Below are 113,239 nucleotides of genomic sequence, written 5' to 3' on the forward strand. Positions count from 1 at the left end.
GGGCCAGTGCGATGTTCTCCGGGGTCTGCCCCTTGGCCAGGTCGAAGTGGCGGGCGATCCGCGCGTCGCTCAGCGGCGCGGAGGCGGCCGACGCGGGAGCCGGGGAGAGCACCGCGGCGGCGGTCGCGACGACGGCCGCCGTGGACAGGACCGACTTGGTGAGCGTCTTGCGCATGGGTTGGTTCCTTCTTGACAGGTGGGTTCGGTCAGTGGATTCGGGCAGTGGTCCCTGACACTGCTTTTGGGCACTGCTTTTGGGCATGCGGCAGCAGCGTGCCGATGCGGTGGTGACACTGAGCGGGCGGCGGTCGACCGCCCTGGACGGGGTCAGTCCCTACTGACCCGGGACCGGGTCGACGCGGACTCCGCCGGTACGGCGGCCTGGGCGAGCAGGGCCAGTGCCGCGCGCGAGGGTGAGTCGGCCGGGGTGGTGGCGACGACGAGGCTGATGCCGCGCCCGAGGCCGAGGCTCTGCTGCACGGCAGTGAGCGGACCCACCAGCGGATGCTTCATGTCGTACGCGGCGAACATCTGCGACTTGACGCGGTGATCGGCCCACATCGAGGCGAACTCACCGCTCTTGGCGCTGAGTTCACCCACCAGCGCGTGCAGCACCGCGTCGTCGGGGAACCGGCCCGCCATCAGCCGGAGGTTGCCCACCACCGCCCTGGCCTTGCCCGGCCAGTCCGCGTACAGGTCGCGGGTGTGCGGGTCCAGGAACACCAGCCGGGCCAGGTTGGGGCGCTCGGCCGGCCGGTCCGGGGCCCCGGGGTCGAGGTGCCCGGCGAACAGCGCGTGCCCCAGCCGGTTCCACGCCAGCACATCGGCGCACCGGCCCTGCACGATCGCGGGGGTGTCTCCCAGTACGTCCAGGAGCTGGGCGTTCTCCTCCGTCACCCGCTCGGGCGGGAGCCGCCGACCCCGGGGGCGTTGTCTGCCCGCGCGGGCCAGATCGTGCAGATACCGCCGCTCGGGCTCGTCGAGCCGCAGGGCACCGGCCAGCGCGTCCAGTACTTCGGGCGAAGCGCTCGGCGACTGTCCCTGTTCCAGCCGCGTGTAGTAGGAGACGCTCACTCCCGCGAGCAGCGCCAGTTCCTCGCGCCGGAGACCGGGCACGCGTCGTCGCTCCCCGTAGGTGCTCACCCCGACGTCCTCAGGACGGAGGTGAGAACGCCGAGCCTTCAGAAAATCCCCGAGCTGCGTTTCTCCGTTCACGGAACTCAGTATGGGCAGCAATCACGCCCGCAGCCTGACCCAACTCCGGGTAGGCAACGCCGGGTCAGGGTCGCCGGCCCGGCGCACCGTATGTCCGGGAGCCATTCAGCGGGTTCCCTACCGGAAGCCGCTGAAATTCGCGAGCGGGGAAGCCCGCACCGCCGATCACGTACTGGTACGGCTCCACACCGACGAGGGCCTGACGGGCACGGCCGAGGCGCCGCCGCGCCCGTATACGTACGGCGAGACGCAGGAGTCCATCGTGGCGGTGATCGACATGGCGCTGTGGGACATCCTCGGCCAGGCCGCGGGCATTCCGGTGTCCGGGCTGCTCGGCGGCTACACCGACCGGATGCGGGTCAGCCACATGGTGGGCTTGGCCCCGGCCGCCGCCATGGTCACCGAGGCGGAACGGATCCGGGACACGTACGGCGTGACCACGTTCGAGGTGAAGGTCGGGCGCCGCCCCTACACCGAGGATGTCGCGGCCTGTCGCGCGCTGCGCGAGGCACTCGGCCCGGACGTGGAGCTCTACATCGACGGCAACCGGGGCTGGACGGCGTCGGAGTCCGCCCGCGCCCTGCGGGAGATGGCCGACCTCGGCCTGACCTTCACGGAGGAACTCTGCCCCGCCGACGACGTGTTGGGCCGCCGCTGGCTGGTCGCGCGGAGCCCCGTGCCGTTCATCGCCGACGAGAGCTCCACCCGGCCCCGCCGAGGTCACCCGCGAACTGCTCGGCGGATCGGCCACCGCCATCAGCATCAAGGCCGCGCGCACCGGCTTCACCGCCTCCCAGCGCGTCCTGCACACCTGCGAGGGGCTGGGCGTGGAAGTGGTGATGGGCAATCAGATCGACGGCCAGATAGGGACGTTGTGCACCGTCACCTTCGGAGCGGCCCACCTCAGCAGCTCACGCTTCGCGGGTGAACTCTCCAACTTCCTCGACATGACCGACACCACCACCGAGCAGGCCACCGCCGCCGCTTCGGGAGCCGCCGCCACCGGGCAGTTCCGCAGCAAGCAGCGGACGGACGCGGCCGACGTCGACACCAAACGCGTCGACACCCTCGTCACCGAACTGCTCACCGCCGTGCACGACATCATCCGCCGCCACGAAGTGACCTACGCCGAGTACGACGCGCTGAAGTCCTGGCTGATCCAGGTCGGTGAGGACGGCGAGTGGCCGCTCTTCCTCGACGTATGGCTGGAGCATGTCGTCGAGGAGGTCGCCAACGCGAGCCGCGAGGGCAGCAAGGGCACCATCGAAGGCCCCTACTACGTGCCCAACTCCCCTGTCCTGCCTGCCGAGTCGGCCCTTCCCAAGCGGGACGGCGAGGCCGGCACCGCGCTGCTGTTCCAGGGCCGGGTCCGCTCCGTCGACGGTACCCCTCCGCCCGGCGCCACCATCGAGATGTCGCAGGCCGACAACGACGGCCTGTACTCCCAGTTCGATCCCGGCCTGCCCGAGTGGAACCCGCGCGGCACGGTGGTCGCCGACGACCGGGGCGGCTTCCGGATCCGCACCATCCAGCCGACGCCGTACCGGATCCCGACCGACGGCGCCTGCGGCAAGCTGATCAGCGCGGCCGGCCGGCATGCCACTTCGAGGGTGGCGAGCACGTGGCCGACAACATCGCCACCGCCGTGAAGCAGGCGTGACGCACCGTGCTGTTCGCCGTGCACATGCGTATCGCCCTCCCGCGAGGCCTACTGCCGGGAACTGCAGAAGTCGGGGCGGTGGGTGCACATCTGGCGGTGCGTCGGCCAGTACGCCAACATCAGCGTCTTCGACGTCGCCGGCAACGAGGCGCTGCACCAACTCCTGTGGGATCTACCGCTGTTCCCCTACATGACGATCGAAGTGACGCCTCTGGCACGTCACCCCTCCGACCTCGCGGCGGACGAGAAATCGGCCTGAGGAACGAGGACCGCCGGTTCGAGCAACGACAACGTCCGCTGCCCGGCGTCCAGTTGGGCACGGACACCGACCGGCATCGGCAGATTCGGCCCGGCGTGCCCGAACTCGACGTTGCCCAGGACCGGGATGTCACGGTCACCGAGCACATCGAGAACTATTTCCCGGAGGGTCGGGGACCCGTCGTCGTGCGTCCCGAGCCCGTCGATCTCGTGCGGGACGCCCACGACCATGCCGGAGATCCGATCGAGGATGCCGCAGTGCCGCAGCACCTGCAGATAGCTCCACACATACGCTGCCTGGCCGCCCGTCTCCTCCCAGAACAGCACGGCGCCGTCGAACCGTTCGAGCGGCAGCGCGTACGGCGTCGCCTGCGCCAGCACGATCCGATTGATCACCCCGCCGATCAGCGGGCCCTCGGCGCGACCGGCCCGCCAGCACTCCCACAACGGGGTGGCCGGCAGCGCACCGATCGCCCCGCAGCCGGTCAGCAGCCTCAAGTAGAGCCGCTCAAGCACCACTTGGCGCGCGGCGGGTACCGCCTGCCAGTGCCCGCCGAGTCCCGGGGTGGCCAGGTCGGCGTGAAATCCGACGAGACCGGTGCGCGCGTAGAGCACCAGATGCAGCAGCGAGATGTCGCTGTAGCCGAGGACCGGCTTGGGGTCGGCGACGACCGCCTCGAAGTCGATCAGGTCGAGGTAACCGAGCGCCGTCTGACCACCGTCGTGCGCGACGATCGCACGCACCTCGGGATCACGCAGCAGCCCATTGAACTCCTCGGCGATCTCCACCGGCCGAGCCGCACTCCACCAACGCTGCCGCCCTGCCCGCAGAAGCGGCGCCCGCCGCACCCGGAACCCCATCCGCTCCAGCACGACCACCGCCCGCTCGAGGTCGGGCTCGTAGACGGCGTGCAACGGCCCGGACAGCGAGGCGATGACGACGAGGTCCCCGGGCACCAGGGCCCGGGGCCGAAGCAGTTGAGGCAGGACGGTACGGGTCACCGAGGCAGTTTCCAGGCGCCTGTGACACCACGCCACTGATTTACCGCCAGGTCTCCCGCGCACCCGCGTAACCCCAAAAACATATCGATCGTTGCGCAAGCGCACATCACAACCGCCGCAAGAGACAAGAGGACCCGTTCAATGCCTCACGGCAGCGCACTGCGCAGCGCGATCACCGCTTCCGGCACAACGCCTCTGATCGGCGTGTACGACATGTACTCGGCGTCGATCGCCGCCCAGCACTATGACGGCCTCTTCGTCTCCGGGTTCGGATTCGCGGCGTCCTTCTACGGCCTGCCGGACATCGGTTTCATCGCCTGGCCGGACATCGTGGCCTTCACTGAGCGGCTCCGCTGGGCCTTCCCCCGCCATCACCTGCTGGTGGACATCGACGACGGCTACGGCGACCCGGAGGTGGCCTGTCATGTCGTACGGCGGCTGGAGCGGGCCGGTGCCTCGGGGGTGATCCTGGAGGATCAGAAGCGCCCGCGCCGGTGCGGTCATGTGGCGGGCAAGCAACTCCTCCCGCTCGACGAGTACCTCGACAAGCTCGAACGCGTACTGGCCTGCCGGACCGGCGACTTGACCGTGGTCGCGCGGACCGACGCGACCGACGAGGCCGAGATCCTCACGCGCGCCAAGGCGCTCGCCGCCACCGACGCCGACGTGGTGCTGGTGGACGGTGTGCGCGACGTCGACGCGATCCGCCGGATCCGCGACTCCATCGGCGACAAGCCGCTGCTGTTCAACCAGATCGCCGGTGGCCGCTCCCCCCGGTTGTCGCTGGGCGAGTTGGCGGAACTCGGCGTGGACGTCGCGATCTACAGCACCCCCTGTCTCTTCGCCGCGCACGAGGCGATGGACAAGGCCCTGACCGACCTCACAGTGACGGGCGGACGGCTCCCGGAGACGGGGGACAGCGGGGTGGGCGTATCGCAGTCCGTCGAACTGCTCACCCGCAACCTCCAGGGAACCCAGAGCACTCAGCACGGCTGACACAACGGAGCCCTCTATCTCCGGTTGGACGCGGTGATCGTCCCGCGGCACGAGGACGGCGCCCCGCCCCCGCCATAGCCTCGATCACATGGAGAAAGCGCGCGGCCCTTCGACGGAGCCGGCCGCCCGCTCTCCGTTACGCGGCGGCGTCGGCAGCGCAGCACGCCGCGGCGATCCCAGTCCACGAGAGCGCGGAGGCGTCGTGCCCATATTCGGATTGCCCCATTTCCCCGGCCGACGGTCGCGAAATCTCCGTACCGCCATGGCAGTTGTGGTCACCTCGGCCGCCGCGTTCACGCTGAGCGCGCCGACGGCGACCCCGATCTCGACCGTGTCCGCGTCCACATCCACTTTCGCCGAGACCTCAGTGGTCAGTACCGGCGGCGGATCCCCCTACGTCGCGCTCGGCGATTCCTACGCCTCGGGCGCCGGGCTGGGCGGCGTCAAAGACGCGGAGTGCGACCGTACGAGCGGCAGTTACCCCAGTCTGATCGCCAGGTTCTTCGCCGTCGCCGGGCCGCGTCACGCCTTCAAGGACGTCACCTGCAGCGGTGCCACCACCCGCGACTTCTGGAACGCCCGGGGCAGCAAGTCTCCGCAGATCGACGCCCTCACCGCTGACACGAGACTCGTCACCCTGACCCTGGGCGGCAATGACGTCGGCTTCTCCAGTGTGCTCGCCACTTGCGCGCGCCTCGCCCCCTCCGACCGGGACGGCAGCCCCTGCGAGCGGTACTTCACGGCGGACGGCAAGGACGTACTGGAGGAGCGCGTCACCGCGATGGAGGGGCGCGTCCACGACGTGCTCGCCGACATCAGGCGGCGCAGCCCGCACGCGAAGGTGATCGTCGTCGGATATCCCGCGCTCTTCCCGGACGACGGCGTCGCCTGCCCCGAAGTCCCCTTCGCCAAGGGCGACTTCGCCTATCTGCGGGACACGACGAAGAAGGCCAACCGGGCGCTGGCGCGGCAGGCGATGGCCGCCGGGGCGGGTACGTCCTTCGCGGACACCTATACGCCGACGATCGGCCACGACATGTGCCAACCCCGCGACGAACGGTGGATCGAGTCCCTGAGCCCCGCCGTGAACACCACGGCCGCGCACCCCAACTCCCTTGGCCAGTCGGTCATGGCGGGGTCGGCGCTCCGGCAGATCTACAAGCCGTTTCGCATGCCGTAGGGGTGGGGTGAGGGCAGGACACGGTGGGCCGCGGCCTCGGCTGACCGACAACGCTGCCCCGACCCGGAAAAACACCAGGTCAGGGCAGCATCGGTCGACGGACCTCGCCCCAGCCGCCGTATAGTCGCGTCATGCAAGAGACTGGGCGGATGGAGCCGACGCCCCGCAGGAACCTGCGCGAAGAGCAGAAGATCCTCACCCATCGCCGACTGCTCGAAGCGGCCGTCACCGTGTTCACCGAGAAGCCTTTTCTCGAAGCGCGGATGGAGGACATCGCCCAGGCCGCGGGGGTGACCCGGGTGACGGTCTACGCCCACTTCCCCGGCAAGGCCGAGATCGTGGACGCGCTGGTGGAGCGCTTGTACGGCCTGATGGGCGAGGCGTACGCCGACCTGGCCGCGCTGCCCCGGTGGACGCCGGCGGACATCCGGGCGTGGCTGGAGGAGGCTGCGGTCCGCTGGCGGGAGATGGCTCCGATCCGTCGCGTCGCCAACGCTGCGGCCCCGACGGCGCTGCGCAGCCTGGGCGACGGCCGGACGCAGTACGTCGAGGCGCACGAGCGGTATGTCGGCATGCTGGTCGGTGACTACGGGCGGTGGCGGGGGGTGGACCCCGCGGAGGCCCGGCAGCGTGCGCTGATGGCCGTACTGCAGACCGAGTCGTTCTTCTCCGCCTGGATCGCCGTCGAGTGGCCGTTGGAAACCGCTGACCCGCTGCGTCTGTTGGCCGACTCGCTCTGTCATCTCCTCGCCCCCGCAGTGGAGAACGACGGCGCTTCCGCCTGACCCGCCCAACGGGCCCTACGGCAGGGGTGGTTGGCCGTCGGTGTCGTAGCCGAGGACCAACCACCCCTGGAGCAGCGGCCGTTGGTCAGCCGGTCTCGCCAACGGCCGTTGCTCCGGCGGCCGGTTGTGTCGCCACCGCGGACTCCGTCTCCGTGTGCGGGGCGCGGGCGCGGACGCCGATCGTGACGAGGGCTACGGCGGCTGCCACGAGCATGCCGACTCCGCCGACGAGGGCGCAGGTGTGCAGCGCGTCGGTGAAGCTCGCCCCGTAGGCGGCCAGGGCCTGGCCGGTCGCCTCGCCGGAGTTGAGGTGCAGGAAGGCGCCCGCCTGGATGCCGGCGCCGTTCACCGTGCCGATGACCTGGCCCTGGTCGGCCGGGCTCAGGCCGGACGCGGCCACGTGGCCGGGCAGGGTGTCCAGGGTGCGGTTGGTGAGCATGACGCCGAAGATGGCCGGGCCCAGGGCGCTGCCGATCTGCCGGAGCGCGCTGTTGGCGGCGCCTGCGGTGCTGCCGAGGCGGCGCGGCAGGCTGTTCATGGCGATCGTGGTGATCGGGGCCATCGCGAGCGCGATGCCGATGCCGAACACCGCGATGACCAGGGCCGCTTCGCCGGTGCCGGTGGTGGCGTCGAAGAGGTTCACCAGGAGCGCCCCGATGCCGCCGACGAGCAAACCGGTCACCAGCACGAGGCCGGGCGAGAAGCGGTGCATCAGCCGGCCGACGACCGGGCCGAGGACGACGGTGAAGCCGTTGAGGGCGATCAGGCGCACCCCGATGTCCCAGGTCGAGGCGTGGTGGACGAGGCCGAAGTACTCGCTGAGCGAGAAGACGAGGCCGACCTGTGCGAACAGGGTGAGCGCCATGACGAACGCGGCCCCGGAGAACGCCGTGGACTTGAACAGGCGCATGTCCAGCATCGGGCAGCGGGAGCGCAGTTCGACGACCACGAAGGCCGGCAGTGCGAGGGCGGCCACGACGAACGCGGTCACGACCTCCGCCGAGCCCCAGCCCGGAGCGCCGCCGCCCTCGATGACGCCGTAGACGATGCCGGTGATGGCGACGATCGCGAGGAGTTGGCCGGGGATGTCGAGGTGGCGTTCGCGGTCGGAGCGGGAGTCGACCAGGACGAAGGCACCGACCAGGACCGTGAGGGCACCGATGGCCAGGGTGGGCAGGAAGATCCAGCGCCAGCTGGTGTGTTCGACGATCAGGCCGTTGAAGAGGGGGCCGAGGGTCAGGCCGAGGCCGAGGGCGGCCGTCCAGAGGGCTATCGCGCCGGCCCGCTTGCGATGGTCGGGGCAGACGTGGCTGATCAGGCCGAGGGTCGCGGGGAGCAGCGCGGCGGTGCCGACTCCGGTGAGCGCCTGGCCGACGCAGACCTGGACGACGCTGTGCGCGGTGAGGGCGACGAGACAGCCGACGCAGGACAGCGCCAGGCCGATCAGATACATCTTCTTGCGGCCGAAGAGGTCACCGATGACGCCGCAGGTCAGGAGCAGGGCGGCGGTCGGGAGGATGAACGCGTCGGTGATCCACTGGAGCCCGGTGGTGGAGGCGTCCAGCGCCTGCTGCATCACCGGAAGCGCCACCGACACGCCGACGACCGGCAGATAGGAGACGAAGACTCCCAGGCAGGCCAGCAGGATGGTGGCGGTGACGTGGCGGGACGGGGAGTCCGGCTGGGGGGACGGAGGCGAGACTTCGGAGACCAGGGTCGGCATGGCACCTCTTCGACGTCGTACGGGGCGGATTGACCGGGTGTGAACTGCGCGTGGCGTTCCGTGGGCGGCTACGACGGGGGTGACGGTGCCGACTCCGTCAGTCGCGTCCCGGGGCCCGGAGGCTGACGTGGTTGTTCGGCTTGAATCTCCATTGACGTAAGCCATTTCTTTTCGGGAAATCGCTTCGGACCGTATACCGGGGACCCGGTCCTGGAGATGCCGTTGGACCTGCAAACTAAGCTGAACAGCGGCGACGACACACTGCTCCGCAGGGCATGAACGCGCAGGTGGGAGGCCGGTCAGCCGGCGGCGACGTTGGCCGTGATCAGCCGGAGGAGCTGCTTCGCCAGGGCGTCCTGGTCGGGGGTCAGACCCATCGCGTCGCCGATCGACACGGGCACGGCGGCGGCCCGCTCCCGCATCCGCGCGCCGGTGTCGGTGAGCCTTATGGCGACCGAGCGCTCGTCGTCGCGCCGGCGTTCACGGCGCAGCAGTCCGTTCGCCTCCAGCCGCTTCAGCAGCGGGGAGAGCGTGCTGGATTCCAGTTGGAGCGCGGCGCCCAGTTCCCGTACGGAGATCGAGTCCTGCTCCCAGAGGACGAGCATGACGAGGTACTGCGGATAGGTCAGGCCCAGTTCGTCGAGCAGCGGCCGGTAGCGGGCGGTCACCGCGCGGGAGGCCGCGTACAGCGCGAAGCACAGCTGGTCGTCGAGGAGCAGCGATCCCTCGGCCGGTTCGGCGGCGGCTGGGCTCATGGTGCGGCTCCTCGCTCCGGTGCTCTTCAGGGCAATCACCACCTTATCGTTCGGGTCCGGTCGATCCTATCGAGGACGCTTAAGTTGTGCACGACTTAATCGTGCGCTACTCTCATCCTCGTGCCGCACCACCGGCCGAACCCCCGCCGGACTCCGCCCGCGGCACCCGATCCGAGGAGATCGTCATGACCGACAGCACCGCGCCCCGCCCCGTCCTCGAACCCGCGGCCCAGGCCTTCGCCGAGGCGACCGCGAACCCGCCCTATCTCTTCGATCTCGCCCCGGCCGAGGGCCGCAAGGCGGTCGACGAGGTGCAGTCCGGCGACATCGCGAAGCCCGCCGTCGACGAGGAGTGGATCACCGTCCCCGGCGGCCCGACCGGACAGGTCAGGACCCGTATCGTGCGCCCGGCCGGGGTCACCGGCACGCTCCCCGTGATCATCTACATCCACGGCGCCGGCTGGGTCTTCGGCAACGCCCACACCCACGACCGGCTGGTGCGCGAACTCGCCGTCGGCGCACACGCAGCGGTGGTCTTCCCGGAGTACGACCTCTCCCCCGAGGCCCGCTACCCGGTCGCCATCGAGCAGAACTACACCGTGGCCAAGTGGGTCGTGGAGCAGGGGGCGTCCAAGGATCTGGACGCCACCCGCATCGCCGCGGCCGGCGACTCGGTCGGCGGCAACATGACCGCCGCACTCACCCTCATGGCCAAGGAACGGGGCGACGTCCCCCTGGTGCAGCAGGTGCTGTTCTACCCGGTCACCGACGCGAGCTTCGACACCGCCTCCTACCACCAGTTCGCGGAAGGCTACTTCCTGCGCCGCGACGGCATGCAGTGGTTCTGGGACCAGTACACGACCGACGAGACCGAACGCGCCCAGATCACCGCCTCCCCGCTGCGGGCGACGACCGAGCAGCTCACCGGACTGCCCCCGGCCCTCGTCATCACCGGCGAGGCCGACGTCCTGCGCGACGAGGGCGAGGCCTACGCCAACAAGCTCCGCGAGGCCGGAGTCCCTGTCACCGCGGTCCGCTTCCAGGGCATCATCCACGACTTCGTGATGCTCAACGCCCTGCGCGAGACGCATGCGGCCGAAGCCGCCATCACCATGGCCGTGTCCGTGCTGCGCAAGGCGCTCGCCACCGGCTGACGCGACCCGCCCAGCCGCCCCCCTCCCCTTCGACCGCGCTTCATACGACACACTCGGCCGCATGGACACCGATGCGTTCGTGGGGACCCTCGACCGGGAGGGCGGCCTGCTGGCCTCGGCCGCCGAGGAGGCGGGCGCCGACGCCGAGGTTCCGACCTGCCCGGAGTGGCGGGTGCGGGATCTGCTGCGGCACACGGGGATGGTGCATCACTGGGCGACCGCGTTCGTCGCCGAGGGACACACCGCGTACCACCCCGACGCCGGTCTGCCGGAGCTGGACGGCGCCGAGTTGGTGGCCTGGTTCCGGCAGGGGCACCGTCGCCTCGTGGACACCCTCGCCGCCGCCCCGCCCGACGTGGCGTGCTGGTACTTCCTGCCGGCTCCGTCGCCGCTCGCGTTCTGGGCCAGACGGCAGGCACATGAGACGACCGTGCACCGGCTGGACGCGGAGTCGGCACGCGGCGGCACCCCGACCGCCATCGCCCCGGATTTCGCGGCCGACGGCATCGACGAGTTGCTGCGCGGCTTCCACGGCCGCAGCCGCAGCAGGGTACGCAGCGCGGAGCCCCGGGTGCTGCGGGTGCGGGCCACGGACACGGACGACGCCGTGTGGACCGTACGACTGTCTCAGCGGCCGCCCGCCGCCGAGCGGGGCGGCACCGGGGAAGCCGACTGCGAACTGGCCGGTCCCGCTGGGCAGTTGTACCTCGCCCTGTGGAACCGGACGCCGTTCCCGACCGTCTCCGGGGACGCGGCGCTCGCCGCGCTGTGGCGGGAGAAGTCGGCGATCACCTGGAGTTGACGGTCCGTCAGTCGGACAGCATCCTCGTCAACACCGCGCGCTGCAGCGGGAGTACCTCGCCATGCAGGTCGCGCCCTTTGTCCGTGAGGGTCACGCGCACGCCCCGGCGGTCCTCCGCGCACATGCCGCGCTCGACGAGACCGTCCTTCTCCAGCCGGGCGATCAGGCGGGACAGGGCGCTCTGGCTGAGGTGGACACGTTCGGAGATCTCCTGAACGCGGTAGGCGCACGCGTCGCCCGCCAGCACGTCCAGCACCTCGAAGTCGCTGCCGCACAGGCCGTGTTGGTGCAGGGTGCGGTCGAGTTCGCACTGGGTGCGGGCGTGCAGCGCCAGCATCTCCCGCCACTGGTCCACGAGCGCCTGCTCGGCCTTCTTCGCCGCCATGAGAGCGCACCGTAGCAGAGAAGCGGGTTTATTGCACCGTAATTAAATGCGTTTGCATTCGATGCATACGCATGTAGTCTCTGCGGCATGACCTCTCCGCTCTCCCCTCCCGCGGCCCCGTCGTCGGCGGTTCGCTGGACCCCACGGCTGTGGGGCACCCTGCTGGTGCTCTGCGCCGCGATGTTCCTGGACGCGCTGGACGTGTCGATGGTCGGCGTCGCCCTGCCCTCCATCGGCTCCGAACTCGACCTCTCCACCTCGACACTCCAATGGATCGTCAGCGGCTACATCCTGGGATACGGCGGGCTGCTCCTCCTCGGCGGCCGGACCGCCGACCTGCTGGGCCGGCGCCAGGTCTTCCTGGTCGCCCTGGGAGTCTTCGCGGTGGCCTCACTGCTCGGCGGGCTCGTCGACTCGGGTCCGCTGCTGATCGCCAGCCGCTTCATCAAGGGCCTCAGCGCGGCCTTCACCGCACCGGCCGGTCTGTCGATCATCACGACGACCTTCGCCGAGGGCCCGCTGCGCAACCGCGCCCTGTCCATCTACACCACCTGCGCGGCCACCGGCTTCTCGATGGGCCTGGTGCTCTCCGGCCTGCTCACGGAGGCCAGTTGGCGGCTCACCATGCTGCTTCCCGCGCCCATCGCGCTGATCGCCCTGCTCGCCGGCCTGAAGCTGCTGCCCCGCAGCGAACGCGAGAAGGACCACAACGGCTACGACGTCCCCGGCGCCGTCCTCGGCACCGCGTCGATGCTGCTGCTGGTCTTCACCGTCGTACAGGCTCCCGAGGCCGGGTGGGCGTCGGCGCGAACTCTCCTGTCTTTCCTGGCCGTTGCCGTCCTGCTGAGTGTCTTCGTGTACGTCGAGCGGCGCTCCGCCGGGCCGTTGATCCGGCTCGGGGTGCTGCGCTCCGGCAACCAGATCCGCGCCCAGCTCGGCGCGATGGCGTTCTTCGGGTCGTACGTCGGCTTCCAGTTCCTCGTCACGCTGTACATGCAGTCGCTGCTCGGCTGGTCCGCGCTGCACACGGCGCTCGCCTTCCTGCCGGCCGGAGCGGTGGTGGCGGTGTCCTCGACGAAGGTCGGCTCGATCGTCGACCGGTTCGGCACCCAGCGGCTGATCGCGACGGGCTTCGCGCTGATGGTCGTCGGGTACGCGCTGTTCCTGCGGGTCAGCCTCGATCCGGGGTACGCGGCGGTGATCCTGCCGTCGATGGTGCTGATCGGTGCGGCCTGCGCGCTGGTCTTCCCCTCGCTGAACATCCAGGCCACGAACGGGGTCGAGGACCACGAACAGGGCATGGTCTCGGGGCTGTTGAACACCTCGGTCCAGGTGGGCGGCGCGATCTTCCTTGCCGTCGTCACGGCCGTGGTCACCGCCCACGCCCCCGCGCACGCCACCCCGCAGGCGGTGCTGGACAGTTACCGGCCCGGGCTCATCGTGGTGACGTTCATCGCGCTCGCCGGGCTGCTGATCACCCTGCCGGGGCTGCGCGGCCGTCGCGACCAGCAGACCCTCGTGGTCGCCAAGTCCACTGTGAAGGAGGCGGAGGCGGAGCGCGTGGCGGTCCGCGACTAGGGGCTCCGCCGGACGCCGGTGTTTCGTCTGCGGGTCCGTCGTGGCTGGTCGCGCAGTTCCCGCGCCCCTTTGGGACGCGGCTGACACCAGGCCGACTTACGAGGAATGTGCGCCCGGCGGAGCCGATTGCTCCGTCGGGCGCACACGTGTGAGACTTCCCGGATGAGCATGACCGGGGGACGGCGCACACAGGCCGAGCGGGACGCCATGACCGTCGAGATCGGATACGCGCTGGTCAGCGCGGTGTTCGCGGCTGTCGTCGTCTTCGGGGCGGTCGCCGGTCCGGTGTGGCTGTTCGAACTGCCGGGCACGGTCGAGACGTTACTGACGCGAGCGGGGCTCGTGCTGCTGCCCGTCGTGTTCTTCGTGCGCGTTGCGACCGTGCTGTACCGGTATCGGCGGGCGGCGGGTCAGCCCAGCCAGCCGGGGCGGACCAACCCCGACTCGTAGGCCAGCACGACCAGTTGGGCCCGGTCCCGGGCGCCCAGCTTCACCATCGTGCGGCTGACATGGGTCTTCGCGGTGAGCGGGCTGACGACCAGGCGGCGGGCGATCTCCTCGTTCGAGAGGCCGATACCGACCAGGGCCATCACCTCCCGTTCCCGCTCGGTGAGCTGGGTGAGGGCGTCGGCGGTCGCCGGTTCTTTGGAGCGGGCCGCGAACTCGGCGATCAGACGGCGGGTCACCCCGGGAGACAGCAGTGCGTCGCCGTCGACCACCGCCCTTACCGCGCGCAGGAGTTCGTCCGGTTCGGTGTCCTTGACGAGGAAGCCGGAGGCGCCGGAGCGGATCGCCTCGAAGACGTACTCGTCGAGTTCGAAGGTGGTCAGCATGACGACCTTCACGTCTTCCAGATCGCCGTTCCCGGTGATGCGTCGGGTCGCCGCGAGGCCGTCGAGCAGCGGCATGCGGATGTCCATCAGGACGACGTCGGGGCGCAGTTCGCCCACCTTGCGCACCGCCTCCTCACCGTCGGAGGCCTCGCCCGCGACCTCGATGTCCGGCTGCGCGTCCAGCAGCGCCTTGAAGCCGGCGCGGACCAGCGACTGGTCGTCGGCGAGCAGTACCCGGATCACCGGTCGTCCTCCTTCGGTGTGCCCTTCAACGGCAGTACGGCGAGCACCCGGAAGCCGCCGTCCGGGCGCGGGCCCGCCTCGATGGTGCCACCGAGCGCGGCGGCCCGCTCCCGCATCCCGGCCAGCCCGTTGCCGCTGCCCCCGGCCTCCGCGCCGGTCGCGGGCCCGTCGTCGTCGACGCGCAGCCGCAGCTCCCGGGGATCGTGGTCGACGTGCACGCGCGCGTGCCGTGAACCCGAGTGCCGTACGACATTGGTGAGGGCCTCCTGAACGACGCGGAAGGCGGCGAGGTCGGTGCCGGGCGGGAGGCGGGGCGGGGTTCCCTCTACCTCGACGGTGAGGCCCGCGCTCGCCGCCTGCTGCACCAGTTCGGGCAGCCGGTCGAGGCCGGGAGCCGGGGCTCGTGGCGCGTCGCCCGGGGTGCGCAGGCTGTCGAGGACCTGACGGACCTCGCCGAGCGCCTCCTTGCTGGCGGCCTTGATCGTGGTGAGAGCCGTACGGGCCTGCTCGGGGTCGGAGTCGAGGAGCGCGAGGCCGACGCCCGCCTGGACGTTGATGACGGAGATGCTGTGCGCGAGGACGTCATGGAGTTCGCGGGCCATCCGCAGCCGCTCCTCATCGGCGCGGCGGCGGGCCGCCTGGGCGCGCTCGGCGCGGTCGCGGACCCACTGGTCGCGGCGGGTGCGGGCCAGTTCGGAGATCGCGGCGACGGCCACCAACCAGGTGGCGACGGCCAGTTCACGGCCCCAGGGCATCGCGTGGTCGTGCTGCGGGGGCAGCCACCGGTAGAGCCAGTGCGCGATCAGGAGGTGCGCCGCCCAGAGCGCGCCGAGCGCGGTCCAGGCCGCCCAGCGGCGCCCGGCGACGACCGCGCTGAAGCAGCCGAGCGCGACGGGCAGGAAGACAGGGCCGTACGGGTATCCGGCGCCGAAGTAGAGCACGGCGGCGAGCACGGTCCCGAAGGCCACGCCCACCGGGTATCGGTGGCGCCACAGGAGCAGCACCGATCCGGCGACGAGCAGCACGCGCGCGTACGGGTCGAGTGGGACGCGGTCGGGCTGGCCGTGCCCGGCGAAGCTGCTGCCCACCAGCACGAACACGGTAACCAGCAGCGTGGAACGCCACGGCCACCGGTTCGGGGCCGTCGGCTCCCCTTCCGGACCGCTCCACCACGGCGGTCCGTGGCGCCGCCACCGGGGTGGCCCGCCGCCGGATACGCGCTGCTCGTCCATGCACGTCACGCTAGCCGCCGGGCCGCCTCGCGGGCGTCAGCCGGACGGGGTGATCACACGTACTTCCCGGGGAGTACGTCCACACCCGTGATCGCAGGTCGCCTACCGGTCCCGATCGATCCGTACGACGGCGTGTGCCAGCTCCCGGGCCGAGGCAGGAAGGACGAACCCGGGGAAGCGTCCGGTGCGACGCCCTCGATCGGCCCACGCCTCGAAGTCGTGGCTGACGGCGTGCGGAGTCAGCAGGAGCGCCACGGCCAGGGACCCGAACGCGCCTCCCTCGACGGTGGACGCCGTGAACCAGCCGTCCGGATCCGCAGTGATCCTGCGCTTGGGCCACACCTCACCGGGGGCCACCGTGCGATGGACGATCCAGAGATCCTTGTCCTGAGGTTTGCCGACGACTCTCCCCGAGATCGTCACCTCTGCGCCCACCGTGTCCTTGTCGACGGGATCGGTGAGCCAACCCTGGCATTCGGCCCCTGGTTGAGCCTGCTCGGCCAATTGTCTGAGCTGCTCCTGTCGTCTGCGCCGCAGGTATCTCTTCGGATAGCGGCACCAGTGGCCCACAATCCGCCGCCCGCGCCGGCTGCAGGACAGGAACACCGTCGCCAAGACGCCACTGGCCGCACTGGTCACCACACTCCACAAGGTGTTCATCGCCCTGAAGGCACCCCCTCACCCGGGAAAGTGCCCCGACTATCCCACAACTCCCTTTTGAGGGTGCCTTCCTGAGCCCGACTCAGGAGACCTTGGCCGCCGCCGGCCCCGCTGCGGAGTCGAGCCCCACTTCACGAGCCAGCCGTTCCGCGGCATGCCGGAAGAACTGCTCGCGGTCCTCGACGACGCGGCGGAACTGGCCGAAGAGTTCGAAGCTGACCAGGCCGTAGGTCTCGGCCAGGGCGGCGACGAGGGCGATGGCCGACCCGGGCGGGAGGCCGTCGGCGAAGTCCGCGATCATGCGGTCCGCCTCGGGGCGCAGGCCGGGCGGGAGCGGGGGCTCGGTGAGGGTGCCGGCCCGGTGGGCGTCCTGGGCGACACCGATGAGGAGGAGGGCGACGCGGGAGGCGGACGGGACGGTCGTCTCGGGGGCGACATAGCCGGGGACCGGTGAGCCGTAGATCAGCGCGTACTCGTGCGGGTTCGCGAGTGCCCAGGTGCGCACCGCCTCGCACACGGCCGTCCAGCGGCGCAGCGGGGCGGCGTCGGCGACTTCGGAGTGTGCCGTCTCCGCGGCCTCGCCCAGGGAGTCGTAGGCGTCGATGATGAGAGCGGTCAGCAGGTCGTCGCGGCTGGGGAAGTACCGGTACAGGGCGGAGGAGACCATGCCCAGTTCACGGGCCACGGCGCGCAGCGAGAGCTTCGCGGCGCCCTCGGCGGCGAGCTGTCTGCGCGCCTCGTCCTTGATGGCCGCGGTGACCTCGATCCTGGCTCGGGCGCGGGCGCCTTGTGTGGTGCTCATGCGGGCAAGTGTGGCATGGATTCAGATCAGTGCACACAAACGAGAGCGGCGAACAGAAAAGAGAGCACCGCTCTTGCACTGGATCGCCGAACCGGTGCAGACTGTTCCCGAGAGCGAGAGCAGTGCTCACAAAAGGGAGCCGCGCTCTCCAAAACCCAGGAGTCGTCATGAGCACGCACGTCCAGAAGCCCGGCTGGTTCACGGTCAACGTCTTCAACCGCGCCGTCGCCTGGTTCACCCGCCGCGGTCTCAGCGTCTGGGGCTCACGAGTGCTCGCGGTCCGCGGCCGTAAGAGCGGCGAGTGGCGGACCACCCCGGTGAACCTGCTGACGGTGGACGGACAGCAGTACCTCGTCGCCCCGCGCGGGCACGTCCAGTGGACACACAACATGCGGGCGGCGGGCGGCGGCGAACTGCGGCTCGGCAAAAAGGTGGACGTGTTCACCGCGACCGAGGTCACCGGCGACGACAAGGTGCCGCTGCTGCGCGCCTACCTCAAGCGCTGGAAGGCCGAGGTCGGCGTGTTCTTCGGAGGAGTCGGCCCCGACTCCTCCGAAGACGAGCTGCGGCGGATCGCCCCCGACCACCCGGTCTTCCACGTCACGGTCAGGAGCTGACCTCGCCCTCCGCGGACTCCACCGCCTCCACGGGCGGCACGGCTTCCGCGGTCCTGCGGTCGAAGGCGGTCAGCGCGCGCTGCGCCATGGGGTGGCTGCGCACCAGCTCGCCCAGTGTGGTCGAACCCCGGGTAATGTCCATGAAGGCCTTCCAGGCCGGCCGGAAGCCGGTGAGGGCGGCGTGGAACAGTCCGGGGCGCCGCTCGAAGACCGCGAGCATGGTCTTGCCGACGCTCATCTCCACGCCGAGCCCCGCCTTGATCGCGAACGCGTAGTTCAGCGCCTGTCGGCGGGTGTCCACGGCGTCGTGCGCCTCGGCGATCCGCACCGCCCACTCCCCCGCGAGCCGTCCCGAGCGCAACGCGAACGAGATGCCCTCCCGGGTCCACGGCTCCAGGAGTCCCGCCGCGTCCCCGCACACTAGCACCCGCCCGCGCGAGAGCGGCGAGTCGTCCGCCCGGCAGCGGGTCAGGTGCCCGGAGGAGATGCTCGGTTCGAAGCCGGCGAGGCCGAGCCGGGCGATGAAGTCCTCCAAATACCGCTTGGTGGCGGCGCCTTCACCGCGCGCGGAGATCACCCCGACCGTGAGCGTGTCACCCTTGGGGAAGACCCAGCCGTAACTCCCGGGCATCGGGCCCCAGTCGATGAGCACCCGGCCCTTCCAGTCCTCGGCGACGGTGTCCGGCACCGGGATCTCCGCCTCCAGGCCCAGGTCCACCTGATCGGTCTTGACCCCGACGTGCGCCCCTATGCGGCTGGCACTGCCGTCGGCGCCGACGACGGCCCGCGCGAGGACCGTCTCGCCGCCGCTCAGCACCACGGCGACCGTACGGCGGTCCGGCACCGCGGAGCCGTGCTGCTCGACTCGTGTCACTGTGACGCCGGTGCGCAGCTCGGCGCCCGCCTTCTGCGCGTGCTCGACGAGCTGCTGGTCGAACTCGGGCCGGTTGATCAGCCCGAACAGCATCTGCCGGGACCGGCGGGTGCGGGTGAATCGCCCGTTGTTCGAGAACGTTATGGCGTGCACCCGGTCCTTCAACGGCAGCTCGAAGCCCGGCGGCAGGGAGTCGCGCGAAGGTCCGATGATGCCGCCGCCGCACGTCTTGTAGCGCGGCAACTCGGCCTTCTCCAGCAACAGCACACGCCGTCCCGCGACGGCCGCCGCATAGGCGGCCGAGGCCCCCGCGGGTCCCGCGCCCACCACGACGACGTCCCACACCCGCTGCACGTCGTCCGCCGAAGAGTTCTCGCTGCTCACGATGGTCTACTGCTCCCGATCAAGCCGCTGCCGCACCTGTCCCCCGCATCCTACGGCGGACATCGCCACAGGCCGTTGTGGGAGGATCGACGGCATCATTCGTACAACGTCGCACCCACAAGGAGCGTGCCCATGTCGTCGAATCCGGTCGCCGAGACCGTCGCCTCGCTGATGCCCAGGGCAAGAACTGAGCTCAGCGAGCTGGTGGCCTTCAAGTCGGTGGCGGACTTCGACCAGTTCCCGAAGAGCGAGAGCGAGGGCGCCGCGAACTGGGTCGCCGACGCGCTGCGCACCGAGGGTTTCCAGGACGTGGCCGTGCTCGACACCCCGGACGGCACACAGTCGGTCTACGGCTACCTGCCCGGCCCCGAGGGCGCGAAGACCGTGCTCCTGTACGCCCACTACGACGTACAGCCGCCGCTCGACGAGGCGGCCTGGACCACCCCGCCCTTCGAACTGACCGAGCGCGACGGCCGCTGGTACGGGCGTGGCGCCGCCGACTGCAAGGGCGGCGTGATCATGCACCTGCTCGCGCTGCGCGCCCTCAAGGCCAACGGCGGCATCCCGGTGCACATCAAGGTGATCGCCGAAGGCTCGGAGGAGCAGGGCACCGGCGGTCTGGAGCGGTACGCCGAAGAACACCCCGAACTCCTCGCCGCCGACACGATCGTGATCGGCGACACAGGAAACTTCCGCGTCGGCCTGCCCACGGTCACCTCGACCCTGCGTGGCATGACCCTGGTGCGGATCCAGATCGACACCCTCGAAGGCAACCTGCACTCCGGGCAGTTCGGCGGCGCCGCGCCCGACGCGCTCGCCGCGCTGATCCGCGTACTGGACTCGCTGCGCGCCAAGGACGGCTCGACGACCGTCGACGGGCTCGCCGCCCACGCCACCTGGGACGGGCTGTCGTACGACGAGGGGCAGTTCCGCCAGGACGCCAAGGTGCTGGACGGCGTCGAGCTGATCGGTTCCGACGCCGTCGCCGACCGCATCTGGGCGCGCCCGGCCGTCACGGTCCTCGGCATCGACTGCCCGCCGGTCGTCGGCGCCACCCCCTCCGTGCAGGCGGGCGCCCGCGCACTGGTCAGCCTCCGCGTCCCGCCGGGCGTCGACGCGGCCGAGGCCACCAAGCTGCTCCAGGCCCACCTGGAGGCCCACACCCCGTGGGGCGCCCGCGTCCGCACCGAACAGATCGGCCAGGGCCAGCCCTTCAGCGCCGACACCACCAGCCCGGCGTACGCGGCGATGGCCGACGCGATGGCGGTCGCCTACCCCGGCCAGGAGATGCAGTACGCCGGCCAGGGCGGCTCCATCCCGCTGTGCAACACCCTCGCCGCCCTCTACCCGCAGGCCGAGATCCTCCTCATCGGCCTCAGCGAGCCGGAGGCCCAGATCCACGCGGTCAACGAGAGCGTGTCCCCGGAGGAGTTGGAGCGCCTGTCGGTGACGGAGGCGTTGTTCCTCCAGAACTACGCGGCCAGCTGACCAGCTCTGCCCTCAGCAGAGGCATCGCGGCGGCGATCACCTCGCTGGGGCGGGATCCAGGGGCCGTGGAGCGGATCGTCCTCACCCATTTCCACGAGGATCACATGGGCGGGGCGGCCGAGTTGGCCACGCTGGGCGGTCCGGAGGTGCTCGCGCATCGACTGGACGCTCCGGTCGTACGCGGTCAAGTGCCGGGCCCGCCACCGGTGTTCGAGGACTGGGAGCGGCCGATCCATATCGGGGCGGTCAGGCATCTGCCACAGGGGGAAGTCCAACGCCCGGGCATGCTAACGGAGTTGGAGGACGGTGACGTCCTGGACTTCGGAGGCTGCGCTCATGTCGTCCACTCCCCCGGCCACACGGACGGCAGCATCGCGCTCCATCTGCCGGAGCACGGCGTGCTGTTCACTGGTGACGCCGTCGCCGCGTCACCGGTCGACGGCGAGGTGATGCTCGGCGTGTTCAACGGTGATCCGGTGAGCGTGACGAGGCGGGCCCTGTGCACTTCGGAGATCGGCGGACAAGTACACCGCCCCACGTCGAGGATGAACCCATGCCCCGCACCGAGCGCCTCATCGCCCACAGTGACATCGCCACCTCCCTCGCCCTCCTCTCCGACCACGAACTCGCCGAACTGGTCGACACGGGGACGCCGTTGGGGTCGGGTATCGGCGGTCGCTCGGCGCTGATCGAGGTGGACGGCAGAAGGGTGTTCGCGAAGGGGATGCCGCTCACGGATCTGGAGCGGCGGCCGGAGAACGTCCGGTCCACGGCCAACGTGTTCGGGGCACCCGCCTACTGCCACTACGGGATCGGCGCCGTCCCCAACGCCGGTTTCGGAGTCTGGCGCGACCTGGCCGTGCACGAGATGACGACCAACTGGGTGCTCTCCGGCCGCTTTTCGGGCTTTCCGCTGCTGCACCACTGGCGTGTGCTGCCCGACCCGGAACAGTCACTGCCCGACGAACTCGGCGACGTGGAGCGGAACGTGGCCTACTGGGGCGCCGGACGTGAGCACATCGAGGCCCTGCGCACGGCGTCCGCGAGCCTGACACTGTTCATGGAACACCTGCCGCACACCCTCCACGACTGGTTCTCCGAACAACTGCGCACCGACGACGCCGACACCGCCTGCGCCCTCGTGGAGCGGGGCCTCGAAGCCGTCACCGGCTTCCTCCACGAACACCAACTCACGCACTTCGACGTCCACTTCAGGAACATTCTGACCGACGGACAGCAGCTCTTCCTCGCCGACTACGGCCTCGCACTCTCCCCGCGTTTCCGACTCGCGGCGGACGAACGCGACTTCTACGACCGCCACCGGCACTACGACCGCGCCTACGCTTTCTCCTACCTGGTGCACTGGCTCGTCGTGGACCTGTACGGCTACGGCAGGGACGAGCGCGAGGACTTCATCCGCGCGTGCGCCGACGGCAAACGGCCCGAGGGCATCCCCGGGGCCGCCGCCGAACTCATCTCCCGGTACGCCCAACTCGGCGCGACGGTGGGCGACTTCAACCGCCGTCTGTGCGACGTGAGCAGGCTGACCCCGTACCCGTCCGCCGAGGAACTCGGCCTCGACTACAACAGCTCCACGCTCTCCGCGTAGTGACAAGCAACGGGGTTCCCCCCACCCCGGTCGACCAGCGCCGGTACCTCCTCGACGCAGGACGCGCGCTCACTCTCGGTCAGCTGGCTGGCGAACTTCGGGCAGCGCGTGCGGAAGCGGCAGCCGCTGGGCGGACGCACCGGGCTCGGGACGTCGCCCTGGATGGTGATCCGTTTCCGGGCGCGTTCCTTGCGCGGGTCGGGCAGCGGGATGGCTGAGACCAGGGCCTGGGTGTACGGATGTGCCGGGCGGGCGAAGAGCTGGCGGGCGGGGGCGATCTCGACCAGGCGGCCCAGGTACATGACGGCGACCCGGCCGGCCACGTGCCGCATCACCGACAGGTCGTGGGCCACGAACAGGAAGGACAGGCTCAGTTCGCTCTGCAGGTCCATCAGCAGGTTGAGGACGCCCGCCTGGATCGACACGTCCAGGGCCGACACCGGTTCGTCGAGGATGACGACCTTCGGGCGCAGCGCCAACGCCCTTGCGATGCCGATGCGTTGGCGCTGTCCGCCGGAGAACTCGTGGGCGAACCGGTTGCCGTGCTCGGGGTTGAGCCCGACCAGCCGTAGGAGTTCGCTCACCTCGGCGCCCGCCCCGGACCCGTACCGCCCGTGGATGCGCAGCGGTTCGGCGACGATCTCGTGGACGGTCATCCGGGGGTCCAGCGAGGCGTACGGATCCTGGAAGACGATCTGCAACTCCCGCCGCAGGGGCCGCATCTGACGTCTGCTCAGCTCGGTGAGCTCATGCCCCTGATAGCGAACCTGGCCCGCGGTCGCCCGTTCCAGGCCGAGGACGGTGCGGGAGATCGTGGTCTTGCCGGAGCCCGACTCCCCCACCAGGCCCAGGGTTTCGTTCTCGTGGAGGTCGAAGGAGACTCCGCAGACGGCGTGCACATCGCCGACGCGGCGCCGGATGATGCCCTTGGACATGACCGGGAAGTGTTTGACCAAGTCCCGTACCTGGAGGACCGGTTCGCCGGCGCCGCCGTGGCCGGGCAGCGGCGGCAGGGGGGTGGCGGCCTGCGCGGGCGCGGTCATACGGGGTCCTCCTCGGGGTTCGTGGCGGGGGCCGCGTCGGCGAAGCGGGCCAGGGCCTCGGTGTCCGCGCCGACCGCGTCGAAGACCTGGTCGGCGCCGGTGTCGACGAGTTCGTCGGCGAAGTGGCAGGCACTGAGGTGCAGGTCTCCGCCCGCCCTGCGCAGGACGGGTTCGTCGGTGTCGCACACGTCCCGGCGCATCGGGCAGCGGGGCGAGAAAGGGCAGCCGGGCGGCAGGTTGAGCAGGCTCGGCGGCGATCCGGTGATGGGGGTGAGCCGTGCCTCCTCGCGGTCGAGGCGGGGCAGGGAGCCGAGCAGGCCCAGGGTGTAGGGCATGCGCGGGGTGTAGAAGATGTCCTCGACCGACCCCGTCTCCACTATCCGGCCGGCGTACATGACCGCGACCCGGTCGGTGTGGCCGGCCACCACACCCAGGTCGTGGGTGATGAGGACGAGCGCCGCGCCGGTCTCGGCGCGGGCGGTCTCCAGGGCTTCGAGGATCTGCGCCTGCACGGTGACGTCGAGGGCGGTGGTCGGCTCGTCGGCGATGATCACGTCCGGGTCGTTGGCCATGGCGATCGCGATGACCACGCGCTGGCGCATGCCGCCGGACATCTCGTGCGGGTAGCTGTCGACGCGCCGTTCGGGGCTGGGGATGCCGACCGTGCCGAGCAGTTCGACGGCCCGTTTGCGGGCGTCCTTGTGTTTCATCTCGGGGTTGTGGCGGAGCAGGGTCTCACTGATCTGGTAGCCCACGTTGTAGACGGGGTTGAGGGAGGTCATCGGGTCCTGGAAGATCATCGCGATGCCGCTGCCGCGCAGGTCGGAGAGGCGCGCGTCGGACAGGCCGAGGAGTTCGGTGCCCTCGAAGCGGACCGAGCCGCGCACCTTGGCGCCGGTCGGCAGCAGCCCCATCACGGCGAGGGCGGTCACCGACTTCCCGGACCCCGACTCGCCGACGATGCCCAGCGATTCGCCGCGGTCGAGCCGGTAGCCGACGCCGCGTACGGCCCGTACCGTCCCGTCCTCCGTGCCGAACTCCACACTGAGGTCCTCGACTTCGAGCACGGCGGACGTCACGGGAACCTCGCGCACTCCATGACTCGTGGTCGTCACTGTCGCACCCTTTGCTGCCGGGGATCGAAGGCGTCGCGCAGTCCGTCGCCGATGAAGTTGATGGTCAGCGCGATGGCGATGATGAACGCGCCGGGGATGTAGAAGAGCCAGGGCCGGGTGTCGACCGCCGTCTGTGCCTGGGAGACCAGCAACCCCAGGGAGGTGTCGGGCGGTTGGACGCCGAAGCCGAGGAAGGAGAGCGCGGTCTCGGTGAGGATGCCGGTCGCCACCAGGATCGTCGCGTTGACGATGATCGGGCCGAGGGCGTTGGGCAGCAGATGCCGGAAGATGATCCGCACGTCGGAGGCGCCGAGTGCCCGGGCCGCCTCGATGAACTCCTTCTCGCGCAGCGACAGCACCGAGGAGCGCACGACCCGGGCGACGTACGCCCAGGTCAGCCCGGCGATCACGATGGCGATCCAGTACCAGGAACCGCCGGTGCGGGAGGAGATGACCAGGGCGATCGCGAACAGGGGCAGCGTCAGCACCAGATCGGCGATGCGCATCATGACCGCGTCGACGATGCCCCGGTAGAAGCCGGCGATGGCTCCCCAGACCGCGCCGAGCAGGGTGGAGCCGAGCGCGATCATGATGGCGATCTTGAGTGAGGTCTGGGTGCCGCGCATGACCTGTGCGTAGGCGTCGTATCCCGAGGAGTTGGTGCCGAACGGGTGCTTCCAGGACGGCGGTTTGGAGTTGTCCTCGGTGTACTTCTCGTACGAGTAGTGCCACAGGTGCGGGCCGATGAACGCCCACAGCAGGATCAGCACGAACACGACCAGGCTGACCATCGCGGCCCGGTGCCGCACGAAGCGGCGCAGCACCAGCTGGGTCTGGGTGCGCTGCCGTACGGTGAACTCGCGGTCGCCGGGCGGCAGTTGAGTGCCCGCGGACCCCGGTGCCTCGATGTCAGTCATAGCGGATCCTCGGGTCGAGTACGGCGTAGAGGAGATCGGCGATGAGGTTGAACCCGATGACGACGACGGCGGAGAGCAGCAGCCAGGCCATGGTGCGGTAGACGTCGAGCGTGGTCGCCGCCTGGACCAGCATCTCGCCCATGCCGTGCCACTGGAAGATCGTCTCCGTGATCACCGCGCCGCCCAGGATGATCGCGATGTCGAGCGCGGTGACGGTGGCGAGCGGGATGAGGGCGGTGCGCAGCGCGTGCCGGGTCATCACCTTGCCGCGCCTGAGGCCCTTGGCCCGGGCGAGCCGTACGTAGTCGCTGTTGAGGACCTCCAGCATGGAGGCGCGGGTGTAGCGGGTCCAGGACGCGAAGGAGACCAGGGCGAGGGTGATGGTGGGCAGGATGAGGTGGCCCACGTGATCGGTGAACTGGTTCCAGGTGGTGTCGACTTCGAGGTACGGGGACTTCTCGCCGATCGTGCCGAGGAACTGGCTGCCGGTCTTCTCGTTGAACCAGATTCCGGCCTGCTTCAGGAGGACCGCGAACCAGAACACCGGCATGGCGAGGAAGAGGAAGCCGAAGAAGGTGATGGTGTAGTCGGCGGCGGAGTACTGGCGGATGGCGCTGAACACACCGAAGACGACGGCCATGATCAGCGCGAGGATCATCGCCGCGGCGACCAGGGTGATGGTCACCTTGAAGCGGGTGAACAGGTCGTGCCCGATGTTCAGGTTGGCCTGCACGGACGGGCCGAAGTCGCCGTGCAGGACGCCGGTGATCCAGTTCCAATAGCGTTCCATCACCGGTTCGTTGGCGTGGATGTGCCGGGAGAAGGCGGTGACGGCGGCCTTGCTGGGAGCGGGTTGTCGTGAGGTGGCGAAGTTGGCCACCGGGTCCCCGGAGTTGATGACGACCAGGAACACGATGAACGTCGAGATGATGAGGACGGGTATGGATACGAGGATGCGACGCACGGTGTAAGCGAGCATGCGGTCTTCTCTCGGAGCCGACGGGGTGGGGATGCCGTCCGTGGGCCGGGGGCCCGGCCCCGGTGTCGCCGGGGCCGGGCTCGACGGACGTGCCTGTGGGGCTACTTCTTGAGGCCCCACTCACCGGTGTTGTAGGCCGGTCCGACGTTGGTGGAGTTGTTGCGCATGTTGGCGAACCGCGTCTGCGTGGCGAAGAACGTCGGCTTCTGGTAGAGCGGCAGCACATAGGCGGCGTTCACCATGAGCTGGTCGGCCTGATTGAGGAGCGCCGCGGCCTTCGTCGCGTCCGTCTCGCCCACGGCCTGTGCGACCAGGGAGTCGACCGTCCTGTTGCTGTAGCCGCCGTAGTTGCCGCCACCGCCGGTGACCCAGTTCTGCTGGGCGTTGCTGGTCGGGAACGGCGCCGCGACCCAGGCGAAGACGATGATGTCGTACTGGTGCCCCGCGAGCACCGTGCCGAGGTCGGCGGCGCCGATCGGCTTGATGGTGACTTTGATGCCGAGGCTCGCCAGGTTGCTCTGGAGGATCTGGCATTCGCTCTGCCGGATCTGGTTGCCGGTGGTGTAACGGCAGTTGAAGGGGCCGACGGCCTTGCCGTCCGGCGTCTTCAGGGCCGTACCCACGCCGGTGAACTTGGCATCCGTGAGGTATTGCTTCGCCTTGGTCAGATCACCGGATCCCTGGCCGCTGCTGGTGACCACGTCCTTGTAACCTGCCTGCCCTGGCACGTAGTTGTGGCTGCCGAGCGGCTTCACAGCGGGGTCGAACTGGCCGACCGTCTTGGCGATGATGTCCTTGATGTTGATCGCCGTGAACATCGCCTGACGTAGCGCCAGATACTTGCCGAGCACCGGGTTGTGCAGGTTGAGGTCGAAGTGCTCCCAGGTCAGCCCGTTGCCGATGGCGTAGGTGACACCGGGGATGTCCTTGACCTGGTTGACCAGGTCCACCTCGGGCTGCGGGTAGATGCCCTGAACCTCGTTGTTCTTGAGGGCCGTTGGCTCCTGGGTGGCGTCCGAGATCACCTTGAAGATAAGCCGCTGAAGGGTCGCCTTCTTCGCTCCGGTCCACTTGGGGTCGGGCACATAGGTCGCGTGATCGTTGTCCGTCCAGTCCTGCATCTTGTACGCGCCGGCCGTCGCGTACTTGGTGGGCGGGGTCTTCAGGAAGTACTGCCAGGCCTGGGCCATCTGAGTGGCCGTCATATGGGCGGCGTCACCGGCCTTGGCGCCCGAGAGCTTCTCGGCGACATGCGCCGGGTACATCGGGTAGCCCCCGCCGAACAGGGACTTCCAGTCCGAGTACGGCTTGGACATCACCATGGTGACGGTCTTGCCGCCGTCGGACGCGGTGAGGGACTTGACCCGGTCGTAGCCGGCGGTGCTCGTCGGCAGACAGCCCTTGGTCTGCGTGGAGTCGCTGGCGGGCGGCGGCGGGCAGTCCTTGCCGTTGTTGGTGCGCCAGTAGTAGGTGAAGTCGTCGGCGGTGATGGGCGTCCCGTCGTTCCACGCCGCCTTCGGGTTGATCTTGTAGACGATGGTCTGCGGGCTGGCGCTGGTCTGCGTCGCCGAGGTCATCAGGTCGGTGTTGAGAGCGACGGTGAAGTCGGGCTGGGGTATGAACACCTGCGGCAGGACGACCTCCAGGGCCTCCGCGTTCTCGAAGGTGTTGCCGTTGACGTCCTGGACGTTCCACTGCTGGATGTTCTTCTCCAGCACATAGGTGAACGTTCCGCCGGACTTGGTGATGGCCGAGTTGCAGGTGTTGGCCTTGCCCACGGTGTTGCAGGACGTGAGTCCGGCCGAGCTGCCCTTGTTGGAGTCGCCGCCCCCGCCGCCGCTGCTACAGGCGGTCAGTACCAGGGTGAGTCCGGCGGCGAGGGTGAGGGCCCGGGTGAGGGCCGAGGATGGCGCGCGCATGTTCCTCTCCTTCGACCGGCGAAATGTCCGGTCCCGTCGAGGCGGCCGGCGGCCGCGAGAGAACTGAGCTGCGCAAAGACGTTAGAGCTCCGATGTACCTTCTTCACGTTCCTGTTCATACCGGGAAGGCGACAATTCACCCTCGCTTTGTTATCGGAATGACCCATGCCCCGTAAAATCGCCAGGTGGTGCCCCCGAAAAGGCAAAGTCCCGATCAACATCGTTGATCCGACCGCAAATTGACGGATCGTCAGCCGACCGGTACGCCCGCCTCCAGATAGAGCGCGGCACCGCGTTCCCGGGCCCGCAGCGCCCACCGCAACCGCTCGTAGCGGACCGGCGGCAACAGGTCCGCGGCCTCCTGCTCGCTGGCGAAGCACCAGCCGCGCAACTCCGGTCCTGGCAGCAGCAGTCGGTCCGCCTCGGCGGCGCCCAGCCGGCCGCCGTCGAAGAGGAGGCGCAGACCGCCGTAACCGGGCGGGGCGGGTGGCTCCCAGTCGACGACGAGCAGCCGGGGTACGTCGTCGAGGACGAGGCCGGTCTCCTCTGTGACCTCGCGCATGCCGGCCCGGGCGGGTGCCTCGCCGGGTTCGACGACGCCGCCGGGGAACTCCCAGCCGGCCTTGTAGGTGGGGTCGACGAGCAGGACCCGGTCCTGTTCGTCGAAGAGGAGCACGCCGGCCGCGATGGTCTCGGAGGTGGGCTCCGGGGTCTGCACGATGTCGCAGACGGGGACGGTACCGCTGCCGACGGCGTCGGCGATCCGGCAGGCCGTCTCGTACGGGGTGAGGGCACTCGTGTCGACGAGATGAGCGTCGGCGGTGAGCCAGGAGGCGAGTGCGGCGCGGTACGGCTCGATGTGGTCGTACGCCCACTGCTGCATCCGCAGCTCGCCGTCGGGGAGGTCCGGCGGGATCTCCCGGCCGGCTATTCGCTCGCGCAGGATCGTTTCCGCCGGTGCCAGGAGAACATGCCGGACCGCGACGCGGCGGGCGGCGAGGCCGCCGAAGATCTCGTCGCGGTACTCCTGGCGCAGCAGTGTCATCGGGACGACGAGGGTCCCGCCGAGCTCGGCGAGCATGGCGGCGGCCGTGTCGATCACGAGCCGTCGCCAGATCTGCAGGTCCTGGAAGTCGCCGACCTCCGCGAGGTGCTTGGGCGGGAGCAGGTTCGGAAGTGCCCCGCCGATGATCTCAGGGTCGAAGAACGTGCTGTTCGGGATCAGGTCGATCAGTTCCCGTGCGGTGGTGGTCTTGCCTGCACCGAACGCGCCGTTGATCCAGACGACGGTCACAGGTCCCCCTCTTCTGTTGGCCCCCTGAGGCTTGCCCGTTCCACCCTGCCACGGAAACCAGCCCCAGTTGAGAGCGCGCATACGACGGCGCCGGTACCCCCTCCGACGAGGCACCGGCGCCGTGCGCTATGAACCGGTATCAGCTGTTCTCTCCCAGGGCGCCCTCGTCGACGGCGAGGCTGCCGTCGCTGACGAGGTGGTCCATGGAGCCCACGGTGTCCTTGACGTTGAGATCGCCGAGTACGTCGTGGTCGTGGGAGTGCGACGGAGTGATCGCGGCGACGACGAACCCGGTGGCGAGGGAGGCGATGGCCAGCATGCTGCGCTTCTTCATGCCCCGTTCAACTGGCGAAGCGCGCCGGGGTCACGCCCGGACCGGCCGCCGGGTGGAAACCGCTCCACCGCGCGACCGCCGTACGAGGTCGACGGCCGCCTCGGGCCACTGCGGATGGTCGAAGGTGAACCCCTCCGCCAGCAGCCGCCCCGGGACCACCCGCCGGCTCTTCAGGAGGAGTTCGGTGTCCGAGCGCAGCGCGAAGGCGCCCAGCTCGGCCATCCACTTCGTGGCGGGCAGACCCACGGGGATGCCCCGGGCGGCGCGCAGGACGCGCATGAAGGCGCGTTGCGGCAGCGGTCCCGGGGAGGCGAGGTTCACCGGCCCGGCAATGTCGTCGCGTGCAATGAGGAACTCCACCGCACGGACGAAGTCCTGGTCGTGGATCCAGGACACATACTGGGCGCCGCCCGCGACCGGACCGCCGAGCCCGAGCCGGGCCAGCCCGAGCAGCACGTCGAAGACACCGCCGCGGTCGGGGCTCATCACCATGGCGGCGCGCAGGGCCACCTTGCGGGTGTGCGGGGTGTCGGCGCGCTCCTGCTCGCGCTCCCAGTTCCTGGCGATCTCGACGCTGTACGACCAGTAGCCGGGGACGTCCGGTTCGGCGCCGCCGATCAGGCCGGTGGCCTCGTCGTTGGGGGCGTCGTAGCGATGGGTGTAGACGGTGGCGGTACTCATCTGGAGCCAGACGCGCGGCGGGTGCGCGGCGGCGGCGATCGCCTCGCCGACGACCCGGGTGGAGTGCACGCGCGAGTCCATCATGGCCTTCAGGTTGGCGGGGGTGTAGCGGCAACTGACGCTGCGGCCCGCCAGGTTGATCACAACGTCACTGCCGTCGATCTCCCGGGCCCAGGAGCCCAGGCGCTCGCCGTCCCACCACACCTCGCCCTCGCGCTTCGGCCGCCTGGTCAGGACGACGACCTCATGGCCGGCCTCGGTCAGGGCGCGGTCGAGGATCGCGCCCACCTGTCCCGTTCCACCGGGAATGACGATCTTCACAGGGCTCCCCCTTCTGTTCGGGAGTGAGCCTAGCGCAGAAAGTTGAACGTGTTCAAAACTCGCGCGATGGAAAATCGAACAATCAATACGCAACTCTTCCAACAGAGTTCGACACGTCCTACCGTAATCGCGCACATGACATGCACAGGAAGCGATCCCATCTCTCGCGAGTCCGGAGGAACGTCACCATGCGTCACCCCCACACCCGCACGACCCGCCGAAGAGTGGTAGGAGTCCTAGCAGCAGGCCTGTTGTGCACGGCGGGCCTCGCCGTGCCCGCCGTCGCAACCCCCGTACCGAACCCCGTCTCCCCCGCCCTGGCCGACGGTCAGGCGCTCACACCTCCGATGGGTTTCAACAACTGGAACTCCACCAACTGCCGTGCCGAGTTCAACGAGTCCATGGTCGAGGGAATCGCGGACCTCTTCGTCGCCAAGGGCCTCAAGGCGGCCGGCTACCAGTACGTCAACCTCGACGACTGCTGGGCCCTGCCGTCCCGTGACGCCGACGGCCAACTCGTCCCCGACCCGGTCCGCTTCCCGCACGGCATCAAGGCCGTCGCGGACTACGTGCACTCCAAGGGACTCAAGCTCGGCATCTACACCAGCGCGGGCACCAAGACCTGCAACGACGCCGGTTTCCCCGGCGCTCTGGGCCACGAGTACAGCGACGCGCGGCAGTTCGCCGACTGGGGCGTGGACTATCTCAAGTACGACAACTGCAACAACCAGGGCGTGGACGCCAAGTTGCGCTACACCACCATGCGCGACGCCCTGAAGGCGACCGGCCGGCCCATCGTCTTCAGCATCTGCGAATGGGGCGAGAACAAGCCCTGGGAGTGGGCCTCGGACGTCGGGCACCTGTGGCGCACGACCGGTGACATCAGCGACAACTGGGGCTCGATGCTGTCGATCCTCAAGCAGAACCTCCCGCTCGCGCCGTACGCCGGACCCGGGCACTGGAACGACCCCGACATGCTGGAGGTCGGCAACGGCGGTATGACGGACACCGAGTACCGCTCGCACTTCTCGATGTGGTCGATCATGGCCGCACCGCTCCTCATCGGCTCGGACCTGCGCAAGGCGACCGACGCGACCTTCGACATCCTCGACAACAAGGAGGTCATCGCGGTCGACCAGGACCCGCTGGGCAAGCAGGGCAACGTTGTCACGTCCGAGGGCGGACGCTGGGTCGTCGCCAAGGAGATGAAGGACGGCAGCCGCAGCGTCGCGCTCTTCAACGAGTCCGGCAGCGCCCAGCGCATCGCCACCACCGCGACGGCCGTCGGCCTCCCGGACGCCCGCGCCTACACCCTGCGCGACCTGTGGCAGCACAAGAGCTACAACACCGCGGGCACGATCTCCGCGACCGTCCCGGCCCACGGCACGGTCCTCGTACGGGTCTTCGCCGACCGGCAGTCGGTCAAGAACCCGCCCGCCGTCGAACTCGGCCTGGACAGCGCCCCGTTGGTCCAGGCGGCGACCGCGACCCCGCTCACGACGACGGTGACCGACCTCGGCCGTACGACCGCCGAGCAGGTCTCCGTGACCTTGACCGGGCCCGCCGGCTGGAAGATCCGGCCCAGGTCGTCGACGACCGCGAAGGCCGTGCCGACCGGCAGGTCGCTGCGCACGAAGTGGACGGTCACCGCTCCCTCGGGGACGCCCACGGGGTCGTACGACCTTGCGCTGAAGGCGAGTTACCGCTCGCCGAGCGGCACGCGCGTCACCAACACCCTGCCGTTCACCGCTTCCGTGGTGGTCGCTCCGCCTGCGGGCACCTCGTACCTCGGTGACCTTCCGTGGATGTCAACGGCCAATGGATGGGGGCCCGTTGAGCGCAACACGAGCAACGGGGAGAGCGCGGCGGGGGACGGTCGTCCGATCACTCTCGGCGGAGTCGTGTACGCCAAGGGGCTCGGTGTGCACGCCGAGAGCGAGGTGGCGTACTACACCGGGAAGGTGTGCGAGAAGGTCACCGCGGACGTCGGTGTGGACGACGAGAAGGGGGCCAACGGCACCGTCGCCTTCGAGATCTGGGCGGACGGCACGAAGGTCGCCTCGACCGGCGTCCTCACCAACGCGATGCCCGCCCAGCCGGTCACCGCGGACGTGAGCGGCGCCCAGGTGGTCCGACTCGTCGTCACCGACGGCGGCGACGGGATCGACTCGGACCACGCGGACTGGGCTGACGCTCAACTCACGTGCTGAGCAGGGGCGCAGGCCGCTGAACGAACGTTTCGTCCGGTCTGTGCCTCACACCCCGGCCGCGGTCGCGCTGCTCGCCTGACGGGCGAGCGCGGCCGCGGCCGCTCCCACCAGCCCGGCGTCCGTGCCCATCTGAGCCGGCGTCACCGTAAGCCGCCGTACGAAGGACAGCGTCGCGTAGTCGCTCAACGCCTTGCGCAGCGGCGTGAAGAGGACGTCGCCCGCCTTGCCGACGCCCCCGCCGATCACGGCGATGTCGATCTCGACGAGGGTCGCGGTGGCCGCGATACCGGCCGCGAGGGCCTGCGCGGCCCGCTCGAAGGAGGCGACGGCGACCGGGTCGCCCGCGCGGGCGGCGGCGGCCACCGCGGCGGCCGAGGTGTCGCCGTCCGGGCCCGGCCGCCAGCCGCCCTCGACCGCCCGCCGGGCGATGTTGGGGCCGCTGGCGATCCGCTCCACACAGCCGCGCGAACCGCACGGACAGGCGTCGCCGTCCAGGTCCACGCTGATGTGCCCGATGTGGCCCGCGTTGCCGGTCGGCCCGGGATGCAGCTGCCCGTTGAGGACGAGCCCGCCCCCGACTCCCGTGGAGACCACCATGCACAGCGCGTTGGCGTGTCCGCGCGCCGCTCCCTGCCAGTGCTCGGCCGCCGTGATCGCCACGCCGTCGCCGATCAGCTCCACGGGCAGGTCACCGGCCGCCGCACGCACCCGCTCGACGAGCGGGTAGTCGCGCCAGCCGGGCACGTTGACCGGGCTCACGGTGCCCGCGGAGGCGTCCACGGGACCCGCGCTGCCGATGCCGAGGGCGCTCGCGCGGGACCACGAGGGCGATGCGGTGAGTTCCGCGAGCACCTCCTCCACGGCCCGCATCACGGTGTCGCCGTCGTCCTGCGAGGGCGTCGGGCGCTGCGCGCGCACCAGGATCTTGCCGTGGCCGTCCACCAGCGCCCCGGCGATCTTGGTACCGCCGATGTCGAGCGCGGCCACGAGGTCGGTGTGCATCAGTGTCAGATCTCCCCGTCAAACATCAGAACCACCAGTAGGTGAGTTGGACCGGTCTCGCGGTGGGGGCGCAGGCCGGAGATATCGGTGGACAGTCTCTCTCGCATATGACAACGTTGTCCAGGCTCTATGCTCGACGCCACATCCTCATACAAACCCATGGACCTATGCATCCCCCGTGGACGACAGGACAGGACAGCGCATCGTGCCAGAGACCGCCCGCCGCCCCGAGAACCGCTACGGCAACCGTCCGACCATGAAGGACGTGGCCGCGCGCGCCGGTGTCGGCCTGAAAACGGTGTCGCGGGTGGTCAACGGCGAGCCGGGCGTCACCCCGGACACCGAGCGCCGCGTCCAGGAGGCCATCGACGCACTGGGGTTCCGGCGCAACGACAGCGCGCGCGTGCTCCGCAAGGGTCGCACGGCCAGCATCGGCCTCGTCCTGGAGGACCTCGCCGACCCGTTCTACGGTCCCCTCAGCCGCGCGGTCGAGGAGGTCGCCCGTGCTCACGGCGCCCTCCTGATCAACGGATCCAGCGCCGAAGACCCGGACCGCGAGCAGGAGTTGGTGCTCGCGCTGTGCGCGCGGCGGGTGGACGGTCTGGTGGTGATCCCGGCCGGGGACGACCACCGCTATCTGGAGCCGGAGATCAAGGCGGGCGTCGCGACCGTGTTCGTGGACCGTCCGGCCGGGCGGATCGACGCGGATGTCGTCCTGTCCGACAGCTACGGCGGCTCACACGACGGGGTCACCCACCTCATCTCCCACGGCCACCGGCGCATCGGCTTCATCGGCGACATGCCCCGCATCCACACGGCCGCCGAGCGGTTGCGCGGCTACCGGGCCGCCATGGAGGACGCGGGCATAGCCGTCGAGGGCGCCTGGATGTCCCTCGGTGTGACCGACCCCGTCCGGGTACGCCGGGCCGCCGAGGAGATGCTGTCCGGCTCCTCCCCCGTCACCGCGATCTTCGCCGGCAACAACCGCGTGACGGTCACCGTCGTCCGCGTCCTCGCCGAACAGTCCCGCCGGATCGCCCTCGTGGGCTTCGACGACTTCGAACTCGCCGACCTGCTCCAGCCCGGCGTGACCGTCGTCGCCCAGGACGCGGCGGCCCTCGGCCGTACCGCCGCCGAGCGCCTGTTCCGCCAGCTGGACGGCACGCTCATCGCCCCGGAACGAATCGAGTTGCCGACCCGGCTGATCACCCGGGGCTCGGGCGAGCTGCCGCCGACGGACTGAGCCGAGCCGTGAACGACCGTACGCTGGAGGCTCTGGGGCTGGCCCGGGCACCGCGCGAGTTCCCGCTCGACTACCCGGGTGTTTGGCCCACCGCCTCCGGACTCCTCACCGGGGACCGGCTGTTGCCCCTGGACGACCGTTTCACGTACGAGGACCGCACCCCTGTCCTCGCCATCGGTTCCAACGCCTGTCCCGGTCAACTGCGGCACAAGATGGCGGAGTTCGGGATCGGCTCCTCCGTCCCGATGGCGAAGGTCCGGGTAACCGGTGTCGACGTCGGTGTCTCCGCGCATGTGAGCCGTGTGGGCTATGTTTCCGCGTCGCCGGTCAACTCACCCGGTGTCGTACGGGAGTTGTTCGTGACGTGGTTCGACGCGCGGCAGCTCGCGGTGGTGGACGCGAGTGAAAGGGCGTACGACCGAGCGTGGTTGACCGGGCCCGAATTCCATTTCGCGTCGGACTCCGGGGAGTCGCTGCGGGGCGCGTATGTCTACGTCAACCGGTGCGGGGTGCTGCGTGACGGCACGGGTGCGCCGCGCCGGCATCCGGGTGAGCGGATGCTGCTCACCCGGATGCCTCACTGCCTCACCGGAGTTGAGGAAGCTGTTCGGGCGGACGCCGGAGGAGTTCTGCGCGCGGGCACGCGGGGACCGGGAGTTGTGCGAGCGGGGTACGCGGCTGTTCCGGGAGGAGGGATTGGTGACGGTGTCCGGTCTGGAGCGCTTTGTGCGGCCTCAGCAGACCGGCAGCCCCGGGACCGGCTCGTCGTTGTCCCCGCCCTTGATGTAGACGTCGCTGACATAGACGTTGGTGTTGCCGCTGTCGTCGTCGGTCTTCGCCCACCAGACGTTGGTCCACTGGCCGTATGTCTCGCGGCGGCCCAGGTTCTGCTGGCAGTAGAAGTAGTTGGTACCCGCGCCGAGGACGCCGACCTCGGCGCCGGACGCGGTGTAGGACTTGGCGGTGCGCCACACCTGGCAGTTGTATTTGCCGCCGCCGATGGACTGGCAGGCCGGGGCGGGGCTGGAACTGGGGCTGGTTCCGTTGGTGGGGGTGCTGTTGCCGCCCGTGCCTCCGCCGCCGGAGGACGTGGACCTGGTCGGCGCGGGGGTCGGAGATTGCCCGGTTGTCGTCTCCGCGCCCTTGCCGGTGTGCTGCTGTGTTGGTGCCCGAGTCCCGTCGGCACCCTGTCCCGTGGGCTTGGCGGAGTCCGAACGCTTGGCGTCCGCGCGTGCGGTGGGCGAGGCGGCGCCGGCGTCCTGGGCCTGGGGCGAGCCACCCTGTGAAGTGACCGACGAGTCACCGGAGTTGACGTAGTGGGCGACGACCACTACGGCACCGGCGAGGACGACCGCTGCGGCAGCGGCGGCGACCAGGACTCGTGCCTTGCGGCGGGGGTGGGCGGGGTGCGCCATGGGCCCGGTTGGTGGGGTCGGGTGGGGCACGGGAGCGAGGGGCGGGCCGAAGCCTTGAGGTATGGAGGTGGGAGGGGGAGCAGGTGCGAAAGCAGGCGTGGGATCGGGCGGAAGGGAATCCGATCCAGTCGGCGGTATCGATGAACCGGGGTCCTGCCGGCCCACTGCGGACCGGGCACTCCCACTCGGCGCCGGCTCTCCCGCCCCCGGCACCTCTGCGGCCCCTCCCCCGGCCCCCCGCAACACAGTCGTCGGCGAGTCCGTCTCCGGCGCCTGCGCCACCGCCTGCGCCACCACCTCCAGAAGCCTGCATGCCCGGTCGGCGTCGGGGCGGGACTCGGGGCGTTTGTCGAGGAGTTGGCGCAGGACGGGGGTGAGCGGGCCGGCGCGGTGGGGTTCCGGGAGGGGTTCGTCGACGATCGCCGTGAGGGTGGAGTACGTCGAGGTGCGGCGGAACGGTGAGGCGCCCTCGACGGCCGCGTACAGCGTGGCGCCCAGGGCCCAGACGTCGGAGGCCGGGCCGGGGTCGGAGCCCTGCGCTCGCTCGGGGGCCAAGTAGTCCAGGGAGCCCATGAGTTCGCCGCTGCGCGTGAGGTGCGTGGCGGAACCGTCGCCCGGGTCGTCCATCGTCGCTATGCCGAAGTCCGTCAGGACGACCCGGCCCGAGCGCTCCAGCAGGATGTTCCCGGGCTTCACATCGCGGTGCAGCACACCCACGGCGTGGGCGGCGGCCAGCGCGTCCATCACCTTCGCGCCGATCCCGGCCGCCTCGCGCGGGTCGACGGGGCCGCGCTCCCCCAGCACGTCGTCCAGGGAGGGACCGTCGATCAACTCCATGACGATCAGCGGCCGCCCGTCGACCTCCGCGATGTCGTGCACGGCGACGACACCGGGATGGCGGACCCGTGCCGCCGCCCGTGCCTCGCGCTGCATCCGCAGCCGCAGATCGGCGAGTTCGGGCGCGTAGTCGTCGGTGAAGGTGCGCAGTTCCTTGACCGCGACCTCACGGCCGAGGACCTCGTCGACGGCGCGCCAGACCACGCCCATGCCGCCGCGCCCGAGCCGGGCCACGACGCGATAGCGTCCGGCCAGCAGTCGGCCGGCTCCGTCCACGCGTCCGCTCTCCCCCGAAGACACCGCCGCTCCGTTCCCGTGGCACATCCATGAACGCCGTACAGCCTACGGGGCGACAGTGACAACAGGAGGGGCGGCGACAGCTGTGACAGGTCCGCTACTTCGCGGACGCCGTCAGGTCGCCCCGGCGGGGCGCCGCGAAGCCCTCCAGGTCCGTCCGGGTCAGCCCCGTCGCGCCGGCCACCTCCGCGATGTCGAGCGCGCCGCAGTCCAGGCCGCGCAGCAGATAGCCGCTGAGGGCCTTGGCGGTCGCGGGCTCGTCCATGACGTCGCCGCCGGCCCGGTTGGCGTAGCGGGCGAGGCGGGCGGCGGCCTGTTCGAAGCCCTCGCGGTAGAAGGCGAAGACGGCCGCGTAGCGGGTGGGGATGTGGCCGGGGTGCATGTCCCAGCCCTGGTAGTAGGCGCGGGACAGGGCCCGCCGGGTGAGGCCGTAGTGCAGTCGCCAGGCGTCGTGGACCTGGGCCGTCGGACCGACCGGCAGCACATTGGTCGAACCGTCCGAGACGCGTACGCCCGTCCCCGCCGCCGCGACCTGCATGACGGCCTTCGCGTGGTCGGCGGCGGGGTGGTCGCTGGCCTGGTAGGCGGCGGAGACACCGAGGCAGGCGCTGTAGTCGAAGGTGCCGTAGTGCAGGCCGGTGGCGCGGCCCTCGGCGGCCTGGATCATGCGGGCCACCGTGGCGGTCCCGTCCGTGGCCAGGATGGACTGGCTGGTCTCGATCTGGATCTCGAAGCCGATCCGGCCGGCGTCGAGCCCGTGCGCCTTCTCGAAGGCCTCCAGGAGTCGCACCATCGCGGTGACCTGCTCGGCGTAGGTGACCTTGGGCAGGGTCAGGACCAGCCCCGCGGGCAGTCCGCCGGCCGCCATCAGTCCGGTCAGGAAGATGTCGAGGGTGCGGATGCCCCGCTCGCGCACCGGCGCTTCCATGCACTTCATCCGGATGCCCATGTACGGCGCGGCCGTGCCCTTCGCGTACGCCTCGGCGATCAGCCGGGCCGCGCGGGCGGCGGCCTCGTCCTCCTCGGCGTCGGGGCGGGGGCCGTAGCCGTCCTCGAAGTCGACCCGCAGGTCTTCAATGGGCTCGCGCTCCAGCTTGGCCCGCACGCGCGCGTGGACGGGTTCGGCGAGTTCGCCGGAGAGGCCGAGGACGGCGGCGAAGGAGGCTGCGTCGGGGGCGTGTTCGTCGAGGGCGGCGAGGGCGCGGTCGCCCCAGGTGCGGATCGTGTCGGCGGCGAAGACGTCACCGGGGACGTAGACCGTGTGGACGGGCTGGCGGGTGCCGGGGTCGCCGGGGTAGCGGCGCTCCAGTTCGGCGTCGACCGGCGCGAGGGAGGCGCTGATCTCCTCGCCGACCGCGCCCGCGAGGCTCGTCGCCACCTTCTCCTGCTCGCCCTGACCCATCCCACAGCCTCCAGGTTTCCGCTCTACGGAATCAACAATCCGTAGAGCGAAGTTATCCGTGGATCTTCCCGCCGGTCAACACCCTGTCCACGGCGTGAACCCACGGCGTTCACTCCCGCCCCGAGGCCCTCTTCCGCCCGACGCCCCGCCCCTTCATCCTGACTCGCAAGGGGAGGGATGCACATGTCGACTGCCTGGATGGTGACGCGTCGCGCGGGGCTGACCACGCTGGTGGCGGCCGCCGTCGCCCTGCCACTGATCGGAACCGTACGCGCCGACGCCGTCCGGCACGAGACCCGTCTGCTGGACGTCATGACGTTCAACCTGCGCTACGCGAGCAGCTCCGAACCCAACAGCTGGCAGGTCCGCCGCCCGGTGATGCGTGACCTGCTGCTCCGCGCGGCCCCCGACATCATCGGCACCCAGGAGGGCCTCTACGGGCAGCTCCAGGACATCAAGCAGGACCTGGCACCGCACTACGACTGGATCGGCAGCGGCCGCAAAGGGGGCAGCCACGACGAGGAGACGGCGATCTTCTACGACACCCGCCGGCTCGCCTCCGTCGAGTACGACCAGTTCTGGCTCTCCGACACGCCCTCCGTGATCGGCTCGAACACCTGGGGCGGCGCCCATCCGCGCATCGCCACCTGGATCCGTTTCCGCGACCTCGGGGACGACGGACGGCAGTTCTACGTCCTCAACACCCACCTGGACAACGCGAGTCAGTACGCACGCGAGCGTGCCGCCACGCTCATCGCCGAACGCCTCGCCCGCCTCGACCGCTCCCTGCCGATCCTGGTGACCGGCGACTTCAACACCGCCGCGTACACCACCTCGGTCTACGCCACGATGCTGGGCGCCGGTCTCAGGGACACCTGGGACGCGGCGGCCGGGCGCGGGCAGCTGTACGGCACCTTCCACGGCTACCGCGCGCTCGTCCCGGGCGGGAACCGTATCGACTGGATCCTGGTCGGCGAGGGAGTCACCGTGCGCCGTACGGTCATCGACACGTTCTCCGAGAACAGCCAGTTCCCGAGTGACCATCTGCCCGTGCAGTCCACGATCAGCATGGGCTGAGCGGCCGTACCCACGCCAAGGCCCCCACGACCGCGCGGGTCGCAGGGGCCTGATGGCGCTTGCCGGAGATCAGCCCTTGCGGGTGTTGATCTCCTCGGTGAGCTGCGGGACGACGTCGAAGAGGTCGCCGACCACGCCGTAGTCGACGAGGTCGAAGATCGGGGCCTCGGCGTCCTTGTTGACGGCCACGATCGTCTTCGAGGTCTGCATGCCCGCGCGGTGCTGGATCGCGCCGGAGATGCCGTTGGCGATGTAGAGCTGCGGGGAGACGCTCTTGCCGGTCTGGCCGACCTGGTTGGAGTGCGGGTACCAGCCGGCGTCGACGGCGGCACGCGAGGCACCGACGGCCGCGCCGAGGGAGTCGGCGAGGGCCTCGATGATCGCGAAGTTGTCCGCGCCGTTCACACCGCGGCCGCCGGAGACGACGATCGCGGCCTCGGTCAGCTCCGGGCGGCCCGTCGACTCACGCGCGGTGCGCGCGGTGACCTTGGTGCCGGTGGCCTTGTCCGAGAAGGTGACCGCGAGGGCCTCGACCGTACCGGCGGCCGGGGCGGCCTCCACAGCGGCGCTGTTGGGCTTCACGGTGATGACCGGGGTGCCCTTGGAGACACGGGTCTTGGTGGTGAAGGAGGCGGCGAACACCGACTGCGTCGCGACCGGGCCGTCGTCACCGGCCTCCAGGTCGGTGGCGTCGGTGATGATGCCGGAGCCGATGCGCACCGCGAGACGGGCGGCGATCTCCTTACCCTCGGCGGAGGACGGCACCAGGACGGCGGCCGGGGAGACGGCGTCGTAGGCCGCCTGCAGGGCGTCCACCTTCGGTACGACGAGGTAGTCGGCGTACTCGGCGGCGTCGTGCGTGAGCACCTTCACCGCGCCGTGCTCGGCGAGCGCGGCGGCGGTGTTCTCGGCACCGGGGCCGAGGGCGACCGCGACGGGCTCGCCGATACGGCGGGCCAGCGTCAGCAGCTCCAGGGTGGGCTTGCGGACGGCGCCGTCCACGTGGTCGACGTAGACGAGAACTTCAGCCATGGGAATGGTCTCCTGCGTGCTTGCGAAGTCTGAGGGGAGGTAAGCGAGTTGGGCCTTGAGCCTTGGGGCGAGCGGCACCGGGGGCGTGCCTGCACTCCCCCGGTGCCGCTCAGATGAACTTCTGGCCCGCGAGGAACTCGGCGAGCTGCTTGCCGCCCTCGCCCTCGTCCTTGACGATCGTGCCGGCGGTGCGCGCGGGGCGCTGGGCCGCGGAGTCGACGGCGGTCCAGGCGCCTTCGAGGCCGACCTCGTCGGTGTCGATCTCCAGGTCGGAGAGGTCCCAGGCCTGAACCGGCTTCTTCTTGGCGGCCATGATGCCCTTGAAGGACGGGTAACGCGCCTCACCCGACTGGTCGGTGACGGACACGACGGCCGGCAGGGAGGCCTCCAGCTGCTCGGAGGCGGTGTCGCCGTCCCGGCGGCCCTTGACGACGCCGTCCGCGACGGAGACCTCGGAGAGCAGCGTGACCTGGGGGACGCCCAGGCGCTCGGCCAGCAGGGCGGGGATCACACCGGCGGTGCCGTCGGTGGAGGCCATGCCGGAGACGACCAGGTCGAAGCCGGCCTTCTCGATCGCCTTGGCCAGCACCAGGGAGGTGCCGATGACGTCGGTGCCGTGCAGATCGTCGTCCTCGACGTGGATCGCCTTGTCGGCGCCCATGGACAGCGCCTTGCGCAGGGCGTCCTTGGCGTCCTCCGGGCCCACCGTCAGGACGGTGATCTCCACGTCGTCGTCCGAGTTCTCGGAGATCTGCAGCGCCTGCTCGACCGCGTACTCGTCGAGCTCGGAGAGCAGACCGTCCACGTCGTCCCGGTCGACGGTCAGGTCATCGGCGAAGTGCCGGTCGCCAGTGGCGTCGGGCACGTACTTCACAGTGACAACGATCCTCAAGCTCACGCCGGCTCTCCTACTGCATCGTCATTTTTCGGCTGCCTACTTCCAGGCAGCATAGGCGCCTTGAACGGCCGTTCCCGGTGCGGGCGGCCGGTGCTCCGAGCGAAATATTACTCGCCAGTACGCGGCACTACGCTCCCTCAGCAGGTGCCCGCTAAGCAAGCGCTTTGAACTGTGACCTGTGCAACGCAGCGTAATCGGAACTCGACGCTTCCGCAGGGTGGCCCGTCACCCACCGGGAGTGGTCTCAGTCACGCAGCCCGTTGAAGCGGCCCTGGTGGTAGAGGAGCGGGCGGCCGGAGCCGGCGTGCTCACCGAGGACGACCTCCGCGAGCACGATGCGATGGTCCCCGGCGGGCACGCGCGCGACGACCCTGCACACCAGCCAGGCGAGCACGCCGTCGAGGACCGGTATGCCTTCGGGCCCCTCGTACCAGACGGTGGGTGCCCCGAACCGGTCGGCGCCGCTGCGGGCGAAGGTGGCGGCCAACTGCTCCTGGTGCTCGCCGAGTATGTGCACGCCGACATGGTCGGCCCCGGATATCGCGGGCCAGCTGGACGCGCCGGTGCTGATCCCGAAGGACAGCATCGGGGGCTGGGCCGAGACGGAGCTGAGGGAGGTGGCGGTGAAGCCGACCGGACCGGTCTCACCGCGCGCGGTGATCACCGCCACACCGGCTGCGTGCTGCCGGAAGACGGAACGCAGCAGGTCGGGAGAGGCGAGCTGGGAGGTGCCGAGATCGGGCGTGGCCGTCATGGGGCTGTCCTTCTTGGGGAGGCGACGAGCTGGACCGTGGCTGCTCAACAGCCCGGACAGCACGCGCTCGCGGTGCGTGCGAGGTCGACGTGCACCCGCCCGAAAAGAAGGAGTTCCGAAGGCATACAGTCAGGCTGACGATAGGTGGTGTGCGCAGTCAAGTACGTTCCGGCATATGGGAGATGACTCACCGCTTCCGCCCGAATCGTCAAACCGCCTCCCCCAGGGCCGCGATGACGTCCGCCTTGCGGGGGAGTCCGGTGGCGCGCCGCACGACCCGTCCGTCCGCGTCGAGCACCAGCACCGTGGGGGTCTTCAGGATGTCGAGTTCCCGTACGAGGTCCAGATGGTCCTCGGCGTCGATCTCGATGTGACGCACTCCGGGGACCATGCCGGCCACCTCGCCCAGCACCCGGCGCGTGGCCCGGCAGGGTGCGCAGAAGGCGCTGGAGAACTGCACCAGGGTGGCCTTCTCGCCGAGGTCGCCGCCCAACTCGGCGGCGCCGAGCTGTTTTCCGCCGTCGCGCCCGCGCACCCGTACCCTCCCGCTCCGCCGCCGATGCAGCACTCCGTAGGCGCTCGCCGCCGCGAGCACCGCCACGCACACCACGAGTCCGCTCATCCCCTGCTCCAGCGTTCACGAGACTGCAAAGATTCCCAGCACTACGAATCGTTTCTGCTGCGGAATCCTAGGTTCATGGACATCGATGTGAGAGGACCGCGTTTCGGGGCGGCCCTGACGACCGCGGTGCTGGCGGTCGCGCTGGTCACCGGCAGCTTCTGGCTACTGGCCTGGCAGACCCTGGCGTTCGCGCTGGGCGCGGCGGGCGGCGTGGGCCGTTCGCCGTACGGCTGGCTGTTCCGGAAGGCCGTACGGCCCCGGATCGGGCCGCCGACCGAGTTCGAGTCGCCGGAGCCGCCGCGGTTCGCGCAGGCGGTCGGGCTGGTCTTCGCCGGGGTGGGGCTGGTCGGTTTCGGCCTGGGACCGACCTGGCTGGGGCTGGCGGCGACGGGTGCCGCGCTCGCCGCCGCGTTCCTCAATGCCGCGTTCGGGTACTGCCTGGGGTGCGAGATGTACCTGCTCGTACGCCGGGTGACGGTTCGCGCAGAGTAAAGGAAATTTAAAAGTCCGAGGTGGATCAAGTGATGGACGTGACGAGGATCTCGCCGTTCTACGGCACGAGGACTGGCCAGTCGTTCGTTCTTGGGGCACGATCTGCGCAATGCCGTATACCTACGGCTGCGTAACTTTCCCGCCCGGAGAACCCCTTCCAGGCAGAGAGAAGGGTCCACCCCGTCCATGGCTGAGCTTGTCTACCGTCCCGTCGTCGGTCTCGCCCAAACGTTGTTCAAGGTCTGGGACCTCAAGATCGACTGCAAGGGAACGGAGAACATTCCGCGCTCGGGCGGCGCTGTGCTGGTCAGCAACCACATCAGCTATCTGGACTTCATCTTCGACGGCCTGGCCACCCTGCCGCAGAAGCGCCTGGTGCGCTTCATGGCGAAGGAGTCGGTGTTCCGGCACAAGATCTCCGGTCCGCTGATGCGCGGCATGAAGCACATCCCGGTGGACCGCAAGCAGGGCGAGACCGCCTACCAGCACGCGCTGGAGTCGCTGCGGTCCGGCGAGATCGTCGGCGTCTTCCCCGAGGCGACGATCTCGCAGTCGTTCACCCTGAAGAGCTTCAAGTCGGGTGCCGCGCGCATGGCCCAGGAGGCCGGCGTCCCGCTGATCCCGATGGCCCTGTGGGGCACGCAGCGGCTGTGGACCAAGGGCCACCCGAAGAACTTCAAGCGCAGCCACACCCCGATCACCATCCGGGTCGGCGAGCCGGTGGAGGCTCCCCAGGACCAGTACGCGGGCGCGATCACCCGTCGGCTGCGCGAGCGCGTCCAGGAGCTCCTGGAGGCCGCCCAGCGCGCCTATCCGGTACGCCCCAAGGGCCCGGACGACACCTGGTGGATGCCGGCCCACCTCGGCGGCACCGCACCCACCGCCGAAGAGGTCAAGGCGGCCGAGGCTCGCTGAATCGTCACGCCGGGGCGTGGACGGTGATCCGCGCCCCGGGGCTGAACTTCTCCAGCAGTTCGGCGAGTTCGGCACCCGCGCGTTCCACCTCGGCGACGGGCATCGGCGCCAGGCTCTCCAACAGGAAGACGGCGGACGTCGATTCCTCCGTGAGCCTGGTGCGCGGACCCTGTCGCCAGTTCCAGCGCCGGCAGGTGACACCGACCGCGTCGGTCCACACCACCTCGCCCGCGTCGGGGTGTTCGACGACCTCCTCGCCGCCCGCGACGGTCACGAACTCCTCGTCCCCGGTGGCCCGTTGGAGAGTCATCCCGCCCTGGATGCGATCGGCGTCCTCACCACCCACAGGGATCAAGTACGCGACGCTGATGGCGTTGTAGAGGTCGACCAGCACATTGATCCGGGGCAGACCGGCGTCCGTGAGCGCCCTCTTGGCCAGCGCCTCGGCCGAGTTGCGGGTGCGCGACGGCTTCGACCCGAACGCCGTGTACACCTCGCGCCAGGCCGCCATGTGCGGGTCCTCGTGCGGGGCACGACCGTCCAGCCGTACGGCCAGTCGGCGGGCCGCGTCGTCGAGGAGCGCCGAACTCGCTTCGGTGCTCGGCCCGTTGACCAGTCCGGTCGCTTCGATCGCCACGTGCGTGAAACCGGGCGCGAGGGTGCGGGCTTCGTCGGACACGGTCAGGGTGGGCTTCATGAGGTGCCTCAGAGTGCGGTCGGGAGTGTCTGCCACAGGTGCGTCCGGTCGCGGGCGGCTTTCAGGGCGCTCAGCACGACCGGATGCGGTTCAGCGTACAGGACCGGATAGTCCAGCTCATTGAACTCCGGATCGGGTACAAAGGCCAGCCGCTCGCCGCCGAGGGAGAACTGCGCGTCCACTCCCGGTTTGTTGCCGCGCGGATCCTGCCGGTGCCAGGCCCCGTTGAACCGCACGGCGACCAGCCCGTGCACCACGTCGAACTTCTGGTAGCACAAGGCCGTCGGGATGTCCTCGGCCCGCAGCAGCGCGGCCAGCGCATGCGCCTTGGCGTAGCAGATGCCGGTGCTCTGCTCCAGGACGTCCGAGGCCCGCCAGGTGACGCGCGGGTCACCCGCGTCCTGCGAGTGGGGAATGGCGTCCCGCACGAACTCGAATGCCAACCGTGCATAGCCATACGAGTCCGCGGCGTTCTTGGCTAGGCGTGCGGCGGTCTCGCGCACGAGGGGATGGCCATGGTCGATGGCCTCGTCGGCGGCCAAATACGCGGACAGGTCGGGGGTGTTCTGGATCAGCTCCATGAGCGGAGAGCATAGGAAAGCGATCACCCGAGAGTCAATGACTTTTCATATGAACGCATACCTATGCATCTTCTGTTCAAGCTTGACTAGCGGGCCATCTCCTCCTTGAGTGCCGCCACGAACGCGTCCACGTCGTCCTCGGTCGTGTCGAAGCCGCACATCCAGCGGACGTCGCCGGCCGCCTCGTCCCAGAAGTAGAAGCGGAAGCGCTGCTGAAGGCGCACGCTCACGTCGTGCGGCAGGCGGGCGAAGACACCATTGGCCTGCACCGGGTAGAGGATCTCTACGCCGTGCACCGCGCGCACGCCCTCGGCGAGGCGCTGGGCCATCTCGTTCGCGTGGCGGGCGTTGCGCAGCCACAGGTCCTTGGCGAGCAGCGCCTCCAACTGCACGGAGACGAAGCGCATCTTGGAGGCCAGCTGCATGGACAGCTTGCGCAGGTGCTTCATGTGGCTGACGGCGTCCTGGTTGATGACGACGACCGCCTCACCGAAGATCGCGCCGTTCTTCGTCCCGCCCAGGGAGAGGATGTCGACGCCCACCGCGTTGGTGAACGTCCGCATGGGGACGTCCAGCGAGGCCGCCGCGTTGGCTATCCGGGAGCCGTCGAGGTGGACCTTCATGCCGTGCGCGTGGGCGTGGTCGCAGATCGCGCGGATCTCGTCGGGCGTGTAGAGGGTGCCGAGTTCGGTGCTCTGGGTGATCGAGACGACCTGCGGCATCGCGCGGTGCTCGTCGTCCCAGCCGTAGGCCTGCTTGTCGATCAGTTCGGGCGTGAGCTTGCCGTCCGGGGTGGGCACCGTGAGCAGCTTCAGCCCGCCCATGCGCTCGGGGGCGCCGCCCTCGTCGACGTTGATGTGGGCGCTCTCGGCGCAGATCACCGCGCCCCAGCGGTCGGTGACCGCCTGGAGCGCGACGACGTTGGCGCCGGTGCCGTTGAAGACCGGGAAGGCCTCGGCCGTAGCACCGAAGTGGCTGCGGATGATGCCCTGGAGGTTCTCGGTGTAGTCGTCCTCTCCGTAGGCGACCTGGTGGCCGCCGTTGGCGAGGGCGAGGGCGGCGAGTACCTCGGGGTGGGCGCCGGCGTAGTTGTCGCTGGCGAAGCCGCGGATCTCCGGGTCGTGGTGGCGCCGTGCGTCGGTCTTCGGAGGGTTCACGGCTTCTCGGTCAGCCACAGACGGTTTCCGTTCACTTCGGCGGCGGGCTTGTCCCAGACGCCGGCGATGGCCTCTGCGAGGTCCTTGACGTCGGTGAAGCCCGTGAACTTCGCGTTGGGACGTTCGGCGCGCATCGCGTCGTGCACCAGCGCCTTCACCACCATGACGGCGGCGGCGGAGGTGGGCCCGTCCTCGCCGCCGGCCTTGCGGTAGCCGTCGGCCATCGCGAGGGTCCAGGCCTCGGCGGCGGCCTTCGACGCGGAGTACGCGGCGTTGCCCGCCGTGGGCTTGCTGGCGCCGGCCGCGCTGATCAGCAGGTAACGGCCGCGGTCGCTGCGCTCCAGGGCGTCGTAGAAGGCCAGGGAGGTGTGCTGCACGGTGCGGATGAGCAGCTTCTCCAGCAGGTCCCAGTCGGCGAGGTCGGTCTCGGTGAAGCTGGCGCTGCCGCGCCAGCCGCCGACGAGGTGGACGAGGCCGTCGACGCGGCCGAAGTCCTTCTCGATGTGCGCGGCCCAGTCGCGGGTGGCCTTCGGGTCGAGCAGGTCGACGGTGTCTCCTACGACGGTGGCGCCGCCGTGCGCGTAGCGCGCCGCGTCCACGGCCTCCGCCAGGCGTTCGGGATGCGCGTCCGAGCCGACAACGGTCGCGCCCGCCTCCGCCAGCCGCAGCAGCACGGCACGGCCGGCCGGCCCGCCCGCTCCGGCCACCGCGATCACCGCGCCGTTGAGCGCCCCGTTCCCCATGGTCCTCGCCTCCTGAGCCACTTCGGTGCTGCGGTCGCTCACGCGGCGATCCGCTCGGCACTCTCGGCCGTGATGCCCCGGGTGGACGCGATCACGTTCTTGAGCTTCTTGGAGAGTGCCTCATAGAACATGCTCAGCGGAAACTCGTCCGGAAGCACGTCATCCACGAGTTTCCGCGGCGGCTGGCTCAGGTCCAGGGCGTCGGGGCCCTTGGCCCACTTGGAGCCGGGGTGCGGTGCGAGGTAGGTGGCGACCAGTTCGTAGGCCTTGAACCAGTGGACGAGCTTGGGGCGGTCGATGCCCGCGCGGTAGAGGTCCTCGATGTCGGCACACAGCCGGTTGGTGACCTCGGGCGCGCGCTGCCAGTCGATGTGCAGCTTGTTGTCGGTCCAGCGGACGACGTCGTGCTTGTGCAGGTAGGCGAAGAGGAGCTGACCGCCGAGGCCGTCGTAGTTGCGGACGCGTTCGCCGGTGACCGGGAAGCGGAACATGCGGTCGCAGAGGACCGCGTACTGCACGTCACGGGCCTGCGGGACGCCGTCGGCCTCCAGCTTCACGGCCTCCTTGAAGGCGGTGAGGTCGCAGCGCAGCTCCTCCAGGCCGTACATCCAGAACGGCTGGCGCTGCTTGATCATGAACGGGTCGAAGGGCAGGTCGCCATGGCTGTGGGTGCGGTCGTGGACCATGTCCCACAGGACGAAGGCCCCCTCGCAGCGCTTCTGGTCGTGGACCATCGTGGCGACGTCCTCGGGCAGTTCCATGCCCAGGATGTCGACGGCGGCCTCGGTGACCCGGCGGAAGCGGGCGGCCTCGCGGTCGCAGAAGATGCCGCCCCAGGAGAATCGTTCCGGCGCCTGGCGTACGGCGATGGTCTCCGGGAAGAGCACGGCGGAGTTGGTGTCGTAGCCGGACGTGAAGTCCTCGAAGGTGATGCCGCAGAACAGCGGGTTGTCGTAGCGGGTCGCCTCCAGCTCGGCCAGCCAGTCGGGCCAGACCATGCGCAGGGCGACCGCTTCGAGGTTGCGGTCCGGGTTGCCGTTCTGCGTGTACATCGGGAAGACGACCAGATGCTGGAGTCCGTCCCGGCGGTTCGCGGCGGGCTGGAAGGCCAGCAGCGAGTCGAGGAAGTCGGGCACCTGGAAGCCGTCGGCGGCCCACCGCTCCAGGTCCCTGACCAGAGCGGCGCTATAGGCGGCATCGTGCGGGAGCAGCGGGGAGAGCTCCTCGACGGCACCCGCCACCCGGCGTACGGCGTGCTCGGCCTCCGCGCGGTCCGGCGCGCCTTGGGCCGCGAAGTCGATCGACCCGTCCTTGGCCTGCCATGGCCGGATCCGCTCCACGGCATCCTTGAGCACGGGCCATGCCGGATGCTCCACCACCCTGGTCACGGGAGGAACCCGCTCCTCCGAACCCACCTGCACAAGAATTTCCGTCATGTCCCATCCTCCACGGGAGAATCCAGCGTACGGAGACCGTATACATATGTGGTTTCTCCCAGCAAGGGGATCATCGGGAGATTATCCGGCATACCCCTGCTCGTGACCGAACTTTTTCCTGCCGGAAACCGTGATGGCCGCCGAAGAGACATCGCGCGGCTACCCAAGGACCGGAGCACCGAAACCGGCCACCGGTCAATCGCCCCGGGACGCGCCCACGCCAGGGTGACCGCTCCGGCCGGCGCGATGCAGGTCGGCCGCTGCCGTCTCCGCGATCCTCCGTGTACGCGCGGGTACATCGCCGGGCCCGGCCGTTAGGCTGCGGCTCTGCCGCGTGGACGCCGGTGTCCGGCCGCGCCCACGCGCGCGAGCCGAGCCGCCGTCGACGGAAGCGAGTTGAACCTTGAACTTCCTTACCATCGGTCACCGCGGAGTCATGGGTCTCGAACCCGAGAACACTCTCCGTTCCTTCGTCGCCGCCGAACAGGCCGGCCTCGATGTCATCGAACTCGATCTCCATCTGAGCAGGGACGGCGCCCTCGTCGTCATGCACGACGCCGACGTGGACCGTACGACCGACGGGACCGGTCCGATCGCCGAGCGGACCCTCGACGAGCTGCGCACCCTGGACGCGGGCCGCGGCCAGCGTGTACCCATCTTCGAGGAGGTGCTGGACGCGGTCCGGTCGCCGCTCCAGGCCGAGATCAAGGACCTGGCGGCGGCGCGGGCGCTGGCCGAGGTCCTGCACCGGCGGGACCTGGTCGGACGGGTCGAGGTGTCCTCGTTCCACGACGAGGCGATCACCGAGATCGCCCGCCTGGTGCCCGGTGTACGCACCGCGCTGATCGCGAGCCGCTTCGGCCCCGACGTGGTGGAGCGGGCCACCGAGGCCGGTGCCGAAACGGTCTGCCTGAACATCCGCAGGCTGACCCTGGAGGTCGTCGAGGCGGCCCGCAAGGCGGACCTGAGGATCATCGGCTGGGTGGTGAACACCCAGGACCAGCTACGGCTCGTACGCGCCCTGGAGTTGGACGGCGCGACCACCGACTACCCGGAGATCAAACGCACGGGCCGCTTCACGGCGTGAGCCCTATGCGAGTTCCTTGACCAGCAGCTCGAACTGCAGGTCGTCGCGCTGCGGAATGCCGAACCGCTCGTCGCCGTACGGGAACGGGGTCATCCGGCCCGTACGGCGATAGCCGCGGCGCTCGTACCAGGCGATGAGGTCGTTCCGTACGGAGATCACGGTCATGTGCATCTCCCCCACCCCCCAGGTCTCCCTCGCCGCGCGCTCCGCCTCCGTGATGATGACCTTGCCGAGGCCGCCGCCCTGGAGCTGCGGGCTGACCGCGAACATCCCGAAGTAGGCGTGGTCGCCGCGGTGTTCGAGCTGGCAGCAGGCAACCACATGGCCGTCGCGTTCGACGACCAGCAGTCGGCTGTCGGGCGACTTGACGACCGCGAGCACACCCTCGGGGTCGGTCCGCTGCCCTTCGAGGATGTCCGCCTCGGTGGTCCACCCGGCCCGGCTGTCGTCACCCCGGTAGGCCGACTCGATCAGCACGACGAGGGCGTCCACATCGTCGTCGGTGGCATCGCGGAAGGTCAGTCCGGTGGCGGCGGTGTCCATCGTGCACAACTCCGTTCAGGGGCGCGGCTCGGCAGTGACGAGAGTAACGCGGGCCGCAGACTAGGCTCCGGCCGCATGGTGCACGTACTGAGCAGCCGTATCCTGCTGCGCCCGACCGATCCCGACCGTTCCCGCGCCTTCTACGGCGAGCAACTGGGGCTGCCCGTCTACCGGGAGTTCGGCACGGGCGTGGAGCGCGGGACCGTCTACTTCCTCGGCGGCGGGTTCCTGGAGGTCTCCGGACGCTCCGACACCCCGCCCTCGCCCGCCGTACGGCTGTGGCTGCAGGTCGCGGACGCGGGAGCCTCGTACGAGGAGTTGCGGGCGAAGGGGGTCGAGATCGTCCGGCCGCCGGTGAAGGAGCCCTGGGGACTGGTCGAGATGTGGGTGGCGGATCCGGACGGGACGCGGATCGTGCTGGTGGAGGTGCCCGCGGACCATCCGCTGCGGTATCGGCCGGGGATCTAGGGCTACGGCGGGCAGGGGGCCCCTTCCGCGCCGGTTGGCCGGGGTCGTGGCCCGGGCTTAGCGTGCTGGGAGGGGTACTTCCTGCGGAAGGAACGTCATGAAGCTCGACAGGCCGGTGACCGGCGGGCCCTGTTGGGTCGAGCTCGGGACCAGTGACCTCGAGGCGGCCAAGCGGTTCTACGCGGACGTGTTCGGCTGGCGTCCGGAGACCGATCCCCGGCAGGAGGCGGGCGGCTACACGGTCGCGCACGTCGGGGACGCGGCGGTCGCCGCGCTGACGCCGCTGTTCCAGGAGTCGCAGCCGGTGGCGTGGAACGTGTCGTTCGCGGTGGCGGACGCCGACGCGACCGCGGAGCTGGTGCGTGCAGCGGGCGGGACGCTGCTGATGGAGCCGATCGACGTGTTCGACATCGGGCGCTTCGCCGTCGCCCTGGACCCGGGCGGGGCCGCGTTCCAGATGTGGCAGGCGCGGACCTTCCCCGGCGCCGGACTGTTCAACTCGCCCGGCGCGCTGGGCTGGGTGGAGCTGCTGACACGGGCGCCCGCGCGGGCCCTGAGCTTCTACACGCGCGTGTTCGGCTGGACCGTCCGGCCCTCGGCGCACTACCCGCAGTGGGGCATCGACGGCGCCGACTTCGGCGGCATGATGGCGATGGACGACACGTTCCCACCCCAGGTGCCTCCGCACTGGCTGCCGTACTTCGCGGTGACCGACGTCCACGCGACCGCCGCCGCGACGACCGCGGCGGGCGGCGCGGTCCTCATGGAACCCCGGTCCGTCGCCGACGTACGGCGGATCGCGGTGCTGCGGGATCCGCAAGGGGCGGTCTTCGGGGTGCACTCCGCGGGCGGAGAGGACTGAGCCCGTTCGCCCGCCCGCCGCCCGCCGTCAGGCCAGCGGTGTCACCGTCACCTGGTCGATCACGGGGGCGTACGCGGAGCGTTGACCGTACTGGTTCCTGGACCGGCCGTCGTGGTCCGGGAGTTCGTCGGCCGTGAACGTGAGGGTGTTGGCGCCCTCGTCGAGGGTGACGGGGACGGTCAGGTCGTGGAAGTTGTTGAAGTGGAAGGTCGTGGGGAACAGGACGCGCTGCGGGTCGGCCCCGTTGACCGCGATGTCCGCGTGGCGGCAGACCGGGTCCGGGTTGTAGTGGGTGGCGGGCGCCTGTTCGCCGTTGGAGTAGCGGATCGTGAGCGCGTGCCGGCCGGCCCGCTCCGCCGTCACGGTGAGGGTGAGGGCGTTCCCGGGTCCGGCGCCGATACCGTCGACGGCCTTGCCGCCGGTGGCGAACGTGTGGGCGCCGGTGACCCGGGCACCGCCGGTCGTGGTGCCCTCCTCGGCCGGGTACGTCGAGGTGGGGAGGAGGCCGCGTGACGGGTCTGTGCGGAGGCGGTCCAGGACGAGGTCGTCGGAAGTGGCGGTAATGGTGACCTTGTTGATGCCCGACGTGAGGAACAGGGGCACGGAGGATCGTTCAACAATCCCCACGTTCTCGCCGTTGATCGTCAACTCGCCCTCCCCGGGCCCGATCCGGTCGACCGTCACCGTCGCTTCCCCGTCGTCCGCCGCGTGCACCCAGAAGGTGGCGCTGCCACCCCGCGGCAGTACGGCGACTCCCGGGCCGGAGGCTCCGCGGATCGTGTAGCCGACGCGCGCGCCACCACCCAGGGCGGCGAACTCGGCATCGTACAGCGCGGACCCGGTCACCCGGTCGTCGCGGAGGGCGAGGTCGAGCTTGTCGACGACCGCTTCGCCCCGCGTGACACCGAGGTCGGGGTCCTTGGCGGCGAGGGTGATGGTGTGCGCGCCTGCGGTCAGTTCGACCTGGGTGTCGGTGTGGCCCCACACCGCCCACTTGTAGCCGAGCGGCAGCCTGAGTTCGCGCGGTTGGCGGCCGTCGACGCGGAGGAAGACGTTGGTGGGTCCCTGCTCGCGCACGGCGTCGGCCAGGTTGTAGGAGTTGGCGAAGACGCTCACGTCGTACGTCCCGTCCTGCGGGACCTCGACCGGGAAGGCGAGCACGCCGTCGGAGCCGGTGCGGAGTCCGCCCACGTGGTAGCCGGTCGACGTGGCGAACTTGTCGACGTCGACCGGGGACCCCTCGGGCCCGTTCAGGGAACGGTCGCCACCGAGGTAGGTCGCGTCCTCGGCCTGGTACGTCCGCCGCCAGCCGACCGAGGGCGGCAGCGCCACGGCCGCCTCGCCGCCCGGGGACAGGATCACCTGGTACGCCGACATCTCCTCCAGGTCCGTTAGACGCAGCGCCACTTTCCCCTCCACGACGGGGAGTTCATGGTCTGCGAGCCGCAACGGCTGCGCGGAGGCGCCGACTTGACCCGTCCAGGGGATCTCCAGGAGCCGCACGTGAACGGTCGTACCGAAGACCTCGGGGTCGACGTGCTCGAACACGACGTCCGCCGAACCGCCCGCCCCGCCGAACAGCACCCGCGCCTGCCGCTTGTCCCGGTCGAGCGCGGCGACGCCCTGGAGCGTGTACTGCACGTTCGGGTGGGGCGCGGCGACCCGGACGGTGTTGCCCGTGAACTGGCCGTAGGCGTTGAACAGCCACCACTGTCCGTTGCCCTTGTTGGCCTCGACCGCCGAGTCGTTGAGGTTGCCGTCGATGTTCCAGTACGCCATGTCGGCGTCGACCTTGGACTCCTCGATCGCGGCGATCCACTGGATCATCTGCCCCGGGACGGACAAGTGGTAGTTGTGGGCGTACTCGTTGATGTTGACGGGAAGTGGACCGATTCCCAACTCCCGTTCCACGGCACGGTACTTGGCGACGTTTGTGCGTATCTCGTCCGGCGAGGACAGCTCGTGCCAGGTGACGATGTCCGGCAGTACGCCCTCGGCGTCGGCGAACTCCAGGAAGCCCTTGACCTCGTCGTACAGTTCGCAGGTGTTGGGGCCGGCGATGCGGGCGTCGGGGTCGAGATCCTTGATCAGGCGGTGGATGTCCCGCCAGGCGGCGAAGTAGGCGCGCGGGTCGGTGCGCCAGGAGGTCCCGTCGTAGCTCCACTCCCCCGTGCCGAACATGTTGCCCTCTGGCTCGTTGAACGGGACGTACACGACATGGGACCGGTACGCGCCGAGCGCCAGCACCTGTTCGACGTGCCTGCGGACGCGCGCCGTGAAGTCGGCGAGGCGCTCGGGGCCGGTGGCTCCGGGCCATTCGTAGGGGAAGCCGCGGTAGATGTCGGTCAGGTAGACGTAGACGTCCTTGCCGCCCGCCTCGACGAAGGGGCGCAGCATCTCCAGGGCGTCGGCGCCCGGGTGCTGGGTGCCGTCCTGGGCCTTGGTGGAGACCGTGCGGACGTACATGCCCTCCACGACGTTGCGGCTGGGGACACCGTCGCCGTAGACGCCGTAGAGCGTGCCGCTCGCGCCTCCGTGGAAGGGGCCCGTGTCGGTGCCGAGGTCGATGGTGAGCTTCGCAGAGGTGGGGGCGGCGGAGGCTTCGGCTGCCACGGCATCAATCCCTTGTTCGGTATGTCGTACGACAGTCGGCGTCCCGAACCGACCTGGTCGAACGTAGGGAGATCACGCGCCTCACGTCAACGGTCCGCCACCGCCCGCCCACGGCGGCTCAGACGCGCAGCACGCCGAGCCTGCCTTCCAGCTGGACCAACAACTCACTGAGCAGTGTGGCGAGTTCGCCCTGTCCGGGGGTGTCGAGACCGGCGAGCACGGTGGTCTCGTAGGCGAGCTGCTCGGGCAGGATCGCGTCGACGAGCTCGCGGCCGGCGTCCGTGAGGCGGACATGGGCAACACGTCGGTCGCGGGTGTCGCCGCGGCGCTCGACCAGTCCGCGTTCGGTCAGCTGCTTGAGGCGCTTGGTGACGGCGGCACCCGAGGAGAAGGTCTCCCGGGTCAGCTCGCTCGGCGTCAGCTCGTGCCCGGTACGGCGGAGCGCGCCGAGCAGGTCGAACTCCGGGCGGCTGAGCCCGGCCCGGCGCAGCGGCGCGTCCTCGGCCTGCTGAAGCAGGGCGGCGCACCGGTTGATACGGCCGATGATCTCCATCGGACCGGTGTCGAGATCGGGGTGCACGGCCTGCCACTGCCCGACGACTGCGGCGACGGTGTCGTGGCTGGGTGCGCTCGGCGAGGGGGCGTGGCGGGCCGTATCCGGAGAGGCACCGTTTTCGTCCGTCGGCCGTCCGTTCACTGACGTCATCCCCGTACGCCCTCCGTCTTTCTGCCTGTGCGCCGATCCGCGGCCGGCCGGGGGCGCGGTCCCCGGCGTCGTACCGTCGCGGCGAGCGTACGGTGTCCGGACTGCTCGGCGAGCACGACCCGCTCCGGGGACAGGGCGCGCTGCCACCACTCGCCGGACGCGGCGTCGACAGTGGCCCGCAGTTCGACCAACGCGGCGGCGAGCGCACGGTGCGCGGAATCCAGGGCTCCGGGGGCGGGAGCGGGCTCCGCCAGAAGGCGCGCGGCCTGCCCGCGCGCCCCTTCGGCCGCGGTCAGCGCCTCCTCTATGCGGTCGGTCGCGCGGCGGTTGGTGACGACGGCCGCGGCCACGAGGCCGACCAGGGCACCGACAACGGTGTCCGCCACCCGCTCTGTGATCAGCTCCCCGGGCTGCTGGGTCCGGGCGAACTCGGTGATGAGCAGCGCCATCGGGGTCACACAGACGCTGCCGAGCCAGTAGTTGCGGCCGATCAGCGCCTCGGCGCCGAAGTTGAACGCGAGGCAGCACAGCACCAGGACCGCCGGACGGGTGTGCGCGAGCGGTGCCACCCCGGCGAAGACGAGCACGCCCACGAGGTTGCCGACGACGCGCTGCACTCCCCGGCCCCAGGTGAGGGTGATGTTGGCCTGGTAGAGGGAGGCGGCGGTGACGAGGGCCCAGTAGGGGCGGCCGACGCCGAGGGCCAGGGAGGCGTAGCCGGCGAGGGCGCAGCCGATCGCCGTGCGCAGTACGAGGGGTCCGAGTGGGCCGAGCTCGGTCCGCAACGGGCGGGCGGGGGTGGCGAGTTCGGCGTCCACACCGAGCAGTTCGGCTACGGCGCCCACCGGGTCGTCGGTCCGTGGGACCGGTCCCCTGCCACGCAGTTCGCGGGCCCAGGTGCGCAACAGGTCCGGGTCGGTGTCCGCGGGCACGGCGAGGGCGACCTCGGCACGGACCACGAGACGCTCGAGGGAGCGCCGGGGGCTGGTGCGGGCGCCGGTGGCGAGGAGGGACTGCCAGGCGGCGTGAATGGCCGCCGCCGTGGCGGCACGCGCGCGCGCCTGTGCGTGACCATGGCCGCCTCCGGGGCCGTGCACATCGCCGTCTCCGGCGCCATGTGCGGCGGCGTACGCGGCCGCGGCGTCCAGCGCCTGGGCCGTGGCACGGCGCTCGGGGCCGTAGGGCCGGAGCAGGCCGGGTGCCATGCCGACGAGCCACGCCCAGACGCCCGCCGCGGCGGCGAGCGCCAGGTGGCCGGGGATCTGGGCGAGCGTCTGCGGTGCGAAGAGCGAGGCGGAGCTGATGAAGGTGAGGACGACGTTGCCGGGCGGGCCGATCCGGGTCGCGTCGCACAGTCCCTTCTGTACGGCGGCCAGGACGGCGCCGACCGTGACCAGCACGACGGCGTTCGTGGTGAGGGAGGCGGTGACCAGTGCGACGGCGAGACCGCCGATCATCCCGAGCACCACCCAGAACAGGGCGCGGGCCCGGGCTGCGTACGGCTTGTTGTGGGCGTAGAGCGCGCACAAGGAGCCGGCCATCGTGTACATCGCCAGGTCGAGGCGGCCCAGGGCGAGCAGGGTCAGGTTGGGCGGGGCGACCGACGCGACCACGCTGAGCGCGGGCTTGAACCAGATGTCGGAGGGCCGGCCGAGGCGCAGCACACCGGCGAGCGGAGGGCGTCGGACTCGGGGAGCCCGTGGGGTGGGGGCGGGGGTCGCACTGCTCATGGAAGGCAAGTTTAGCAGGTGTTTTACTCGTGAATTAGTTACCCGAGCACGCCTCCGACCTGCCGCACTCCACCGAGTGCTCCCCATGTACACCGTTGCGCTCGATTGCGCCCCGTGCGGCACGGGCAACCTGTGACCGATCGTCTACGAAGAGTGAGAACAAGGGCGGAACGGGGGATGCGCATGCACGGACCGGCTTCGCCCGGCTGGCTGCTGGTCGCGCTGTGTGCGGCGACCGGGGCCTACTGCCTGCTGCGGATGCGCAGCCCCGTCACGGAACAGCGGCTCGCCGCCGGCGGCGAGGCCCTGATGGGCTTCGGGATGGCCGCGATGGCCGTGCCCGCCGCGGTGTTCGCACCGCCGTCGTGGGCCTGGCCCGGCTATGCGGCGGTGTTCTGCGCGGCGGCGCTGCGCGCCCTGTGGACCGCGCGCAGGAGCCCGCACCATGTGCACCACCTGCTGGGCACCGCCGCCATGGTCTACATGGCGCTCGTGATGGGCGGCTCCCCCGCACACCGCCATGACCACGAGGGCTCCGGAGTCCCGCTCGTGACAGGTGTGTTGCTCCTCTACTTCGTGGGATACGTGCTGCTGTCGGGCATACGACTGGTGCCCGTCACCGGCGCGGCCGTCGGCGACGGCGGAAGCGTCGGGTGGGGCGACCGACCGGAGTTGGCCCGCGCATGCCGGCTGTCGATGGGGATCGCCATGGTCGCGATGCTGTTGACGCTCTGAGGATCCGGGGCTCTGGAGATCCGCGCACTGTACGAAATCGTGGTCTGCGTCACTTTGCCGTAACAAGCCGTACCCCTGATCACCGCGGCGCTCATAGGGTGCTCCCATGATGGTCCCCGCGGCACTGTTGCTGCTCGGCGCCTTGGCCGCCGTCGTCGCCCCACGGCTGCTCGCCCGGGCCGACTGGCCGGACCATGAGCCGGTGCTCGCGCTGTGGGTGTGGCAGTGCGTCGTGGCGGCCGTCCTCCTGTGCTGCGCCCTGTCGATGACGCTCAGCGCCGCCGCCGCTTGGCAGGCTGTGCGCGGCCATGTCTTCGCCAACGCCCCGCACGCCGTTCTGGACGCCTATCCCCTTGTGACGACCGGGCCTTGGGCGGCGGCGACCGCGGTTGCCCTCGCGTGCGGCGGCGCGTGGACGGTGGCGATGCTGGTCCGTGAGGTCCTACGGGCCCGGTCGCGGCGTCGGCGGCGAAGGGCCGAACTCCTCGTGCGTGCACCGCTGTTGCCCGGCGAGGAGCCGGGAGCCGAGCCGCTGGTCGTGCTGGAGGGCGAGCGCCCCGACGCGTGGTGGATGTCCGGCCCCGCGCCTCAACTGGTCATCACCACAGCCGCGTTGCGTCGGCTCAAGGGGCGACAGCTGGACTCCCTGCTCGCCCACGAACAGGGGCACGCGCAGGCCCGGCACGACTGGCTGTTGCACTGTTCGGCCGCGCTCGCGACCGGGTTCCCGCAGGTGCCGGTGTTCGCCGCGTTCCGGGACGAGATGCACCGCCTGGTCGAACTCTCCGCCGACGACATGGCCTCCCGCCGCTTCGGCCGCCTCACGACCGCGCTCGCACTCGTCGAACTCAACGAGGACCGTGGGGTGTTCGGGCCGTGCCCGACCCCGCAGGCCCATGTCCCGCAGCGGGTGCACCGGTTGCTCACACCCCCGGACCGGCTCACGACGACACGCCGCCTGGGGCTGACCGCCACGGCGGCGCTGGTGCCGGTGATTCCGGTGCTGGTGGCGTTCGTACCGGGGCTGCGGGCGCTCGGCTGAGGTCCGCGTAGAGGGGCGTGGATCGGCGAGGATCGTTCCATGCGCTCTCCGTCCCGCCCGACTCGCCAGTACACGACCGTCACCCTGGCCCTGGCCCTGTGTTCCGCGCTGTTGCTCACCCTGGTCGCGGTCGAGTGGCGTCCGCTGATCGACCTCGACGACCGGATCGCCGGAACGACGCACCGTTGGGCGGTCGAGGACCACGGGGTGACACATGTGTGCCGCATCCTGACGGACTGGGTCTGGGACCCCCTCACTCTGCGCCTTGTATGTGCGGTCACCATGGTGTGGCTGGTGTGGCGGCGTTCCGCATGGTGGACGGCGCTGTGGCTGGCGGCCACATGTGCGCTCGGCACACTGCTGCAGCAGGCCCTGAAGGCACTGGTCGACCGCCCCCGCCCGGTGTGGCCCGACCCTGTCGACTCCGCCCACTACGCGGCCTTCCCTTCGGGCCACGCCATGACCGCAACGGTGGTCTGCGGCCTCCTCCTGTGGCTGCTCCACCACTACGGCGCCGGACGTGCTGTGTGGCGTACGGCCCTGACTCTGGCCGTGATCTCAGTGGCGGGTGTGGGACTGACCCGTGTGTGGCTCGGTGTGCACTGGCCGTCGGACGTGTTGGGCGGCTGGGTTCTGGGGGCGTTCGTGGTGGCAGTCGCTGTCGGGGGGTACGAACGGCGGTGGGTGTGAATGGCTGAGTAAGATCACCGCATGAGTGCCGTCCTCTTCGACTTCTCCGGAACCCTCTTCCGTATCGAGTCCACCGAGTCCTGGCTGCGTGCCGTACTGCGGGAGACCGGGATCGCGCTGCCCGAGCCGGAGTTGGCCGAGGTGGCGCGGGCGCTGGAGTCGGCGGGGGCGATGCCGGGTGGGGCGCAACCGGAGCGGCTGCCCGCGGAGTTCGCCGAGTTGTGGGCGATCCGCGACCAGAGTGCGGAACTGCACCGGGCCGCGTTCACCGGCGTCTCCCGCCAAGTCCCGCTCCCCGACCCGGCGTTGCACGACGCGCTGTACGACCGGCACATGACGCCGGCCGCCTGGACGCCGTACCCGGACGCGGAGTCCGTGCTGCGGACACTGCGCGAGCGTGGAATCGGCGTGGGCGTGGTGAGCAACATCGGCTGGGATCTGCGGCCGGTGTTCCGGGAGCACGGCCTCGACACCTACGTGGACACGTACGTGCTGTCGTACGAACACGGCATTCAGAAGCCGGACCCGCGGCTGTTCGCGGTCGCCTGCGAGGCGCTCGGGGTCGACCCGAAGGACGTGCTGATGGTCGGCGACGAGCGACGCTCGGACGGCGGCGCGGCGGCCCTGGGCTGCGGGGTGCACTTCGTGGACCACCGCCCGGTGACCGAACGGCCGGACGCCCTGCGCCCCGTGCTCGACCTGGTCGGTCAGGGCTGAGCCGAGGCCGGCCTCCGGCCTCAGCCCAGGGGTCGACCCCTGCGCCCCGCCCCCGAAGTCACCCCTGATACCCCTCCACCTCGGACTCCGGGCGCACCCGCGCCTCGTCCGGGTTCTCGCCGAACTCCACCTTGGCGCGGCGCTGCCGCAACAGGTCCCAGCACTGGTCGAGTTCGCGTTCCAGCCGGCCGAGTCGCTGGTGCTCCGTGGTGCTGTCGATCGTGCCGGAGGCGACGGCCTCCCGGAGCTTGCGCTCGTCATCGACCATCTCGTTGATCCGCGCGAAAATCTGCTGGTCCTGGTCCATGCCTGTGCGCCTCCTCGGCTCGTCACCCGTGCCCACTCTAGGGACGGATCACGTGCCGTGCGACAGATGTGCGAGAAGACGGCGCCGGGCGCCGCCCTAAAGGTCGCCCAAGGTAACCATTGGGGTGAAAAGGAGCCGCCCGCCTGAGACGATCCCCCGCGTCGCCCCAGACGGACGGCAGCATTCGCCGGGCCCTCGCTACGGGCACCCGTACGTCCTGAGTATAGTTGGCTGATAGCCAGTCAACGCAGGAGTTACAGCATGTCCCCGCGAAGCGCCTCGGTCAATGAAGAGTTGCGACGGCGTTCCCGGGAGCGGCTACTGCAGGCGGCGGTCGAGTTGGTCAGTGAGCGCGGCTTCGAGGCCACGACCTTGGGTGACATCGCGGACCGGGCCGGATCGGCGCGCGGACTGGTGTCGTACTACTTCCCCGGAAAACGCCAGTTGGTGCAGTCCGCCGTACACCGGTTGATGCATCGCACGCTGGAGGAGGCGCTGGAGCGCGAGCCGCGCACCACGGACGGGCGAGAGCGAATGGCGCGGGCGATCGACGCGATTCTGGGCCTCGCGCACGACCGGCCCGTGCTGATGCGCCAGCACATGGCGGGGCTGCTCCAGGGCGAGGGCTTCGTGCAGTGCCCGGAGCAGCGGCGCCTGGCCGAACTGCTCGGGGAGACGATCGCGCGGTACAGGTCGGGGAACGTCCCGTCCGACTACCCGATGCTGCGGGCCCTCCTCATGGGCGCGGTCTACGCGGCGCTCGTGCCCGGGGTGCCGATGCAGATCCCGGTGCTGCGTACCGAGTTGTTCCAACGGTACGGGCTCGACTGGGAGTTGGGGATCCCGCCCGATGCCGGCACACCTCGCGCGGCGGCCGACACGGACCTCTCACGGTTTTTCGCGACGGACGACCGGCCGGCCGAGGACCACCCCGCCGAGCCTTCCGCAACCTGACCCGCCCGCCCCTCTCACCCGGCCCAACTCATGGGCTCAGCGCCTCGCGTGACGAGGCGTCAGATAACCCGCGTCGCGCGCCTGGGAGATGAGCCGGAGAGAGCGGCGTCGGCTGTGTCCGGTCGCGCACATCACCGCGAGGACGGGATCGACCCCCTCTTCCTGTGCGGCGCGGTACTCCTGGGCGACCAGCCACCGCCCCTCGATGCCGCGCGGCCAGGGCGGCCGGGCCCGGCGCGCTCCGCCCGACCCGGCTCCCTCCTCCCCTTCGTACCCGGGCCCCGGTTCCAGTCCGCACGCCTCGAAGAGCGGCCCCTCGATCCAGTCGGCCAGTACCGTCAAGTCGTCGAGGGACAGGGCCGGTTGGGCCCGTACGTCCTCGACGGAGAGGCCCTGGTCGGAGACCACGGCGAGGGCGTCGACCCGGGCGCCGTCGGTGAAGGCCAGCCGGACGTGGAACCACGAGGTGGCACCGTCGTGCTCCTTCACTTTCCACGCGGGCCACACGGACACCGCGCCGTCCTCCGGGCAGCGATCGGAAAGACTGACAAAGGATGCTTCTAGCACACACGCAACGTAACCGCATGATCACATTCCATACGAACGGACACGCGCACCCCCGTCGCGTACGGGTCCCCACGGCACTCTGTCAGCGGAGCCCCGGTGGTGGGACCCTGGAGTTGCCAGCGGTCTGGCGAGTCAGCGATCTCCTGTGTGCCTGACCGGTGAGGAGTTCCGCCATGCTGCGTGTCGCCGTCGTCGGTTCCGGGCCGAGTGGGGTCTACACCGCCCAGAGCCTGGTCCAGCGGGAGCCCGGGGTGCTTGTCGACGTCCTGGACCGGCTCCCGTGCCCATACGGGCTGGTGCGCTACGGCGTGGCGCCGGACCACGAGAAGATCAAGTCGCTGCAGACCAATCTGCGGACGGTGCTGGAGCACGAGCGGGTGCGGTTCCTCGGCGGGGTGCGGGTGGGGCCCGGCGGGCTGTCTGTCGCGCGGCTGCGGGAGCTGTACGACGCGGTCGTGTACTGCGTGGGAGCCGCCACCGACCGTCACCTGGGGATTCCTGGCGAGGAGCTGCCGGGCAGCTGGTCGGCGACCGAGTTCGTGTCCTGGTACAGCGCCCACCCCGACTCCACCGGCGACGGTTTCGTGCTCGGCGCACGCTCGGCCGTCGTCATCGGCGTGGGCAATGTCGCGGTGGACGTCACGCGGATACTGGCGCGCGGCGCTGCCGAGCTGAGTCGCACCGACATACCGCAGGCGGCACTCACCGCACTGGCCGCGAGCGGGGTGACGGACATCCACATGGTGGGCCGGCGCGGTCCCTCGCAGGCCCGCTTCACCACCAAGGAACTGCGCGAACTGGGCGGTCTGCCGGACACCGAAGTGACCGTGGATCCGGCCGAGTTGGCGCTCGACCCGGACTCTCTGGACCCCTCCGCCCTGCCCGCCGCGCAACGCCGCAACGTGGAGACGCTTCGCACCTGGGCGGCCCTGCCTCCCTCGGGAGGCGCACGCCGTATCCGCCTCCGCTTCTTCCTCCGTCCCGTCGAACTCCTCGCCCACGCGGGGCGGGTGGGCGCGGTGCGCTTCGAACGGACCGCGCCGGACGGGCACGGCGGGGTGCGTGGCACGGGTCAACTGGAGGACATCGAGGCGCAGTTGGTGCTGCGCTCGGTGGGCTATCGCGGGGTGCCGCTGGACGGGCTGCCGTTCGACGCCGAGCTCGGCATCGTGCCGCAACGGGCGGGCCGCGTCCTGCGCGAGGGGAGGGCCGCGCCCGGCGAGTACGTGGCCGGCTGGATCAAGCGGGGCCCGACGGGCGTCATCGGCACCAACCGCCCGGACGCCAAGGAGACGGTGACCTCCCTGCTGGAGGACGCCCCCACGCTCGTACGACATGAAGCGTCCGAAGACCCGCTCACCGCGCTGCGTGCCGAGGGGATCGAGCCGGTCGAGTGGGCCGGATGGGAGGCCATCGAGCGGGCCGAGGCCGAGCTGGGGGCCTCGCTCGGGCGGGACGGTGTGGTCAAACTGCCTGGCTGGGAAGCCCTTCTGGACGCGGTGCGTGGGTCGCGCGCATAGCGGATGGGCATGACACACGGCGGCAACAACCCAGAAATCAACAAACTGTTCAAAGCGCTTACGGTCTCGTGCTGCCCGCATGTTTCTCCCCCTCCCCCTCCGCCGCTCAGGAGTGCCCATGGCAACGACCACACCCGTACATCCCGTCGACGAGGTCCCACCCGTACGGCAGTTGGCCGCCTTCGGGCTGCAGCACGTGCTCGCGATGTACGCGGGCGCGGTGGCGGTTCCGCTGATCGTCGGCGGGGCGATGAAGCTGTCGGCCGCCGATCTGGCGTATCTGATCACCGCGGACCTGCTGGTCTGCGGTATCGCGACGCTCATCCAGTGCATCGGCTTCTGGCGGTTCGGGGTACGGCTGCCGATCATGCAGGGCTGTACGTTCGCAGCCGTGTCGCCGATGGTGCTGATCGGTACGACGGGCGGCGGACTGCCCGCGATCTACGGCTCCGTGATCGTCGCGGGGCTCGCCATCGCGCTCCTGGCACCGGTGTTCGGCAAGCTGCTGCGCTTCTTCCCGCCGCTCGTGACCGGCACCGTGATCCTCGTCATCGGTCTGTCGCTGCTGCCCGCGGCGGGCAACTGGGCGGCGGGCGGCCAGGGTTCGAAGGACTTCGGTGAGCCGAAGAACCTCGCTCTCGCGGCCTTCGTCCTCGCGGTCGTCCTGAGTGTGCAGCGGTTCGCGCCCGCGTTCCTGAGCCGGATCGCGGTGCTGATCGGCATGGCCGTGGGGCTGGTGGCCGCGGTGGTGTTCGGGTTCACGGACTTCAGCGGGGTCGGGGACGCCGACTGGGTCGGCATCAGCACCCCGTTCCACTTCGGTACGCCCACCTTCCATGCCTCGGCGATCGTGTCGATGCTGGTGGTGGCGCTGGTGACGATGACCGAGACGACCGGTGACCTGATCGCGGTGGGCGAGATGACCGACCGCAGGATCGAGCCGCGCTCCCTCGCGGACGGCCTGCGCGCCGACGGCCTGTCCACCGTCCTCGGCGGCGTCTTCAACACCTTCCCGTACACGGCGTACGCCCAGAACGTCGGCCTCGTCGGCATGACCCGGGTCCGCAGCCGGTGGGTCGTCGCCGTCGCCGGCGGCATCCTGGTCGTCCTCGGTCTGCTGCCCAAGCTGGGCGCGGTCGTCGCGGCGATACCGGCACCGGTGCTCGGCGGCGCGGGCCTGGTCATGTTCGGCACGGTCGCCGCGAGCGGCATCCGCACCCTGACCCAGGTCGACTTCAAGGACAACCACAACCTCACCGTCGTCGCCGTCTCGGTGGCCGTGGGCATGCTGCCGGTCGGTGTGCCGACGGTGTACGCGCAGTTCCCGGACTGGTTCCAGACGGTGATGAACAGCGGCATCAGCGCGGGCTGCCTGACGGCGATCGTGCTGAACCTGGTCTTCAACCACCTTTCGGTGAAGGGCAGTTCGGCCGCGGCCCCCACCGCTGCCAAAGAACCGGCCGTCTAACGCAGCAGCCCGGTGGGGACCGTCGCGGCCAGCACGCCGTACCCCGCCGGATTGAGATGCAGCCAGTCGCCCACCTGGAGGGACTCCAACAGGCGGCGCGGGTCGGCTGGATCGCGTACGGCGCGGTCGAAGTCGAGGACCGCGTCGAAGTGGCCGCTCGTCCGGATCCAGGTGTTGACGGCCCGGCGGGAGAGCTCGCGTTCGCCCGCCGGGTCGTCGTAGGTGTTGCCGCCGAAGGGGAGCAGGGTCGCGCCGTAGACACGGATGCCCTGGGCGTGGGCGCGGACGACAATCTGGTCGTAGGCCGCCAACAGGTCCTCGGTTACCCGGCGTTGGGCGGCCGGGGTCGCGTCGGCGGTACCGATGTCGTTGACGCCCTCGAACACGATGAGGCGGGTGACTCCGCTGCGGGAGAGCACGTCGCGGTCCAGGCGGGCGAGGACGTTGGGGCCGAGGCCGTCGTCGAGGACCCGGTTGCCACCGGCGGCTTGGTTCAGGATCGCTACGGCGGCGGTCGCGGGGTGGGCCCGGAGGCGGTCGTAGAGCTGGTCGGGCCAGCGGTCGTTGGCGTTGGTCGTGGAGCCGCGGCCGTCGGTGAGCGAGTCGCCCAGGATCGCCACGGCCGTGGTGGTGCGCGGGGCCAGGACCTCGACGTCGCTCAGCAGATACCAGTGGTCGGCCGGGGTCGCACCGGGCAGGTCCTCGTCCTGCGCGTGGTCCCCGAGTTGGAGATACGACGTCGTGCGCGAGCCCGGGTGCGAGGTGAGCGCGAGTGACGGCTGGCCGGTTGCCAGGTAGGTCGTCACGGTCAGGACCGATGCGGCGGGCAGGTCCAAGTCCAGGGGATCCGAGACCAGTTGGGCGCCGACCGGGACGGTCGCCGACGTGCGCCCGGCGAAGGTGACCGGTCTGCCGCTCCCGGGCACGATGGCGCTCGCACCCGCCCTGCCGTCCTGCGGGAGCGCCACCGTCACCGCGGTGAGCGGCAGCGGGGTGTCGCCGTAGGCGTTGGAGAAGCGCAGGCGCAGCGTCCGGCCTCCGGTGGTGACGCGGAGCGTCTGTCGCAGGGTGGTGTCGACCAGGACCGACCTGGTCCCGGTGAACGGCGCGGGCGGCAGGTTGCCGGGCTCGGTGAGCTGGGGCATCGCCGTCCAGGTGTTCACCCAATGGGAGCCGGAGCGTGTCGACATGCCTTCGGCGTGTGCGGAGTTGGGGTCCGTAAGGGCTGACAGGGCCGACAGCGCCGAGGTCGTGGCGACGATCGCGGTCCGTCTCGTGGGGTGCACGGAATCCACCTTCCTCGGGCAGGAGTTGGGGGCGAGGGGCACGGGGTGAGGATCAACCGACCGTGCAGGCCGTCCCGTTGAGCGTGTAGGCGGTGGGAGCGGCGCTGTTGCCGGTGTGGTTCGCCTGGTAGCCGACGGTCACGCTCGCGTTCGGGGCGATCGTGCCGTCGTACGACGCGTCGGTGGCCGTCACCGTGCCGGAGGCCGGTGTGTACGTGGCGCCCCAGCCGTTGGTGATGGTCTGGCCGGCGGGCAGGGTGAAGCCGAGTTGCCAGCCGTTCACCGTGCCCGTGCCGGTGTTCGTGATCGTCACGGAGGCGGTGAGGCCGGTGTTCCAGGCGCTGGTCGTGACCGTCACCTTGCAGGGCCCGGTCGAGGGCGGGGGCGTGGTGCCGCCGCCGGAGAGACCGAAGAAGGTGAGGACGCGGGTGCCCATGCCGTAGGTGTAGAGGTTGTGGGTGACGCCCTGGAGGCTGATCGCTTCGACAGGGGCCTGGTCACCGGTGGCGCCGTAGCGGGTGCGGGTCCAGCCGGTCGCCGGGGAGTCGGTCGCCGCCGGGGTCTGGCCGACGCCCTGCACATTGGTCCACTGTTTGATCTCCTCGCCGAAGTTGGGATAGCGCAGCGTGTCGTCGGCGGTGCCGTGCCACAGCTGCATCCGGGGGCGGGGGCCGGTGTAGCCGGGGTCGGCACCCCGCACCAAGTCGCCCCATTCCTGCGGGGTATGGGTGACGGTGCCGTTGGCACACGCGATGTTCCACTCGGAGCCGTCGGTGGTGGCGAAGCAGCCGAACGGCACACCGGCGAAGGCGGCGCCGGCCGCGAACACGTCGGGGTAGTCGCCGAGCAGGACGTTCGTCATCATCGCGCCGGAGGAGATGCCCAGGGCGAAGACACGGCTCGGGTCGGCGGAGTAGGTGCTCTTCACCCAGTCGACCATGGACTTGATGCCGACCGGATCGCTGCCGCCGTCGCGATGCAGGGCCTGGGGCGAGGAGACGTCGAAGCACTTGCTGGCGCGGGTGACCGACGGGTAGACGACGATGAACCCCAACTGGTCGGCCAGCGAGGCGTATTCGGTGCCGGAGTACATCGCCGGGCCCGATCCCCCGCAGTAGTGCACCGCCACGACGACCGCCGGGTGGGCGGTGACGGCGGCCGGGACGTACACGTACATCTGGAGGTTGCTGGGGTTGGTGCCGAAGCCGGTGACCTCGGTGAGGGTCGCGGCGCCGGCCTCGGCGCCGGCGGCGGCCGGAGGTGCCAGGAGGGTCAGGGCCGCGAGCAACGGCACCAGCGCTCCGAAGAGGGCGACGAGTACCGAACGTGGCTTCTTCCGGGCGGACTTGAGGGTGTTGTCGGCGGCTGTGGGGCGCACGTCATCGTCCCTTCCTGATTGCGGCTCGTGCGGCTCGTGCGGCGTCGTTCGGGTGGGAACCATCGGCATCGTGACATGGACATGAGTCCCATGGAAGCGCTCCCACGCTCCGAATAGTTTCGCGCGGAGCGTTGACTAGAAAGCGCTTGCACTCTACGTTCCGTTCAGAAGTGTGACCGCGCGGTCCTTCATGGCGTACATCGTTCACGTATCCGATCACCCATGCCCTCTCGAAGGGACGCACCCGCATGCGTACTCGAAGATCAGCTCTGACGGCGGTCGCGCTCGCCGCGACAGCCGTGCTCACGCTCCCCCACTCCGCCTCCGCGGCCGACACCTCACCGGTCGGATTCGGCGCCGGGACGACAGGCGGCGGCAGTGCCACGGCGGTCACGGTGTCGACGCTGGACGCCTTCAAGTCGGCCGTCACCGGCAGCAGTTCGAAGGTGGTCAAGGTCAACGGCCTGATCTCGCTGAGCGGTCAGGTCGACATCGGGTCCAACACGACGGTCCTGGGCGTCGGTTCGGCGTCCGGGTTCACCGGTGGCGGGCTGCGCCTGAAGAAGGTGACGAACATCGTCGTGCGCAACCTGAACATCAGCAAGCCGGTCGCGCCCGCCGACGGCATCACCGTGCAGGCGTCGACGAAGGTGTGGATCGACCACAACGCCTTCTCGTCCGACCTCGACCACGGCAAGGACTACTACGACGGCCTGCTCGACATCACGCACGCCTCCGACTACGTCACCGTCTCCTGGAACACCTTCAAGAACCACTACAAGGGCTCGCTCGTCGGCCACAGCGACAACAACGCGAGCGAGGACACCGGGCATCTGCGGGTGACGTACCACCACAACTGGTTCGACCAGGTCAACTCCCGCATCCCCAGCCTGCGTTTCGGCACCGGGCACTTCTACGACAACTACGTCGTCGGCGCCGAGACCGCCGTGCACTCGCGCATGGGCGCCCAGATGTTCGTCCAGAACAACGTCTTCCGGGACACGGAGGTCGCCGTCACGACGAACCGGGACAGCGACGTGGACGGCTACGCCAACCTCAGCGGCAACGACCTCGGCGGAGCCGCCACCGAGATCTCGCAGGTCGGCACGTTCACCAGCCCGCCGTACAGCTACACCGCCGAGCCCGCCTCGACCGTCGTCGCCTCGGTGACCGCGGGCGCGGGCACCGGAAAGCTCTGACCACTCCCCCACCTCGGAGAAGGAATCGGGACATGACTTCTTCCCTACGGCCACGCGTGCTCACCGGCGCGGCGACGGCCTTCGGAGTCTCGCTTGGCATGATCATGGCATCCGGCGCGCTCTCGCCGGCCAGTGCCGCCACCTGGCCCACCGCGAGCGGCAGCCAGGCCGTCACCTCGACCATCTCGGTCTCGGGCACCAAGGACTACGGGATGCTGCGCCTGTACGGCAGCGGCGACCTGGGCACGGGCAGCCAGGACGAGGATCAGGGCCCGATCCTGGAACTGGCCCCGGGCGCCGTCGTCAAGAACGTCATCATCGGCTCCCCCGCCGCCGACGGCATCCACTGTCTGGGCGCCTGCACGCTGCAGAACGTGTGGTGGGAGGACGTCGGCGAGGACGCGGCGACCTTCCTGGGCTCCTCGTCGTCCAACGTGTACACCGTCTCCGGCGGTGGCGCGAAGGAGGCCAGCGACAAGGTGTTCCAGTTCAACGGCGCCGGAACCCTGAACGTCTCCAACTTCGCGGCGCAGACCTTCGGTACGTTCGTCCGCTCGTGCGGCAACTGCAAGACGCAGTACAAGCGCACGATCAACCTCAACACCATCGAGGCGACCTACAAGGGCAGCCGGATCGTCGGCATCAACACCAACTACGGTGACAGCGTGACTCTGAAGGCGATCACGATCGTCGGGGACACCAGCAAGAAGATGATCCCCTGTCAGAAGTACATCGGGAACAACACGGGCGCGGAGCCGACGACCAACGGTACGGGCCCGGACGGTACCTACTGCAAGTACGCGGCCTCGGACATCACCTACAAGTGAGCCCACCGCGGTGAAGGCGGCCGTGCCGGGTTCCTCCGCTCATGACGGGTTTCCCAGCACGGTCGCGATCAACTCCCGCCGGTGACTGGTGTATTCGGCGCGCAGGGCAGGGCCCGGCCAGTCGGCGGGCAGGAGTTCGGGGGGCAGGACCGGGTCGGCGAGCAAATGGCGTACGACGGCGGCGAGTACGGTGAAACGGTCGGCCGGACGGTCGGCGGTGGCGTCGATCTGAGCGAGCAGCGCCTCGGCCGTTTTCGCCCACGCCTCAAGTGGCCAAAGGCTCCCTGCCAGTTGGCGGGCCGACTCCTCCGGGCGGGTGGTGAAGTGCCGGGCGATCGCGCCGAGTTCGTCCGGTCGGGGTCGCAGCAGATTGGCCGGGCGGAGCCAGACTCCCTCGCGGAGTTCCGCGAGCCGCAGTGCGGTCAACTTGGCGCGCAGCTCGGCGCGTTCGGCGGGGCCGCGGCCGGTCGCGGTGACGACGGTCATCTCCCAGTCGCCGTCCCAGGGGCGGGTCTCGGGGTGTACGGCGATGTCCTGGCGGCGCTGGCGTTCCAGCAGCCGGTCGCTGAGCCGGTAGACCGCGTCCGTGCTCCGCAGGTCCCCGGCGGCCACCATCCGGCTGAGCGCGGCCCGCAGGGTGGATCCGGCCACGCCGAGCGGCTCTACCGCCCGCAGCAGATCCCGTACGGGCAGCTCGGGCGGATGCGTGCCCAGCAGCAGACTGAGAACGACCGAGCGCGCGGACAACGGGCGCAGGTCCACCTCACCGGGCCCTTCCGACTCGTCCATCCGCATGACCTCGCACTCTACGCGCCGATCCCGGTGTTACATCATTGATGCGACCGCAGAGATAGTGCAACACTCCTCGTATGGCCCAGACACTCGCGCACACACCGCCGCAGCCCCGGAACGTCACGCACGACGTCACCAACCAGCCCCCGCCCCTGACCCCGTACGACGCCTCCGAGGACACGGCCCTGCTTGAGGGGCTGCGCCGGGAGAGCGCCGGCTGGGCCGAGGAGGACGTACGGCGGCTCGGCCGGGCGGCGGGGAGTGCGGAGGCGCAGGAGTGGGGTGAGCTGGCGAACCGGCACGAGCCGGAGCTGCGCACGCACGACCGGTACGGCAACCGGATCGACGAGGTCGAGTTCCACCCGAGCTGGCACCGGCTGATGGGCGTCGCCGTCGCGGAGGGACTGGCCGGTGCGCCCTGGGCGGACGACCGCCCGGGTGCCCATGTGGCCCGTACGGCAGGCGGGTTGGTGTGGGGACACACCGAGGCCGGACACGGCTGCCCGACGTCGATGACGTACGCCGCCGTCCCCGCGCTGCGCGCCCAGCCCGAACTGGCCGCGGTCTACGAGCCGTTGCTCACCAGCCGGGTCTACGAACCGGGCCTGCGCGTCCCGACCGAGAAGCGCGGGCTGCTGGCCGGGATGGGGATGACGGAGAAGCAGGGCGGCTCTGACGTCCGCACGAACACCACGGCGGCCACCCCGACCGCCGAACCCGGGGTGTACACGCTGCGCGGGCACAAGTGGTTCACGTCGGCGCCGATGTGCGACGTGTTCCTCGTGCTGGCGCAGGCTCCGGGCGGGCTGTCGTGCTTCCTGGTGCCCCGCGTTCTGCCCGACGGCAGCCGCAACGTGTTCCGCATCCAGCGGCTGAAGGACAAGCTGGGCAACCGGTCCAACGCGTCCTCGGAGCCCGAGTTCGACGAGACCGTGGCGTGGCTGGTCGGACCCGAGGGCCGCGGCGTCAGGACCATCATCGAGATGGTCAACTGCACCCGTCTGGACTGCGTGATGATGTCGGCGACGCTGATGCGCAAGACGCTCGTCGAGGCGGGCCACCATGTGCGCCAGCGCAGCGCGTTCGGCGCGCGACTGCTCGAACAGCCGCTGATGCGCAATGTGTTGGCCGATCTGGCGCTGGAGTCCGAGGCCGCGACCACCCTCACCCTGCGGCTGGCGGGCGCGGCGGACCGTGCGGTGCGCGGGGACGACGCCGAGTCCGCGTTCCGCCGGATCGCCACCGCCGTGGGCAAGTACTGGGTCACCAAGCGCGGGCCGGCCTTCACGGCGGAGGCCCTGGAGTGCCTCGGCGGCAACGGCTACGTCGAGGACTCGGGCATGCCCCGCCATTACCGCGAGGCGCCTCTCCTCTCCATCTGGGAGGGCTCGGGGAACGTCAACGCCCTCGACGTACTGCGGGCGTTGAGCCGGGACCCCGGCCCGGCGGAGGCCCTGTTCGCCGAACTCGCCCTGGCGCGGGGCGCGGACGCCCGCCTGGACGCGGCGGTGAGCCGGTTGAAGAGCACGTTGAGCGAGGCGACGGAGACGGGCGCGCGCCGCCTCGTCGAACAGATGGCGCTCACCCTCCAGGCGTCCCTCCTGATACGACACGCCCCGCCCGCCGTCGCCGACGCCTTCTGCGCGACCCGGCTGGGCGGCGACTGGGGGCACGCCTTCGGCACACTCCCCGACTCCGCCGACCTCGGCGCGATCCTCTCCCGCGCCCTGCCCGACGGGGACTGACCCTCGGTCACCTCTCGATTCCGCTTCGTTGTCAGTGGCGTGGTGCAGACTCGCGATCAGTTGGCACTTCGTCTGGGGAGGGCAACGTGTTCACGGGGATCGACGAGGTCGACTGGGCCTCGCTGCGCCATGCGTACGGCAGTGCGGAGGACGTGCCCGTACTGCTCAGGGGGCTGGCCTCCACGGACCCCGTCGAGCGGGCGAACGCCCTCGACGGGATGTACGGCGCGGTGCACCACCAGGGGATGGTGTACGACTCGACACTCGCCTGCGTTCCGTTTCTGCTCGCGCTCGCCCTTGAGGAAGGGGTCGCGGAGCGGGGCGAGGTGGTGGAGCTTCTGGTCAGCATCGGGCGGGGGCACGGGTCGGCGGAGGCCGCCTTACGGGCGGGAGCCGAGGTCTTCGTCGTACTCGTCGGCGACCAGGACCCCGGTGTGCGCCGGGCAGCGGCTGAGGGGCTGGTCCGGTTCCTCGATCAACCCGCGTGCGTGCTGGGCCTGTTGCGGCAGTGGATCTCGGTGGAGCGCGACGACCGGGTTCTGTTCGCCCTCGTCGAGAGCCTCGGTCTGTTCGTACGACGGTTTCCGGCCCACGCCGCCGAGGCGCTGGACACCCTGCTGGCACTCGGTACTCCGCCGTACGACCCCGGGCTACGGCTCGCCGCGCTCGGCCAACTCGCGGGCTGCGCACCGGATCTGCTCTCCGCCGACCTGGTCCCGACGGTCGTGGGCCTGCTCGGGGAGCGGTCCGAGCGGCCTCGGTCGGGGCGCTCGACACCGGCCGAGGGCCGTCCTCCCGACCCGGACACACTCGCCGGGCGGTTACGGCGACTTCGGCCCTCGGACGAGGAGGGCGCGCAGCTCGTGCGCACGCTGCACACCGCGCTCGGCGGGCGGGTGGCCGATCGAATCGCCCTGTTGGAAGGGCAGTTGACTGGGCCGGACTCCACCGACCGGTGCAATGCGGTATGGATGTCGGCCGGACTGTTTCGCGAGTGGCGGGCCGACCACTCGGCACTCGTCGCGCTGGTCGGTGAGCAACTGGGCACGGGGGCAGGCCGGTTGCGCGATGCCGCGTCGTCGGTGCTGGGGGAACTCTTCCACCTGGCCTCGCCGGCCGCCGGTCACCTGCACGCGCTGGTGATCGCGCGCCCCGAACTGTGGACGGAGCGCTGGCAGCGTGGGACGCCCGCCCTGGGCGGCGCGCTCAAGGCCCTTGCCCGCAGCGGCGATCGACGGGCTGCACCGGTCCTGGCCGAGTTGCTCGCGCGGCCCGTCGTACCCGACGACCTGGGACGGGTGATCGTCCACCTGGGCCGCTCGGCCGCACCGCTCGCCCCGGCGTTGCGGCACCGGCTCGGCCGTGTGCCCCTCGACTCCCCCGAGACGTCCGACCGTGCCGTACCACTGCTGTCCGCGCTGACCGCGCTCGCCGACCGGGAGGCCGTGCCGGAGGTGCTGCGGCTGTTGCGCGAGATGCCGGACGGGGTGCGGTACAGGCAGGGGGTCGTGGAGTCGGCGGTGCGGGCGCTCGATGCGTTCGGGGTCGGGGCGGAGGGTGTCGTACCGGTGCTGCGGGGGCTGTTGGAGTCCGAGTGTGCGGGTGTCGCGGCGGGTGCGCTGTGGTCGGTGGAGGGTGATGCGTCGGCCGTACTGCCGTCCCTGTTGCGGGAGTTGGCGAGTTCGGACGGACAGCGGCGCCGGGTGGCGGCGGATGTGCTGGCGCGGGTGGGGGTGGCCGCGCGGGTCGCGTCGGACGGGCTGGCGCGGACGGTGGAGGCGGAGTGCGTCGAGGAGCGGGTCGCGGGGGCGCGGGCGTTGTGGCGGGTGACCGGGGATGCGGAGAGAGTGCTTCCGGTGCTGTGGCCCGTTTGGACCGGGCATCCGCGTATGCGGAGCGCTGTCGCCGCGTGCCTGGTCGGCATGGGGACCGCCGGCGCATCCCTGCATGACCTGGTGGAGGCGGAACTCGCCGCTCCGCGACGGCATTCGGCGCGGGCCGGCGGGCATGGGAGTCAGGACGTCCTGGAGGACGAACGGCTCTTGGGGGTGTGCCGGGAGGTGGTGGCGGGCGGTTGTGCCGAGTACTGCGGGGAGGGGTGACGGGCATGACGAGGGCCCCTGCGTCGGCCTGCGTGCCAGGGGCGCTCATGCCATGCCGGGCGGGCAGCCCGTCCTGCTCAGCCCGTCTTGCGGCTCCACAGCGGGCCGAAACGTGCCCATTCCTCGTCCCACTGGTCCATGCGCCGGCGTTCCAGCCGGATCCGGAGGGCGCGCGCGCTGATGAAAGGGACGGCCGCCGCACCCATTCCCAGCAGCGTGCCGATCAGCGCGGCCCGCAGCTGGGCCTGGGACGCGGTGGCGGGCTTGGTGACCAGATGGCCCTGCGGGTCCGTCCAGATGGTCACCGGAGTGCCGATGCCGCTGCCGGAGGGAACACGGATCTGGCCGGTGTGCGAGGAGCTGTCCACGGCCGTCCAGCGGACCTTCGCCCAGACGAGCTCGCTGTTCGTTCTGCCGGAGCTCGCCGGGGAGGGGCCGGGCGCGTCCTGGGTCACCAGTGCCACCACCGGTTTCCACTCGACGCGTTCCTGGGCCAGTTCGTGTTCGACGGACCGGGTCGCCGTCAGACCGGCCAGCACGCCTGCCAGGACGGTGATCAGCCAAGCACCGAGCACGATCCACGACTCCACCGCATCGGCGCGGCGTTTGAGCGGATTGCGCCGCCACCGCCACAGCCACACCTTCGGACCTCGGAACGCCATCGAAGGCATCCTCCTCATGAACGCACTGACATGCCGAACCGCCCTCCCATACGGGAGACGTCTCCTCGATGCTCACGACGAATACCCCGACTCGACGGTCCCATGGCTGACGAGGTGTACGCGGGCTTTTCGCGGGAGGTGCCCCCGGGATCTGTCCGTGGAGCGAGGATCGGGGCTCTGAACTGCGATGACGTCCGTTCCGGGGGTGACTGTCAGTGGTGGGGTGCAGACTGGCGGGTGAGGGGGCGAAATGGCCAAAAATGCGGTGGAGGTGATCGTCATGACCGAGGTGCTGCTCGCGGTGGGCACGCGAAAAGGCCTGTTCATCGGGCGCAGGCAGGGCGGAGTCTGGGAGTTCGACGAGAGTCCGTACTTCAACGCGCAGGCGCTGTATTCGGTCGCCGTCGACACACGGGGCCCCACGCCGAGACTGCTGGCGGGTGGTGACAGCGCCCACTGGGGTCCGTCCGTGTTCCACTCCGACGACCTCGGGCGAACGTGGGTCGAACCGGAGCAGCCGGCCGTCAAGTTCCCCAAGGACACGGGGGCTTCACTGGAGCGGGTGTGGCAGCTGCACCCGGCCGCGGCGGAACCGGACGTGGTGTACGCGGGTACGGAACCGGCGGCCTTGTACCGCTCCGAGGACCGCGGCGAGAGCTTCGACCTCGTCCGCCCCCTCTGGGAGCACCCCACCCGCTCGCGCTGGGTGCCGGGCGGCGGCGGAGAGGGGCTGCACACCGTCCTCACCGACGCGCGTGACCCGAAGGCCGTGACGGTCGCCGTCTCCACGGCCGGGGTGTTCCGCACGCGGGACGGGGGCGCGAGCTGGGAGCCGTCCAACTCCGGTGTCTCCGCGGTGTTCCTGCCGGATCCGAACCCGGAGTTCGGCCAGTGCGTGCACAAGATCGCGCAGGACGCGGCGACCCCGGACCGGCTGTATCTGCAGAACCACTGGGGGGTGTACCGAAGCGACGACGCGGGCGCGCACTGGACGGACATCGGTGAGGGTCTGCCGTCCACGTTCGGCTTCGCGGCGGTTGCCCATCCTCATCGCGGCGACACCGCCTATGTGTTCCCGATCAACGCGGACGCGGACCGGGTGCCCGCCGAGCACCGGTGCCGGGTCTTTCGTACGGCCGACGCGGGCAGAAGCTGGGAGGCGTTGTCGGTGGGGCTGCCGACCGGGGATCACTACGGCACGGTGTTGCGCGACGCGATGTGCACGGACGGCGCGGACCCGGCGGGCGTGTACTTCGGCAATCGCAACGGCGAGGTGTACGCGTCGGACGACGACGGGGACAGCTGGCGGCAGTTGGCGTCCCACCTCCCCGATGTGCTGTGCGTGCGCGCCGCGGTGGTCGCGTGAGGACGGGAACTCCCCTGCGCGGAACTGCCTCGTCGGCAACTGCCTTATGGGGAGGCTTCGTTCACGCGGGCCCACAGTCCGGTCGTTCTCGGTCGGGCTCGGGCCACCGGTTGATCGTCGAGCCGTGTGCGGCAGTAGGGTGACGCCCGTGGCACCACGACCGTTGCATGAGATTGTCGAACCGGGCTGGGCGAAAGCCCTGGAACCCGTGGCCGGACGCGTCGCCGAAATGGGGGACTTCCTCCGCGCGGAGATCGCCGCCGGGCGCACCTATCTACCGGCCGGGCCGAATGTCCTGCGGGCCTTCCAGCAGCCCTTCGACGACGTCCGCGTCCTGATCGTCGGACAGGATCCGTATCCGACCCCGGGGCACGCCGTGGGGCTGTCGTTCTCGGTGGCCCCCGAGGTGCGTCCGCTGCCGCCGAGCCTGCTCAACATCTACCGCGAGCTCAACACGGACCTGGGGCTGCCCCAGCCGTCCAACGGCGACCTGACGCCGTGGAGTCAGCAGGGCGTGCTGCTGCTCAACAGGGCGCTGACCACCGCCCCGCGCAGTCCCGCCGCGCATCGCGGCAAGGGCTGGGAGGAGGTCACCGAGCAGGCGATACGGGCGCTGGCCGCGCGCGGCAAGCCGCTGGTGTCGATCCTCTGGGGCCGCGACGCCCGCAACCTGCGCCCGCTCCTCGGCGACCTGCCCTCGGTGGAGTCCTCCCACCCGTCCCCGATGTCGGCCGACCGCGGCTTCTTCGGCTCCCGCCCCTTCAGCCGCGCCAACGACCTGCTGGTCCGGCAGGGAGGACAACCGGTGGACTGGCGCCTGCCGTGACGGGCCCGGGGGACACCGGTTCGGCTGGGGCGGCGGAATCAGCGGGGGCGCCGGACGGACCGGTGTCCTTGGCCCGGTCTGCCGGGGCCGGTGCTCCGGACGGGACGGTGTCCTTCAGCCAGACCGCCGATGCCAGAAGTAGCGCTGAGAGGGCTTCCGGCGGGCAGGTGTCCTTTGGCGGCACCGCCGAGGCGGGCACCGCTGCCGGGAGTTCGTCGGGCAGGCTCCCCGAGCCGGTTCCCTCCGCGATTCCTTCCGCGGTGCCCCCACCGGCACCCCCCGCGCAGGACACCCGCGTCAGGTTCCTCGCCGTGGACTCCGGAGGCTCCGGACTCCGGCTCGTCGTAGGGGAAGCCGGGCATCCGGTGTCCGTGCCGCTCGCGTCCGGGGAGCCGGTGCGGACCGGTGTGCGGGGGATCGACGCCGGGCATTTCATGGAGCAACTGGTGCCCATGGTGCGGGCATTGGACGGTGGGGGCGGGGACGTCGAGTTGGGGACCGCCGTCATCGGGGCCACCGGGCTCGCCACCCTCGGGGACGGATTGCGGGACGAGTTGCCGGGGGCGCTGGCGCGGGAGTTCGGGGTGCGGACCCTCGCGCTCGTCGCCGATGCCGTCACCGCCTATGTCGGCGCCCTCGGGATACGGCCCGGTGCCGTGGTCGCGGCCGGTACGGGACTCATCGCGATCGGCACCGACCTCACGGGCTGGCGGCGGGCGGACGGCTGGGGACATCTGCTGGGCGACTGCGGCGGTGGGGCGTGGATCGGCCGGGCCGGGCTGGAGGCTGCGCTGCGGGCGCATGACGGGCGGGACGGCGGTTCGGGGCCTCTGCTGGCCTGCGCGGAGGAGCAGTTCGGGCCGCTGTCGGGGCTGCCCGGCAAGCTGTATCCGCGGCCGGATCGTCCCGCCGTACTGGCCTCCTTCGCGCCCCGTGTCGCCCAGTGCGCACCGGACGACCCGGTGGCGGCGGGCATTCTGCGTGCCGCGGCCCGGCACATGACCGAGTCGGCCGCCGCGGTCTGCCCGACGGCCGGCGAACCGCAGGTCGCCCTCACCGGTGGCCTGTTCCGGATGGGTGAACCGCTCCTCGTGCCCGTGCGCGAGGAGTTGGCGAAACGGCTGCCGCACGCCCAACTGGTCCCGGCGGCAGGCGATCCGCTGGACGGCGCCGTGCGGATCGCGCGCGACCTCGCGGCGGGCACGCTCACCCTGCCGACTGACGGCGTGATGGTGCACGTGGTGAGCGTGGCGGGCCGAGGTGATCACTTCTGATCCCTACGTAACTCATCAGACAAAACAGGACGGAAACCGCTCACCTGCACCCTCCCCGAACAGGGGAGCCCAAGAAGCCAGTAACATGCCTCGCCATGAGCTCCCCCACTGGGCCCGCGTCCGGCCTGCCAGTACGAATGCCGCGACCTCGCCAGCCCGGGCGGCACCGCCGACCCGAGCCGCTGGCGGCTCCCGAGGGCGCGCCCGCGCTGGTGCTCGCCGTGCCGGGCACGCCCAGCGCCGCCACGCGCAGCCTCGCAGAGGAGGTCGTGAGCATCGCGCGCTCCGAGCTGCCCGGTCTGGACGGGCGCATCGGTTACCTCGACGGGGACGACGCCGAGTTCCCCACGCTGACGTCCGTGCTCGCACACGCCGCCGAGGAGCGCACCGCCCGCTTCGAGCAGGCCAAGGCCGCCGGTGCCGACGTCAAGGAGCCCGACGGTCCCGTTGCCGTCGTCGTACCGCTGCTCGCCGGTCCGGACAGCGCGCTGCTGCGCCAGGTCCGCCAGGCCGTCATGGACAGCCGGGTCGCGGCCGACCTGACCGATTCGCTCGGCCCGCACCCGCTGCTCGCCGAAGCGCTGCACGTACGGCTCTCCGAGGCGGGGCTGGCCCGTGCCGACCGTGCCCGGCTGTTCACCGTGGCGACCGCCGCGGACGGCATCATCCTCGCGTCCGTGGGCGGCGAGGAGGCCGTGCAGGCGGCCGGTATCACCGGCATGCTGCTCGCCGCGCGCCTCGCCGTGCCGGTGATGGCGGCGGCGCTGGACCAGGAAGGTTCGATCGCGGCCATCGCGGAGCAGCTGCGCGGGTCCGGCTCGCAGCAGCTGGCCCTGGCGCCCTATCTGATAGGGCCCGAGATCGACCCGGGTCTGCTCCAGACCGCGGCTGCCGAGGCGGGCTGTTCGGCCGCCGAGGCGCTCGGCCCGTACCCGGCGATCGGCAAGCTCGCGCTCGCCAAGTACACGACGGCGCTGGGTATCGCCCCGCCGCAGCCGCAGGGCGCACCGGTTCGCTGACCCGATCCGGTCCGACTTGGCATGGCCTGGCACGTGTAACGCCGTAGCGCCGAAAGGGCCCCTCCTCACGCGGGAGTGGGCCCTTCGGCGTGCCGTGGGCACCGGGGTGGGGTCAGCCGAACACCACGCAGGACGCGGCGGTCACGTCGATCGAGCCGCCGGGGCGCGGGACGCCTGTGGCGGGGTCGACGGCGAACCAGGACACGTCTCCGGACCGCTCGTTGGCCACGTACAAGTAGCCGTCGGACTCGGCGAGGGCGCGCGGCCAATGTCCCCCGCAGGGCACCGTCCCGGCCAGGCGCAGCCCCTCCCCCGCGACGGCGAGCACGGACAGCACGTCCTCGCCGCGGGTCGCCGTCCAGACGAAGCGGCCGTCCGGCGAGGTCACGATGCCGGAGGGGTAGGCGGCGTCGCCTGCCGGGGCGCCCGGCAGTACCGGGGTCTCGGCCAGCGGTTTCAGTGCGCCGCGCCCGGCGTCCCAGCGGCAGACGGTGATGGTCGGGGTGAGTTCGTTGAGGACGTAGGCACGGTCGCCGTCGGGATGGAAGGCGAGGTGGCGGGGGCCCGAGCCGGGCCTGAGCGCGATCTCGCGGTGCAGTACGGGGCGTCCGTCGTCCAGCGTGGACACCAGCACGGAGTCGGTGCCGAGGTCGATGCCGACGGCCCAGCGGCCGCTGGGGTCGGGCTGGATCTGGTGGGCGTGCGGCCCCTGTTGGCGTCGTTCGTGCGGGCCCGAGCCGGTGTGCCGGAGCTGTCCGGAGGGGCGGTCCGCCAGGGTGCCGTCGGGGCGGACCGGCACGGCGGTGACGCTGCCGGAGCCGTAGTCGGCGGTCAGGACGTGCCCCGCGTACAGGCTCAGGTGGGTCGGTCCCGCGCTGCCGAGGCGCACCGGCGGTCCGAGCGGTTCGGGCTTGTCGCCGTTGACGCGGTACGCGGCCACCGCGCCCTCTGCCGTCTCGCTGACCGCGTAGAGGGTGTCCCCCTCGGGCGCAAGGGCCAGATACGAGGGGTCGGGGACGCCGTCGACGCTGCTCAGGACGGTCAGCGCACCGCTGTGCGCGTCCACGGCCGCCGCGACGACACCAGGACCGCCCGCCGCCGTGAACGACCCGATGAAGGCCCGCCGTTGCCGCCTGCCGCCGTCTGTCACCGCAGTCCCCTCTCGGTTCAGTGCTGTCCGGGGTGACGGTAGCAGTCGATCATGAGCGGTCTAGACCAAAGCGCCGAGTCTGTTCCAGTGGGACATGCCGGACCCGTGCGCGCAGGGGCTGAGCCGGTTGGGCGAGGGCGCGTCCCAGGCCATGGAGATCGGCCGGCGCGGGCTCCGCGCCTGACCGCGCCGAGACGACCGTGAGCCTCGACGCGTCGCTGCCAGGTGAGCGCCTCCCCCCAGCCCAATCCGCCGACAGGCGGGCGCCGCACGAAGCCACCGCCATGCCGAACCGCCTCACGCTCCGACGAGCCGCGACCCGGACCGCGCCCGCAGAGGCCCCGCGAGTTCCGCGAGGGCTCGTTCCAGCCCGTGGAGGTGAGCCAGCGCCGGTTCCGCCGGCGGACCGCCCGCAGTCGCCGTGAGCGGCGACACCCCGCTTCCGGTGAGCGCCTCGACCGCGGTCTCGACGCGGCGGCAGGCGGCGGTCAGGCGGGTGTCGTGGGAGGCCTGCGGGTCGGCGGCCACTGTGGCCAGGCCGCGGATCTCGTGGGCGCAGTCGTCGAGCAGGGCCAGCACCCGGCGGGCGCGGCGTTTGCGGCCGAGCATCGGGTTCAGCGGGTGCACGAGGGGTGCGACGGAGAGCCGTACCCGGCCGAGGAGTTGTTCGAGCTGCGTGATGCGTTCGGCGGGGTCGGCACGGCCGGAGCCGGCGAGGCGGGCGGTGGCCTCGGCGGTGCAGGTGTGGACGCAGCGCAGGGCGCGTTGGATCCAGGCGTCCGTGGTGGTGTGGGTGGTCACCGGGAGCACCAGCAGGACGGCCAGTACGGCGCCGAGCGCGCCGACGCCGGTCTCCGCGAACCGCAGCGCCAGCAGACCGGGGTTCAGGACGCCGAGAAGGCCGTAGAGCAGCTCGGCCATCAAGGTCACCGAGAGCATCATCCAGGTGTAGGAGACGGCAGCCGAGTAGAAGATGCCGAAGACGCAGGCGGCGACCAGGATCGCGGTGGGGACGGGGGCGCCTTGGACCGGTACGGCGACGAGCAGGCCCAGGGCGATCCCGAGGGCCGTGCCGAGGACGCGGCGGAAGCCGCGGACCACGGTCTCGCCGCGTGAGGCGGTGTTGACGAAGATCCACCAGGTGGCGCCGACGGCCCAGTACCAGCGCTGGCCGGACACCAACTGGCCCACCACGAGGGCGAATCCGGCGCCCGCGGTCGCCTGGACGGCCTGCCGGGTGGTCACCCGGGCCAGCCCGCGGCCGGTCGGCGGGGCGGGTACGGCGGGCGGAGGCAGCCGGCGCTCGTAGCACCACAGGCCGAAGCGGACCGCCGCCGCGGTGAGCACGGAGAGGGCTACGGCGGCGTAGAGCGCGGGCAGTTGGTCAGTGGTGGCGTGCAGGAACTGGGCCACGAAGAAGGTCATGAACGCGAAGACACCGAGGCTGTGGCCGCGCGGTCCCCAGCGGCGGGCGTAGACGCCGGCGCCGACGACGGCGAGGAAGGTGAGGTCCCGCGCCACGGGGTGGTCGCGCAGTTCCGCCGCGGCGGCGAGCACCGGCAGGCCCACGCACGGCAGCAGCGCGGTGGTGACGGCCTGCCCGCGCACCGTGGCGTCCGTGACGGTGAACAACGCGAGCAGCGCGGCGAGGCCGCCGGTCACGGCGCCCGCGAGGGACTGTCCGGTCAGCCCGCAGACGACCACCGCGAGGCCGATGCCGAGGACGGCCCGCGCGGCGAACCGCAGCCGTATCCGCCCCGGGTCCGGAGCCACGAACACCCGCTTCAGCACTGCTTCCCGCCCCCTGCACACACCCGCACGAAAAAGGCGCCGCGGAGGTCCGCAGCGCCATCGACGGGCCCATCACAGCATCATCGGGCGGGGTGGCTCAAGTGACCTCCAGATCACTGGACCATTGGCACAGCCAGTAGCTAGTGGGCCATTGGTACAGTCAAGCCTCATGAGCGTGGACGAACTCGACACCCGCATCCTGCGACTGCTGCTGGAGCAGCCGCGTACCAGCGTGCGCGAGTACGCCCGGCTCCTCGGCGTCGCCCGGGGCACCCTCCAGGCCCGGCTCGACCGGCTGGAGCGGGACGGCGTGATCACCGGTACGGGCCCGTTCCTCTCTCCCGCCGCCCTCGGCCACCCGGTGCTCGCGTTCGTGCACATCGAGGTCACCCAGGGGCATCTCGACGAGGTGGGGGACGCGCTGGCCGCCGTACCGGAGATCGTGGAGGCGTTCTCGATCACGGGTGGCGGTGATCTGCTCACCCGGGTCGTGGCGCGGGACAACGGTCATCTGGAGGATGTGATCCAGCGGCTGATCAGTCTGCCGGGGGTGGTGCGCACGCGTACCGAGATGGTGTTGCGCGAGCGCGTCCCGCACCGGTTGCTGCCGCTGGTGGAGGCGGTCGGCCGCGCGGCCGGGAAGTGACCCTTGGCATTCTGAACCCATGAGCAACCTCGGCGACCTCTCGGTCATCTTCGATCTCGACGGAACACTCGTGGACAGCGAGCCGAACTACTACGAAGCCACCCGGCAGACCCTCGCCGAGCACGGCGTCCCGGACTTCACCTGGGCGCAGCACGAACGCTTCGTCGGCATCAGCACCCAGGAGACCCTCGCCCTCCTCAAAGAGCGCTACGGCCTGAAGGCGCCGGTGGAGGAACTGCTCGCGGAGACGAACAGCCGCTATCTGGCGCTGGCCCGGGCCGCCACGCACGCGTATCCGGAGATGCGGAAGTTCGTGGAGCTGCTGGCGGCCGAAGGCGTGCCGATGGCCGTGGCCTCGGGTTCGTCGCCGGAGGCGATCGAGGCGATCCTGACGGGGACCGGGCTCGACACGGTGCTGCGGACGGTGGTCTCGGCGGACGAGGTGGCGCGGGGCAAGCCCGCGCCCGACGTCTTCCTGGAGGCCGCCCGCAGGCTCGGGGCGACTCCGGCCGACTGTGTGGTCCTGGAGGACGCGGCTCCGGGCGCGGCGGCGGCGCACGCGGCCGGCATGCGCTGCATCGCGATCCCGTACGTGACCGCGCAGGCCGACGCCCCCGAGTTCGCCACGGCGGGACTGCTGCTGCGGGGCGGCCAGGCGGAGTTCAGCGCCCAGGGCGCGTACGACTGGCTGACCTGACGTCGGGTGCTGCGCGAAAAGGTCTGCGAGAAACCCGAATGCGCCCGCTTGTTCGGTTCTGGGAGCATGCCGGAATGATCGACCGACTCGAACCGCTGGTCATCCGGCACACGCTCCGCGTCCCCACGCCCACGGGTCCCGTGGGTGAAGGCGCCACCGTCGCGCGGCAGTTCGACGCCGCGCTGCTGTCCGTGGGCTTCAAGCTCTCCCCGGAGCTGCTGGAACGACTGTCGGGGCTGTCCGAGGAGACGGTCACCGGTATCGCCACACGCACGCTGCGGACCGTCCGCCAGATGGTCGGCGACCACGTCCGGCACAACGTCTACTTCATCGGCTTCCCGGCCGACGTGCCCGACACCGTGGACTTCTGGATGTCGTGCCTCGCCGACGCGCTCCGCGACGAGAAGACCCCGGCCGCGACGCTCAAGCAGTTGCGGACCGGCGTGGTGAACCTGCTCGACCTGCCGGCCTACGGCAGGTACCAGCACACGTACGCCGAAATGCTCGCCGCCCAGGACGAGTTGATCGCGGCGGCGGGCGACCGGATCACGGTGCTGCACCCGGGCGGCGACCTGGCCGGTGAACTCACCGCCCTGTACCTGGCGTTGGCGGGCAGCGCCACTCCGCTCGGCGAGGAGCACCTGCGTGATCTGCGGGCGCTGGCCGAGCGGTGCGTCGACGGGCCGCAGCCCGAGGCGATCCCGGTCCGGGAGAACCGCGCGATCGTCAACGAGGCCCGGTTGGCGGCCGGTTCGAAGCTGTTGCTGGACACCGTCACCGATGTGCTGCGACTGGCCTGCGCGCTGTCGGACGGCGATGTGGCGCTGGCGGAGCCGACCCGCTTCAAGTCGCTGTCGCGTCCGGTGCGGCGGGCGCTGCTCGCGGGGCTGGACTCGGTGGTCGCCGCGTCGCCCGCCAAGCTCGCCGACGTGGCCGCGCACCGCGAGGAGTGGAAGCGGCTCGGTGAGCGGCTGCATCCGCACGAGTACCCGAAGTGGCCGCACGCCGCCGAGGTGTTCGCGGTCGCGCGGGGTGAGCTGGAGGCGCGGTCGTTCGACGGCCGGGTCGAGGAACTCCTCGCGGAGAACGATGTGTTGGGGGCGGTGAAGGTGCTGAGGTCCGCGCCCGGCAAGCTGTTCCGCGCGCTGGACCGGCTGCTGCGCACCGCGCTCACGCAGGAGGAGCGGGACGCCGTGGTGGCCGCCGCCGAGGAGGTCGCGCCCGAGGTGTCCGGCCGGGTCGTGCTGTCGGTGCGCGAGCATCTGCACAACCGGGCTCGGGATTCCGGGGAGTTGCGGGTGTTCGTGAACCGGCGGGGCCGTGCCTGGGTGACCGACGACGAGCGGACGGTCGTAGGACCTGCGGAGCGGGCGCGGCTGATCGCGGTGCTCGACGACGAGACGCGGCGTCGACTGCCTTCCGCGGAGCGGCTGTTGGTCGATCCGGAGGTGCTCGACGTGGCGCTGCCGTTGAGCGGGAAGGCGACGGCGGCCGGGCTCGGGGTGCTGCCGCGCGGGTCCGTGTCGGCGGTGGAGGGCGAGTTGCTGCGCTTCTTCGTGTACTGGAAGGAGTCCGAGCAGCGCACCGACTTCGATCTGTCGGCGCTGATGCTCAACGCGGACTACTCGACGAACACCTGGTTGTCGTACACCTCGCTGACCGAGATCGAGGGTGAGCACTCCGGTGACATCACCGAAGCGCCGGACGGGGCCTCGGAGTTCATCGATCTGCGGCTGGGTGCCGTGCGCGGGGCGTTCATCGTGCCGCAGGTCAACATCTTCGCGGGCGAGGGCTTCGAGGAGGTCGAGGAGTCGTTCTTCGGGTTCATGCTGCGCGAGGGCGAGCAGCGGGGGCGGCCGTTCGAGCCGCGAACCGTGCGGATGGCGTCGGAGCTGCGCGGTGCGGGGCGGGTCGCGCTGCCGCTGGTGTTCCTGCGCGGGGAGGACGGCCGCTGGCGGGCGAAGTGGCTGCACCTGTACCTCAAGGGCAGCCCGTCCGCGAACCGGGTGGAGGAGAACCGCGTGACGGTGGCGACCCTGCTGCGCGGCATCGTCGAGCGCGAGCAGCTCACGGTGCGGCATCTCGTCGGCCTGATGACCGGGGAGACGACCGAGGTGACGCTCTGGGACGGCGGTGCGGTGCCGGACGGCGGTCCGGTCACCTACATCGGTCTGCGCCGCCCGGACGGGCTGCCCGAGGGCTCGCGGATCGTGACCCTGGAAAATCTGCGGGACCTGATCCCCGCCTGACTGCTAACGTCAGCCTTGGCGAGGCCATGAACGGGCTTCCTTCTCATCTTCCCAATGAATTTAGTCCGTTCGCTTTCCTCGCCCCCGACGTCGCGTGAGGGGCGCCCCAGGGCGCCCCTCACGGCGTTCTCCCACTTGAAACGCACTTTCCCCACTTGTGGGACAATCCTCTATGCGCGGACGAAAGGCCATTTCAGTGAGCAGAGCGAACGACGGGGCCGACTACGGCAGCCTGCGGCTCGACCGCTCGGGTCAGGCCGAGGCCTTCGACGCCATCGGGGACCGCTACGACGAGGCCTTCCCGCACAAGGAGGGCCAGATCGCCGCCGGTGACTGGCTGATCGAGTCCCTCGGTCCGGGTTCCCGGGTGCTGGACCTCGGCAGCGGCACCGGCGTGCCGACCGCCCGGCAGCTGACGGAGGCGGGCTTCGAGCTCGTGGGCGTCGACCTGTCCCGGCGGATGGTGGAGCTGGCCCGGAAGTACGTCCCCGGCGGCACGTTCCACCAGCTCGACCTGGCCGATCTGCGCCCGGGCGGCCCCGCTGACCTGGGCCGTTTCGACGCCGTCGCCGCGTTCTTCTCCCTGCTGATGCTGCCGCGCGCGGAGATCCCCCTCGCCCTGCGCACGATCCACCACCTGCTGACCCCGGGCGGTCTGTTCGCCCTGTCGATGGTGGAGGCCCATGTGGACGACTTCGCGATCCCCTTCCTCGGCAACACGATCAGGGTCTCCGGCTATCTCCTCGACGACCTGCACAAGATCATGGACGACGCGGGCTTCGAGATCGTGAAGGAGACCTCCTACACCTACGCCCCGGCGGTCGCCGACGTGCCGCCCGAGGAACAGGTCTTCCTCTGCTGCCGACGGCGCGACTGAGGCCGTAGCACCGACCCGGCGGCCCAGCGGCCGCACCAGTGGACGGGACGAAGCGTGACGGAGCCACACAGCCCCCGCGAAGGCCCCGCCGGAACCGCCCGGCGAGGCGGTTCGGCGAGCGGCCCGGCCCCGGTCCGGCCGCCGGATCCGGGATGGGACCGGGTGCCTCTCGCACCCGTACCGCAGACCGACCGGCTCCAGTACCTGGACGTGGCGACCAGACGGATCGCCCGCGGGATGGACCTGGACGAGACGCTGCGGGAGCTGCGGTGGGCGGCGGTGCCCGCCTTCGCCGACGCGATCGTCATCCACCTGCACGATCCGCTGCCCGTCGGGGACGAGAAGTCGGCCGCGCCCGTGGTCCTGCAGCTGCACAGCATCGACCGGGCGCCGGAGGCGCGGACCGCGCTGCTGATGCCGCACGCCGAGTACGCGGACGTGACCGAGCGGGTGCAGCCGGTGCTCGACGGACGGCTCGCGAAGCTGCTGCTGGCCGGGCAGCCGGCCTTCGGCGACGCGGACGACATCGGGCCCGCGGTGGCCGAGCTGCTGGGGCCCACGGCGAGCGCGCCGGGGACGCTCCCGCCGGGCCATCGGCTGATCATCGCCCCGCTGCACGGCCGCCACCACGTCATGGGCACCGTCGTGCTGCTGCGCCGCCCCGACCGTTCCGTGTTCACCGGCGACGACCTCCTCGTCGCCTCCCAGCTGGCCACCCACACCGCGATCGGCGTGCAGAAGGCCGTGATGTACGGCCATGAGGCCTCCGTCGCGGACACGCTCCAGCGCACCATGCTCCCGTCGTCGCTGCCGGAGCCGACCGGTGTCCAGCTGGCCAGCCGCTATCTGCCCGCGTCGAAGACCGCGCAGGTCGGCGGCGACTGGTACGACGCGATACCGCTGCCCGGCAACCGGGTCGCGCTGATCGTCGGCGACGTCATGGGCCACTCCATGACCTCGGCCGCGATCATGGGCCAGCTGCGCACCATCGTGCAGACCCTCGCCGGTCTCGACCTGCCCCCGCACGAGGTGCTGCACCATCTCGACGAACAGGCCCAGCGCCTGGGCAGCGACCACATCGCGACCTGCCTGTACGCGATCTACGACCCGATCTCGCACCGCCTCCTCATGGCCAACGCCGGCCACCCGCCGGCGGTCCTGCTGCGACCGAACGGCCAGGCGGAGGTCCTGCGGGTGCCGCCGGGCGCCCCGATCGGCGTCGGCGGAGTCGTCTTCGAGTCGGTGGAGATGCCCGCGCCCACCGGCACCACCCTGGTGCTCTACACCGACGGCCTGGTCGAGTCCCGGGCCATGGACGTGGGGACGGGCGTCGAGGCCCTGCGCACCCACCTCCAGTCCACCCGGCACGGACAGCGCCTGTCCTCGCTGGAGCGGCTGTGCGACCGCATCCTCGCCGCACTGGCGCCAGGGCCGCGCGACGACGACATCGCGCTGCTCACCGCCCGCTTCGAGGGCTTCCCGCCGGACAGCGTCGGCTACTGGCACCTCGACCCGCACCCGCTCACCGCGGGCCAGGCCCGCCGGCTGACCCGCCGGGTGCTGCGCCGCTGGGGCCTGGACGCCCTGCTCGACACCACCGAACTCATGGTCAGCGAGATCGTCACGAACGCCGTCCGGTACGCCTCGCGCCCGATCTCCCTACGACTGCTGCGCACCGACGTGCTGCGCTGCGAGGTGACCGACGACTCGCCCCAGGTGCCCCGGATGCAGCAGGCGGGACCCGGTGACGAGGGCGGTCGCGGGCTGTTCCTCGTGGACCGGCTCGCGCAGCGCTGGGGGGCGACGCGGCTGAGCACGGGCAAGGTGGTGTGGTTCGAGCAGCGGATCCCGAAGGACCCGTCGTGTCCCGGGAGTTGACGCTCAGACCGGTCCGACGCCGGTGCCGCCCTTGAGCCGTTCCAGGTCGGAGGGACGCACCTGGATGACCACGACGGCGATCAGCGCGGCGACCACGGTGAAGATCGCGGCCATGACGAAGGCGGCCGACGCTCCGGAGGTGAGGACCTGGTCGCCCCAGGTGCCCGGGAGCTGCCCGGTGCGCTGGAAGCGGAGCCGCTCGGCCGGGGTCGCCTGGGACAGGAACGCGGGGATCTGGTCCTTCGCCTCGTTCCTGCTGGCCGTGCCGAACATCGTCACCAGGATGGACAGCCCCAGTGAACCGCCCACCTGCTGCATCGCGTTGAGGAGTCCGGAGGCCGCGCCGGTCTCCTGGACGGGAACGTCGGAGAGCGCCATCAGGGTCAGCGAGACGAACTCCATGCCCATGCCCAGGCTGAACACCAGCATCGGGCCGAGCACACTGCCCGCGTAGGTGGAGTGGACGTCCGTCAGCGTCAGCCAGGACAGGCCCCCGGCGGCGAGGATCGCGCCCACCACCATGAACGGCTTTGGCCCGTAGGTCGGCAGGAACCGCGAGGCAAGGCCGGCGCCGACCGCGATCACGGCACTGACCGGAAGGAAGGCGATGCCGGCCATGAGCGGGCTGAAACCCAGCACGTCCTGCACGAAGAGGGTGAGGAAGAAGAACATGCCGAAGATCGCCGCGGAGAGGCAGAGCATGATGGCGTATGTCCCGGCCCGGTTGCGGTCCTTGAACATGTGCAGCGGGGTGATCGGCTGCCGGGAGCGCCGCTCGACCAGGACGAACCCGGCGAGGACCACTGCGGCCGCGCCGAACGAGGCCAGGGTGAGCCCGTCGCTCCAGCCCTCCTGCGCGGCCCGGATGAAGCCGTAGACCAGCAGCACCATGCCCACGGTGGAGGTCAGCGCACCGGTGATGTCGAAGTGGCCCGGGTGGCGTTCGGACTCGCGGATCCAGCGTGGGGTGGCGAGGACGATGAGCAGTCCGATGGGCACGTTGACGAAGAGCACCCACCGCCAGTTCAGCCACTCGACGAGGATCCCGCCCATCAGCAGCCCGATCGCGCCCCCGCCGGCCGAGACACCGGCGAAGACCCCGAACGCCCGGTTGCGCTCGGGTCCTTCGCGGAACGTCGTGCTGATGAGGGCGAGGGAGGTCGGGGAGGCGATGGCACCGCCGACGCCCTGGAGGGCACGGGCGGCGAGGAGTTCGCCGGAGTTCTGGGAGAGTCCGCCGAGCAGGGACGCGAGCACGAAGAGCAGCACGCCGAACACGAACACGCGCCGTCGGCCGAGGATGTCGCCCGCCCTGCCGCCGAGCAGCAGCAGACCGCCGAAGGTGAGGGTGTAGGCGTTGACGACCCAGGCCAGGCTGGTGGTGGAGAACCCCAGGGAGCTCTGGATGTGCGGAAGCGCGATGTTCACGATGGTGATGTCGAGAACCACCATCAGTTGACAGGCCGCGATGACCAGCAGCGCCATGGTGCTTCCGCCACCGCCCGTGTCCCGGGTGGTGGTGGGCGCTGTGGAGACTTGCCGAGGGCCGCTGCTCATGGTGCTTCGCGCTCGCGAGAGGACAGTGGACGGTCACGCCCACCGGATGCTCACCGTTCGACGGTACGCCCGGCCCCCGCCCCCCACCACTCGATCATCACCGGCCCAGGGGCTAGGTTCACACATGACAGGACATGGGGAGAGACCATGGGTGACCGTGGTCGTCGTCGACGGCACACTCAACGCCTTGGCGGGAGAAGCGACATGACCAATGTCGACGTACACCAGCATCTGTGGACCCCCTCGCTGGTGACGGCTCTGCGCGCCCGCCGCGAACCGCCTTGTCTGGACGGCTGGACCCTGTTCCTGGACGGTGAACCGCCCTTCGAGATATCGCCCGCGGACCATGACATCGCCCGGCGCGCGGAACTCGCCGCCGCCGACGGTCTCGACCGGGTGCTCGTCTCGCTGTCGGCCCCGATCGGCGTCGAATGGCTGTCCGCCGCCGAGGCACGGCCGCTGCTCGACGCGTACCACGACGGCGCGGCGGCGCTGCCCGAGCCGTTCGGGGCCTGGGCCGCGGCCTGTGTGCGGGACATCGACGCGACGGCGACCGCCAAGGACCTGGACCGCGGCTTCGCGGGTCTTCAGCTTCCCGCCAACTCCCTTGCGGACGCGGCCGGTTACGACCGCTGCGCCCCGCTCCTCGACCTGCTCGAAGAACGCGGCCGCCCGCTCCTCGTCCACCCGGGGCCCGCGGTGGGCTCCCCGGCGGACCCCGGCTGGTGGCCCGCGGTGGTGCCGTACGTCCAGCAGATGCACGCCGCCTGGTACGCCTTCCACGCCTTCGGCCGGCCGCGCCACCCCCACCTGCGGGTGTGCTTCGCCCTGCTGGCCGGACTCGCCCCGCTGCACGGGGAACGGCTGGCCGCCCGGGGCGGCGGACCCGGGCGGGCCGACCTCGGAGTGTTCGTCGAGACGTCGTCGTACGGCCCGACCGCCGTCGAGGCGACCGTCCGTGCCCTCGGTGTGAACGCCGTGGTCCAGGGCTCGGACCGGCCGTACGCCGAGCCGCCGCGGCATCCCGGTCATGGGCTGGGCGGAGCGGCGGCGTACGCCTTCCGCATCGCCAATCCACGAAGACTGTTGACCGGACAGGGGTGAGGAGGCGCGACTCGGTGCTTCCCCTCCCCTCCTACGTCGCGAACGTCCGGCGCCGCGCGTGTGCGGTCGCCAGGACCGCCATCGCCTCGCGGGCCCGGTCGGCCAGGTGGGCGGAGCCCCAGGCGAGGGCGGTGTGCTCGGCCAGGTTGTAGTTGTCGGCCGCCGGGCCGTCCTCGCCCAGGAGCCGGTGGAGGTCGGCGAGGGCGTGCGCGAGGGGGCGGGCCGCGTCGGTCGAACCGGCCCTGATCTGCGCGCCGAGCAGCCTCACCAACAGGCTTACGGTGTCGTCCAGTTGGGCCGGTTCGGCGGCCGGCCCGGTGGCGGCGGCGCGGGTTTCGATCGCCTGCTGGATGAGGTCCACGGCGACGTCGTGGGCGTAGCGCCGTTCGGCCGCCTCGGCGGCGCGGAGCGCGTAGTCGACGGCGAGCGGCGCGTGCGCGGTGCTGCCGGAGTGGGCGAAGTGGTGGGCCAGGGCGGCGAGTTCGTTCGGCCGGTGGCGGCGCAGCGCCTGCGCGATGCGGGCGTGCAGGCGGGCCCGGCGTACTCCGGACAGGTCGGTGTACACGGTGTCGCGGACCAGCGCGTGCACGAACCGGACGCGTCCGGGGCCGGACTCGGTCAGCAGGTCGGCGGCGAGGGCGGCGTCGAGGCCCTCCAGTACGGTGTCCTCGTCGGTGTCGGCCGCGTCGATGAGGACGGCCGCATCGGCCTCCAGGCCCACGACGGCCGTGAGCCGCAGGGCCGAGCGGGCGGCGGCGGGCAGCAGGGCGAGCCGTCTGCGCAGCACGTCGCGTACGCCCTGCGGGACCTCGGACACGGCCACGAGAGCGCCCTCGCCGGCCAGCAGCCGTGCGCTCTCCAGGACGTAGAACGGGTTGCCGCCGGTCCGTTCGGCGAGGGCCGTGACCGTCCACGGGTCCACGGGTCCACCGCACACGGCGTCGACGACGGTGGCGACGTCGTGCGGGGCCAGGCCGCTCAGCGCGACGCGGCGCGGTGCTACGGGGGCGAGATGGGCGAGGGTCTTGCCCAGGCGCTCCCCCGCCTCGGTGGGCCGGTAACTGGCGACGGTGAGCAGGGGTACGCCGGTGACGGTGGACGCGGCTTCGAGCAGGGCGAGGGTCTCGCCGTCGGCCCGGTGCAGGTCCTCCAGGACGACGGCGAGCGGGAACTCACCGGCCGCCGCGCGGAGCCAGGCGGTGAAGGCGCGATGCATCCGGAAGCGGCCGACGGTCGCCTCGTCCCGGGTCGTGACGGCCGCGCTGTCCTGCTCGCGCAGCAGTACGGCCAGTTCGGCGGGGCGCGTGGGCGGGAGTTCGCGGGCGAGCGCGCCGAGCGCCTCCGCCCAGGCCCAGGCGGGCGGCGCGCCCTCGTACGGGGGGCACCGCCCGACCACCACCGTCCACCCGGCCGACCGCAGTCGTCCCTCGACCCGCCCGAGCAGCGCGGACTTGCCCACCCCGGCCTCGCCCGTGACCAGCACGACACCGCCCCGCCGCCGGGCGGCCCGCGCGGCGGCGTCCACCGCGTGCAGTTCGCTGTCCCGGCCCACGAAGAGGGCGGCCCCGGTGCGTGGTTCACCGCTGTGGCCCAGGACGAGGCCGGTATCCCGCCTGTCGGCCAACACGCTTGGCTCGGCGCGCAGTTCAACACGGCGCGGCACCTGCGCGCGCAGCACGTCGAGCCGTCCGTTCAGTACCGCCTGTTCCAGCTCGGCCAGCGCCGGGCCGGGGTCGCAGCCGAGTTCCTCGCGCAGCACCCGGGTCGCGCCCCGCAGTGCGGCGAGGGCGTCGGCCTGTCGTCCGCAGGCCCACTGGGCGAGGGCGAGCAGCCGCCACCCCTCCTCCCGCAACGGGCTTTCCCGTACGAGGAGTTCGGCCGCCGGTACCGCCTCGGCGGGGCGTCCGGTGTGCAGGTCGGCGGCGACGGCGAGTTCGCGGGCCTCGGCGCGCAGCGCGGTCAGGCGGGTCGCCTCCGGCTCGGCCCAGGCCTCGTCCGCGTGTTCCGCGAAGGCCGTGCCCTGCCACCAGGCGAGCGCCTCGGCGAGCAGTGCGCGGGCCTCCTCGGCCGGTGCCTGCCGGGCACGGGCCACCCAGGTCTCGAAGCGCCAGGCGTCCACCGCGTCCTCGGGCAGCCGCAGGGCGTAGCCGGGTGGCGAGGTGACCAGCACGGTCGCCGGGGTGCGCGGCGGCCGGCCCGGTTCGAGGGCGCGGCGCAGGTGGGACACGTAGGTGTGCAGGGAGACCGTGGCACGGCTCGGCGGTGCTCCGCGCCACAGCGCGTCCGCGATCCGGTCGACGGGTACGACCGTGCCGCGGGCCGCGATCAGCAGCGCCAGCACGGCCCGTTGGCGTGGAGCACCGAGTCCGACCGGTCGCCCCTCGTCATCGGCGCCCAACGAACCCAGGACTCGAATACGCAGCACGGCGCGGGAATCTACCCGAGCGGTGGTTCAACGCGGTCAACAGACGATAAACGCCCTTTCCGCAGGCCCGCGGAGATCACCGCGGCGACCGCGCCGAGCCCCTCGCCAAGTGGACGCCAAGAGGGCCGCACGACCCTGGGAGGCTGTTGCCGATATCCGATCGTTGGAGCAAGCAAGCGTGTCACCCACCAGCACGACGGACGAACTTCCCACGGCCGAGCGTCCGTACACCCACGAGATGATCGTGGTCCACCGGGTCTTCCGCCGCGAGTCGGCGTATCTGCCCCGCCTGGCACGTGCCGTCCCCGACGGCGACACGGCCCGCGCGACGAGGGTCGCGGAGCATCTGCGCGAGTATGTGGCGGGACTGCACAGCCACCACTCCGTCGAGGACGAGCTCATCTGGCCGCACCTCCAAACCCGCGTCAAGGACGGCCAGTTGGTGGCCCGCATGGAGGAGCAGCACCAGCGCATCGACGTGAGCCTGACGGTCGTGACGGAGTGGACGGCCGCGTGGGAGCGGGCGGCGGACCCCATTGCCGGGGAGGAGTTGGCGCTCGCGCTGGAACAGCACGCGGCCGTACTGCTCGAACACCTCGACGACGAGGAGCAGTTGGTCCTGCCTCTGGTCGCGGAGCATCTGTCGGCCGGGGAATGGGACCTGGTCGGGCGCCGCGGGCTGGAACGGATCCCCAGGAACAGGCTGTTGATCGCGCTCGGCGCGATCCTGGAGGATGCCACGCCCGAGGAGCGGGCGTACTTCCTCGGCAGGACCCCGCTGGTCGGCCGGCTGCTGTGGAAGGCCGTCGGCCGCCGCCAGTACGCTGCCGCCTGCCGGGCGATACGCGGCCCGCTGGACGGGGAGCAGAGCCGATGACCCTTCTCGACGCCGCGCCGCTCGACGTCCTGGACGCCTACCGCACCTGCGAGTTCGTCACCCTCGGCCGCGACGGCACACCGCTGGCGTGGCCGACCGCCGTGTGGCGGCAGCAGGACGGCACGCTCCTGCTGAGCACGTCCCTGGCCTTCACGCAGAAGGCGCTGAACATCCGCCGGGACGGCCGCGTCGCGCTCCTCTTCTCCGACCCCACCGGCAGCGGCCTCGACCACGCCCCGCAGATCTTCGTCGGCGGCCGTGCCGAGTGCCCCGACGAGATCATGACGGGCCCTCAGGGAGCCGAGGACTACTGGCGGATGCTCTTCGAACGGCAGCCGCACAGCAGGGCGTATGTCAACCCTCCCCTGCGACGGTTGATGGACTGGTACTACCTCCGGCTGCTGATCACTCTCACCCCGGACCAGATCGTCGTACGACCGCCGCTCCCCGCGTCGGACCAACAGGCCACGGAGGCGGGGCATTCGCTGCCGGGCGCGGCCCAACTGGCCCGTTTCTCCTCGGCGGTGCTCGCCGCGCGCGACGCGTCGGGGGCACCGGTGCTCGCCCGGACCCGGCCCGTGCCGGCCGGGGACGGTTTCGCGGTGGAGGTGCCCGCGGACTGCGCGGCGACCGAGGGTCCGGCCTCGCTCCTGGTGCACCGGCACGACGAGCAGCTGAACAACATGCACAACGCCCTTGTCCGGGGCACCCTGAAGGTCGTGGACGACGGCTGGCTGCTGGTCCCCGCCAAGGTGGTGGAACCCATGGGCACGGGCCGCCCGACGGACGCGATCCGCGTCCTGCGCGACACGCGCCGCGCCACCGCCCGCTATCTGGAACGGCGTGGCCTGGCTCGCCCCCGGGTGCGGTGGGACGAGTTCAAGGCCTTGGCCGTGTCCGCGAAACAGAGGTGACGGACCGTCAATTCGCCGCGTTCATCAGGTCGAGCGCGCTCTGTTGCCGGGCCGCGTCGGTGGAGTCCAGCGGTCCGGCCCAGTGCAGCCCGTACGCGTCGAGGGCGTTGCGGTCGTTCGCGTAGGCGGCGGTGGCCTGCCGCGCGATGTAAGAGGTGTAAGGACGGTCGGACAGGCGGGAGTTGAAGGCACTCAGCCCCCGGATGTACGCCCCCTTGAACGACGGCCCGTCACCACCGCAGCCGCTCGCCTCGCACGGTTCCCGCAGGATGCCACCGGAGTTGAGGGCCGTAGACGTGGTCGAGGCATCGCCGATCTGACGGCCGGTGGTGAGGAGGGTGGAGTCGCCGGTCGCCCGGTACAGCTCCGAGAGACCACCGAGCAGCACGCCCTGGTTGTACGACCATGTCGTATCGCCGTTGTTGCCGCAGGTCGCCAGGTTGATGCCGTCGTTGACCAGATGGGAGCCGTTGATCATGCCGGTGCCCTTGAACCACGACCACTCGGCGTTGGCGCGCCCGAGGTACGCCGTGTCGCCCGCGATGCGGTTGTGCAGGGCCGCGTTCAGCTCCAGGTAGAGGGAGTTGGCGATCGCGTTCTTGTAGGTCCTGGCGGTGCTCCACCACACCCCGCCGCCACAGGTCGTGTCCCAGTAGCGGGCCATGTAATCGGCGTCCGCGCGGGCGGTGTTGAGGTAGCGGGAGTCGCCGGTGAGGTCGTATGCGTCGACCCAGGCCAGTCCCCACCAGCCGGTGTCGTCGATGTAGTCGTTGGTGAAGTTGCCGCCCTGGGCGGAGAGGTTGCGGTCGTAGGTGTTGGCGATGGCGTACTTGTAGCTGGCCATTCCGGTGACGCGGATGTTGTCGATGAGGGCGGTCAGGGCGTTGGCGGAGTTCCACCAGCCGGTGGTGTCGAAGAGGCCGGTGCCCAGGTTGTAGGACTGCATCAGCGCGGTCGCCGCGGCGGTGGGGCGGCTGCCCGCGTTCCAGGTCGTCCGGGCCCACTGCGTGCAGGCGATCTCGGCCCGGTCACCGGCCTTGCCGCAGGCGCGCAGGGCGCCGACGCCGAGGGCGTTCCAGTCGTCGACGTTGTACATCAGCGTGCGCCAACCCCCTTGCCCCGCAGGGATGGTGGTGTCGCCGAGCTTGCCGCCCGAGCTCCAGGTGCGGCCGCCGTCGAAGGAGCGGTCGAGCCAGACCTCGTCACCGGGGCTGCCGTTGGTGATCGAGGCCCAGCCCATCGCGTCGGTGTCGTCGAAGTGCAGGGCGATGGAGCGCGAGTAGATGGTGGCCGACACCGGCTGGCGGTCTCCCGGGGACAGGGCGGGGTCGCGGGCGTCGCAGTACTTGTTGCAGATCGTCGCCTCGGCGGCGGCGCTCGCGGCGCCGGTGGAGACCGGCACGAACAGGGCCAGGGCGGCGATCAGACCGGTCCCGACTCGCCTGATTCGTCTAGCTGTTGAGTTCATACCGGCTCCAGGGGTGTGGGGGATGCGGGCGGTCAGCCCAGGCGCCACTGCTGGTTGGCGCCGCCGTTGCAGGTCCAGAGTTCCAGCGCGGTGCCGTTGACGTTGCCCGCGGGCTGGTCGCCGCCGGTGACGTCGAGGCACAGGCCCGACTGGGTGCCGGTGACGGTGCCGTTGGGGTTGAGGCTCCACTTCTGGTTGGCGCCGCCGTTGCAGGTGTAGAGCTCCACCTTGGTGCCGTTGCCGGTCTGGTTGTCGTAGGCGTCCAGGCACTGGGTGCCGCCGTAGAGCCGGAGTTCACCGGCGGCGGTGATGGTCACGGCCTGGTTGGTGCCGCCGCCGCAGTCCCAGATCTCGATCTTGGTGCCGGGGGTGGTCTCGCCGTTGTAGGCGTCGAGGCAGCGGTTGGAGGAGGCGCCGATGAGCGGGTGGGTGGTGCCGACGCTGGTGCCGCTGCCGGCGGAGACCCGGTACATGACCGAGCCGTGGCCGGGGACGCTCGCCGAGATGGTGCCGGTGGTGCTGCTGATCACGTGCGACCAGAGGTTGTTGAGCTTGTACGAGGACGCCGAGGGGAGGCCGGCCGCCGTCGCTGAGGTGGTGATGGTGGCGGCGGAGGAGTTCTCGTTGAAGAGGACCACCGAGACATCCCCGTTGGCGAGCGGCTTGGAAAGGACGTGCAGGCCACCGGAGTTGGAGATCTCGGTGCCCTGCTTGCCCAGGGAGTCCTGGTCGACGGCGATGACGTCCTTGTTGCCGTAGAGGGAGAGGGTGGCGGCGGTGGCCTTGCGCAGGTCGGTGCCGGCGATCAGGGGTGCGGCCATCTCCGACCAGAGGCTGAAGTGGGTTCGGTCCTCGGTGAACGACATGCCGTTGCCGACTTCGAGCATGTCGGGGTCGTTCCAGGCGCCCGGCTTGGCGTACGCGGCGAGTTTGACGTTGGCCTTGTAAATGGACACCACGGTCGAGAAGTTGACGTTGATGTCGTCGGTGGTGCGCCAGCTGTTGCCGACGCCCGCGCCCCAGGTCCACACGTCGGCGAGGCCCCAGTTGCAGAGGCTGTAGACGATCGGGCGGCCGGTGGCTGCGAGGGCGTCGCGCATCGCGGTGTAGCGCTGCTGGTCGGGCACGTTCTGGTGGTTGCAGTTGTCGTACTTGAGGTAGTCCACGCCCCAGGCGGCAAAGCTGTTGGCGTCGGTCTGCTCGTGGCCGAGGCTGCCGGGGTAGCCGGCGCACGTGGCGGTGCCGGCACTCTCGTAGATGCCGAGCTTGAGGCCCTTGCTGTGGACGTAGGCGGCGGTGCCGCTGATGCCGTCGGGGAACTTGGCCGGATCGGGGACGAGTTGGCCCGCCGCGTTGCGGGCCGAGGTCATCCAGCAGTCGTCGATGTTGACGTACTGGTACCCGGCGTCCTTCAGCCCGGAGGAGACGAGGTAGTCGGCGGTCTGCTCGACGAGCTGCTCGGTCACGTTGCAGCCGAACGCGTTCCAGTCGTTCCAGCCCATCGGGGGCGTCCTGGCGAGGCCGTTGTCGAGGGCCTGTGCGGGCGGTGCGGCGCGCAGCACCAGCAGGGCCGGGACGAGGGCCAGCAGCAGCGCCATGGTGAGGGCGGCGCTCAGGCGTCTCTTGAACGGTGCCGGAACGGTCATGTCGAGGTCTCCTGCTTCGCCGTGGGGGGCTGCACGAACTCACCGTTGGAAACGTAACCATCGCGAGGGTTCCACCAGCCGGGTCCGGCCGTCAATGGTCCGGACCAGAATGCCCCGGGAGTGAACCGCCCGTGCCGTCAGAGGCGTTGACGGCCTCCTGAGTCGATGGCAACGTTTCCATCACCCGCACCCTTGGAGGCCACCATGTCCCTGCGCCCCTCCCGGCGAGTGATGATCGGTTCCGGTCTGGCCGCGCTGACGGCGTCGGCCGCCACACCGGCGGACGCGGCCGAACGGCCAAGCTCCGCAAAGGCGTTGTCCCGCGCGAGAGACGCGTACTCCGCCCTGAAGAGACACTTCGACACGGGCGACGGCTCCGGGCTCGTCCGCGAGCAGATCCCGGCGGCGGGCGGCGACAACCCGTACTCGTACGAATGGCCCTTCTCGCAGGTGCACATCGCCGCCCTCGATCTCACCGCCGTGGACGGCGAGTTCGAGCCGGAACTGTCCCGACGGGCGGCGGCGCAGGAGCACTACTGGAAGCCCGGCGGAGGTACCACCGGCCTTCCCGGCTACGCCTCCTACCCCGTGGCGCCCTACGGCTCGGGCGGCGACATGTTCTACGACGACAACGAATGGGTCGGCCTCGCGAAGATCCAACGGCATCTGCAGACCGGGGACGCCGCCGCGCTGGCCCGCGCGAAGGAGATCTTCGCCCTGGTGCGGTCCGGCTGGGACACCGACAGCGGTCATGCCGCGCCGGGCGGGGTCTTCTGGACGCAGGCCGACTGGAGCCACGACCGCAACACCGTCTCGAACATGCCGGGCGCCCAACTCGCCCTGCGGCTGCACCAGATCACCGGCGAGGCCGACTACCTGGACTGGGCGAAGCGCTTCTACGACTGGACGAACGCGCATCTGCAGAGCCCAAGTGGCCTGTACTGGGATCACCTTGACCTTCAGGGGACCGTCGAGAAGACGTTCTGGTCCTACAACCAGGGCGTGCCGGTCGGTGTGGCGGTGCTCCTGTACCAGGTCACCCGGGACCGCGCCTACCTGCGCCAAGCCGAGCGGATCGCCGCCGCCGCGTACACCTACTACGTCACGCAGGGGCGGCTGTTCACGCAGCCCGTGTTCTTCAACTCGATCTTCTTCAAGAACCTGCTGCTCCTGGAGTCGGTGACCGGGAAGGACGCCTACCACCGGGCGATGGCCGACTACGCCGACCAGGTGTGGGACACGATGCGGGATCCCGCCACCGGACTTGTGCACTTCGACACGGCCGGTGGCACCCAGGCGATCCAGCAGGCGGCACTGGCGCAGCTCTACGCCGTGCTCGCCTGGCCGCGTGCCAAGTGGCCGACGCTGTACTGACGTTCAGGGATGCCCGATCTCCCCCGTACCGCGTGCGATCAGTTGCACCGGGAGGACGGTACGGCGGGAGGGGGCGTCGTCACCGTTGATACGGTCGAGGAGCAAGTTGGCCGCGTGGCGGCCGAGTTCCTCGGTGTCGGAGGTGACGACGGTGACCGGGGTGGGGAGCATGTCGGCCAGTTTGAAGTCGTCGAAGCCGACGATCGCGACGGAGGTCTTGAGCTCACGGCAGGCGCGCAGGACGCCCTCGGTGAGGAAGCCGGTGGTGGAGAAGACGGCGGTGGGCGGGTTCGCGGAGGTGAGCAGGGTGCGGGTGGCGGCCTCGGCTTCCTCGGTGGTGCCTGCGCGCAGGGTGACGACCAGGTCGTTGTCGGGCTCGATGCCGCTGCGGCGCAGCGCCTTGCGGTAGCCGCGCAGCCGACGGCCGGTGCTGTAGTAGGAGGGCGCGACGAGGATCGCGATCCGGTGGTGGCCCTGGTCGACGAGGTGCTGGGTGGCCTTGCGTCCGCCCTCCTCGTTGTCGACGAGGACGACATCGGCCTCGGCGCCGGTGGCCGGGCGGTCGACGAAGACGATGGGCACGTGGTCGTGGCCGTTGATCTCGTTGAGGAAGGCGTGGTCGCCCTGGTCGGGGACGATGATGAGCCCGGCGACCCGGCGTCCGATCAGCTCACCGACGGCCCGGCGTTCCACCTCCGGGTCCTCGTCGGCGGTGCTCAACAGGACCGCATAGCCTGCCTCGTTGGCGACCTCGACGGCGGCCTTGGCGAGGGAGGCGTAGAACGGGTTGGTGAGGTCGCCGAGCAGCAGGCCGATGGTCATCGAGTTCTGGCCGGGGCGCAGGGAGCGCGCGATCTCGTTGCGCTGGTAGCCGATGGCGGTGATCGCCGCGTTCACGCGCTCGGCCGTCTCCTCGCGGACCGTGCCGATGCCGTTGACGACGCGGGAGACGGTGACGACGGCGACTCCGGCCCGCTCCGCGACGTCGCGCATGGTGGGCCTGGTGTTCTGGCTGTGCGGGGGACGACTTCTCACGTGAGTTGAAGACCAACCTTCCATCGCGTGCCTTGGGGCCGGGACCGCTCCCAGGATACGATTCGGGTCCCGGCCCGCCGCTCGGCCAGGGGCCTAACCGTTGCTCTTGATCACATCGTTGATCTTGCCGGTCATCGTCTGGAGGTCGGACAGCGGCTTCTTGCCGTTGAGGATGTCCGGCCAGTAGGCGGTGATCAAGTCATTCGACTGGCTGGCCCACTGGGTGGTGAAGCGGACACCGATGGTGGTCGGGGTGTTCAGGCCCGCCTTGACGGTGGACGCGACGGTCGTCAGACCGGCCTTGTCGAGGGCGCCGAAGTAGGCATTCTGCGCCGAGAGATAGGCCGGGGCCGCGACCGGGGAGTCGGGCAGCACCTTGGTCCACACGGTGGAGTCGAGGTACTTGAGGACCTTGAAGGTGGCGTCCGCGTTCTGGGTGTACGACGGGGTGCAGATGCCCACCGCGTCGTAGAGGGTGGCCGCCTTGGTCTGCTGGGGCAGCGGCGCGAAGCCGTATTTGATCTTCGGCTTGTCGGTGAGGAAGCCGGCCGCCAGCCACTGGCCGCTCCACAGCATGGGGATCTGTCCGGCGGCGAACAGCGCCTGCTGGTTGCTGATGTCGTATCCGGGCGGTGCGACGGCCCCGCTCTTGATCCCCGCCACGACCTTGCTGACGCCGTCGGTGTACGTCGTGTCGATGGTCGTCTTCGTGGGGTGGTGGACGTCGTCGGCGAACGGCGCGCCGCCCGCCGACAGCGCGTACGTGCTGAGCGAGAACGGGCCGTCCGTGGATGTCAACGCATCCGCTACGAGGCCGTACTTGGCGCCCTTCGCGTGCAGTTTCGCGGCGTCGGCGAACATCTGGTCCCAGGTCCAGCCGGCCGCGGGCACGGTGAGGCCGGCGGCCTTGAAGGCGTCGACGTCGTACCAGATGCCGTAGGTGTTCAGCAGGGACGGAACGCCGCCGATCTTGCCGTCGGCGGTCTTCCAGTTCTTCATGGTGGAGGAGACGAAGCTGCTCGCGCCGAAGTCGGTGGAGCCGGAGAGCCGGGAGGCCCAGTCGGTGAGCAGGCCCTGGCTGGTGTACTGCTGCTCGGTGTCGTTGCCGCACCAGAACAGGTCGGGGAGCTTCTTGGCCTGGGTGAGTGCGGCGAGCTTGTCGCTGTAGTTGCCGTTGGGGGTGTCGACGCGCTTGACCGTGATGTTCGGGTCGTGGAAACCGGTCAGGGCCTGGTCGATGGCCTTGTTGGTGGTGGCGGACTCCCAGGTCATGAGGGTCACCGTCACCTTGCCGTCCGACTGCTTCCCGGACGAGCCTCCGCAGGCCGCCGTCGCGAGCAGTCCCCCCGCCGTCAACAACGCTCCGCCGAGACGGATCAATCGTTTCATCATGCCCTCCTGGTACCTGGCCGGTACACGGCTCGTGAGTGGGTCGAGGTGCGGATCAGCGCTGGTTGACGGTGCCCAGGGCGCTCAGGCCCTGGATGAAGTAGCGCTGGGCGACGAAGAACACGGCCAGTGGGGGGAGCATGTAGAGCAGGTTGGTGGCCATGTAGAGGTTCCAGTCCGGGGTCTGGCCGGCGAACTGGGTGACGAAGGAGGCCATGCCGACGCTCAGCGGCCACTTCTGGGACGAGTACAGGTAGATCAGCGGGTTGAGGTAGTCGTTCCATGACATCTGGAAGGCCAGGATTGACATCGTTATCCAGGCGGGTTTCGTGATCGGCAGCATCACGCTGAAGAAGATCCGGATGTGCCCCGCGCCGTCGACCTTGGCCGCCTCGTCGATGGAGTGCGGGATCGACAGGAAGTACTGGCGGGCCAGGAAGATGAAGAGCGGGTTGCCGCCGAGGAATGCCGGGACGATCAGTGGCAGCCAGGTGTCGTACCAGCCGATGTCCTTGAACAGCTGGAACAGCGGGATGATGCCGATCACCGGGGGTAGCAGCATGCTGCCGACGAAGACGTAGAACCACACCTTGCGGCCGGGGAAGCGCAGCCGGGCCAGGGCGTAGCCCGCCATCATCGAGGTCATCACGCCGCCGATCACCGAAAGACCGGTGATGACAACGGAGTTGAGCAGCAGGCGCGGGAAGTGGATGACCTTCGGCCCGTCGATGAAGTTCTTGAAGTGGAACTCGTGGGGCAGGAGCCGGGGCGGAACCTCGAAGACCGCCGAGGGGCCTTTCAGCGCGACGGTGAGCATCCAGAGGATGGGCACGATCATCACCGAGCTGATCAGCAGCGCGGTGGCGTACCAGGATGCCGTGCGTACGGCCCGGCCGCGCGGCTTGGCCGGGGCGGCCGGCTTCGGCGCCGTCGTCGGCGCCCTCGTGACGTCAGGAGACGTGGTCACTGTAGGTCCAAATCGACGAGAAGCGGGCGGTCGCGGCGATCACGACGACGATGACGAGGAAGAGCACCCACACCTGGGCGGAGGCATAGCCGAACTGGGAGACCTGGCCGAGCTTGGGGAAGCCGTTGTTGTAGATCGACAGCATCAGGGTCCTGGTGCTGAACCCTGGCCCGCCCTGGTTGTCCGGCGAGAGGATCTTCGGCTGGTTGAACGCCTGGAGGGCCGTCACCATCTGCATGACCACCTGCAGCAGCATGATCGGGCTGATCAGCGGCAGGGTGATGCGGAAGAACACCGTGCGGGGGCCGGCGCCGTCGAGCCTGGCCGCCTCGTACAGCTCGGTGGGGACCGCCTGGAGCGCGGCGAGGAAGATGATCATCGTGGAGCCGACGCTCCACAGCATGACGATCACGATCGAGGGCATCGCCGAGCTGTCCCCGGACAGCCACTCGCTGGTGGGCAGGTGGAGCCAGTTCAACACCTGGTTGGCCAGGCCGACCTGGGGATTGAACACGAACTTCCAGAGCGTGATCGTGGCCACCACGGGCAGAACGACCGGCAGATAGCACAGGGTGCGCAGCAGGCTGACGCCCCGCATCCGCTGGTTGCAGAACACCGCCAGGGCCAGCCCGATGGCCAGCGACAGCGGCACGTACAGGACGACGAGCAGCAGGGTGGCGCGCACCGAGGGCCAGAAGGACGGGTCGGTGGTGAACATCCGGCGGAAGTTGTCGAGGCCGATGAACTTGGGGTCCGACAGGCCGTTGTAGCTGGTCAGCGCGAAGTAGGCGGAGCGGAACAGCGGGTAGACGACGAACGCCGTGAAGCCGGTGAGCGCCGGGGCGAGGAAGACGTACGCGGCCAGGGTGTCCGAGGAGCGCCTGCGCCGCCGTCGCCAGGGGCGTCCGAAGCGCCCCCGGCTCCCCCGGTCCGGCGGTCGGTCAACGGGTGGTGCGGTGGTTCTCGTCTCTTGGTGCGGAGCGGCTGTCACACGCGCTCACCTTCTTCCTCCGAGGAGTTGGCGAAGACCCGGACCGGGGCCGACCCGACCGTCTGGTGGTCGCCGACCGCCGCAAGGTAACGTTTCCATTCCCTGGCGATCACACCGTGGCGCACGCCACATGAGGGAGTCAAGAGGCGCGATGGTAACGTTTCCCGGGTCAACATCCGGAACAGTGTGGGCAGTTCCGGAGTCGCTGAGCACGCTCGGGCGACGGCTGGCCGACGAGCTGCGGGGCGGTCCGGCGGCAGACATCGTCGAGCGGTGTCTGACCAACACCTGGACCACGTCGATGAGTTGGGGCACTGGGTCGGCGTACGGCCCGGAGGTGTTCGTCAAGACCGGTGACATCCCGGCGATGTGGCTGCGGGACAGTACGGCACAGGTACGCCCCTACCTCGCGGTGGCCACGGACCCGGAGGTCGGCGACGTGCTGACCGCCGTCTCGCGCCGGCAGATCCGCTGCGTACTGCTGGACCCGTACGCCAACGCCTTCAACGACGGCCCCACCGGCGCGCACGGCGAACCCTGCGACCAGCCCACGCCGGGCGACTGGATCTGGGAGCGCAAGTACGAACTCGACTCGCTCTGCGCGCCGTTGCAGCTGGCGTACGCGATCCGCCGGGCGACCGGCCGGGAGGACCATCTCGACGAGGCGTTCCACCGAGCGGCCTGGACGATCGTGCGGCTGTGGCGGGCGGAGCAGTCCCACGGCCGCGATTCGCCCTACCGGTTCCGCCGCCCGTCCGGTCCGTTCGCCGGTGACAGTCTGCCCCTCAACGGCCGTGGCGCGCCGGTGGGTTGGACCGGCATGACCTGGTCGGGCTTCCGGCCGAGCGACGACGCGTGCGTCCACGGCTGTCTGGTACCGGCCAACGCGCTGGCGTCGGCGAGCCTGCACGGGCTGGCGGAGCTGGCCGCGGCGGTTCTCGACGACACCGAACTCGCCCATGAGTCATGGCGGTTGGCGGACGAGATCGACGCCGGGATCCTGGCGCACGCGGTGACCGAGGTCGACGGCGCCGCCGTCCTCGCGTACGAGGTGGACGGCCTCGGGGGCGCACTGCTCTGCGACGACGCGAACCTGCCGAGCCTGCTGAGTCTCCCTTTGAGTGGCTGGTGCACACCCGGGGACCCGCTCTACCGGGCCACCCGGCGCTTCGCACTCTCCGAGGCCAACCCCTCGTACTTCAGCGGCGGTTACGCCTCCGGGATCGGCAGTTCGCACACGCCTGACCACCACGTCTGGCCGCTGGCGATCGCCACCGCCGGTCTGACGGGCGACGCGGGCGAGGCGGCTCGGGCCCTGGAGATCCTGGCGGCCACCACCGCCGGTACCGGCCTGATGCACGAGAGCTTCCATGTCGACGCGCCGGGCCGGTTCACCCGGGAGTGGTTCGGCTGGGCGAATGCGATGTTCTGCGAGCTTGCGCTTGAGGTGTGCGGGGAGGGGGTGCGGCATTTGTTTCCGGTGCATCCTCGGACTCTGCCTGCGGCACCGGGGGTGGGTGGTGGGGTGGTGTGAGCGGGGGTCGGACGTCCTGGGCTCAGGCGGACGGCGAGACCGGGGACCGTAGGCCGAGCCACTGCTCGGCGTCCCAGGCCTCGAACCGCTCCACCTCGGTGAACCCCAGCCTTGCCGCGAGGCGCATCGAACCGGCGTTGGCGGACTGGGCGGTCAGCACCACCGGCTCGCCGGGAAGGACGCCGTCGAACCAGTCGAGTGCCGCCGCGCACGCCTCGGCGGCGTACCCGAATCCCCACGCTCGCGGCAGGAACAGGTAGCCGAGATCGACTTTCCCCTCGGCGGCCGGGCGACGGTGCTCCGGCGCTCTCCTGAGCAGGATCTGGCCGATCATCGCCCCGTCGGACTCAACGACGAAACTCCCGGGCCACCGCTCGGGCACCCCGGGCAGCTCGCGCTCAAGCTCGTCACGCGGCCGGGGGCCGCCGAGGTAGGTGTGCACCTCTGCCGACGCCAGCAGCTCGATGAACACCGCATGGTCCCGGGCCTCGGGCTCACGGAGCACGAGCCTTTCGGTCCTGATCGGCTCGGGTGGCCAGGCGATGGGCCCCAGGTCGGACATAACCGCAGGCTAACAGCCCGAGAGGCGTTGGACATGGGTGTCCTACCGGCTGCCGCCCGGCCTGCGCGGCACGCCGGGCGGCAGCCGAGCCGCCCACCACGGGAGGCCGACCGCCGCGCCGTCGTCGTCCGAGCTCAGGGGGTGATGGTGAGGCTGCCGTAGTCCGACAGGTTGGTGAGGTTCATCTGGCTCAGGGTGGTCGCACCGGTCGTGCTGCCAGGCATCACGATGTGGCTCAGGGTGATGCCTGAAATGGGCGCGCCCGGGAGGCCGTTGATGCGGGCGGCGGTGACGCCCGCGTTGCGGACCCGGACGTTGGAGATCGTGACGCCGGTGACCGGGCCGATGCCCGCCGTGCTGCCGGTCATCATGGCGAGCCAGGTCCGGTTGCCGTCGTTGCTGAAGCTGAGCCGTTCGATGTCGATGTCGTCGAACTTGAGGTTGGTCGCAGCCGCCGTGCCGTACTTGTGGTGGACGCCGATGCCCACGGCCGCGTCGTAGACGACGACGTGCTGGAAGGTGACCTTGTTCTGTGATTCGTAGACGCCCTGGCCGACCTTCACGCCGTAGCAATAGGTCCAGGAGACAAGGTCGTTGAAGGTGACGTTGTCCAGCGGGCGGGCGGTGCCGGGGACCGACTTGTAGATGTCGGCGACGTCGGGCCAGGTCTTGGTGCTGAACGGGTCGTCGAGGCCGATGCCGATGGCGTGGTCGACGGTGACGTTCGTGGACTCCATGACGTCGATGCCGTCGTTCTCGCCCATGTCGAACCTGTTGAACAGCTTGATGTTCCGGAAGGCCAGGTCCGAGGAGCGCAGCGGGATGACCGCCCAGCTGCTGGACTCCCGGAAGGTGATGCCGTCGACGGTGAAGCCGCTCGTGTAGATCGGGGCGAGGAGGTTCACGCCGAGGTTGGAGGGCGCGAGCGCGGCCTGGCCGTTGCCGTCGATGATGCCGCGGCCGTAGATCTTGATGTTCGTCGAGGAGTACCGGGTGGAGATGAACCAGGTGAGGTCACGACCCTGCGAGGTCTTGTGTCCGGTCACCACATAGTGGGCGGCGTCGCCCGTGTAACGGAGGACCGCGCCGGGGGCGAGGTAGAACGCGAGGTTGCTGCGCAGGTAGAGGTTGCCGAGGGTGTAGACGCCGGCGGGGACGTACACGATGCCCTGGGTGCCGTTCGCGGAGCCGTACGCGGCGGCGTCGTTGAGGGCGTTCTGGAAGGCCGTCGTGGTGTAGGCGCCGGTGTTCGGCTGGGCCGAGTAGGGCGCGCTCTGCACGTTGAAGACGCCGGTGCCGCTGGTCGCCGGGCGGTTGGTCTCGGCCGGGTCGGCGGCGATGACCAGGTTGGGGCGGCCGTCGAGCTTGACGATCAGGTACTCGTCGTTCTGGACGGTGAAGGTCAGGGTCGGCCCGCTGACGGTTCCGGTGATGCCGAGCTTCTGCGGGCTGATGCTGTACGAGCCGATGTCCGTGTTGTTGAGCTTAGTCACCGTGATGGTGGCGGTGCCCGTCCCGAGGGCGAGTTGCGCGATGTCGTAGCCGGTGTACTTGGTGACGGGTACGGAGGTTCCGTTGACGGTCAGCCTGTAGTCGGTGGACGCCGGGTAGATGGACGGGACCGGGTACGCCGACACTGTGCCCGCCGCGGCCTGTGCGGACTGCGGGGCACCGAAGAGTGCCGCCAGGCCGAGCAGGAGCGCGGTCAACACGAGGGCCAGCGGGCGCAGTACGCGGTTCTGGGTTCCGTCGGCCGCGGTCAGCGGCCATCTCATCGACGATCTCATCCGGGGTCCTCCTGTAGTCACATCGGTGGGGGCACGTAAGACGGGATGGAAACGTTGCCAGTGACATGACCACACTAATGGTCTGGACCGCCGTCGCCTATGTGCTGTGCCGGACCGCTGTCACTCCCTTGTCACCTCAGGACGAACCTCCGTCGCGCGGGACTCAACTCCCGCAAACAGAACGGCGATCCCGCGGCCCGCTCCCGAATCGCTGCCATATTCGAGAACCACTTCGGAGGTGGCTGTGACGCTAGAGGCGACAACATCCCTGACGGCAGTGACACCCGCGGCGGACCGCACCGCCGGACGCATCGCCGACCTGGAAGAGCGGCGGGCACGGGCGGTGGTCACGGGCGCGCCGAGAAGACACGGGGCGCTCGGTGCGCGGGAGCGGATCGAACGGCTCCTGGACGGCGGCTCGTTCACGGAGACCGGTGTGTTCGTGCGGGCGAGAGCCGTGGGGGACGGCGCCCAACGCCCGTACGGCGACGGGGTGGTCACCGGGTACGGCACGGTCGACGGACGGCCGGTCTGTGTGTTCGCGCAGGACTCCACGGTCTTCGGCGGCAGCATGGGCGAGGCCTTCGGCGAGAAGACCGTGGCTCTCATGGACCTCGCCCTGAAGACCGGCTGCCCGGTCGTCGGCCTCAACGACTCCGGCGGCGCCCGCATCCAGGAGGGCGTCAACTCCCTCGCGCTGTATGCCGAGTTGGTGCGGCGCAATGTGAGGGCGTCCGGGGTGATACCGCAGATCTCCGTCGTCCTGGGCCCGTGCGCGGGCGGCGCAGCCTACTCCCCCGCGATCACCGACTTCACCGTGATGGTGGACGGTGCCTCGCACATGTTCGTCACCGGCCCCGACGTCATCGAAGCGGTGACCGGTGAACGCACCACCGCCGAGGAGCTGGGCGGCGCCCGCACCAGCAACTCCCTGAACGGCAACGCCCACTTCCTGGCCGCCGACGAGGAGGACGCGCTCGACACCGTACGCGACCTGCTGTCGTACCTTCCGGCCAACAACCTTGAACGGCCACCGGAGTTCACGCCCGGTTCGGTGGCCGACGGTGCCCCGCTCGACGCGATCGTGCCCGACCGGCTCGGCCACGCCTACGACATGCGGGAGATCCTGCGCGCGGTCGTCGACGACGGTGAACTCCTTTACGTCCAGGAGCTGTTCGCGCCGAACATCATCTGCGCGCTGACCCGGGTCGAGGGAGCGAGTGTCGGGGTCGTCGCCAACCAGCCGCTGCACTCGGCCGGGGTCCTCGACATCGACGCCTCCGAGAAGGCCGCGCGGTTCGTACGGTTCTGCGACGCGTTCGGCATTCCGCTGCTGACCTTCGCCGACGTCCCCGGCTACCTCTCCGGCGTCCACCAGGAGCGGGCCGGCATCATCCGGCGCGGCGCCAAACTCCTGTACGCATACGCCGAGGCGACCGTCCCCAAGGTCACCGTGGTGGTGCGCAAGGCGTACGGCGGCGGCTACGCGGTGATGGGTTCCAAGCATCTCGGCGCCGACCTCAACCTCGCGTGGCCGACCGCGCGGATCGCGGTCATGGGCGCGGAGGGCGCCGTGGGGGTGCTGCACCGGCGTGAACTCGCCGCGTCGGACGACCCCGAGGCGTTGCGGGCCGAGCTGGTCACCGCGTACGAGGCCACGCACGGGACGCCGTATCCCGCCGCCGAACGCGGGTACGTCGACGACGTGATCGCCCCGCGCGACACCCGCGCCCATGTCGGCCGCGCCCTGCGCGCACTGCGTGGCAAGCGCGCCCCGATGCCGGAGCGGCGGCACGGCAACATCCCGCTCTGACCGACCTGTTCACCCCGTTCCCCTTGTTCGCCCTCGCCAGCCGCCAGCCGCCAGCCGCCACCGCGATGTTCTGCGATGTGAGGAGCACGCCCGATGGACAGCCGCCGACCCCCGCTCGCGCCCGCGTACCGGACCCTCCCCGAGTACGTGCGGCACTGGGCCGAACTCACCCCGGACCGCCGGGCGTTCACCTTCGTCGAACACCCCGCGCCCGAATCCCGTGGTGTGCACCGCACTTTGACCTGGCAGCGGCTCGATCTGCGGGTACGCGCACTGGCCGCCCGGCTCACCGAACAGGCCGAACCCGGGGCGCGGGTCGCCCTGTTGTGCCCGCAGGGGACGGACTACATCACCGGGTTCCTGGCGGCGCTGACCGCCGGAATGGTCGCCGTACCGCTGTATCCGCCCGGTCTGCCGGGGCAGGGCGACCGGCTCGTCGGGGTGTTGGGCGACGCGCGCCCCTCGGTCGTGGTGACCACCGGCCGTGTCCTGGCCGAGGTGACGGACTTCTGCGAGCGCGCGGAGGTGCCGGTCCTCGCGGCGGACCGGGTGCCCGACACCGCCGCCCTCAACTGGTGTGCGCCGGAGCCTGATTCGGCGGCGACCGCCTATCTCCAGTACACCTCCGGGTCGACCCGGGCTCCGGCGGGCGTGGAGATCACCCATGCCAACGTCGTCGCCAACGCCCGCCAGGCGCTTGCCGCTTACGGCGCCGACGCGCATCCGGTGACCTGTGTGGGCTGGCTGCCGCTTTACCACGACATGGGGCTGGTGCTGAGCGTGGCGGCCCCCGTCGTACGCGGGGTGCCTTCGGTCCTCATGGACCCGGCCGCGTTCCTGCACGAACCGGCGCGCTGGCTGAGGCTGTTGGCCACGCATCCGCGCGCGCTGAGTGCCGCGCCGAACTTCGCCTACGACTACTGCGCCTCCACCGTCACCGAGGCGCAGAAGGAGGGGCTGCGGCTGGACGGGGTCGCCGCGCTGATCAACGGCAGCGAGCCCGTTCGGCCCGGCACCGCCGACCGTTTCCACGCCGCGTTCGCCGCCCAGGGGTTGGCGGCGGAGGCGCATTGTCCGTCGTACGGGCTCGCCGAGGCGACCGTGTTCGTCAGCGCGGCCCGGCCCGGCCGGCCACTCGGCCGGTTCGCCCTCGACCGGGACGCCCTCGCGGCCGGGAAGGCGCTGCCCGCGCGGCCCGAGGATCCGCGGGCGGTGCTGCTGGCGGCCTGCGGTACGCCAGTTGGGCAGCGCGTGCGCATCGTCGATCCGGTCGTCCACGCCGTGCTGGCCGAGGGGGAGGTCGGGGAGATCTGGGTGCAGGGTCCCAATGTGGGGCGCGGTTACTGGAACAACTCGGCGCAGACCGAGCGCGTCTTCGGCGCCACACTCGGCGAGGAGGCGCCGGGCAGTTGGCTGTGTACCGGCGACCTCGGGACCGTGCTGGAGGGGCAGTTGATCGTCACCGGCCGACTCAAGGACCTCATCGTCGTCGACGGCCGCAACCACTACCCGCAGGACGTGGAGGCCACCGCGCAGGACGCGCACGGGACCCTACGACGGGACCGGCTCGCCGCGTTCGGCGTGCCGGGTGGCGCGGGCGAGCGGGTGGTGGTCGTCGCCGAACACGCGCGCACCACCAGCCTCGCCGACCTCGACGTACCGGCCCTGACGCGTGCCGTGCGCGCGGCCGTCTCCGCGCGGCACGGGCTGCGGCTCGCCGATGTCGTCCTGGTCGCTCCCGGCACCGTGCCCCGCACCTCCAGCGGCAAGGTGTCACGGGCCCTGACCCGCGCCCGGTATCTGGAGGGCGACTACGCGACGGAGACCACGGGATGACGGCCGCCGACGAGAACGCGCTACGTCGCCGGATCGTGGAGCGGGTGGCCGAGTGGCACGGCACGCCGGTGCGTGACGTGGCGATGGACCGGCCGCTGGCCGAACTCGGTATGTCCTCGCGGGACGCGGTCGTGCTGGCGGGCGAGTTGTCGCTGCTGACGGGGCACGAACTGCCGGCGACGCTGCTGTGGGAGGCGCCGACCGTGGACGCGCTGGTGGCACGGGTGTGCGGTACCGGCCTCCGGCCCGACTCCGACCCGCGTCACCTCCCCGCGCCGGATGTGCTGGCAGCGCCCGGCGAGCCCGTCGCGGTGATCGGGGTCGGCTGCCGGCTGCCGGGCGGGGTGCGCGGCCCCGACGGCTACTGGCAGTTGCTGATCGACGGCGTCGACGCGATCAGGCGTGTCCCCGAGGACAGATGGGGCGACTTCACGCCGTTCCCACCCGCCGAAGCACCCGTGTACGGCGGCTACTTGGACGACATCGCCGGGTTCGACGCCGACTTCTTCCGGATCACACCGCGCGAGGCCGCGGTGATG

At 70.5% G+C, this 113,239-nt stretch carries 100 protein-coding genes and 4 pseudogenes (2 of these 104 only partly in view); 51 read left to right on the forward strand and 53 right to left on the reverse strand.

Annotated features, from left to right (window positions below; genetic code table 11):
* Nucleotides 1-175, reverse strand: the 5' portion of a protein-coding gene (locus tag OH768_RS06055) for an SMP-30/gluconolactonase/LRE family protein (RefSeq protein WP_406450800.1). Its footprint begins 791 nt before the window's first position; 175 of the gene's 966 nt are visible here — the first part of the coding sequence; it begins with the start codon at nt 173-175; its stop codon lies beyond the left edge, outside the window.
* 152 nt (nt 176-327) lie between these two features.
* Nucleotides 328-1,215, reverse strand: coding sequence for a helix-turn-helix domain-containing protein (locus OH768_RS06060; protein WP_406450802.1), 888 nt, complete (start codon nt 1,213-1,215; stop codon nt 328-330).
* 103 nt (nt 1,216-1,318) lie between these two features.
* Here OH768_RS06060 and OH768_RS06065 point away from each other — a divergent pair.
* The 3 genes and pseudogenes from OH768_RS06065 to OH768_RS06075 form a co-directional block, all read left to right on the forward strand.
* A pseudogene (locus tag OH768_RS06065) lies at nt 1,319-2,207 on the forward strand (enolase C-terminal domain-like protein); the annotation flags it as partial.
* Nucleotides 2,208-2,306: 99 nt separating this feature from the next.
* On the forward strand, nt 2,307-2,864 hold the full coding sequence (locus OH768_RS06070) for a dioxygenase (RefSeq protein WP_406465157.1): 558 nt from the start codon (nt 2,307-2,309) through the stop codon (nt 2,862-2,864).
* 54 nt (nt 2,865-2,918) lie between these two features.
* Nucleotides 2,919-3,134 (forward strand): annotated as a pseudogene (locus OH768_RS06075) (muconolactone Delta-isomerase family protein); the annotation flags it as partial.
* On the opposite strand, the gene OH768_RS06080 reads toward OH768_RS06075, so the two are convergent.
* Nucleotides 3,095-4,135 (reverse strand): LD-carboxypeptidase, encoded by a 1,041-nt coding sequence (locus OH768_RS06080; RefSeq protein ID WP_406450804.1) that lies wholly within the window; start codon nt 4,133-4,135, stop codon nt 3,095-3,097. The pseudogene OH768_RS06075 and the gene OH768_RS06080 overlap by 40 nt on opposite strands.
* 141 nt (nt 4,136-4,276) lie before the next feature.
* Here OH768_RS06080 and OH768_RS06085 point away from each other — a divergent pair, with 141 nt between their 5' ends.
* From OH768_RS06085 to OH768_RS06095, 3 genes are all read left to right on the forward strand, one after another.
* Nucleotides 4,277-5,131 carry an oxaloacetate decarboxylase gene (locus OH768_RS06085; RefSeq protein ID WP_406450806.1) on the forward strand — a complete coding sequence of 285 codons (855 nt, stop codon included), beginning with the start codon at nt 4,277-4,279 and terminating at the stop codon, nt 5,129-5,131.
* Nucleotides 5,132-5,393: 262 nt separating this feature from the next.
* A complete protein-coding gene (locus OH768_RS06090) occupies nt 5,394-6,311 on the forward strand; it encodes an SGNH/GDSL hydrolase family protein (RefSeq protein WP_406450808.1) in 918 nt (305 codons plus the stop codon).
* Nucleotides 6,312-6,442: 131 nt separating this feature from the next.
* Nucleotides 6,443-7,096, forward strand: a complete 654-nt coding sequence (locus OH768_RS06095) for a TetR/AcrR family transcriptional regulator (RefSeq protein WP_406450810.1) — start codon at nt 6,443-6,445, stop codon at nt 7,094-7,096.
* An 85-nt stretch (nt 7,097-7,181) separates the two neighbouring features.
* Here the strand turns inward: OH768_RS06095 and OH768_RS06100 are convergent, their stop codons facing one another.
* Both OH768_RS06100 and OH768_RS06105 read right to left on the reverse strand, forming a co-directional pair.
* Nucleotides 7,182-8,819, reverse strand: a complete 1,638-nt coding sequence (locus OH768_RS06100; RefSeq protein ID WP_406450812.1) for an MFS transporter — start codon at nt 8,817-8,819, stop codon at nt 7,182-7,184.
* Between the two features lie 299 nt (nt 8,820-9,118).
* Nucleotides 9,119-9,574 (reverse strand): MarR family winged helix-turn-helix transcriptional regulator, encoded by a 456-nt coding sequence (locus OH768_RS06105; RefSeq protein ID WP_406450814.1) that lies wholly within the window; start codon nt 9,572-9,574, stop codon nt 9,119-9,121.
* A gap of 185 nt (nt 9,575-9,759) precedes the next feature.
* Between OH768_RS06105 and OH768_RS06110 the strand changes: the two genes are divergently transcribed.
* Together OH768_RS06110 and OH768_RS06115 are read left to right on the forward strand one after the other, a co-directional pair.
* Entirely contained in the window at nt 9,760-10,728 is a 969-nt protein-coding gene (locus OH768_RS06110) for an alpha/beta hydrolase (RefSeq protein WP_406450816.1), read from the forward strand.
* 61 nt (nt 10,729-10,789) lie between these two features.
* A complete protein-coding gene (locus OH768_RS06115; protein WP_406450818.1) occupies nt 10,790-11,530 on the forward strand; it encodes a maleylpyruvate isomerase family mycothiol-dependent enzyme in 741 nt (246 codons plus the stop codon).
* 7 nt (nt 11,531-11,537) lie between these two features.
* On the opposite strand, the gene OH768_RS06120 is transcribed toward OH768_RS06115, so the two are convergent.
* Nucleotides 11,538-11,915 (reverse strand): MarR family transcriptional regulator, encoded by a 378-nt coding sequence (locus OH768_RS06120; RefSeq protein WP_359612612.1) that lies wholly within the window; start codon nt 11,913-11,915, stop codon nt 11,538-11,540.
* Nucleotides 11,916-12,002: 87 nt separating this feature from the next.
* On the opposite strand from OH768_RS06120, the gene OH768_RS06125 reads away from it, so the two are divergent.
* The gene (locus OH768_RS06125) at nt 12,003-13,493 is read left to right on the forward strand and encodes an MFS transporter (protein WP_406450820.1); all 1,491 of its coding nucleotides are present in this window, start codon (nt 12,003-12,005) and stop codon (nt 13,491-13,493) included.
* Between the two features lie 162 nt (nt 13,494-13,655).
* Complete coding sequence (locus OH768_RS06130) at nt 13,656-13,943, forward strand: DUF6332 family protein (protein ID WP_406450822.1); 288 nt, start codon at nt 13,656-13,658, stop codon at nt 13,941-13,943.
* On the opposite strand, the gene OH768_RS06135 is transcribed toward OH768_RS06130, so the two are convergent.
* From OH768_RS06135 to OH768_RS06150, 4 genes are all read right to left on the reverse strand, one after another.
* A complete protein-coding gene (locus OH768_RS06135; protein ID WP_406450824.1) occupies nt 13,904-14,569 on the reverse strand; it encodes a response regulator in 666 nt (221 codons plus the stop codon). The genes OH768_RS06130 and OH768_RS06135 overlap by 40 nt on opposite strands.
* Nucleotides 14,566-15,801, reverse strand: coding sequence for a sensor histidine kinase (locus OH768_RS06140; protein WP_406450826.1), 1,236 nt, complete (start codon nt 15,799-15,801; stop codon nt 14,566-14,568). Before OH768_RS06140 ends, OH768_RS06135 begins: the two co-directional genes overlap by 4 nt.
* Nucleotides 15,802-15,903: 102 nt before the next feature.
* Nucleotides 15,904-16,461 (reverse strand): hypothetical protein, encoded by a 558-nt coding sequence (locus OH768_RS06145; protein ID WP_406450828.1) that lies wholly within the window; start codon nt 16,459-16,461, stop codon nt 15,904-15,906.
* A gap of 82 nt (nt 16,462-16,543) precedes the next feature.
* The gene (locus OH768_RS06150) at nt 16,544-17,263 is read right to left on the reverse strand and encodes a TetR/AcrR family transcriptional regulator (protein WP_406450830.1); all 720 of its coding nucleotides are present in this window, start codon (nt 17,261-17,263) and stop codon (nt 16,544-16,546) included.
* A gap of 167 nt (nt 17,264-17,430) precedes the next feature.
* On the opposite strand from OH768_RS06150, the gene OH768_RS06155 reads away from it, so the two are divergent.
* Complete coding sequence (locus OH768_RS06155) at nt 17,431-17,880, forward strand: nitroreductase family deazaflavin-dependent oxidoreductase (protein WP_406450832.1); 450 nt, start codon at nt 17,431-17,433, stop codon at nt 17,878-17,880.
* Here OH768_RS06155 and OH768_RS06160 read toward each other — a convergent pair.
* Nucleotides 17,870-19,138, reverse strand: a complete 1,269-nt coding sequence (locus tag OH768_RS06160; protein WP_406450834.1) for a geranylgeranyl reductase family protein — start codon at nt 19,136-19,138, stop codon at nt 17,870-17,872. The genes OH768_RS06155 and OH768_RS06160 overlap by 11 nt on opposite strands.
* A 132-nt stretch (nt 19,139-19,270) precedes the next feature.
* Here OH768_RS06160 and OH768_RS06165 point away from each other — a divergent pair, with 132 nt between their 5' ends.
* The 3 genes and pseudogenes from OH768_RS06165 (at nt 19,271) to OH768_RS06175 (ending at nt 22,235) form a co-directional block, all read left to right on the forward strand.
* The gene (locus OH768_RS06165) at nt 19,271-20,626 is read left to right on the forward strand and encodes a dipeptidase (RefSeq protein WP_406450836.1); all 1,356 of its coding nucleotides are present in this window, start codon (nt 19,271-19,273) and stop codon (nt 20,624-20,626) included.
* A gap of 23 nt (nt 20,627-20,649) precedes the next feature.
* Nucleotides 20,650-21,099: pseudogene (locus OH768_RS06170) on the forward strand (MBL fold metallo-hydrolase); the annotation flags it as partial.
* An 80-nt stretch (nt 21,100-21,179) separates the two neighbouring features.
* On the forward strand, nt 21,180-22,235 hold the full coding sequence (locus tag OH768_RS06175) for a protein kinase family protein (protein WP_406450838.1): 1,056 nt from the start codon (nt 21,180-21,182) through the stop codon (nt 22,233-22,235).
* On the opposite strand, the gene OH768_RS06180 is transcribed toward OH768_RS06175, so the two are convergent.
* From OH768_RS06180 to OH768_RS06215, 8 genes are all read right to left on the reverse strand, one after another.
* Nucleotides 22,208-23,278 (reverse strand): ABC transporter ATP-binding protein, encoded by a 1,071-nt coding sequence (locus OH768_RS06180; protein ID WP_406450840.1) that lies wholly within the window; start codon nt 23,276-23,278, stop codon nt 22,208-22,210. The two genes, OH768_RS06175 and OH768_RS06180, sit on opposite strands and share 28 nt — an antisense overlap.
* Entirely contained in the window at nt 23,275-24,372 is a 1,098-nt protein-coding gene (locus tag OH768_RS06185; RefSeq protein ID WP_406465159.1) for an ABC transporter ATP-binding protein, read from the reverse strand. Before OH768_RS06185 ends, OH768_RS06180 begins: the two co-directional genes overlap by 4 nt.
* Before the next feature lie 17 nt (nt 24,373-24,389).
* On the reverse strand, nt 24,390-25,310 hold the full coding sequence (locus OH768_RS06190) for an ABC transporter permease (protein ID WP_406450842.1): 921 nt from the start codon (nt 25,308-25,310) through the stop codon (nt 24,390-24,392).
* Nucleotides 25,303-26,289, reverse strand: a complete 987-nt coding sequence (locus OH768_RS06195) for an ABC transporter permease (RefSeq protein ID WP_406450844.1) — start codon at nt 26,287-26,289, stop codon at nt 25,303-25,305. The genes OH768_RS06190 and OH768_RS06195 overlap by 8 nt, the downstream gene beginning before the upstream one ends.
* 101 nt (nt 26,290-26,390) lie before the next feature.
* The gene (locus OH768_RS06200) at nt 26,391-28,208 is read right to left on the reverse strand and encodes an ABC transporter family substrate-binding protein (protein WP_406450846.1); all 1,818 of its coding nucleotides are present in this window, start codon (nt 28,206-28,208) and stop codon (nt 26,391-26,393) included.
* 250 nt (nt 28,209-28,458) lie between these two features.
* The gene (locus OH768_RS06205; protein WP_406450848.1) at nt 28,459-29,502 is read right to left on the reverse strand and encodes an NUDIX domain-containing protein; all 1,044 of its coding nucleotides are present in this window, start codon (nt 29,500-29,502) and stop codon (nt 28,459-28,461) included.
* Nucleotides 29,503-29,641: 139 nt separating this feature from the next.
* Nucleotides 29,642-29,836 carry a hypothetical protein gene (locus tag OH768_RS06210; RefSeq protein ID WP_019069460.1) on the reverse strand — a complete coding sequence of 65 codons (195 nt, stop codon included), beginning with the start codon at nt 29,834-29,836 and terminating at the stop codon, nt 29,642-29,644.
* A gap of 30 nt (nt 29,837-29,866) precedes the next feature.
* The gene (locus OH768_RS06215) at nt 29,867-30,838 is read right to left on the reverse strand and encodes a TIGR01777 family oxidoreductase (protein ID WP_406450850.1); all 972 of its coding nucleotides are present in this window, start codon (nt 30,836-30,838) and stop codon (nt 29,867-29,869) included.
* Nucleotides 30,839-31,026: 188 nt separating this feature from the next.
* Here OH768_RS06215 and OH768_RS06220 point away from each other — a divergent pair, with 188 nt between their 5' ends.
* On the forward strand, nt 31,027-33,048 hold the full coding sequence (locus OH768_RS06220) for an NPCBM/NEW2 domain-containing protein (protein WP_406450852.1): 2,022 nt from the start codon (nt 31,027-31,029) through the stop codon (nt 33,046-33,048).
* Nucleotides 33,049-33,093: 45 nt separating this feature from the next.
* On the opposite strand, the gene OH768_RS06225 is transcribed toward OH768_RS06220, so the two are convergent.
* Nucleotides 33,094-34,050, reverse strand: a complete 957-nt coding sequence (locus OH768_RS06225) for an ROK family protein (RefSeq protein WP_406450854.1) — start codon at nt 34,048-34,050, stop codon at nt 33,094-33,096.
* Nucleotides 34,051-34,255: 205 nt separating this feature from the next.
* Here OH768_RS06225 and OH768_RS06230 point away from each other — a divergent pair, with 205 nt between their 5' ends.
* A complete protein-coding gene (locus OH768_RS06230) occupies nt 34,256-35,293 on the forward strand; it encodes a LacI family DNA-binding transcriptional regulator (protein ID WP_406450856.1) in 1,038 nt (345 codons plus the stop codon).
* A gap of 8 nt (nt 35,294-35,301) precedes the next feature.
* A pseudogene (locus tag OH768_RS06235) lies at nt 35,302-36,082 on the forward strand (hypothetical protein).
* Here OH768_RS06235 and OH768_RS06240 read toward each other — a convergent pair.
* Nucleotides 36,028-37,845 carry a protein kinase domain-containing protein gene (locus OH768_RS06240; protein WP_406450858.1) on the reverse strand — a complete coding sequence of 606 codons (1,818 nt, stop codon included), beginning with the start codon at nt 37,843-37,845 and terminating at the stop codon, nt 36,028-36,030. The pseudogene OH768_RS06235 and the gene OH768_RS06240 sit on opposite strands and share 55 nt — an antisense overlap.
* Before the next feature lie 94 nt (nt 37,846-37,939).
* The gene (locus OH768_RS06245) at nt 37,940-39,244 is read right to left on the reverse strand and encodes a DUF6986 family protein (RefSeq protein WP_406450860.1); all 1,305 of its coding nucleotides are present in this window, start codon (nt 39,242-39,244) and stop codon (nt 37,940-37,942) included.
* A gap of 183 nt (nt 39,245-39,427) precedes the next feature.
* Between OH768_RS06245 and OH768_RS06250 the strand changes: the two genes are divergently transcribed.
* Nucleotides 39,428-40,321 carry an endonuclease/exonuclease/phosphatase family protein gene (locus tag OH768_RS06250; protein WP_406450862.1) on the forward strand — a complete coding sequence of 298 codons (894 nt, stop codon included), beginning with the start codon at nt 39,428-39,430 and terminating at the stop codon, nt 40,319-40,321.
* Nucleotides 40,322-40,390: 69 nt separating this feature from the next.
* Here the strand turns inward: OH768_RS06250 and OH768_RS06255 are convergent, their stop codons facing one another.
* The 4 genes from OH768_RS06255 to OH768_RS06270 form a co-directional block, all read right to left on the reverse strand.
* Nucleotides 40,391-41,353: an electron transfer flavoprotein subunit alpha/FixB family protein gene (locus tag OH768_RS06255; protein ID WP_406450864.1), complete on the reverse strand. Its 963-nt coding sequence runs from the start codon at nt 41,351-41,353 to the stop codon at nt 40,391-40,393.
* A gap of 109 nt (nt 41,354-41,462) precedes the next feature.
* A complete protein-coding gene (locus OH768_RS06260; protein WP_262062823.1) occupies nt 41,463-42,251 on the reverse strand; it encodes an electron transfer flavoprotein subunit beta/FixA family protein in 789 nt (262 codons plus the stop codon).
* Nucleotides 42,252-42,495: 244 nt separating this feature from the next.
* Complete coding sequence (locus OH768_RS06265) at nt 42,496-43,005, reverse strand: flavin reductase family protein (protein WP_406450867.1); 510 nt, start codon at nt 43,003-43,005, stop codon at nt 42,496-42,498.
* A gap of 208 nt (nt 43,006-43,213) precedes the next feature.
* Entirely contained in the window at nt 43,214-43,627 is a 414-nt protein-coding gene (locus OH768_RS06270; protein ID WP_406450869.1) for a TlpA family protein disulfide reductase, read from the reverse strand.
* 75 nt (nt 43,628-43,702) lie between these two features.
* Here OH768_RS06270 and OH768_RS06275 point away from each other — a divergent pair, with 75 nt between their 5' ends.
* Together OH768_RS06275 and OH768_RS06280 are read left to right on the forward strand one after the other, a co-directional pair.
* Nucleotides 43,703-44,119 (forward strand): DUF4395 domain-containing protein, encoded by a 417-nt coding sequence (locus OH768_RS06275; RefSeq protein WP_406450871.1) that lies wholly within the window; start codon nt 43,703-43,705, stop codon nt 44,117-44,119.
* Nucleotides 44,120-44,305: 186 nt separating this feature from the next.
* Nucleotides 44,306-45,034, forward strand: coding sequence for a lysophospholipid acyltransferase family protein (locus OH768_RS06280; RefSeq protein WP_406450873.1), 729 nt, complete (start codon nt 44,306-44,308; stop codon nt 45,032-45,034).
* Between the two features lie 4 nt (nt 45,035-45,038).
* Here OH768_RS06280 and OH768_RS06285 read toward each other — a convergent pair whose 3' ends face one another.
* From OH768_RS06285 to OH768_RS06305, 5 genes are all read right to left on the reverse strand, one after another.
* Nucleotides 45,039-45,731: a B3/4 domain-containing protein gene (locus OH768_RS06285; protein WP_406450875.1), complete on the reverse strand. Its 693-nt coding sequence runs from the start codon at nt 45,729-45,731 to the stop codon at nt 45,039-45,041.
* 8 nt (nt 45,732-45,739) lie between these two features.
* Nucleotides 45,740-46,312 carry a transglutaminase domain-containing protein gene (locus OH768_RS06290; protein WP_406450877.1) on the reverse strand — a complete coding sequence of 191 codons (573 nt, stop codon included), beginning with the start codon at nt 46,310-46,312 and terminating at the stop codon, nt 45,740-45,742.
* An 86-nt stretch (nt 46,313-46,398) separates the two neighbouring features.
* Complete coding sequence (locus OH768_RS06295; protein ID WP_406450879.1) at nt 46,399-47,469, reverse strand: threonine aldolase family protein; 1,071 nt, start codon at nt 47,467-47,469, stop codon at nt 46,399-46,401.
* Complete coding sequence (locus OH768_RS06300) at nt 47,466-48,212, reverse strand: SDR family NAD(P)-dependent oxidoreductase (protein ID WP_406465161.1); 747 nt, start codon at nt 48,210-48,212, stop codon at nt 47,466-47,468. The genes OH768_RS06295 and OH768_RS06300 overlap by 4 nt, the downstream gene beginning before the upstream one ends.
* A 38-nt stretch (nt 48,213-48,250) precedes the next feature.
* Nucleotides 48,251-49,648 (reverse strand): DUF6421 family protein, encoded by a 1,398-nt coding sequence (locus OH768_RS06305; RefSeq protein ID WP_406450881.1) that lies wholly within the window; start codon nt 49,646-49,648, stop codon nt 48,251-48,253.
* A 403-nt stretch (nt 49,649-50,051) separates the two neighbouring features.
* Between OH768_RS06305 and OH768_RS06310 the strand changes: the two genes are divergently transcribed.
* On the forward strand, nt 50,052-50,735 hold the full coding sequence (locus tag OH768_RS06310; RefSeq protein WP_406450883.1) for a glycerophosphodiester phosphodiesterase: 684 nt from the start codon (nt 50,052-50,054) through the stop codon (nt 50,733-50,735).
* Nucleotides 50,736-50,738: 3 nt separating this feature from the next.
* Here the strand turns inward: OH768_RS06310 and OH768_RS06315 are convergent, their stop codons facing one another.
* Entirely contained in the window at nt 50,739-51,278 is a 540-nt protein-coding gene (locus OH768_RS06315; protein WP_406450885.1) for a GNAT family N-acetyltransferase, read from the reverse strand.
* A 75-nt stretch (nt 51,279-51,353) separates the two neighbouring features.
* Between OH768_RS06315 and OH768_RS06320 the strand changes: the two genes are divergently transcribed.
* Nucleotides 51,354-51,746, forward strand: a complete 393-nt coding sequence (locus tag OH768_RS06320; protein WP_406450887.1) for a VOC family protein — start codon at nt 51,354-51,356, stop codon at nt 51,744-51,746.
* A 97-nt stretch (nt 51,747-51,843) separates the two neighbouring features.
* Nucleotides 51,844-52,608 (forward strand): VOC family protein, encoded by a 765-nt coding sequence (locus tag OH768_RS06325; protein WP_406450889.1) that lies wholly within the window; start codon nt 51,844-51,846, stop codon nt 52,606-52,608.
* 27 nt (nt 52,609-52,635) lie between these two features.
* Here OH768_RS06325 and OH768_RS06330 read toward each other — a convergent pair whose 3' ends face one another.
* The 3 genes from OH768_RS06330 to OH768_RS06340 all read right to left on the reverse strand — a co-directional run bounded on the left by OH768_RS06330 (nt 52,636) and on the right by OH768_RS06340 (nt 57,657).
* Nucleotides 52,636-55,221 (reverse strand): cellulosome protein, encoded by a 2,586-nt coding sequence (locus OH768_RS06330; protein ID WP_406450891.1) that lies wholly within the window; start codon nt 55,219-55,221, stop codon nt 52,636-52,638.
* A 118-nt stretch (nt 55,222-55,339) separates the two neighbouring features.
* On the reverse strand, nt 55,340-55,927 hold the full coding sequence (locus OH768_RS06335; RefSeq protein WP_406450893.1) for a MarR family winged helix-turn-helix transcriptional regulator: 588 nt from the start codon (nt 55,925-55,927) through the stop codon (nt 55,340-55,342).
* Nucleotides 55,924-57,657, reverse strand: a complete 1,734-nt coding sequence (locus OH768_RS06340) for an FUSC family protein (RefSeq protein ID WP_406450895.1) — start codon at nt 57,655-57,657, stop codon at nt 55,924-55,926. Before OH768_RS06340 ends, OH768_RS06335 begins: the two co-directional genes overlap by 4 nt.
* A 183-nt stretch (nt 57,658-57,840) precedes the next feature.
* On the opposite strand from OH768_RS06340, the gene OH768_RS06345 reads away from it, so the two are divergent.
* The 4 genes from OH768_RS06345 to OH768_RS06360 all read left to right on the forward strand — a co-directional run bounded on the left by OH768_RS06345 (nt 57,841) and on the right by OH768_RS06360 (nt 60,841).
* The gene (locus OH768_RS06345; protein WP_406450897.1) at nt 57,841-58,392 is read left to right on the forward strand and encodes a DUF5134 domain-containing protein; all 552 of its coding nucleotides are present in this window, start codon (nt 57,841-57,843) and stop codon (nt 58,390-58,392) included.
* Nucleotides 58,393-58,498: 106 nt separating this feature from the next.
* A complete protein-coding gene (locus OH768_RS06350; RefSeq protein WP_406450899.1) occupies nt 58,499-59,434 on the forward strand; it encodes a M56 family metallopeptidase in 936 nt (311 codons plus the stop codon).
* Between the two features lie 39 nt (nt 59,435-59,473).
* Nucleotides 59,474-60,124, forward strand: a complete 651-nt coding sequence (locus OH768_RS06355) for a phosphatase PAP2 family protein (RefSeq protein ID WP_406450901.1) — start codon at nt 59,474-59,476, stop codon at nt 60,122-60,124.
* Nucleotides 60,125-60,145: 21 nt separating this feature from the next.
* The gene (locus OH768_RS06360; protein WP_406450903.1) at nt 60,146-60,841 is read left to right on the forward strand and encodes an HAD family hydrolase; all 696 of its coding nucleotides are present in this window, start codon (nt 60,146-60,148) and stop codon (nt 60,839-60,841) included.
* A gap of 58 nt (nt 60,842-60,899) precedes the next feature.
* Here OH768_RS06360 and OH768_RS06365 read toward each other — a convergent pair whose 3' ends face one another.
* Nucleotides 60,900-61,148 (reverse strand): DUF2630 family protein, encoded by a 249-nt coding sequence (locus tag OH768_RS06365; RefSeq protein ID WP_406450905.1) that lies wholly within the window; start codon nt 61,146-61,148, stop codon nt 60,900-60,902.
* Between the two features lie 261 nt (nt 61,149-61,409).
* Between OH768_RS06365 and OH768_RS06370 the strand changes: the two genes are divergently transcribed.
* Entirely contained in the window at nt 61,410-62,102 is a 693-nt protein-coding gene (locus OH768_RS06370; protein ID WP_406450907.1) for a TetR/AcrR family transcriptional regulator, read from the forward strand.
* 36 nt (nt 62,103-62,138) lie between these two features.
* Here OH768_RS06370 and OH768_RS06375 read toward each other — a convergent pair whose 3' ends face one another.
* Nucleotides 62,139-62,615, reverse strand: coding sequence for a DUF6214 family protein (locus OH768_RS06375; RefSeq protein WP_406450909.1), 477 nt, complete (start codon nt 62,613-62,615; stop codon nt 62,139-62,141).
* Nucleotides 62,616-62,842: 227 nt separating this feature from the next.
* Here OH768_RS06375 and OH768_RS06380 point away from each other — a divergent pair, with 227 nt between their 5' ends.
* Nucleotides 62,843-64,189 (forward strand): FAD-dependent oxidoreductase, encoded by a 1,347-nt coding sequence (locus tag OH768_RS06380; RefSeq protein WP_406450911.1) that lies wholly within the window; start codon nt 62,843-62,845, stop codon nt 64,187-64,189.
* A gap of 118 nt (nt 64,190-64,307) precedes the next feature.
* Complete coding sequence (locus tag OH768_RS06385) at nt 64,308-65,657, forward strand: nucleobase:cation symporter-2 family protein (RefSeq protein ID WP_406450913.1); 1,350 nt, start codon at nt 64,308-64,310, stop codon at nt 65,655-65,657.
* Here OH768_RS06385 and OH768_RS06390 read toward each other — a convergent pair.
* Both OH768_RS06390 and OH768_RS06395 read right to left on the reverse strand, forming a co-directional pair.
* Nucleotides 65,654-66,943 carry an SGNH/GDSL hydrolase family protein gene (locus OH768_RS06390; protein ID WP_406450915.1) on the reverse strand — a complete coding sequence of 430 codons (1,290 nt, stop codon included), beginning with the start codon at nt 66,941-66,943 and terminating at the stop codon, nt 65,654-65,656. The genes OH768_RS06385 and OH768_RS06390 overlap by 4 nt on opposite strands.
* Nucleotides 66,944-66,995: 52 nt before the next feature.
* Nucleotides 66,996-68,321: a PHB depolymerase family esterase gene (locus tag OH768_RS06395; protein WP_406450917.1), complete on the reverse strand. Its 1,326-nt coding sequence runs from the start codon at nt 68,319-68,321 to the stop codon at nt 66,996-66,998.
* A gap of 248 nt (nt 68,322-68,569) precedes the next feature.
* On the opposite strand from OH768_RS06395, the gene OH768_RS06400 reads away from it, so the two are divergent.
* Together OH768_RS06400 and OH768_RS06405 are read left to right on the forward strand one after the other, a co-directional pair.
* Nucleotides 68,570-69,520 (forward strand): polysaccharide lyase family 1 protein, encoded by a 951-nt coding sequence (locus OH768_RS06400; protein WP_406450919.1) that lies wholly within the window; start codon nt 68,570-68,572, stop codon nt 69,518-69,520.
* A gap of 32 nt (nt 69,521-69,552) precedes the next feature.
* Nucleotides 69,553-70,347: a pectate lyase gene (locus OH768_RS06405; protein ID WP_406450921.1), complete on the forward strand. Its 795-nt coding sequence runs from the start codon at nt 69,553-69,555 to the stop codon at nt 70,345-70,347.
* A 39-nt stretch (nt 70,348-70,386) separates the two neighbouring features.
* Here the strand turns inward: OH768_RS06405 and OH768_RS06410 are convergent, their stop codons facing one another.
* On the reverse strand, nt 70,387-71,142 hold the full coding sequence (locus OH768_RS06410) for a PaaX family transcriptional regulator C-terminal domain-containing protein (RefSeq protein WP_406450923.1): 756 nt from the start codon (nt 71,140-71,142) through the stop codon (nt 70,387-70,389).
* A gap of 74 nt (nt 71,143-71,216) precedes the next feature.
* On the opposite strand from OH768_RS06410, the gene OH768_RS06415 reads away from it, so the two are divergent.
* Both OH768_RS06415 and OH768_RS06420 read left to right on the forward strand, forming a co-directional pair.
* On the forward strand, nt 71,217-72,884 hold the full coding sequence (locus OH768_RS06415) for an acyl-CoA dehydrogenase family protein (RefSeq protein ID WP_406450925.1): 1,668 nt from the start codon (nt 71,217-71,219) through the stop codon (nt 72,882-72,884).
* Between the two features lie 86 nt (nt 72,885-72,970).
* On the forward strand, nt 72,971-74,986 hold the full coding sequence (locus OH768_RS06420) for a HEAT repeat domain-containing protein (protein WP_406450927.1): 2,016 nt from the start codon (nt 72,971-72,973) through the stop codon (nt 74,984-74,986).
* Nucleotides 74,987-75,063: 77 nt separating this feature from the next.
* On the opposite strand, the gene OH768_RS06425 is transcribed toward OH768_RS06420, so the two are convergent.
* On the reverse strand, nt 75,064-75,648 hold the full coding sequence (locus OH768_RS06425) for a hypothetical protein (RefSeq protein ID WP_406450929.1): 585 nt from the start codon (nt 75,646-75,648) through the stop codon (nt 75,064-75,066).
* A gap of 280 nt (nt 75,649-75,928) precedes the next feature.
* On the opposite strand from OH768_RS06425, the gene OH768_RS06430 reads away from it, so the two are divergent.
* From OH768_RS06430 to OH768_RS06445, 4 genes are all read left to right on the forward strand, one after another.
* Nucleotides 75,929-77,014 carry a WD40/YVTN/BNR-like repeat-containing protein gene (locus OH768_RS06430; protein ID WP_406465163.1) on the forward strand — a complete coding sequence of 362 codons (1,086 nt, stop codon included), beginning with the start codon at nt 75,929-75,931 and terminating at the stop codon, nt 77,012-77,014.
* Nucleotides 77,015-77,162: 148 nt separating this feature from the next.
* A complete protein-coding gene (locus OH768_RS06435) occupies nt 77,163-77,840 on the forward strand; it encodes a uracil-DNA glycosylase (protein ID WP_026178657.1) in 678 nt (225 codons plus the stop codon).
* Nucleotides 77,841-78,100: 260 nt separating this feature from the next.
* Complete coding sequence (locus OH768_RS06440) at nt 78,101-79,114, forward strand: N-acetylglucosamine kinase (protein WP_406465165.1); 1,014 nt, start codon at nt 78,101-78,103, stop codon at nt 79,112-79,114.
* Between the two features lie 95 nt (nt 79,115-79,209).
* The gene (locus OH768_RS06445; protein ID WP_406450931.1) at nt 79,210-80,133 is read left to right on the forward strand and encodes a sirohydrochlorin chelatase; all 924 of its coding nucleotides are present in this window, start codon (nt 79,210-79,212) and stop codon (nt 80,131-80,133) included.
* A gap of 112 nt (nt 80,134-80,245) precedes the next feature.
* On the opposite strand, the gene OH768_RS06450 is transcribed toward OH768_RS06445, so the two are convergent.
* Nucleotides 80,246-81,283: a lactonase family protein gene (locus OH768_RS06450; protein WP_406450933.1), complete on the reverse strand. Its 1,038-nt coding sequence runs from the start codon at nt 81,281-81,283 to the stop codon at nt 80,246-80,248.
* A 297-nt stretch (nt 81,284-81,580) separates the two neighbouring features.
* The gene (locus tag OH768_RS06455) at nt 81,581-83,074 is read right to left on the reverse strand and encodes an FUSC family protein (RefSeq protein WP_406450935.1); all 1,494 of its coding nucleotides are present in this window, start codon (nt 83,072-83,074) and stop codon (nt 81,581-81,583) included.
* A gap of 169 nt (nt 83,075-83,243) precedes the next feature.
* Here OH768_RS06455 and OH768_RS06460 point away from each other — a divergent pair, with 169 nt between their 5' ends.
* From OH768_RS06460 to OH768_RS06480, 5 genes are all read left to right on the forward strand, one after another.
* Complete coding sequence (locus tag OH768_RS06460; protein WP_262062787.1) at nt 83,244-83,720, forward strand: Lrp/AsnC family transcriptional regulator; 477 nt, start codon at nt 83,244-83,246, stop codon at nt 83,718-83,720.
* Between the two features lie 19 nt (nt 83,721-83,739).
* Entirely contained in the window at nt 83,740-84,417 is a 678-nt protein-coding gene (locus OH768_RS06465; RefSeq protein WP_406450938.1) for an HAD family hydrolase, read from the forward strand.
* 74 nt (nt 84,418-84,491) lie between these two features.
* Nucleotides 84,492-86,666: a hypothetical protein gene (locus tag OH768_RS06470; protein WP_406450940.1), complete on the forward strand. Its 2,175-nt coding sequence runs from the start codon at nt 84,492-84,494 to the stop codon at nt 86,664-86,666.
* Nucleotides 86,667-86,838: 172 nt separating this feature from the next.
* Nucleotides 86,839-87,543: a class I SAM-dependent DNA methyltransferase gene (locus OH768_RS06475; RefSeq protein ID WP_406450942.1), complete on the forward strand. Its 705-nt coding sequence runs from the start codon at nt 86,839-86,841 to the stop codon at nt 87,541-87,543.
* Between the two features lie 162 nt (nt 87,544-87,705).
* Nucleotides 87,706-89,421, forward strand: a complete 1,716-nt coding sequence (locus tag OH768_RS06480; RefSeq protein WP_406450944.1) for a SpoIIE family protein phosphatase — start codon at nt 87,706-87,708, stop codon at nt 89,419-89,421.
* A gap of 3 nt (nt 89,422-89,424) precedes the next feature.
* Here OH768_RS06480 and OH768_RS06485 read toward each other — a convergent pair whose 3' ends face one another.
* The gene (locus OH768_RS06485; RefSeq protein ID WP_406465166.1) at nt 89,425-90,906 is read right to left on the reverse strand and encodes an MFS transporter; all 1,482 of its coding nucleotides are present in this window, start codon (nt 90,904-90,906) and stop codon (nt 89,425-89,427) included.
* 276 nt (nt 90,907-91,182) lie between these two features.
* Between OH768_RS06485 and OH768_RS06490 the strand changes: the two genes are divergently transcribed.
* A complete protein-coding gene (locus OH768_RS06490; RefSeq protein WP_406450946.1) occupies nt 91,183-92,082 on the forward strand; it encodes an amidohydrolase family protein in 900 nt (299 codons plus the stop codon).
* Between the two features lie 31 nt (nt 92,083-92,113).
* On the opposite strand, the gene OH768_RS06495 is transcribed toward OH768_RS06490, so the two are convergent.
* Nucleotides 92,114-94,498 carry a BTAD domain-containing putative transcriptional regulator gene (locus tag OH768_RS06495; protein ID WP_406465167.1) on the reverse strand — a complete coding sequence of 795 codons (2,385 nt, stop codon included), beginning with the start codon at nt 94,496-94,498 and terminating at the stop codon, nt 92,114-92,116.
* A 187-nt stretch (nt 94,499-94,685) separates the two neighbouring features.
* Between OH768_RS06495 and OH768_RS06500 the strand changes: the two genes are divergently transcribed.
* Together OH768_RS06500 and OH768_RS06505 are read left to right on the forward strand one after the other, a co-directional pair.
* The gene (locus OH768_RS06500) at nt 94,686-95,384 is read left to right on the forward strand and encodes a hemerythrin domain-containing protein (RefSeq protein ID WP_406450948.1); all 699 of its coding nucleotides are present in this window, start codon (nt 94,686-94,688) and stop codon (nt 95,382-95,384) included.
* On the forward strand, nt 95,381-96,298 hold the full coding sequence (locus tag OH768_RS06505; RefSeq protein WP_406450950.1) for a pyridoxamine 5'-phosphate oxidase family protein: 918 nt from the start codon (nt 95,381-95,383) through the stop codon (nt 96,296-96,298). Before OH768_RS06500 ends, OH768_RS06505 begins: the two co-directional genes overlap by 4 nt.
* A 7-nt stretch (nt 96,299-96,305) precedes the next feature.
* Here the strand turns inward: OH768_RS06505 and OH768_RS06510 are convergent, their stop codons facing one another.
* Both OH768_RS06510 and OH768_RS06515 read right to left on the reverse strand, forming a co-directional pair.
* Nucleotides 96,306-97,766, reverse strand: coding sequence for a glycoside hydrolase family 76 protein (locus tag OH768_RS06510; protein ID WP_406450952.1), 1,461 nt, complete (start codon nt 97,764-97,766; stop codon nt 96,306-96,308).
* A 32-nt stretch (nt 97,767-97,798) separates the two neighbouring features.
* The gene (locus OH768_RS06515) at nt 97,799-99,412 is read right to left on the reverse strand and encodes a glycoside hydrolase family 27 protein (protein WP_406450954.1); all 1,614 of its coding nucleotides are present in this window, start codon (nt 99,410-99,412) and stop codon (nt 97,799-97,801) included.
* Between the two features lie 204 nt (nt 99,413-99,616).
* On the opposite strand from OH768_RS06515, the gene OH768_RS06520 reads away from it, so the two are divergent.
* On the forward strand, nt 99,617-100,786 hold the full coding sequence (locus OH768_RS06520; protein ID WP_406450956.1) for a glycoside hydrolase family 76 protein: 1,170 nt from the start codon (nt 99,617-99,619) through the stop codon (nt 100,784-100,786).
* 3 nt (nt 100,787-100,789) lie between these two features.
* Here OH768_RS06520 and OH768_RS06525 read toward each other — a convergent pair whose 3' ends face one another.
* The 4 genes from OH768_RS06525 to OH768_RS06540 all read right to left on the reverse strand — a co-directional run bounded on the left by OH768_RS06525 (nt 100,790) and on the right by OH768_RS06540 (nt 105,168).
* Nucleotides 100,790-101,779 carry a LacI family DNA-binding transcriptional regulator gene (locus tag OH768_RS06525; RefSeq protein ID WP_406450958.1) on the reverse strand — a complete coding sequence of 330 codons (990 nt, stop codon included), beginning with the start codon at nt 101,777-101,779 and terminating at the stop codon, nt 100,790-100,792.
* Nucleotides 101,780-101,914: 135 nt separating this feature from the next.
* Complete coding sequence (locus OH768_RS06530; RefSeq protein WP_406450960.1) at nt 101,915-103,210, reverse strand: ABC transporter substrate-binding protein; 1,296 nt, start codon at nt 103,208-103,210, stop codon at nt 101,915-101,917.
* A 55-nt stretch (nt 103,211-103,265) separates the two neighbouring features.
* Nucleotides 103,266-104,177 (reverse strand): carbohydrate ABC transporter permease, encoded by a 912-nt coding sequence (locus OH768_RS06535; RefSeq protein WP_406450962.1) that lies wholly within the window; start codon nt 104,175-104,177, stop codon nt 103,266-103,268.
* A complete protein-coding gene (locus OH768_RS06540) occupies nt 104,161-105,168 on the reverse strand; it encodes a carbohydrate ABC transporter permease (protein ID WP_406450964.1) in 1,008 nt (335 codons plus the stop codon). Before OH768_RS06540 ends, OH768_RS06535 begins: the two co-directional genes overlap by 17 nt.
* Before the next feature lie 184 nt (nt 105,169-105,352).
* Here OH768_RS06540 and OH768_RS06545 point away from each other — a divergent pair, with 184 nt between their 5' ends.
* A complete protein-coding gene (locus tag OH768_RS06545; RefSeq protein WP_406450966.1) occupies nt 105,353-106,702 on the forward strand; it encodes a glycoside hydrolase family 125 protein in 1,350 nt (449 codons plus the stop codon).
* A gap of 22 nt (nt 106,703-106,724) precedes the next feature.
* Here the strand turns inward: OH768_RS06545 and OH768_RS06550 are convergent, their stop codons facing one another.
* The gene (locus tag OH768_RS06550; protein WP_406450968.1) at nt 106,725-107,264 is read right to left on the reverse strand and encodes a GNAT family N-acetyltransferase; all 540 of its coding nucleotides are present in this window, start codon (nt 107,262-107,264) and stop codon (nt 106,725-106,727) included.
* 134 nt (nt 107,265-107,398) lie between these two features.
* The gene (locus OH768_RS06555) at nt 107,399-109,039 is read right to left on the reverse strand and encodes a glycosyl hydrolase family 28 protein (RefSeq protein WP_406450970.1); all 1,641 of its coding nucleotides are present in this window, start codon (nt 109,037-109,039) and stop codon (nt 107,399-107,401) included.
* A 289-nt stretch (nt 109,040-109,328) separates the two neighbouring features.
* Between OH768_RS06555 and OH768_RS06560 the strand changes: the two genes are divergently transcribed.
* From OH768_RS06560 to OH768_RS06570, 3 genes are all read left to right on the forward strand, one after another.
* A complete protein-coding gene (locus OH768_RS06560) occupies nt 109,329-110,864 on the forward strand; it encodes an acyl-CoA carboxylase subunit beta (protein ID WP_406450972.1) in 1,536 nt (511 codons plus the stop codon).
* A 93-nt stretch (nt 110,865-110,957) separates the two neighbouring features.
* A complete protein-coding gene (locus OH768_RS06565; protein ID WP_406450974.1) occupies nt 110,958-112,700 on the forward strand; it encodes a fatty acyl-AMP ligase in 1,743 nt (580 codons plus the stop codon).
* A protein-coding gene (locus tag OH768_RS06570; protein WP_406450976.1) for a beta-ketoacyl synthase N-terminal-like domain-containing protein crosses the window boundary here: on the forward strand, nt 112,697-113,239 show its beginning. It continues 3,552 nt past the right edge of the window; only the first 543 of its 4,095 coding nucleotides appear in the window; its start codon is at nt 112,697-112,699; its stop codon lies off the right edge, out of view. Before OH768_RS06565 ends, OH768_RS06570 begins: the two co-directional genes overlap by 4 nt.

It is taken from the genome of Streptomyces sp. NBC_01622 (assembly GCF_045209635.1).
Taxonomy (GTDB): domain Bacteria; phylum Actinomycetota; class Actinomycetes; order Streptomycetales; family Streptomycetaceae; genus Streptomyces.

What these genes read in the sequence shown, in the direction of transcription:
- OH768_RS06085 (WP_406450806.1), top strand. Translation starts at nt 4,277, where the DNA reads ATGCCTCACGGCAGCGCACTGCGCAGCGCGATCACCGCTTCCGGCACA.
- OH768_RS06090 (WP_406450808.1), top strand. Translation starts at nt 5,394, where the DNA reads ATGGCAGTTGTGGTCACCTCGGCCGCCGCGTTCACGCTGAGCGCGCCG.
- OH768_RS06095 (WP_406450810.1), top strand. Translation starts at nt 6,443, where the DNA reads ATGCAAGAGACTGGGCGGATGGAGCCGACGCCCCGCAGGAACCTGCGC.
- OH768_RS06100 (WP_406450812.1), bottom strand. Translation starts at nt 8,819, where the DNA reads ATGCCGACCCTGGTCTCCGAAGTCTCGCCTCCGTCCCCCCAGCCGGAC.
- OH768_RS06105 (WP_406450814.1), bottom strand. Translation starts at nt 9,574, where the DNA reads ATGAGCCCAGCCGCCGCCGAACCGGCCGAGGGATCGCTGCTCCTCGAC.
- OH768_RS06110 (WP_406450816.1), top strand. Translation starts at nt 9,760, where the DNA reads ATGACCGACAGCACCGCGCCCCGCCCCGTCCTCGAACCCGCGGCCCAG.
- OH768_RS06115 (WP_406450818.1), top strand. Translation starts at nt 10,790, where the DNA reads ATGGACACCGATGCGTTCGTGGGGACCCTCGACCGGGAGGGCGGCCTG.
- OH768_RS06120 (WP_359612612.1), bottom strand. Translation starts at nt 11,915, where the DNA reads ATGGCGGCGAAGAAGGCCGAGCAGGCGCTCGTGGACCAGTGGCGGGAG.
- OH768_RS06125 (WP_406450820.1), top strand. Translation starts at nt 12,003, where the DNA reads ATGACCTCTCCGCTCTCCCCTCCCGCGGCCCCGTCGTCGGCGGTTCGC.
- OH768_RS06130 (WP_406450822.1), top strand. Translation starts at nt 13,656, where the DNA reads ATGAGCATGACCGGGGGACGGCGCACACAGGCCGAGCGGGACGCCATG.
- OH768_RS06140 (WP_406450826.1), bottom strand. Translation starts at nt 15,801, where the DNA reads ATGGACGAGCAGCGCGTATCCGGCGGCGGGCCACCCCGGTGGCGGCGC.
- OH768_RS06145 (WP_406450828.1), bottom strand. Translation starts at nt 16,461, where the DNA reads ATGAACACCTTGTGGAGTGTGGTGACCAGTGCGGCCAGTGGCGTCTTG.
- OH768_RS06150 (WP_406450830.1), bottom strand. Translation starts at nt 17,263, where the DNA reads ATGAGCACCACACAAGGCGCCCGCGCCCGAGCCAGGATCGAGGTCACC.
- OH768_RS06155 (WP_406450832.1), top strand. Translation starts at nt 17,431, where the DNA reads ATGAGCACGCACGTCCAGAAGCCCGGCTGGTTCACGGTCAACGTCTTC.
- OH768_RS06165 (WP_406450836.1), top strand. Translation starts at nt 19,271, where the DNA reads ATGTCGTCGAATCCGGTCGCCGAGACCGTCGCCTCGCTGATGCCCAGG.
- OH768_RS06175 (WP_406450838.1), top strand. Translation starts at nt 21,180, where the DNA reads ATGCCCCGCACCGAGCGCCTCATCGCCCACAGTGACATCGCCACCTCC.
- OH768_RS06180 (WP_406450840.1), bottom strand. Translation starts at nt 23,278, where the DNA reads ATGACCGCGCCCGCGCAGGCCGCCACCCCCCTGCCGCCGCTGCCCGGC.
- OH768_RS06190 (WP_406450842.1), bottom strand. Translation starts at nt 25,310, where the DNA reads ATGACTGACATCGAGGCACCGGGGTCCGCGGGCACTCAACTGCCGCCC.
- OH768_RS06195 (WP_406450844.1), bottom strand. Translation starts at nt 26,289, where the DNA reads ATGCTCGCTTACACCGTGCGTCGCATCCTCGTATCCATACCCGTCCTC.
- OH768_RS06200 (WP_406450846.1), bottom strand. Translation starts at nt 28,208, where the DNA reads ATGCGCGCGCCATCCTCGGCCCTCACCCGGGCCCTCACCCTCGCCGCC.
- OH768_RS06210 (WP_019069460.1), bottom strand. Translation starts at nt 29,836, where the DNA reads ATGAAGAAGCGCAGCATGCTGGCCATCGCCTCCCTCGCCACCGGGTTC.
- OH768_RS06220 (WP_406450852.1), top strand. Translation starts at nt 31,027, where the DNA reads ATGCGTCACCCCCACACCCGCACGACCCGCCGAAGAGTGGTAGGAGTC.
- OH768_RS06225 (WP_406450854.1), bottom strand. Translation starts at nt 34,050, where the DNA reads ATGCACACCGACCTCGTGGCCGCGCTCGACATCGGCGGTACCAAGATC.
- OH768_RS06245 (WP_406450860.1), bottom strand. Translation starts at nt 39,244, where the DNA reads ATGGGTCAGGGCGAGCAGGAGAAGGTGGCGACGAGCCTCGCGGGCGCG.
- OH768_RS06250 (WP_406450862.1), top strand. Translation starts at nt 39,428, where the DNA reads ATGTCGACTGCCTGGATGGTGACGCGTCGCGCGGGGCTGACCACGCTG.
- OH768_RS06255 (WP_406450864.1), bottom strand. Translation starts at nt 41,353, where the DNA reads ATGGCTGAAGTTCTCGTCTACGTCGACCACGTGGACGGCGCCGTCCGC.
- OH768_RS06265 (WP_406450867.1), bottom strand. Translation starts at nt 43,005, where the DNA reads ATGACGGCCACGCCCGATCTCGGCACCTCCCAGCTCGCCTCTCCCGAC.
- OH768_RS06270 (WP_406450869.1), bottom strand. Translation starts at nt 43,627, where the DNA reads ATGAGCGGACTCGTGGTGTGCGTGGCGGTGCTCGCGGCGGCGAGCGCC.
- OH768_RS06275 (WP_406450871.1), top strand. Translation starts at nt 43,703, where the DNA reads ATGGACATCGATGTGAGAGGACCGCGTTTCGGGGCGGCCCTGACGACC.
- OH768_RS06280 (WP_406450873.1), top strand. Translation starts at nt 44,306, where the DNA reads ATGGCTGAGCTTGTCTACCGTCCCGTCGTCGGTCTCGCCCAAACGTTG.
- OH768_RS06285 (WP_406450875.1), bottom strand. Translation starts at nt 45,731, where the DNA reads ATGAAGCCCACCCTGACCGTGTCCGACGAAGCCCGCACCCTCGCGCCC.
- OH768_RS06290 (WP_406450877.1), bottom strand. Translation starts at nt 46,312, where the DNA reads ATGGAGCTGATCCAGAACACCCCCGACCTGTCCGCGTATTTGGCCGCC.
- OH768_RS06300 (WP_406465161.1), bottom strand. Translation starts at nt 48,212, where the DNA reads ATGGGGAACGGGGCGCTCAACGGCGCGGTGATCGCGGTGGCCGGAGCG.
- OH768_RS06305 (WP_406450881.1), bottom strand. Translation starts at nt 49,648, where the DNA reads ATGACGGAAATTCTTGTGCAGGTGGGTTCGGAGGAGCGGGTTCCTCCC.
- OH768_RS06315 (WP_406450885.1), bottom strand. Translation starts at nt 51,278, where the DNA reads ATGGACACCGCCGCCACCGGACTGACCTTCCGCGATGCCACCGACGAC.
- OH768_RS06320 (WP_406450887.1), top strand. Translation starts at nt 51,354, where the DNA reads ATGGTGCACGTACTGAGCAGCCGTATCCTGCTGCGCCCGACCGATCCC.
- OH768_RS06325 (WP_406450889.1), top strand. Translation starts at nt 51,844, where the DNA reads ATGAAGCTCGACAGGCCGGTGACCGGCGGGCCCTGTTGGGTCGAGCTC.
- OH768_RS06335 (WP_406450893.1), bottom strand. Translation starts at nt 55,927, where the DNA reads ATGACGTCAGTGAACGGACGGCCGACGGACGAAAACGGTGCCTCTCCG.
- OH768_RS06340 (WP_406450895.1), bottom strand. Translation starts at nt 57,657, where the DNA reads ATGAGCAGTGCGACCCCCGCCCCCACCCCACGGGCTCCCCGAGTCCGA.
- OH768_RS06345 (WP_406450897.1), top strand. Translation starts at nt 57,841, where the DNA reads ATGCACGGACCGGCTTCGCCCGGCTGGCTGCTGGTCGCGCTGTGTGCG.
- OH768_RS06350 (WP_406450899.1), top strand. Translation starts at nt 58,499, where the DNA reads ATGATGGTCCCCGCGGCACTGTTGCTGCTCGGCGCCTTGGCCGCCGTC.
- OH768_RS06355 (WP_406450901.1), top strand. Translation starts at nt 59,474, where the DNA reads ATGCGCTCTCCGTCCCGCCCGACTCGCCAGTACACGACCGTCACCCTG.
- OH768_RS06360 (WP_406450903.1), top strand. Translation starts at nt 60,146, where the DNA reads ATGAGTGCCGTCCTCTTCGACTTCTCCGGAACCCTCTTCCGTATCGAG.
- OH768_RS06365 (WP_406450905.1), bottom strand. Translation starts at nt 61,148, where the DNA reads ATGGACCAGGACCAGCAGATTTTCGCGCGGATCAACGAGATGGTCGAT.
- OH768_RS06370 (WP_406450907.1), top strand. Translation starts at nt 61,410, where the DNA reads ATGTCCCCGCGAAGCGCCTCGGTCAATGAAGAGTTGCGACGGCGTTCC.
- OH768_RS06380 (WP_406450911.1), top strand. Translation starts at nt 62,843, where the DNA reads ATGCTGCGTGTCGCCGTCGTCGGTTCCGGGCCGAGTGGGGTCTACACC.
- OH768_RS06385 (WP_406450913.1), top strand. Translation starts at nt 64,308, where the DNA reads ATGGCAACGACCACACCCGTACATCCCGTCGACGAGGTCCCACCCGTA.
- OH768_RS06400 (WP_406450919.1), top strand. Translation starts at nt 68,570, where the DNA reads ATGCGTACTCGAAGATCAGCTCTGACGGCGGTCGCGCTCGCCGCGACA.
- OH768_RS06405 (WP_406450921.1), top strand. Translation starts at nt 69,553, where the DNA reads ATGACTTCTTCCCTACGGCCACGCGTGCTCACCGGCGCGGCGACGGCC.
- OH768_RS06410 (WP_406450923.1), bottom strand. Translation starts at nt 71,142, where the DNA reads ATGCGGATGGACGAGTCGGAAGGGCCCGGTGAGGTGGACCTGCGCCCG.
- OH768_RS06415 (WP_406450925.1), top strand. Translation starts at nt 71,217, where the DNA reads ATGGCCCAGACACTCGCGCACACACCGCCGCAGCCCCGGAACGTCACG.
- OH768_RS06425 (WP_406450929.1), bottom strand. Translation starts at nt 75,648, where the DNA reads ATGGCGTTCCGAGGTCCGAAGGTGTGGCTGTGGCGGTGGCGGCGCAAT.
- OH768_RS06430 (WP_406465163.1), top strand. Translation starts at nt 75,929, where the DNA reads ATGACCGAGGTGCTGCTCGCGGTGGGCACGCGAAAAGGCCTGTTCATC.
- OH768_RS06445 (WP_406450931.1), top strand. Translation starts at nt 79,210, where the DNA reads ATGAGCTCCCCCACTGGGCCCGCGTCCGGCCTGCCAGTACGAATGCCG.
- OH768_RS06460 (WP_262062787.1), top strand. Translation starts at nt 83,244, where the DNA reads ATGAGCGTGGACGAACTCGACACCCGCATCCTGCGACTGCTGCTGGAG.
- OH768_RS06465 (WP_406450938.1), top strand. Translation starts at nt 83,740, where the DNA reads ATGAGCAACCTCGGCGACCTCTCGGTCATCTTCGATCTCGACGGAACA.
- OH768_RS06470 (WP_406450940.1), top strand. Translation starts at nt 84,492, where the DNA reads ATGATCGACCGACTCGAACCGCTGGTCATCCGGCACACGCTCCGCGTC.
- OH768_RS06475 (WP_406450942.1), top strand. Translation starts at nt 86,839, where the DNA reads ATGCGCGGACGAAAGGCCATTTCAGTGAGCAGAGCGAACGACGGGGCC.
- OH768_RS06485 (WP_406465166.1), bottom strand. Translation starts at nt 90,906, where the DNA reads ATGGCGCTGCTGGTCATCGCGGCCTGTCAACTGATGGTGGTTCTCGAC.
- OH768_RS06490 (WP_406450946.1), top strand. Translation starts at nt 91,183, where the DNA reads ATGACCAATGTCGACGTACACCAGCATCTGTGGACCCCCTCGCTGGTG.
- OH768_RS06505 (WP_406450950.1), top strand. Translation starts at nt 95,381, where the DNA reads ATGACCCTTCTCGACGCCGCGCCGCTCGACGTCCTGGACGCCTACCGC.
- OH768_RS06510 (WP_406450952.1), bottom strand. Translation starts at nt 97,766, where the DNA reads ATGAACTCAACAGCTAGACGAATCAGGCGAGTCGGGACCGGTCTGATC.
- OH768_RS06515 (WP_406450954.1), bottom strand. Translation starts at nt 99,412, where the DNA reads ATGACCGTTCCGGCACCGTTCAAGAGACGCCTGAGCGCCGCCCTCACC.
- OH768_RS06520 (WP_406450956.1), top strand. Translation starts at nt 99,617, where the DNA reads ATGTCCCTGCGCCCCTCCCGGCGAGTGATGATCGGTTCCGGTCTGGCC.
- OH768_RS06525 (WP_406450958.1), bottom strand. Translation starts at nt 101,779, where the DNA reads ATGCGCGACGTCGCGGAGCGGGCCGGAGTCGCCGTCGTCACCGTCTCC.
- OH768_RS06530 (WP_406450960.1), bottom strand. Translation starts at nt 103,210, where the DNA reads ATGAAACGATTGATCCGTCTCGGCGGAGCGTTGTTGACGGCGGGGGGA.
- OH768_RS06550 (WP_406450968.1), bottom strand. Translation starts at nt 107,264, where the DNA reads ATGTCCGACCTGGGGCCCATCGCCTGGCCACCCGAGCCGATCAGGACC.
- OH768_RS06555 (WP_406450970.1), bottom strand. Translation starts at nt 109,039, where the DNA reads ATGAGATGGCCGCTGACCGCGGCCGACGGAACCCAGAACCGCGTACTG.
- OH768_RS06565 (WP_406450974.1), top strand. Translation starts at nt 110,958, where the DNA reads ATGGACAGCCGCCGACCCCCGCTCGCGCCCGCGTACCGGACCCTCCCC.